The organism is Coleofasciculus sp. B1-GNL1-01 (assembly GCF_040220235.1).
Lineage (GTDB): Bacteria > Cyanobacteriota > Cyanobacteriia > Cyanobacteriales > Coleofasciculaceae > Coleofasciculus.
In genome coordinates this window covers 1-115,343 of sequence record NZ_JAVJTO010000102.1, presented here as the reverse complement: position 1 = coordinate 115,343, position 115,343 = coordinate 1, and the positions used below count along the sequence as shown (strand labels likewise).

Annotated in this window: 94 protein-coding genes and 1 pseudogene (1 of these 95 running past the window's edge); 35 read left to right on the top strand and 60 right to left on the bottom strand. The window is 44.1% G+C overall.

The window, feature by feature from the left end; all coding sequences use genetic code 11:
* A protein-coding gene (locus RID53_RS25345) for a hypothetical protein (protein WP_446390729.1) crosses the window boundary here: on the bottom strand, positions 1-464 show its beginning. The gene continues 4,618 nt to the left of window position 1, outside the view; the window shows 464 of its 5,082 coding nt (coding positions 1-464); it begins with the start codon at positions 462-464; its stop codon lies off the left edge, out of view.
* A 186-nt stretch (positions 465-650) separates the two neighbouring features.
* The gene (locus tag RID53_RS25340; protein ID WP_446390728.1) at positions 651-890 is read right to left on the bottom strand and encodes a helix-turn-helix domain-containing protein; all 240 of its coding nucleotides are present in this window, start codon (positions 888-890) and stop codon (positions 651-653) included.
* Between the two features lie 125 nt (positions 891-1,015).
* On the opposite strand from RID53_RS25340, the gene RID53_RS25335 reads away from it, so the two are divergent.
* On the top strand, positions 1,016-1,270 hold the full coding sequence (locus tag RID53_RS25335) for a peptide ABC transporter substrate-binding protein (protein ID WP_446390727.1): 255 nt from the start codon (positions 1,016-1,018) through the stop codon (positions 1,268-1,270).
* A gap of 144 nt (positions 1,271-1,414) precedes the next feature.
* Positions 1,415-2,674 carry an FAD-dependent hydroxylase gene (locus RID53_RS25330; RefSeq protein WP_446390726.1) on the top strand — a complete coding sequence of 420 codons (1,260 nt, stop codon included), beginning with the start codon at positions 1,415-1,417 and terminating at the stop codon, positions 2,672-2,674.
* 481 nt (positions 2,675-3,155) lie between these two features.
* Here the strand turns inward: RID53_RS25330 and RID53_RS25325 are convergent, their stop codons facing one another.
* The 3 genes from RID53_RS25325 to RID53_RS25315 form a co-directional block, all read right to left on the bottom strand.
* Positions 3,156-4,091, bottom strand: a complete 936-nt coding sequence (locus tag RID53_RS25325; protein ID WP_446390725.1) for a circadian clock KaiB family protein — start codon at positions 4,089-4,091, stop codon at positions 3,156-3,158.
* 175 nt (positions 4,092-4,266) lie between these two features.
* Positions 4,267-5,592: a PilT/PilU family type 4a pilus ATPase gene (locus RID53_RS25320; RefSeq protein WP_446390724.1), complete on the bottom strand. Its 1,326-nt coding sequence runs from the start codon at positions 5,590-5,592 to the stop codon at positions 4,267-4,269.
* A gap of 133 nt (positions 5,593-5,725) precedes the next feature.
* The gene (locus RID53_RS25315; RefSeq protein ID WP_446390723.1) at positions 5,726-8,260 is read right to left on the bottom strand and encodes a DNA gyrase/topoisomerase IV subunit A; all 2,535 of its coding nucleotides are present in this window, start codon (positions 8,258-8,260) and stop codon (positions 5,726-5,728) included.
* Between the two features lie 135 nt (positions 8,261-8,395).
* Between RID53_RS25315 and RID53_RS25310 the strand changes: the two genes are divergently transcribed.
* Complete coding sequence (locus RID53_RS25310) at positions 8,396-8,797, top strand: response regulator (RefSeq protein WP_446336864.1); 402 nt, start codon at positions 8,396-8,398, stop codon at positions 8,795-8,797.
* Between the two features lie 562 nt (positions 8,798-9,359).
* Here RID53_RS25310 and RID53_RS25305 read toward each other — a convergent pair.
* A complete protein-coding gene (locus tag RID53_RS25305; RefSeq protein ID WP_446390722.1) occupies positions 9,360-10,253 on the bottom strand; it encodes a tetratricopeptide repeat protein in 894 nt (297 codons plus the stop codon).
* Between the two features lie 119 nt (positions 10,254-10,372).
* The gene (locus RID53_RS25300) at positions 10,373-10,567 is read right to left on the bottom strand and encodes a hypothetical protein (RefSeq protein WP_446390721.1); all 195 of its coding nucleotides are present in this window, start codon (positions 10,565-10,567) and stop codon (positions 10,373-10,375) included.
* Positions 10,568-10,623: 56 nt separating this feature from the next.
* On the opposite strand from RID53_RS25300, the gene RID53_RS25295 reads away from it, so the two are divergent.
* Together RID53_RS25295 and RID53_RS25290 are read left to right on the top strand one after the other, a co-directional pair.
* Entirely contained in the window at positions 10,624-12,057 is a 1,434-nt protein-coding gene (locus tag RID53_RS25295; protein WP_446390720.1) for an efflux RND transporter periplasmic adaptor subunit, read from the top strand.
* A gap of 188 nt (positions 12,058-12,245) precedes the next feature.
* Positions 12,246-13,463, top strand: a complete 1,218-nt coding sequence (locus RID53_RS25290) for an ABC transporter permease (RefSeq protein WP_446390719.1) — start codon at positions 12,246-12,248, stop codon at positions 13,461-13,463.
* Positions 13,464-13,819: 356 nt separating this feature from the next.
* Here the strand turns inward: RID53_RS25290 and RID53_RS25285 are convergent, their stop codons facing one another.
* Positions 13,820-14,179, bottom strand: a complete 360-nt coding sequence (locus RID53_RS25285; RefSeq protein ID WP_446390718.1) for a hypothetical protein — start codon at positions 14,177-14,179, stop codon at positions 13,820-13,822.
* A 263-nt stretch (positions 14,180-14,442) separates the two neighbouring features.
* Between RID53_RS25285 and RID53_RS25280 the strand changes: the two genes are divergently transcribed.
* Complete coding sequence (locus tag RID53_RS25280; RefSeq protein WP_446390717.1) at positions 14,443-15,207, top strand: ABC transporter ATP-binding protein; 765 nt, start codon at positions 14,443-14,445, stop codon at positions 15,205-15,207.
* Between the two features lie 156 nt (positions 15,208-15,363).
* On the opposite strand, the gene RID53_RS25275 is transcribed toward RID53_RS25280, so the two are convergent.
* The 5 genes from RID53_RS25275 to RID53_RS25255 all read right to left on the bottom strand — a co-directional run bounded on the left by RID53_RS25275 (position 15,364) and on the right by RID53_RS25255 (position 19,931).
* Complete coding sequence (locus RID53_RS25275; protein ID WP_446390716.1) at positions 15,364-16,230, bottom strand: DUF4388 domain-containing protein; 867 nt, start codon at positions 16,228-16,230, stop codon at positions 15,364-15,366.
* Positions 16,231-16,633: 403 nt separating this feature from the next.
* Positions 16,634-17,167 (bottom strand): GTP-binding protein, encoded by a 534-nt coding sequence (locus tag RID53_RS25270; protein ID WP_446390715.1) that lies wholly within the window; start codon positions 17,165-17,167, stop codon positions 16,634-16,636.
* An 11-nt stretch (positions 17,168-17,178) separates the two neighbouring features.
* Entirely contained in the window at positions 17,179-18,045 is an 867-nt protein-coding gene (locus tag RID53_RS25265; protein WP_446390714.1) for a DUF4388 domain-containing protein, read from the bottom strand.
* A 476-nt stretch (positions 18,046-18,521) separates the two neighbouring features.
* Complete coding sequence (locus tag RID53_RS25260) at positions 18,522-18,944, bottom strand: roadblock/LC7 domain-containing protein (protein WP_446341190.1); 423 nt, start codon at positions 18,942-18,944, stop codon at positions 18,522-18,524.
* Positions 18,945-19,400: 456 nt separating this feature from the next.
* Positions 19,401-19,931: an orange carotenoid protein N-terminal domain-containing protein gene (locus RID53_RS25255; RefSeq protein WP_446390713.1), complete on the bottom strand. Its 531-nt coding sequence runs from the start codon at positions 19,929-19,931 to the stop codon at positions 19,401-19,403.
* Positions 19,932-20,186: 255 nt separating this feature from the next.
* Between RID53_RS25255 and aspS the strand changes: the two genes are divergently transcribed.
* Positions 20,187-21,995 carry an aspartate--tRNA ligase gene (gene aspS / locus RID53_RS25250; RefSeq protein WP_446390712.1) on the top strand — a complete coding sequence of 603 codons (1,809 nt, stop codon included), beginning with the start codon at positions 20,187-20,189 and terminating at the stop codon, positions 21,993-21,995.
* A gap of 349 nt (positions 21,996-22,344) precedes the next feature.
* On the opposite strand, the gene RID53_RS25245 is transcribed toward aspS, so the two are convergent.
* The gene (locus RID53_RS25245) at positions 22,345-26,508 is read right to left on the bottom strand and encodes an nSTAND1 domain-containing NTPase (RefSeq protein ID WP_446390711.1); all 4,164 of its coding nucleotides are present in this window, start codon (positions 26,506-26,508) and stop codon (positions 22,345-22,347) included.
* 75 nt (positions 26,509-26,583) lie between these two features.
* Between RID53_RS25245 and RID53_RS25240 the strand changes: the two genes are divergently transcribed.
* The gene (locus RID53_RS25240) at positions 26,584-26,943 is read left to right on the top strand and encodes a CU044_2847 family protein (protein ID WP_446390710.1); all 360 of its coding nucleotides are present in this window, start codon (positions 26,584-26,586) and stop codon (positions 26,941-26,943) included.
* Positions 26,944-27,083: 140 nt separating this feature from the next.
* Here the strand turns inward: RID53_RS25240 and RID53_RS25235 are convergent, their stop codons facing one another.
* Positions 27,084-27,461: a type II toxin-antitoxin system VapC family toxin gene (locus tag RID53_RS25235; RefSeq protein WP_446390709.1), complete on the bottom strand. Its 378-nt coding sequence runs from the start codon at positions 27,459-27,461 to the stop codon at positions 27,084-27,086.
* Positions 27,451-27,690, bottom strand: a complete 240-nt coding sequence (locus RID53_RS25230; RefSeq protein ID WP_446390708.1) for a hypothetical protein — start codon at positions 27,688-27,690, stop codon at positions 27,451-27,453. Before RID53_RS25230 ends, RID53_RS25235 begins: the two co-directional genes overlap by 11 nt.
* Between RID53_RS25230 and RID53_RS25225 the strand changes: the two genes are divergently transcribed.
* Positions 27,690-27,839 carry a hypothetical protein gene (locus RID53_RS25225; protein ID WP_446390707.1) on the top strand — a complete coding sequence of 50 codons (150 nt, stop codon included), beginning with the start codon at positions 27,690-27,692 and terminating at the stop codon, positions 27,837-27,839. The genes RID53_RS25230 and RID53_RS25225 overlap by 1 nt on opposite strands.
* Here RID53_RS25225 and RID53_RS25220 read toward each other — a convergent pair.
* From RID53_RS25220 to RID53_RS25210, 3 genes are all read right to left on the bottom strand, one after another.
* A complete protein-coding gene (locus tag RID53_RS25220; protein WP_446390706.1) occupies positions 27,834-29,138 on the bottom strand; it encodes a hypothetical protein in 1,305 nt (434 codons plus the stop codon). The two genes, RID53_RS25225 and RID53_RS25220, sit on opposite strands and share 6 nt — an antisense overlap.
* Before the next feature lie 518 nt (positions 29,139-29,656).
* Positions 29,657-31,147, bottom strand: a complete 1,491-nt coding sequence (locus tag RID53_RS25215; RefSeq protein WP_446390705.1) for a thioredoxin-like domain-containing protein — start codon at positions 31,145-31,147, stop codon at positions 29,657-29,659.
* A 207-nt stretch (positions 31,148-31,354) separates the two neighbouring features.
* Positions 31,355-33,391 (bottom strand): hypothetical protein, encoded by a 2,037-nt coding sequence (locus tag RID53_RS25210; protein ID WP_446390704.1) that lies wholly within the window; start codon positions 33,389-33,391, stop codon positions 31,355-31,357.
* A 429-nt stretch (positions 33,392-33,820) separates the two neighbouring features.
* Between RID53_RS25210 and psaA the strand changes: the two genes are divergently transcribed.
* From psaA to RID53_RS25195, 3 genes are all read left to right on the top strand, one after another.
* Entirely contained in the window at positions 33,821-36,076 is a 2,256-nt protein-coding gene (gene psaA, locus RID53_RS25205; protein WP_446390703.1) for a photosystem I core protein PsaA, read from the top strand.
* 155 nt (positions 36,077-36,231) lie between these two features.
* Positions 36,232-38,460, top strand: a complete 2,229-nt coding sequence (psaB, locus tag RID53_RS25200) for a photosystem I core protein PsaB (protein ID WP_446390702.1) — start codon at positions 36,232-36,234, stop codon at positions 38,458-38,460.
* 306 nt (positions 38,461-38,766) lie between these two features.
* Positions 38,767-39,549 (top strand): hypothetical protein, encoded by a 783-nt coding sequence (locus RID53_RS25195; protein ID WP_446390701.1) that lies wholly within the window; start codon positions 38,767-38,769, stop codon positions 39,547-39,549.
* 276 nt (positions 39,550-39,825) lie between these two features.
* Here RID53_RS25195 and RID53_RS25190 read toward each other — a convergent pair whose 3' ends face one another.
* The 3 genes from RID53_RS25190 to RID53_RS25180 are packed head-to-tail and all read right to left on the bottom strand — an operon-like array spanning position 39,826 to position 40,462.
* A complete protein-coding gene (locus RID53_RS25190; protein WP_446390700.1) occupies positions 39,826-40,038 on the bottom strand; it encodes a helix-turn-helix domain-containing protein in 213 nt (70 codons plus the stop codon).
* 25 nt (positions 40,039-40,063) lie between these two features.
* Positions 40,064-40,192, bottom strand: a complete 129-nt coding sequence (locus RID53_RS25185) for a hypothetical protein (RefSeq protein ID WP_446390699.1) — start codon at positions 40,190-40,192, stop codon at positions 40,064-40,066.
* Between the two features lie 57 nt (positions 40,193-40,249).
* A complete protein-coding gene (locus tag RID53_RS25180; protein ID WP_446340786.1) occupies positions 40,250-40,462 on the bottom strand; it encodes a helix-turn-helix domain-containing protein in 213 nt (70 codons plus the stop codon).
* Positions 40,463-40,604: 142 nt separating this feature from the next.
* Between RID53_RS25180 and RID53_RS25175 the strand changes: the two genes are divergently transcribed.
* From RID53_RS25175 to RID53_RS25140, 8 genes are all read left to right on the top strand, one after another.
* Positions 40,605-41,075, top strand: coding sequence for a hypothetical protein (locus RID53_RS25175; RefSeq protein WP_446390698.1), 471 nt, complete (start codon positions 40,605-40,607; stop codon positions 41,073-41,075).
* 159 nt (positions 41,076-41,234) lie between these two features.
* Positions 41,235-41,441 (top strand): hypothetical protein, encoded by a 207-nt coding sequence (locus tag RID53_RS25170; protein ID WP_446390697.1) that lies wholly within the window; start codon positions 41,235-41,237, stop codon positions 41,439-41,441.
* Entirely contained in the window at positions 41,441-41,788 is a 348-nt protein-coding gene (locus tag RID53_RS25165; protein ID WP_446390696.1) for a type II toxin-antitoxin system PemK/MazF family toxin, read from the top strand. The genes RID53_RS25170 and RID53_RS25165 overlap by 1 nt, the downstream gene beginning before the upstream one ends.
* A 200-nt stretch (positions 41,789-41,988) precedes the next feature.
* Positions 41,989-42,198: a hypothetical protein gene (locus RID53_RS25160; RefSeq protein WP_446390695.1), complete on the top strand. Its 210-nt coding sequence runs from the start codon at positions 41,989-41,991 to the stop codon at positions 42,196-42,198.
* 12 nt (positions 42,199-42,210) lie between these two features.
* Positions 42,211-42,441 carry an addiction module protein gene (locus RID53_RS25155; protein WP_044211050.1) on the top strand — a complete coding sequence of 77 codons (231 nt, stop codon included), beginning with the start codon at positions 42,211-42,213 and terminating at the stop codon, positions 42,439-42,441.
* Complete coding sequence (locus tag RID53_RS25150; RefSeq protein ID WP_446390694.1) at positions 42,438-42,734, top strand: type II toxin-antitoxin system RelE/ParE family toxin; 297 nt, start codon at positions 42,438-42,440, stop codon at positions 42,732-42,734. Before RID53_RS25155 ends, RID53_RS25150 begins: the two co-directional genes overlap by 4 nt.
* A gap of 193 nt (positions 42,735-42,927) precedes the next feature.
* Positions 42,928-44,034: an AAA family ATPase gene (locus RID53_RS25145; protein WP_446390693.1), complete on the top strand. Its 1,107-nt coding sequence runs from the start codon at positions 42,928-42,930 to the stop codon at positions 44,032-44,034.
* Complete coding sequence (locus tag RID53_RS25140) at positions 44,034-44,714, top strand: DUF3226 domain-containing protein (RefSeq protein WP_446390692.1); 681 nt, start codon at positions 44,034-44,036, stop codon at positions 44,712-44,714. The genes RID53_RS25145 and RID53_RS25140 overlap by 1 nt, the downstream gene beginning before the upstream one ends.
* A gap of 292 nt (positions 44,715-45,006) precedes the next feature.
* On the opposite strand, the gene RID53_RS25135 is transcribed toward RID53_RS25140, so the two are convergent.
* Positions 45,007-45,405 carry a hypothetical protein gene (locus tag RID53_RS25135; RefSeq protein WP_446390691.1) on the bottom strand — a complete coding sequence of 133 codons (399 nt, stop codon included), beginning with the start codon at positions 45,403-45,405 and terminating at the stop codon, positions 45,007-45,009.
* Between the two features lie 521 nt (positions 45,406-45,926).
* Complete coding sequence (locus RID53_RS25130) at positions 45,927-46,685, bottom strand: calcium-binding protein (RefSeq protein ID WP_446390690.1); 759 nt, start codon at positions 46,683-46,685, stop codon at positions 45,927-45,929.
* A gap of 790 nt (positions 46,686-47,475) precedes the next feature.
* Here RID53_RS25130 and RID53_RS25125 point away from each other — a divergent pair.
* The 7 genes from RID53_RS25125 to RID53_RS25095 all read left to right on the top strand — a co-directional run bounded on the left by RID53_RS25125 (position 47,476) and on the right by RID53_RS25095 (position 57,272).
* Positions 47,476-48,798, top strand: coding sequence for a hypothetical protein (locus RID53_RS25125; protein WP_446390689.1), 1,323 nt, complete (start codon positions 47,476-47,478; stop codon positions 48,796-48,798).
* A 110-nt stretch (positions 48,799-48,908) separates the two neighbouring features.
* Positions 48,909-51,176: a heavy metal translocating P-type ATPase gene (locus tag RID53_RS25120; RefSeq protein WP_446390688.1), complete on the top strand. Its 2,268-nt coding sequence runs from the start codon at positions 48,909-48,911 to the stop codon at positions 51,174-51,176.
* 215 nt (positions 51,177-51,391) lie between these two features.
* Complete coding sequence (locus RID53_RS25115; RefSeq protein WP_006106261.1) at positions 51,392-51,688, top strand: DUF5132 domain-containing protein; 297 nt, start codon at positions 51,392-51,394, stop codon at positions 51,686-51,688.
* Positions 51,689-51,775: 87 nt separating this feature from the next.
* Entirely contained in the window at positions 51,776-52,063 is a 288-nt protein-coding gene (locus tag RID53_RS25110) for a DUF5132 domain-containing protein (protein ID WP_446390687.1), read from the top strand.
* A gap of 102 nt (positions 52,064-52,165) precedes the next feature.
* On the top strand, positions 52,166-52,723 hold the full coding sequence (locus tag RID53_RS25105; RefSeq protein WP_446390686.1) for an HMA2 domain-containing protein: 558 nt from the start codon (positions 52,166-52,168) through the stop codon (positions 52,721-52,723).
* Between the two features lie 460 nt (positions 52,724-53,183).
* Entirely contained in the window at positions 53,184-56,315 is a 3,132-nt protein-coding gene (locus RID53_RS25100; RefSeq protein WP_446390685.1) for a pentapeptide repeat-containing protein, read from the top strand.
* A 603-nt stretch (positions 56,316-56,918) separates the two neighbouring features.
* The gene (locus tag RID53_RS25095) at positions 56,919-57,272 is read left to right on the top strand and encodes a DUF2358 domain-containing protein (RefSeq protein ID WP_446390684.1); all 354 of its coding nucleotides are present in this window, start codon (positions 56,919-56,921) and stop codon (positions 57,270-57,272) included.
* A gap of 94 nt (positions 57,273-57,366) precedes the next feature.
* Here RID53_RS25095 and RID53_RS25090 read toward each other — a convergent pair whose 3' ends face one another.
* The 3 genes from RID53_RS25090 to RID53_RS25080 form a co-directional block, all read right to left on the bottom strand.
* Complete coding sequence (locus RID53_RS25090) at positions 57,367-58,086, bottom strand: PEP-CTERM sorting domain-containing protein (protein ID WP_446390683.1); 720 nt, start codon at positions 58,084-58,086, stop codon at positions 57,367-57,369.
* 278 nt (positions 58,087-58,364) lie between these two features.
* Complete coding sequence (locus RID53_RS25085) at positions 58,365-59,690, bottom strand: DnaJ domain-containing protein (RefSeq protein WP_446390682.1); 1,326 nt, start codon at positions 59,688-59,690, stop codon at positions 58,365-58,367.
* 237 nt (positions 59,691-59,927) lie between these two features.
* Entirely contained in the window at positions 59,928-61,829 is a 1,902-nt protein-coding gene (locus RID53_RS25080; RefSeq protein WP_446390681.1) for a S9 family peptidase, read from the bottom strand.
* A gap of 179 nt (positions 61,830-62,008) precedes the next feature.
* On the opposite strand from RID53_RS25080, the gene RID53_RS25075 reads away from it, so the two are divergent.
* The 3 genes from RID53_RS25075 to RID53_RS25065 all read left to right on the top strand — a co-directional run bounded on the left by RID53_RS25075 (position 62,009) and on the right by RID53_RS25065 (position 69,775).
* On the top strand, positions 62,009-62,161 hold the full coding sequence (locus RID53_RS25075) for a pentapeptide repeat-containing protein (RefSeq protein WP_446390680.1): 153 nt from the start codon (positions 62,009-62,011) through the stop codon (positions 62,159-62,161).
* A gap of 148 nt (positions 62,162-62,309) precedes the next feature.
* Positions 62,310-63,725, top strand: coding sequence for an ATP-binding protein (locus RID53_RS25070; protein ID WP_446390679.1), 1,416 nt, complete (start codon positions 62,310-62,312; stop codon positions 63,723-63,725).
* Positions 63,722-69,775, top strand: coding sequence for a WD40 domain-containing protein (locus tag RID53_RS25065; protein ID WP_446390678.1), 6,054 nt, complete (start codon positions 63,722-63,724; stop codon positions 69,773-69,775). Before RID53_RS25070 ends, RID53_RS25065 begins: the two co-directional genes overlap by 4 nt.
* Positions 69,776-69,852: 77 nt before the next feature.
* Here the strand turns inward: RID53_RS25065 and RID53_RS25060 are convergent, their stop codons facing one another.
* The gene (locus RID53_RS25060; protein ID WP_446390677.1) at positions 69,853-70,308 is read right to left on the bottom strand and encodes an ABA4-like family protein; all 456 of its coding nucleotides are present in this window, start codon (positions 70,306-70,308) and stop codon (positions 69,853-69,855) included.
* A gap of 126 nt (positions 70,309-70,434) precedes the next feature.
* On the opposite strand from RID53_RS25060, the gene RID53_RS25055 reads away from it, so the two are divergent.
* Positions 70,435-71,037, top strand: a complete 603-nt coding sequence (locus RID53_RS25055; RefSeq protein WP_446390676.1) for a DUF1517 domain-containing protein — start codon at positions 70,435-70,437, stop codon at positions 71,035-71,037.
* 91 nt (positions 71,038-71,128) lie between these two features.
* Entirely contained in the window at positions 71,129-71,257 is a 129-nt protein-coding gene (locus tag RID53_RS25050; protein WP_446390675.1) for a hypothetical protein, read from the top strand.
* Between the two features lie 112 nt (positions 71,258-71,369).
* On the opposite strand, the gene RID53_RS25045 is transcribed toward RID53_RS25050, so the two are convergent.
* The 9 genes from RID53_RS25045 to RID53_RS25005 all read right to left on the bottom strand — a co-directional run bounded on the left by RID53_RS25045 (position 71,370) and on the right by RID53_RS25005 (position 86,604).
* A complete protein-coding gene (locus tag RID53_RS25045) occupies positions 71,370-74,294 on the bottom strand; it encodes a response regulator (RefSeq protein ID WP_446390674.1) in 2,925 nt (974 codons plus the stop codon).
* Between the two features lie 91 nt (positions 74,295-74,385).
* Entirely contained in the window at positions 74,386-74,529 is a 144-nt protein-coding gene (locus RID53_RS25040; RefSeq protein WP_446390673.1) for a hypothetical protein, read from the bottom strand.
* Complete coding sequence (locus RID53_RS25035; RefSeq protein WP_446390672.1) at positions 74,492-75,676, bottom strand: SpoIIE family protein phosphatase; 1,185 nt, start codon at positions 75,674-75,676, stop codon at positions 74,492-74,494. Before RID53_RS25035 ends, RID53_RS25040 begins: the two co-directional genes overlap by 38 nt.
* 14 nt (positions 75,677-75,690) lie before the next feature.
* Complete coding sequence (locus RID53_RS25030; RefSeq protein ID WP_446390834.1) at positions 75,691-76,074, bottom strand: response regulator; 384 nt, start codon at positions 76,072-76,074, stop codon at positions 75,691-75,693.
* Between the two features lie 389 nt (positions 76,075-76,463).
* Positions 76,464-81,938: a trifunctional serine/threonine-protein kinase/ATP-binding protein/sensor histidine kinase gene (locus tag RID53_RS25025; protein ID WP_446390671.1), complete on the bottom strand. Its 5,475-nt coding sequence runs from the start codon at positions 81,936-81,938 to the stop codon at positions 76,464-76,466.
* Positions 81,939-82,058: 120 nt separating this feature from the next.
* The gene (locus RID53_RS25020) at positions 82,059-83,150 is read right to left on the bottom strand and encodes an amidohydrolase family protein (protein ID WP_446390670.1); all 1,092 of its coding nucleotides are present in this window, start codon (positions 83,148-83,150) and stop codon (positions 82,059-82,061) included.
* Positions 83,151-83,348: 198 nt separating this feature from the next.
* Positions 83,349-83,909, bottom strand: coding sequence for a hypothetical protein (locus RID53_RS25015; RefSeq protein WP_446390669.1), 561 nt, complete (start codon positions 83,907-83,909; stop codon positions 83,349-83,351).
* Positions 83,910-84,090: 181 nt separating this feature from the next.
* The gene (locus tag RID53_RS25010; protein WP_446390668.1) at positions 84,091-86,379 is read right to left on the bottom strand and encodes a TOMM precursor leader peptide-binding protein; all 2,289 of its coding nucleotides are present in this window, start codon (positions 86,377-86,379) and stop codon (positions 84,091-84,093) included.
* Positions 86,380-86,463: 84 nt separating this feature from the next.
* Positions 86,464-86,604 (bottom strand): hypothetical protein, encoded by a 141-nt coding sequence (locus tag RID53_RS25005; RefSeq protein WP_446390667.1) that lies wholly within the window; start codon positions 86,602-86,604, stop codon positions 86,464-86,466.
* Between the two features lie 100 nt (positions 86,605-86,704).
* On the opposite strand from RID53_RS25005, the gene RID53_RS25000 reads away from it, so the two are divergent.
* Entirely contained in the window at positions 86,705-87,850 is a 1,146-nt protein-coding gene (locus RID53_RS25000; RefSeq protein ID WP_446390833.1) for an Rpn family recombination-promoting nuclease/putative transposase, read from the top strand.
* Positions 87,851-88,065: 215 nt separating this feature from the next.
* Here RID53_RS25000 and RID53_RS24995 read toward each other — a convergent pair whose 3' ends face one another.
* The 5 genes from RID53_RS24995 to RID53_RS24975 all read right to left on the bottom strand — a co-directional run bounded on the left by RID53_RS24995 (position 88,066) and on the right by RID53_RS24975 (position 98,294).
* A complete protein-coding gene (locus RID53_RS24995) occupies positions 88,066-93,147 on the bottom strand; it encodes a two-component regulator propeller domain-containing protein (protein ID WP_446390666.1) in 5,082 nt (1,693 codons plus the stop codon).
* A 118-nt stretch (positions 93,148-93,265) separates the two neighbouring features.
* Positions 93,266-95,293, bottom strand: coding sequence for a RiPP maturation radical SAM C-methyltransferase (locus tag RID53_RS24990; RefSeq protein WP_446390665.1), 2,028 nt, complete (start codon positions 95,291-95,293; stop codon positions 93,266-93,268).
* Positions 95,294-95,358: 65 nt separating this feature from the next.
* On the bottom strand, positions 95,359-95,562 hold the full coding sequence (locus RID53_RS24985) for a hypothetical protein (protein ID WP_446390664.1): 204 nt from the start codon (positions 95,560-95,562) through the stop codon (positions 95,359-95,361).
* A gap of 117 nt (positions 95,563-95,679) precedes the next feature.
* Positions 95,680-96,816: a sensor histidine kinase gene (locus tag RID53_RS24980; RefSeq protein ID WP_446390663.1), complete on the bottom strand. Its 1,137-nt coding sequence runs from the start codon at positions 96,814-96,816 to the stop codon at positions 95,680-95,682.
* Between the two features lie 767 nt (positions 96,817-97,583).
* Positions 97,584-98,294 (bottom strand): response regulator, encoded by a 711-nt coding sequence (locus tag RID53_RS24975; RefSeq protein WP_446390662.1) that lies wholly within the window; start codon positions 98,292-98,294, stop codon positions 97,584-97,586.
* Positions 98,295-98,514: 220 nt separating this feature from the next.
* On the opposite strand from RID53_RS24975, the gene RID53_RS24970 reads away from it, so the two are divergent.
* Positions 98,515-98,649: a hypothetical protein gene (locus tag RID53_RS24970; protein WP_446390661.1), complete on the top strand. Its 135-nt coding sequence runs from the start codon at positions 98,515-98,517 to the stop codon at positions 98,647-98,649.
* 55 nt (positions 98,650-98,704) lie between these two features.
* On the opposite strand, the gene RID53_RS24965 is transcribed toward RID53_RS24970, so the two are convergent.
* The 15 genes from RID53_RS24965 to RID53_RS24895 form a co-directional block, all read right to left on the bottom strand.
* Entirely contained in the window at positions 98,705-99,610 is a 906-nt protein-coding gene (locus RID53_RS24965; protein ID WP_446390660.1) for a CoB--CoM heterodisulfide reductase iron-sulfur subunit B family protein, read from the bottom strand.
* A 193-nt stretch (positions 99,611-99,803) separates the two neighbouring features.
* Entirely contained in the window at positions 99,804-100,121 is a 318-nt protein-coding gene (locus RID53_RS24960) for a type II toxin-antitoxin system RelE/ParE family toxin (protein ID WP_446390659.1), read from the bottom strand.
* Positions 100,118-100,450, bottom strand: a complete 333-nt coding sequence (locus tag RID53_RS24955; RefSeq protein WP_446390658.1) for a type II toxin-antitoxin system Phd/YefM family antitoxin — start codon at positions 100,448-100,450, stop codon at positions 100,118-100,120. The genes RID53_RS24960 and RID53_RS24955 overlap by 4 nt, the downstream gene beginning before the upstream one ends.
* A 119-nt stretch (positions 100,451-100,569) precedes the next feature.
* Positions 100,570-101,568, bottom strand: coding sequence for an MraY family glycosyltransferase (locus tag RID53_RS24950; RefSeq protein ID WP_446390657.1), 999 nt, complete (start codon positions 101,566-101,568; stop codon positions 100,570-100,572).
* Positions 101,569-101,604: 36 nt separating this feature from the next.
* Positions 101,605-102,504: an NAD-dependent epimerase/dehydratase family protein gene (locus tag RID53_RS24945; RefSeq protein ID WP_446390656.1), complete on the bottom strand. Its 900-nt coding sequence runs from the start codon at positions 102,502-102,504 to the stop codon at positions 101,605-101,607.
* Positions 102,492-103,652: a glycosyltransferase family 4 protein gene (locus RID53_RS24940; RefSeq protein ID WP_446390655.1), complete on the bottom strand. Its 1,161-nt coding sequence runs from the start codon at positions 103,650-103,652 to the stop codon at positions 102,492-102,494. The genes RID53_RS24945 and RID53_RS24940 overlap by 13 nt, the downstream gene beginning before the upstream one ends.
* 37 nt (positions 103,653-103,689) lie before the next feature.
* Positions 103,690-104,700, bottom strand: coding sequence for an NAD-dependent epimerase (locus RID53_RS24935; RefSeq protein ID WP_446390654.1), 1,011 nt, complete (start codon positions 104,698-104,700; stop codon positions 103,690-103,692).
* Positions 104,701-104,709: 9 nt separating this feature from the next.
* Positions 104,710-105,990 (bottom strand): nucleotide sugar dehydrogenase, encoded by a 1,281-nt coding sequence (locus RID53_RS24930; protein ID WP_446390653.1) that lies wholly within the window; start codon positions 105,988-105,990, stop codon positions 104,710-104,712.
* Between the two features lie 162 nt (positions 105,991-106,152).
* On the bottom strand, positions 106,153-107,334 hold the full coding sequence (locus RID53_RS24925) for a glycosyltransferase (protein ID WP_446390652.1): 1,182 nt from the start codon (positions 107,332-107,334) through the stop codon (positions 106,153-106,155).
* Positions 107,273-108,571, bottom strand: coding sequence for an O-antigen ligase family protein (locus tag RID53_RS24920; RefSeq protein WP_446390651.1), 1,299 nt, complete (start codon positions 108,569-108,571; stop codon positions 107,273-107,275). Before RID53_RS24920 ends, RID53_RS24925 begins: the two co-directional genes overlap by 62 nt.
* A complete protein-coding gene (locus RID53_RS24915) occupies positions 108,568-109,389 on the bottom strand; it encodes a glycosyltransferase family 2 protein (RefSeq protein ID WP_446390650.1) in 822 nt (273 codons plus the stop codon). The genes RID53_RS24920 and RID53_RS24915 overlap by 4 nt, the downstream gene beginning before the upstream one ends.
* Positions 109,390-109,402: 13 nt before the next feature.
* The gene (locus tag RID53_RS24910) at positions 109,403-110,347 is read right to left on the bottom strand and encodes a class I SAM-dependent methyltransferase (RefSeq protein ID WP_446390649.1); all 945 of its coding nucleotides are present in this window, start codon (positions 110,345-110,347) and stop codon (positions 109,403-109,405) included.
* The gene (locus tag RID53_RS24905) at positions 110,340-111,086 is read right to left on the bottom strand and encodes an FkbM family methyltransferase (RefSeq protein WP_446390648.1); all 747 of its coding nucleotides are present in this window, start codon (positions 111,084-111,086) and stop codon (positions 110,340-110,342) included. The genes RID53_RS24910 and RID53_RS24905 overlap by 8 nt, the downstream gene beginning before the upstream one ends.
* Positions 111,087-111,091: 5 nt before the next feature.
* Positions 111,092-111,940 (bottom strand): FkbM family methyltransferase, encoded by an 849-nt coding sequence (locus RID53_RS24900; RefSeq protein WP_446390647.1) that lies wholly within the window; start codon positions 111,938-111,940, stop codon positions 111,092-111,094.
* On the bottom strand, positions 111,934-113,406 hold the full coding sequence (locus RID53_RS24895; protein WP_446390646.1) for an oligosaccharide flippase family protein: 1,473 nt from the start codon (positions 113,404-113,406) through the stop codon (positions 111,934-111,936). The genes RID53_RS24900 and RID53_RS24895 overlap by 7 nt, the downstream gene beginning before the upstream one ends.
* 88 nt (positions 113,407-113,494) lie before the next feature.
* Between RID53_RS24895 and RID53_RS24890 the strand changes: the two genes are divergently transcribed.
* A complete protein-coding gene (locus RID53_RS24890) occupies positions 113,495-113,722 on the top strand; it encodes a hypothetical protein (RefSeq protein ID WP_446390645.1) in 228 nt (75 codons plus the stop codon).
* A gap of 458 nt (positions 113,723-114,180) precedes the next feature.
* Here the strand turns inward: RID53_RS24890 and RID53_RS24885 are convergent, their stop codons facing one another.
* The 3 genes and pseudogenes from RID53_RS24885 to RID53_RS24875 form a co-directional block, all read right to left on the bottom strand.
* The gene (locus RID53_RS24885) at positions 114,181-114,465 is read right to left on the bottom strand and encodes a UPF0175 family protein (protein ID WP_446390644.1); all 285 of its coding nucleotides are present in this window, start codon (positions 114,463-114,465) and stop codon (positions 114,181-114,183) included.
* 75 nt (positions 114,466-114,540) lie between these two features.
* Positions 114,541-114,711 (bottom strand): hypothetical protein, encoded by a 171-nt coding sequence (locus RID53_RS24880; protein ID WP_446390643.1) that lies wholly within the window; start codon positions 114,709-114,711, stop codon positions 114,541-114,543.
* A gap of 404 nt (positions 114,712-115,115) precedes the next feature.
* Positions 115,116-115,184, bottom strand: a pseudogene (locus RID53_RS24875) (type II toxin-antitoxin system RelE/ParE family toxin); the annotation flags it as partial.
* Positions 115,185-115,343: the final 159 nt, after the last annotated feature.

The following is a 115,343-nucleotide window of genomic DNA, read 5'->3' as shown; positions in this document are numbered from 1 at the left end:
TCTTCTTCTGGATTATCAATGCTATCTGTATCAGATTCAGGTATTGCCTCGGCTTCACTATCGGGTATTTCCTGACGCTGGATACTACTATCTGCTACAGAAGCATCTGAGGCTTCAGCAAAAGCAAGATCTTCTGGCTTTTTCGTCTCGTCTTGAACTTCCGACGCATCCGCCTGAATATCTACAGTATCAGTAGTGGGCTGCTGCTTTGTGATCTCACCTGCCTTTGACTGAATCGGACTGGCTTCGGCTGTTGGCGCAGGAGATTGAAGTGGAATCTTTTGGGAGTTATAACCTACCTGGGAAATTTGATCCGCTTGTTGTTTGAGCTGTAATTTTTCCTGGGGCGATAATGTCGGTGACAGCACTTTGGCACGACGCCTCTGTATTGTGAAGGGATTCGGCACGGGTGTCGAATTGGGCTTTGAGAAGCCTTTTTTCCAGAGGTGTTCGTGAGAAGACATTGCCAAGTGCCTCAACGATAGCGGTGATTCTGCTTCAGAGTCTCTCTATTTTACCTGCTTAGTGCTGGAAATTGATTAAATATTTATCAAAATTTAGGCGACTAGCTAAATAAGTTTTGTGAAGGAGCGCGATCGCTTTTCCCTCTCACTCAATATTCTTATCCTCTGTACAGGTACGCATTACTTCTACTCTTCATTCTTAATCAATTCACCTAAATATAATTCGACAAACGTCTCGGCAGCGGCTGGATTAATTCCCTGAAGTGCCTGGACAATCTCTCTTACCGTCTCTGCCGTTGGATCTCTAACTTCATGAACCCAACGGTAAACACTGCCACGTTCAATTCCTAGTGTCACCGCCAACTTATTCTGGCTGATTCCGTAGGTGTTTAAAACCTGCCTGAGTGCTTCGCCTGCTTTTCCCATGCCTCTAATCGTGTCAGAGGCAGATAAAGAAGTAAATGTAAGCCTACTGGATCACATCCTGGTAGAATCAAAATGTGACCTATTAGGTTTACATCCTGCGGCAATTCAAAATTAGGTGAATCCCAATGTCAGAAGACTTTATCCCCGATATTCTCGAAACCCTTACCGTTCCCCCCTCTCCATCAGCCACACCAGAACCTACCCCCCACCGTGAACCTGTCAAAATCTCGATTATTGGTTCTCGCCGAGGCGTGAACAGCATCATTCGCACCTTGTACCGCCTCCGATTCGCCGAAGTGATTGAATGGAGTCCCTTGCAGCCTACAGGCAATCCTGGTGAATTTGTGAGTATGTTGATTCGGCAGATTTCTACCTACTAAGGAAAGTCTCTAAACCAACGAAAGTCGGGGCGGGTTTAGTCACTTATGGGTGCAACCAAAACGATAATGGTGAAACCCGCCCCTACAAACCCATCTGCGACTTGCCCTCTTCAGCTATCCACGTCAAAATGAAGAAAAGTAAAAATGCTTATCATTTCGATACATTCTCTGAACATGGCGCAAGAACAGGCATACAATCAAACCTTTGACTATGATCTGGTCATCGTTGGCGGCGGTATTGTCGGCGCAACCTTCGCCTGTGCGTTGAAAAAGTCGGGGTTGCGGATTGGATTAATTGAGGCAAAACCTCAGTCAGTCGCCGTAGCCAGACGGCAAGCTTACGCCCTCTCGCTGCTTTCTGGGCGCATTTTCCAAGGAATCGGGGTTTGGCAGACGATTCAGCCGCAAATTGCCACCTATCGGCAAATTCGTCTCTCTGACGGTGATTATCCCAAATTTGTGCAGTTTCACCCCAACGATTTAGGTACGCAGGATTTGGGGTATGTGGGCGAACATCGTCCCTTGCTTACGGCGCTGTATGAGTTTTTGGCAGATTGTCCGACTGTAAGCTGGTTGTCTCCGACGGAAGTGGTTGATGTCGAGTATCAAGCCTCTGGGGTAGAGGTTACGGTAAATGTGGACGGAACATCTCAGCACCTACGATCGCGCTTAGTTGTTGCGGCTGATGGTTCGCGATCGCGTATTCGTACAGCCGCCGGAATCGGGACAAAAGGCTGGAAATATTGGCAATCCTGCGTCACCGCCCGCATCAAAACCGAGAAATCCCATAACGATACCGCCTTTGAACGCTTCTGGGAAAGTGGTCCGATGGGGGTACTCCCTCTAGCGGAAAATCGCTGTCAGGTGGTGTGGACAGCCCCTCACGCCGAAGCCCAGCAGTTAAAAGACTTAGATGAAAAAGAATTCCTAGAACTCCTAGAATACCGCACAGGCGGACTTTTAGGGCATTTAGAACTCGATAGCGATCGCATTGTCTTTCCCGTACAGTTAATGCAAAGCGATCGCTACACTCAACACCGCCTCGCCCTGATTGGCGACGCCGCCCATTGTTGCCATCCTGTGGGTGGACAAGGGTTAAATATGGGCATCCGAGACGCCGCCGCCCTTGCCCAAGTCATCCAAGACGCCCATCAACAGGGTGAAGATATCGGAGACGAACGGATACTCAAGCGCTATGAACGGTGGCGCAAACGCGAAAATCTCGTCATTTTAGGCTTTACTGATTTCCTTGATCGAATATTTTCTAATAACTGGTTGCCCATCGTTACCCTACGTCGCCTAGGATTATGGATGTTGCGTCATCTGTATCCTATTAAGTGTTATGCTCTGCAATTAATGACAGGTTTAAAAGGACGTATTCCTCAAGTCGCTCAACTTAATTGAATGACACTGACTTAAGTAAGGTCTGCTGAATAAGTTTTGTGGTAAGGAGAGGCAATAGGGAATAGGCAATGGGCAATGGTTTCAACATCTCGATTTCGCGGCAATTGAGCGTGCCGAAATTCGATCGATGTTGACCCTCTGTCGAGGGAGAATTCGGTGCTGAGGTCGGCAAAATTTCCAGGATGCAAGACGGTTATAGTGTAAAAACTTTGCACTTGTTGGGTCGGAAAATGGCTTGAAACCCCTATCTAGTCTACCTTTCACACTTATATAGCCCTACGGGGATACGTTAGGACATTCCCCTGTTGCCTGTTGCCTGTAGCCTGTTGCCTGTTGCCTTTTCACCCAATTGTATTGTCCTAACCTTAATGCGTAGTGCTATACAGCAAGCCCTAAGTAGAATATCGCTGACTTGGTAAGTCTTTGAACCCGTTTTAACGGGTTTAAGCTTTGAGCCAGAACTTTAGTTCTAGGCTTACTTTTATCGTTGAGCCTCTGGAGCAATAAGGATGCGTAAAAGATTTTCTAAATTGTTCAAATCACCAACAATACGTCGGACGGGTGGGGGCCAAACTCTCAGCAGTGTGGGAGTCGCTGAAATTTGATTAGCTTCTGCTTGTTCAGGATGCTTAAATACATCAATTACTTTTAGAGTATAAGGATGTTGTAGGGATTGTTCGAGTAACTGATGCAGTTTTTTCAGGATATGTTCAGTTGATCCACTGTGTCCTGATACAAATAAGCGCAGGACATAACTAGGAGTAGTTAAGGGTGTAGATTTAGCCTGACTCGAATTCGATTCCCTATCTGAGTTCGGGGAGTCTAGAGGATCAATTTCTGTAGACGATGGGTGGGACGATTCTTGCCATGGTGTTTGTTGAATCGTCCAACGTTCTGGAAAAGACCAAGGGTAACTCTGGGGAGATTCAATCAGACTTGAATCGTGATCATGCCTAGGATTAGCATCAGACAACTTTTCTAGACATTGATCCGGGCGATCGCAACGGATAATCAAATCATGATCCTGCCACAATTGGGGAAAGCGATCGCGATAGGTCTCCAAAACCATGGGATCACAAGTCTCTTCCCGCCAAGGAGTGACTTGCCAGACCAGATTTCTAACACCAAACACCGCATTCAGCAAAGCTTGATGCTGTTGAATCGGGGGATAAAGTTCTGCTGACGTTCGCATCTGTTGGCTATAAGGATCGAGCCAACGATCAATTGTGCCAGTATATCCCGGCACTAAAAAATGGGGCGGTTCTGGTAATCCGAGAAGTTCTTGTAAACTCGCACACAGATGTAAATGCCAATGCTCTTGTTTACTAGGGTCAACGCTATAAATTAAATCTCCCCCTGGTGTAAATAGGGCAATGCCCTTAAATAACTGAGGAAACGAGCGTTGAGTCTCGTCCATTGCTGATTGTTGATTGTTGATTGTTGATTGTCACAAATTAGAGTTTTTCTAGTAAATCAAGGCGGCAGATCACAAGATAAGATTTTCCTGGCTGCCACCTCTTTGTCCTAACATAAGACGTAGCTTGTTCCTTTTCGGGAAGCGAGTATGACGAATGACAAATGACAAATGACAATTAAATACGACCCCGTAACATCATCGCCATTTCATTTTGAGTCGGCGACTGTTCTAGGGCAGTTTCTTCTGTGATACGTCCTTCCTGATAAAGGTTAAACAAGGACTTATTCATCGTGATCATGCCGTCAAATTCATTAGCCGCCATCAGTTCGTGAACTTCCTCATATTCACCCTTACGGATATAATCCCGAATCGCTTCTGTATTAATCAGAATGTCGTGGAAGGCGGCACGTTTGCCATCAGTGGTGCGACATAACCCTTGAGCAATGATTGCCACCATGGATTCGGCAAAAGCCACACGGATAGCGTGTTGTTCTTCTGGATTATAAAGATTGAGAATCCGTTCAATGGTTTTCACCGCACTGTTTGTGTGCAGTGTCCCCATAACCAAGTGACCCGTTTGAGCCGCTTTCAGGGCTGTATTTACAGTTCCCCGATCCCGCATTTCCCCCACCAGAATCACATCCGGATCTTCCCGCAAAGAGGCTTTTAAAGCGTTGTCAAACTGGAGGGTATGAGCGCCGACTTCCCGTTGTTTAATTAGGGCTTTTTGGCTTTTATGAACAAATTCGATTGGGTCTTCAATCGTAATGATATGCTTTGGCATCTCCTTGTTCATGTAGTCAATCATCGCCGCTAGCGTCGTTGACTTACCTGAACCGGTTGGACCCGTGACCAGAATTAAACCCTTGTGATAACTACAGACATCCCTAAGGATTGAAGGGAGTCGCAACTGTTCCATCGTCAAAATCTTGAGTGGAATCAAGCGCAGAACTATTGCCGGTCCAGTCAGGGAGTCGAAGATATTAATCCGCACCCGGGCAAAGTCATACTGTGCCGCACCATCAAATTCGAGTTCGTTTTGGAAACGGCGAATTTCTTCATCCGTGAGAATTTCCCGCAACCAACTCATAAACGTCGGTTTATCAGTTACAGGATATTCTGTATGTTCCATTTCCCCTCGGTTTCGCATTCGAGGGACTTCACCGACTCCAACGTGAACGTCAGAAAAGCCCTTGTCATAGGCTTCCCGGATCAGTTGGGCTAATGTTGGCTGTCCAGGAGAAAGTCCCGCACCCGGCGCTGGTGTCCGGGGTTTGACGCCCGATGAAGGTGGGCGAGAACTCGGTGCTGTTTTAACGGCAGTAGGCGCTGATGCCGACTGACCCGCCTTGGGCGGCATCGGCATTGTTTTAGAGGGCATCGCTTGGGTTGCCCCTGGCGGCGCTTTCCGAGACGTTCCTCCTCTGGGCGGTGGCGGTGGCGCTGGAGGAACGCGGGGTGGAGGGGGTGGCGCACTCGGAGGTCGTTTTGGATCGGTCATGGTTGAACTATCACTTAAGTTAGATTTTCTATACTGGTGCTTCCAGAATTCCCAAGCTTTAGGGATTAAATAGCATTCACGTACACTTATCCCCCACTATAAAACCATATCTAGCTGATCGAAAAGTTTTCGGTTACGGCAGGATTGCTGTAACGTTGATAATTGTTTCATTTGACTTGAGTTTAACCAAGCGATCGCCACACCCATCTTTGCCGGACAACTTTACAGATTTTAACGATACAGTCATGACTCGATTGTCGCTGGTTAGCAACACAGCCGTCTCTGTTTGAGAGGCGTTAATGACTCCCATCAATCGATCCGTTGAGGTTTTAAATTGCAGGGCTTGAGTACCCAGATCACCCCGTTTGATGCGTCTGATGACACCGAGTCCGATGCGTTTGCCATAGCCTTGCTCAGATACCAGTAAAAGATTCTCGTTGGGAGCGATCGCCACACATCCGACTAATTCCTCCCGACGCCGCAGTCGCAATGCCTGATTTCCTTGAGCTGTACGCCCCATAATCGGTAAATTTTGGTCGTTAATTTCAAAGCGTAATAAGCGCCCATTACTGGTAGCGATAATCAGATCATCATTGGGTTTAGCCAGGGTAACATACGCTAGAGAATCCTCCTCTTTGAGCTTGACCACCGTTAAACCGCGTGCCGTTAAGTTAAGTAACTCGGTAGCGGGTAGACGTTTAACTCGCCCCTGTTGGGTGAGCAAAATCAGGCTGAGAGACTCCGAGAGTTCTCTGGGTCGAAAATGGGCGATAACAGTTTCAGATTGAGCTGCATCAGGAAGGAGACGAGTTACAGGAATACCTTGCTTACGCCCTGCGGCGGGTGGGATATCTTGCACTTTCAAGGGGTAGGCTTTACCCCCACTGGTTAGGGTGGCAAATTCTGACTGGGTGGTGGTTTGCTGCGTCTGAACCACAAAATCGTTCCCATCTTTGATCGAGGGTTTGGATTTGGGATCAGGGGCAGAACGCAGGCGTTGTACGTTTCCTTGATAGGTAAACTCCAGAACTGTTTGTTCGGCTTCAATGTCAATCAGACTTGGCGATGGGGGTTTTGAGGTCGAGGTTTTTGGCTTGTCTGAGGTTTTGGTTTTCTTGCGGGTTTGTTTTTCGGATTTGGGTTGTTTGGGTTCTTTAAGAGATTGCGGCGATCGGATTTTGGTGCGACGCGGATCAGCATATTTCCGTTTGAGCGATCGCAACTCTTTTTTCAGGGTTTTGAGGAGTTCATGTCGGCTACTGAGTAAGTCCTGGAGAGTTTCAATGCGGGCGGTGAGTTCCTCAAATTCGGTCTGGAGTTTTTGCCGTTCTAACCCCGTAAGGCGGCGCATCGGCATGGCAAGGATGGCATCAGCTTGACTCTCACTCAGGTTTAACTGATCTTGAAACCGAGTCTTGGCGGTTGTGCCATCAGGCGCATGGGTGAGAATTTCAATCACGCGAGTGAGTTGATTTAAGCAAACCAATAATCCTTCCACCAGATGACGCCGTTGTCGTTTCTGATCAAGTTCATAGGTATATTGCCGAGTCAGGGTTTGTTCCCGGAAGCGTAAGAATTCTTCCAGGCATTGCCGTAAGGGTAGCTGGCGGGGCTGTCCATTGACTAATGCCAGCATAATCGCGCCAAAGTTACTTTGTAAGGGGGTTTGTTTATAGAGGTGCTGAAGAACATCTCTGGGATGAGCATCCCGTTTAAGTTCCACAACCACCCGCATCCCCCGGCGATCGCTCTCATCGCGCAAATCGGCAATTCCGTCTAAGCGTCCATGATTGACCAGATCGGCAATTTTTTCAATCCAAGCCGCTTTATTCACTTGATAGGGTAATTCTGTGACAATGAGTGCCGTGCGGCGATGACGGCGAGTACGCCCGACTTGAATCTCTTCCACCTTGGCAATTCCCCGCACCGGAATAATGCCACGTCCACTGCGATAGGCATCCCGAATTCCCGACGTATCGATAATTTCCCCTCCCGTGGGAAAATCGGGTCCGGGAATTAGTTTCCACAATTTCTCATCCGCCAGATCCGGGCGATCAATCAAGGCGATTAACCCATCTACAATTTCGCCCAAGTTATGAGGCGGAATATTCGTTGCCATGCCAACCGCAATGCCAGAGCAACCATTGAGCAGTAAAATGGGTAGTTGAGCGGGTAAAACCACAGGCTCTTGTTGAGAGCCATCGAAATTATCGATAAAATCAACGGTTGCCTCGCCAATTTCTGATAGGAGGGCTTCATGACTGATGGGAGACAGCCGCGTCTCTGTGTAACGCATGGCAGCCGGTGGGTCGTTATCCACCGACCCAAAATTGCCATGACCCGCCAATAGTGGATAGCGAGTGGAAAAGTCTTGGATCAAGCGCACCATAGCATCGTATACAGCTTGATCCCCATGGGGATGATACTTCCCCAAAACATCACCCACTACGCGAGCGCACTTACGGTAGGGTCTATCGGGGGTTAAACCCAATTCGTACATGGCATACAAAATACGCCGATGCACGGGCTTTAGACCGTCGCAAACGTCTGGCAAGGCACGCCCAACGATGACACTCATGGCATATTCAAGATATGACTGTTGCATCTCTGCATGGAGGGGCGTGGGAATAACTTGACCAGTCGCCAGCAGATTCAACTGTTTTGCCATGAGTTCTGTGTCCTAATTTCTAACCACAACGAGATGAAAATTTGATTTTTTTTGTGGCAACATTGCCCAGTCCCTGTCAGACTGATGATCAAATCGCACTTTTGTTGAAAAGACGACTTTCTTGATGCAACGCCCATGAAAACCGTTCTGATTGTAGAAGACGATCCCATTAATCTTCGCGTTTTTTCCAAAATTCTCACGAAGCGGGGTGGCTTGAATGTCAAGGGAACCGAAGATGTAGAGGAGGTCATGAAAATTGCCCACGCGGGAGATGCAGATATTATCTTGATGGATGTTTCCCTGGCTCACAGTGTTTACCAAGGTAAGCCAGTAGACGGCATCAAGATTACCCAAATGCTGAAAGCGGACGCTCAAACCAGCAATCTGCCCATTATATTAGTCACGGCTCATGCTATGGAAGGCGATCGCGAAAACTTCCTTAAGCAAAGTGGTGCTGATGGTTATATCTCTAAACCTGTTGTTGATCATCAACAGTTTGTCGATCAAATCCTGGCACTTTTGCCCAAAGATGATTAGGCAAACCTGAGTAAGAGCAACACCTGGAGATAACCCGTGTTGGTTGGTGTAGGACGATTCATCCTCTGAAACTGGGTGCTGACATTGCCGAACCCCTAGAGTCTTGCTAAAGTACATCTGTACTGTACCACAACCGTTTCGGCAAAATATAGAGGTTTACCAACCTTGCCCTAAAAGGGACAAGGATTGACCAAGCCAATTTGGACAACGTAAGCGGTGATGGCCCTAAGTGAGCCTAGTTCTGGCACAGACTTCCGAATACTTCCCTAGTTCGGACTATCTCTAAGCCTAATTGGTTAGGCGTTGGGTAATGCCAAGACATCTTGGACTGGGTAGGCGAAGGGACTTATTACAGGGCAAGCTGGTTCCTGGGATTATCTCCATTTAAAAACCAGCATTTAATTGTAAAACTGTCTGATCAAGACAGGGTTTGTGACCCAAAGGAGTTTCGACGAAAAACGTCAGAAATCTTGCGGTCAGTTTTGCTTATACATCCCCTGATACCATACCTTAGCAGCGTAGAGACGCGCCCTGGCGCGTCTGGGAACACTCAAATTTTGATTCAAGGGGTAACGTCTACTTGTACAGGAGCGTTGTTACCGGGGGCAATGGTTGCCTGAATTCTGGGGTTTGCCAAGAATTTTTGAGTATCAGACATCAGACGTTCCCCCCAAAGATTTTCTTTGAGGAACTCTAAATCAGCATAACGCTCATCTGAGCGGAGGGCTGTTTCTCCTAGAGTCAGTCCTCTGTCTTGCTCCCCTTGGGTATAAAGTGCTACGGCTACAGCCAGCTTCGGTTCAGCTGCTTCTGGATCAATCGCGATCGCGGCTTGCCATTTGTCAATCGCGCCAGCCACATCCCCCTGTTCATACTTGACCAATCCGATATTATTGATCGCGGGCCACACGGGCCACGTATCACTGGGTTCCTGATCTGCCGCTTTTTGGTATGCGGCGATCGCCTTTGAATACTGATCCAGCATATAGTAGGCGTTGCCTAGATCAAAGAGCGCTTCGGGAACCTCAGGTTCTATCTTCAAGCCAGCTTCTAAACTAGACACGGCTTTTCGATACTCCTCTTTCTGAAAATAGACATTGCCTAAGGAAAAGAGAACACCAGCCTCTTCAGGCTTCAAGGATTGAGCCTTAGAGAGTGCCTCAATTCCCTCGTCGAATTGCTGGTTTTGGACATACAAGGTTCCCAAAATAAACCACGTTTCAAAACTATTGGGAGCAAGCTGAGTTGCTAGTTTAGCTCTAGACAATGCCAGATCGTATTGCTGGAAACGGGTAAGCTGAACGGCATCCTGCGCTAGATTCAAGCCTTGCTGCTCTAATTCCTCAGCATCGAGCTGTAAAGTATAGGGAAGCAGGGCTTGGGCGGACACAGGAGCAGGTTTGGTCAGCCAAGCCAGCAGAACAAAAATAGGCAATAACAGAATACGTTTGAACACGGTGAAGTCTCAAACCACAACAAAGAATCTTCAGCTACGTTAGCACTCTTACTGGCGTTCTCGTCCAGGGAATGATGTGGAAGACTGAAGCAGCAGGGATGTCGGGGCGGGTTTTATCGCTAATCTTCTGGAGAAAACCCATAACCTAAATTGAGGATGCCCTTCGTTAGTACGGTTAGTATAGGAATAAAGGAACTTGAACGGCTTAGACGGGCGTCGTTGACGTAGCACCAACCGAGATAGCCAAATCGGTGTAACGGAAACAGATGATTGATTGTTTGTTTTTGCGCCTTGCGAGGAAAATAAGTGTTCACTCCTTAAAAGCAAGAATTCTGCTGTAACAGATTAATGAGGGAACCTGACACAGACTATGGGTAAAGACAATAATCCTCTCCCTTGGGTAATGGGATTCATCACAGCCAGCCTTGTTGTCGTGGGTGGTGCGGGATATTATTGGGTGGTTGCGGCAAAACCAGACCAACTTGATCTTGATGAACTGACTGTGCCAGTGGATGTGCAGGATTTAGCCGTGCGAATCACGGCAAATGGTACGGTACAACCCGTTCAAACCGTTAACCTGAGTCCGAAAACGGCGGGTCGTTTGGTCAAGCTGGAAGTCGAACAAGGGGATCAGGTTGACGCGGGAGACGTGGTGGCGGTAATGGAGCAAGAGGATCTTAAAGCTCGGTTTGTAGCCGCCAGAGCTGAACGAAAGCAAGCACAAGCTCGTTTAAAGGAAACCCAAGTCAGTCGTCCTAAAGAAATTGCCCAAGCCAAACAGCGACTCATACAGGCACAAGCCCGTCTTGCTGAAGCCCAAGCCGGTAATCCCAGCGAAATTAAACAAGCTTTCGCTCAAGTCCTCACTGCTCGTTCCCGTTTAAATTTAGCTCAAGAACGAGTTAAACGGTATAAGGACTTGGTAGAAAAGGGAGCCATATCCCAAGATCAGTTCGATGAGACATTGGCTGAATTCCGTACCGCCACCGCCCAGTTTTATGAAGCTCAACAACGTTTAGAGCAAGTACGTAAGACTAAAGAGGATGAAACCAGCCCAGAGATTGTTCAACTCAAAGCTGCGGTTAAAGAAGCTGACTTGACATGGCAACAACTTCAGGAAACCTACGAAGCCGAGATTGTCCAACTTGAAGCAGCCGTAGAAGCAGCTAACGCTCAAGTACTGGCTGCTGAAATCCAAGGGATAGACACGATTATTCGTGCGCCTTTTCCGGGAATTATTACTCAGAAATATGCCACGGTTGGCGCATTTGTCACGCCAACAACCTCGGCATCAAGTACAGCTTCAGCGACCTCTACATCAATCGTCGCATTAGCCACCCAACAACTAGAGGTTCTGGCTGAAGTTCCCGAAGTTGATATTGGACAAATTCAAGAAAAACAGCAAGTACAAGTTACCTCAGATGCGTTTCCGGATCAGGCTTTCCGAGGTCAGGTTAGGTTGGTTGCTCCAGAAGCTGTTGAGATAAATGATGTTACATCGTTTCGAGTGCGAGTTGTCCTAGCGCCGGAAGCGCAGGAGAAATTGCGCTCTGGAATGAACGTTGACCTGACATTTTTAGGAAAACCGATTAGCGATGCTCTGGTTGTTCCGACAGTGGCGGTGGTGACGCAAGAGGGCGAAACTGGGGTTATGGTTCCTGATTTTGAAGATCAGCCTAAGTTTAAACCGGTCACAATTGGAGCAACTATTGAGGATAAAACTCAGATTATCCGGGGATTGAGAGAAGGAGAAAGGGTGTTTATTGATTTACCTGAAAACTATAATCCTGAAGAAGAAGAGTAGGAGAAAAGGAGAGCTGGGGAAGCTGGGGGAGATGGGGAAGATGGGGAAGATGGGGAAGATGGGGAAGATGGGGAAGAATAAATGAAATTAAAGCTTATCCGAACAGTATTGGGAGAAGGGGATTCGTGTCTGGAAAGCTGACGAACCCAAAAATCTATAATCATAATTTCTAATTCATAATTCACAAAATGGATATTGTAGAAAGCATCAAAATGGCATCTACCACGTTGATGGCGAACAAGCTACGCAGTAGCTTAACCATGTTGGGCATTATAATTGGGAATGCCTCAGTGATCGCGATGGTGGGAATTGGACAAGGAGCGCAAAAACTAGCCTCTGAACAGTTTGAAGCTCTCGGACCTAATGTCCTATTTGTGATTCCCGGCTCTCGTGAAGCGCAACAGACAACCGTTGATTTTCCTAAAACATTAGTTTGGGAAGATGCTCAGGCGATCGCGACTCAAGTTCCAGCCGTTGCCGAAGTCGCTCCGCAAATTAATTTGAGATATTTAATTACCTACCGCAATCGCAATAGTAATTCATTGGTAACCGGAACAACCCCAGAATTTCTATCGGTTCGCAGCTTTAATGTTGAAAAAGGACGGTTTTTTACCGATATTGACATCAAACGCAACAACCAAGTTGTCGTTCTGGGTTCTGAAGTTGTCGAAAAATTATTTGGCTACCAAGATCCGATTGGTCAATCGGTGCGAATTAAAGATGTTAGCTTTGAAGTTATCGGGGTGATGGAACCCAAAGGTACTTTTTTAGGCAATAACCAGGATGATGCGGTGTTTATCCCTTTAAGTACGATGGCGAATCGATTGCGGGGACGCACTTCGCCTTATGGGGTTCAAGTAAGCTGGATTGCGGTTTCGGCTAGGGATCGAGATAGTATTAGTGCAGCTCAGTTTCAAATTGAAAACTTACTGCGGCGACGCCATAAAATTGTGGGTGAAGATGATTTTGGTGTTCAGACTCAGGAGGATATCTTACAAATCGTCAATACGGTGACAGGTGCATTAACAATCATGCTCGCCGCGATCGCAGCCATTTCCTTAGTTGTTGGCGGTATCGGTGTGATGAACATTATGCTGGTATCAGTTAGGGAACGAACCCAGGAAATTGGACTACGGAAAGCCGTGGGTGCTAGAGAACAGGATATCCTAATTCAGTTTATGATTGAGGCAATTATTCTCTCCGCCGCCGGGGGAATTATTGGAACCGCAATTGGTGTAAGCGGTGTTTTACTGGTTGGTGCTTTCTCGCCCTTAAAAGCTGGAATTTCACCCATTGCTATTCTCGTAGCTGTTGGCGTTTCCGGAGGAATTGGTTTATTTTTTGGCGTCGTTCCCGCCAGACAAGCAGCGAAACTTGACCCAATTGTGGCGTTGAGGAGTGCTTAGAGTGCCATGGCACGTCTGTCAATTGTAAGGGCGGGTTTAGGAACTCAATTGGCATGTCACCGATAACGTACTAACAAAACCCGCCCTACCTTACCGATAACGTATCAATAAAACCCGTCCTAAGCTGTCATGCATTTAAATTGGGTATTAGTAGCGAGCAAGATGCCAAGCCTGCGGCATGGCTTCGCTAAACGCACTACAAGGCTTTCGCCGTTATTGATATTAAGGTTTAAATGCCGAACAGCTTACCCCACCGATAAATGAAAAAAACCTGCCTTGCCTTACCAAGAAATAAACAACAAAATATGCTTTTATATTATGTCCATAAAAAAACTTGACTTAAATGAAATTGAGTTCTACTGATCAACTAAAAATACAGGAGATTCGAGAACATGAAAATACATCAGTGCTACAACAACTAATGTATAAACCGTTGATGCCCCAAAACCAATGAGTAAATCTTTTTTAGGATTCCGTTGCTTTTGCTCAAAAAACATATCTGTAGCCCCCATTTGCATCATTAAAATTCCTATAATATTGGAGAGCCAGTAACCAACAGCGGTGAGCGGTAAAAACAGGTCAGGAAAAATCCAACTGAACAGATAGGCAAAAAGGTAGGCAATGGGCATATTAAAAAATAAGTCATTCCACCAAGACAACGGGGAGAGCATATAGCCAATTCCCATTAAAAATCCACCTCTCAGTTTTTTCAGCATTGAATTTACCCAGTCTATCTATAGTTATTCCGTTATCATTGGGTAGGGCGGGTTTTGTTGTTTGGTTATCGGTGAAGACATAATTGAGTCCCTAAACCCGCCCCTACAGATGAAATATCATGATTATAAACCAAAAATACTATTTAGGCTTTTGTTCGTTATCAGTGGGTAGGGCGGGTTTTGTTGTTTAGTTATCGGTGAATACATAATTGAGTTCCTAAACCCGCCCCTACAATTGTCTTCTTGTTTAACCGTAGGACTATATGCACGACTCTATCAATTTTCCATCGTCCCTTCATTCAACAGCAGTGGAACCACCCATTATTATTCGTCTAGAAAATATTTCTAAGGTTTATGGTACAGGTAACACAGAAGTCAAAGCCCTAAGCCAAGTAAATCTAACTATAGAGAAAGGTGAATACTGCTCAATTATGGGGGCGTCGGGGTCAGGAAAATCAACGGTCATGAATGTTATCGGCTGTCTTGACCAACCCACGTCTGGACGCTATTACCTAGATGGTGTGGATGTTTCTCATCTGGATGATACTCAATTAGCTGGGATTCGCAATGTCAAGATTGGTTTTGTGTTTCAGCAATTTCATCTTCTGCCGCAACTCACTGCTTTGGAAAATGTGATGTTGCCTATGGTGTATGCTGGAATTTCTCCCCAAGAACGCCGCGATCGCGCCATGAGTGCTTTAAAACGGGTTGGCTTGGAAAATCGCCAGTTAAATAAGCCCAATCAACTGTCTGGTGGACAACAGCAACGGGTAGCCATTGCCCGGGCGATCGTCAATCAACCCGTATTACTTTTGGCAGATGAACCAACCGGGGCGCTGGATTCTCATACGACGGCTGAAGTGATTGGGTTATTCAGTCAACTCAATGAGGAGGGAATTACGGTGGTGATGGTGACTCACGAACCGGATGTCGCTCGTTTGACGAAGCGTATTGTTTGGTTTCGGGATGGAGAGGTGATTTATTCTTATTTGACGCCAGAGGAAATGGTACAAGTGGCAACAGGGTAGTGGTTCATGGTTCCTTGCTAATTGTAATACCCGACAAGATTTGGAACCAAAAAGCCAGCGCCACTCAAAACTCGGTCAGGGCGGGTTTAGTCGCATCTAGGTGAAACCAAAATGATAGTAGTGAAACCCGCCCCTACTTTCCTCAAATCTCAGAACTTAAGTTCCAACTGATATCGGTTTTGTTTTACTGTTCCGCAAAAAACTCATAAAGTTTTGTACGAAAGATTGACTGAGCGTTTTACTTTCCGATTCTTCCGTCAATTGCGCGGGTAAGGGTTCAACGGATTGAGTGGGTAGATTTCCCACGAATAACGGCACTTCTTCGGCTAAACCGACTGTAATCAGGGCAAAAGCAATTTGCTGAACTTTTTCTATTGGGAGTCGTAGTTCCCTGGCAATCATTTTCAGCGAAACTGTCCCTTTTGTGTACTCCCAAATCTGCCATTCGACCGGATCTAATCGGTAACGAAGTTGACCTGTCTTTGTACTGATTAAACCGCTATTAGGATCAGGTAATTTATCAGCTAAGGTATCCCAGTTTGGCAGCACCCTCAATCCCATTAACGTGGCTTCAGTGGCGGGTATGCTCAACCCCGTCATTTCTCGCCCAGGTAGGGGTACATTCTGCTCGAATTTAAATTGAGCATCTTTGAGTTGAAACAGAGTACCGATTTGCTGTAAAACCTGAACTTGGAATAACTGCTTAAGATGTTCGGTTTGTAAAACACCGTGATTTTTGAGACACAACCCCAGAGGTTTTCCCGTCGGACAGCACCATTGGACTAATTTGGCGACCACGCGATCGCTCACCCACTGGTATTGCTCAATCAGGGCGATTAAACCTTGACCATTCAAGCGATTAGCTGTCGCGACAATACGACCTTGGTGAACCCATACATAATAGGGAATTGATGGTATGGTTAATGCGGTGCGTAATGTGAGTAACCCGGTTTTTTTCCCTTGTTCAATCAAATGAAACAGTTCGGGAAGAGACAAGTCAGATAAGTATCCTGTAATAGCCATAGTTTTAAAAGGACAGTTTTAAGAGCATCAGCGCAGACTTCAATCAGGCAGGACGTGTTGAAGCTTTAAAGGAAGTTAGCTTAATTTTATATTTTCTTAATAATATTATAGCTTAACAATTATTCATATTAGCCGATAGTCTTAATTTTTTCAGCATGGTCCTGTCACTTCAGCCCAAGTAGCGAGGACGCCGAAGCCTGCATGAAGCACAAGCATCTGACTAGCTTACTTCTAGATATGAACAAAATGCTCACACGATCCATAATGATTTACAAAAATGGGATTTAGGGGGATCGACAATGTACCGCATAGCAGAGCAAACTGCTGTAATTAAATATAGTATAGTGATGTAAAATTAATTTTATATAGATTTTATTTATAAAAAATAAAAATGCCCAAACTTTTATGTTTTAACAACACAATTTAAATAATGTTCAATTAAGACAATTAGAGTATCAATAACTGAATCTTTTTCATTCGCATTTAAGGTAACGAAAGGTGGACGAGTTTTTTCATCGACAAACCCTAGAGCGATCGCGACATTTTCTTCAGACCAAGCGCCTTCACAATCTCTGTGGGTCAAGCCAATTAGCATGGGAATGTCTACTCTCTGTTTCATAAACGCGAGCAGCTTGCGGGCTGAGCGAAAATCGCTAGGACGGTGAGCATCTACCAAAAGGATATAAGCATGGGCTTTGCGAATCAAGATATCCCACATAAAATCGAAGCGAGCTTGTCCGGGTGTACCATAGAGATGCAATGCCATTTCTGGGGCAAATTGTAAGCGTCCAAAGTCCATCGCTACGGTTGTTTTTTTCTTAATGTCAGTAGTTTGATCGGTTGAGAGTCGATCTGTATCAACTACAGCAATCTCGCTAACTGAGCGAATGAAGGTGGACTTACCAGCACCCACTGTACCCGTAACAACTAGACGCATAATTTCCACCGTTACTTGCTGCTCCTCAAGAAACCCAGCAAGTTTTGCATAAACGAAGGACTAACCTCAGAGCCATTATCCTCTTTACTGCCGTGATTGGTTCCAGCAGCTACAGGCTCTAACACATCTTCTGCCATTGCTTTAGAACGAGACGTCGCCGTCATCATTGGGACTTCTTGGACTAAACCCACGCTAATCAGTCGGAATGCCGTTTGTTGAATTATTTCTATGGGTTGTTTGAGCTGAGTTGCCATTGTATTCAGAGAAATCGAGCCATTTGATCGCTGCCAAACTTGCCCTTCCACCGAATCCAAGCGTAGATGACGCTTGCCAATCACTACTCTCGACAGGGCGGAGGTTGGTTCTGGCAGTTTGTTTGCTAATAATACCCAGTCTCTTAACACTCGTAAACCCATTAACGTGGCTTCGGTGGCGCTGAGGCTTAAGCCAGTCATTTCCGTCGTGGGCAAAGTGGCTTTAGTATCAAATTTAAATCGAGCCTCTCTCAGCCGAAACAAACCACAGACTTGCCGTAGAACTTGAGCGTGGAACAACAGTCTGAGTTGTTCCGGCTGGAGAAACGATTGAGTCTTTAAATATAAGCCAATCGGAATATTGGCTGGGCAACGGTTCACCTGCTCTCGCAACACTTCCGGGCTAATCCAGCCGCGTTGTACAATCATGGCGAGTAAGCACTGGTGATCCAAGCGATTGGTCACAGCGACAATGCGACCTTGATGTAAGAGTACATGGCGTACTCGTTTCTCATGATTCTCCGTCAGAAACCGCAAGGTCAGCAATCCGGTTTTGCTGCCTTGATCCAGAAATTGAAATAGTTCAGGGAGAGAAAACTCCGACAAACAGCTTGTAATTGCCATTACTTGTTCACTACTTGCTAAAAACTTGTCAAAAAATAGGCAAACTCTAGACTTATTGTCTTAGGTTTACAATTCCAATTGAAGAATAATCAATTTTTTGTTACTTATCTTAGATAAATCATAAATATCTTTATGATCTATAGTAATCGTGTTATCCTAACCTTGGCAACATCAGTCAGAGCGCCAAAGCAACAGTCAGGACAAGTTTACACTGCCTGATTCAAGATTGGGTGTCGGTTTTCAGGATTCTTCCAAGTTCAAGACTTATCTGTGAGCAGCGCTTTAGCGTACCTTACCGACGTGATAGAGCTATGGGGATTAAATCTCTATCCTGTATTTGAGCTGAAACTCAAGCCCACACTACATTCTGGGCAAACTCACGCTTCTCACGCTTCGGCAGTGTAAGAGAGTATCCCACCTCGTCACAGCCATGATAGAGGTAGGAGAGCAATTGTGGTTCTTGTCGTGGTCATGAATTATTCAGCGACCTGTGATTGAGTGTCATACGCTCCTGATATTTTCCGGATTGGATCAAGCGCCGCCTTCAACTCTGGAATCACACGCTTAATTTCCAGCAACAGTACACCTTGTTTCGCCGCTTTGCTGGCTAAAACCAGTAACACCGCATATTCGCCGCAGTTGGTCAAAATGCCGTAGCCGCGATCGCCTTCTACGTAGATGCGATCAAGAAAGCCTCGGGACAACTCTGAGCCAATCCGCTCTCCCAACGATAGCATCGCCGCTGACATGGCGGAAACTCGTTCTTCATCCATCTCATTAGGCAAGCTTGAAGCTAAGGGTAGCCCGTCTGGAGACACCAAAGCTGCTCCCTGAACCTCACTGGTGCCCGTCACAAAATTCTGCAAAATGTTCTCAATCTTCGCCGTGTTAATGGTCATTGTCATCATCCTCGATAAGTCCGGGTTGGATTTGGTGAGACGGTTAAAGGGTATGAATACCACTAAATCCATCCATTATCCAAGTATCCAACTCTATCTCACCATCGAACTTATCACGGACGTTTTCAGATTAGGGGAAGTGGGGGAGCTGAGGGAGTTGGGGAAGCTGGGGGAGATGAGGAGGCTGGGGAAGAAAAACTATCCTAATCTGAATGGTACTGAAAATTGGCAGTTTTGACTCGCCGAAACCCTTGATATACCGTAGGGTGGGTACTGCTCACCAGCCTTAAATCAGTACCATTCATCCTCACCTTTAGAGCGACAGCTATAACTTAAAAGTCAACACTGAGTCAGGGCGGGTTTTGTAGAAACGTTACCATCAATCGCCACGCATAAAGTCCCTAAACCCGCCCCTACTTCCCTCAAAACTCAAAATTTCCCCGCTCCCTGGAAAACCTATAAACTGGGGGTTTTTCCGGTTTCTTCCTGGCTGGGAACGGGGTCAACGGGACTGTAACCCATATCACCAGCAACTTGGCGGAGTAGGGAGATTTGCCCCTCGAAATCTAGCGTTTCGATTTGGGATAGAATCGAATTCACCTCTGACTGGGCTTTGTAGTTTAAGGGCATATCGACAACCGTATCACCCATTCCTTGCGCCCAAGCATACCAGACTAACAATTGGTTATTTTCACTCAATGCCCCATACGCCCGTGATACTTGTGTATCCTCACAATTTACGATGTCTCGCATTGCGGCTAGCTGCTGATCATCTGAAAGGTTGTAGAAGTCTCGCAGTAGTTGGGGGGAGATTTCCGCATCAGCCGCTGTGGGTGCTGCTGGTGTGATCGAATCACCCATTTTTTTGTAGATGTAGTAAAGTAACGCTAGTTTGTCATCTGTACCCAATCCCTCAAATGATTGGGTTATGTTTTTCGTCTCCTCAGAGCGGGCTGGGTTTACACCAGTTGGTTGAGTAGAAGCCATATAGTTTCTTTCCTCTAATACAACAAAATATCTCTACTCTTATGTTTACCAAACTTTACAAACAGGGATCGCCCTCCGATCGGTAGAGTTTGCTTAGAATCTGTGGTTAGATCAACATCTTCCTCTAGCCAGAGACGATGAAGTTGGTGGGAAGACAAAGACAATGACCACCGAATGCAGGATAATGGGCAAAGCGTTCACATTCTGTTACCTTAGACGTTCCTCCCTGTCAAATCACTTATTTTTTCATCGGTTATGCGGACTCATTATTGCGGCGAATTGCGAAGTAACCATGTTGGTGAAACCGTTACCCTCTGTGGTTGGGTAGATCGGCGACGTGACCACGGGGGGGTGATATTTTTAGATTTGCGCGATCGCACGGGTATTGTGCAGATTGTTAGTGATCCTCAGCGCACGCCGGATTCTTATCAGAATGCAGAAGCCGTGCGGAATGAATATGTGGTACAAATTACCGGGCGTGTGAGTCGGCGTCCCGATGAGTCGCTCAACCCGAACTTATCCACGGGTGAAGTGGAAGTGTATGCAGATCAGATTAACCCGTTAAATACGGTGCGGAAGCAGTTACCGTTTCAGGTGTCTACTGCTGACGCCGAAGCCGTGCGGGAAGACTTACGGCTCAAATATCGGTATCTGGATATTCGCCGCGATCGCATGCGCCAAAATATAGAATTGCGCCATCAGGTGATTAAGGCGATTCGTCGGTATTTAGAAGATGAGCAACATTTCATTGAGGTGGAAACCCCAATGTTAACCCGTTCCACACCGGAAGGGGCGAGAGATTATTTGGTGCCGTCTCGCGTGAATCCCGGACAATGGTATGCTTTACCACAATCCCCGCAATTATTCAAGCAATTATTGATGGTTGCTGGATTAGACCGTTACTATCAGATTGCCCGTTGCTTCCGGGATGAAGATAATCGGGCAGATCGTCAGCCGGAGTTTACCCAGTTGGACATGGAAATGAGTTTCATGTCCCAGGATGAGATTCTTCAGCTTAATGAAGGCTTGGTCTGTCATATCTTTAAAACCGTAAAAGGGATAGACATTCCCCGCCCTTTTCCCCGTTTTACCTACGCCGAAGTCATGGAACGCTACGGTACGGATAAACCGGATACCCGCTTTGGCTTGGAATTGGTGGATGTTTCGGAATTGCTGAAAGATTCAGGATTTAAAGTCTTTTCCGGTGCAGTGGCGGCTGGGGGTAAGGTAAAAGTTTTGCCCATTCCTGGCGGTAACGACAAAATTTCCAACGTGCGAATTAAACCGGGTAAGAGTGGAGACTTATTTAACGAAGCCGCCGCCGCAGGTGCTAAAGGTTTAGCTTATATTCGGGTGCGAGATAACTGGGAAATTGATACGATTGGGGCGATTAAAGATAATCTCACTGAGGAACAGAAACAGAAACTGCTGGAAATGACAGGGGCTAAACCCGGTTATTTACTCCTGTTTGGTGCCGGGGATACGGATGTAGTGAATAAAACCTTAGATCGCCTGCGCCAGGTATTGGGTCAGGAGTTGGGACTGATTAACCCAACGAAAATTAATTTACTCTGGGTGACAGACTATCCCATGTTTGAATGGAATGCGGATGAGAAGCGCTTAGAGGCAATTCATCACCCCTTTACCGCGCCGCACCCCGATGATATCGATGATCTGAAAACAGCAAGGGCGCAAGCGTATGATTTAGTGTATAACGGCTATGAAGTCGGCGGTGGCAGTTTGCGGATTTACCAGCCGGATATTCAGAAACGGGTATTTGAGGCAATTGGATTATCGCCAGAAGAGGCTCAAAATAAGTTTGGTTTCTTACTGGAAGCCTTTGATTATGGCGCACCCCCTCATGGTGGAATTGCCTATGGCTTAGATCGGTTGGTTATGTTGTTAGCTGGGGAAGAATCAATTCGGGATGTGATTGCCTTTCCCAAGACGCAGCAAGCCAGTTGTTTGTTAACGGAAGCACCCGCCCAGGTGGGAGAAAAGCAGTTGAAAGAATTGCACGTTGTTTCTACCTATAAGCCGAAGAAAGCGTCTGGGGTCAAGTAGATCGTTCGTGTTGGCAATATTGTAGAGACGTTGCCTGCAACGTCTCTACTGGCGTAGCACGCCTAATTTTAGTGATTAGAATGATGTCCACAAACAGTAGGGGCGCACAGACGTGCGCCCTTTTATTGCACAGACGTGCGCCCTTTTATTGCACAGACGTGCGCCCGATTTAACTGTATAGCCTTACCAAGGCAGGTTAGGAGATTTTACAGTTCCTTATTGCCTATTATCAGTTCATGACTGGGATTCAGTGACGTCCTAACCTGTGTGCGTAGTGCTATAAAAATCTATTGCAGCATTGATTAAATCGGGCGCAAGCCTTGCGCCCCTACAATTTCTGCACGCAAGCCTAATCAATCAAATTATAGGTATCCCAAACATACTGACGACAGGTTTCGTAGGCTTGATTGTCTACTTCAGTTTGAGGGTTTTGGAAGACAGGATGATAGCGGAGGCGATCGCAGCAAACGTTTAACCATGCCCGCCAATGACCACGCCATAAACATATCGTCCCATCGCTACTACCACTAACCACCATTTGACCATCTGGACTAAAAGCAACTGACCTCACCGCTCCCTCATGCTTTTGGAATGGTTTACCAATGGGGTTGCCTTGCAAGTCCCACAAACGTACTGTTCCATCCTCACTACCACTAACGATCGATTGACCATCTGGATTAAAAGCAACGGAAGTCACAGGAAACTCATGTCCTTGGAAAGGTTGACCAATGGGATTGCCCTGTACGTCCCACAAGCGTACTGTCCTATCCCGACTACCACTAACAATGGTTTGACCATTTGGGCTAAAAGCAACACAGAATACAGAAGACTGATGTCCTCTAAATTTAAATCCTTTATTAATTGGCTCACATTGTAAATTCCATAACTGAATTGTTTTATCCCAACTACCACTAGCAATGATCTGACCATCTGGGCTAACGGCTACAGATCTCACAGAATGTGGATGTCCTTTTAAGGATTGGCTAATTGGGTTACCCTGCAAATCCCATAAGCGCACTGTCCAATCTCTACTGCCACTAACAATCATTTGACCATTGGGGCTAAAGGCTACAGACCAAACAGAATCTGTATGTCCCCGAAATGGTGGATTAATCAGGTTACCTTGTAAGTCCCACAAACGTATTGTCCCATCCCAACTACCACTAATTATCATTTGACCGTCTGGGCTAACGGCTACAGACGTAACATTATTCTCATGTCCCTGAAAGGGTGTGCTAATTAGATTGCCCTGTAAATCCCATAGACGTAAGGTTTTATCCTCACCGCCACTAACAATTATTTGCCCATTAGGGCTAAAAGCTACTGAATTAACAGCACCCTCATGTCCCCGGAACGATTGACCGATGAGGTGACTCCGTAAGTCCCACAGGTATACTATCTTGTCCCAACTGCCACTGGTACTAGCCATCATCTGTCCATCTGGACTAAAGGCAACTGAACTAACGGAATCGTTATGTCCTTGGAAAGGTTGACCAATAGGTTGCCCTTGTAAATTCCACAAGCGCACTGTCTTATCCCAACTGCCACTGGCAATGATTTGCCCATCTGGACTAAAGGCTACAGACATAACGTTATTCTCATGTCCTTGGAAAGGTTGACCAATAGGTTGCCCCTGTAAATTCCACAAACGCACTGTCTTATCCCCACTGCCACTCGCAATTATGTTCCCATCTGGACTAAAGGTTACTGATCTAACAGAAGTCTTATGTCCTTGAAAGGGTTGACCAATAGGTTGCCCCTGTAAATTCCACAAGCGCACTGTCTTATCCCAACTGCCACTCGCAATCATGTTCCCATCTGGGCTGAACGCGACTGAATAGACGGAACTATCATGTCCTTGAAAGGGTTGACCAATAGGTTGACCCTGTAAATTCCACAAGCGGATGGTTTTGTCTTCACCTCCACTAACGATTATTTGCCCATCTGGACTAAAAGCGACTGAATGGATGGAATCCTCGTGTCCTTGGAAGGGTTGACCAATAGGTTGACCCTGTAGATTCCACAAGCGGATGGTTTTGTCCTCACCTCCACTAACAATTGTTTGCCCATCTGGACTAAAAGCGACTGAATGGATGGCAGCCTCGTGTCCTTGAAAGGGTTGACCAATAGGTTGACCCTGTAAATTCCACAGGCGCACGGTCTTGTCTACGCCGCTAGTGGCAATCATCTGACCATTTGGACTAAAAGCAACTGACAAAATGAAATTTTCATGCCCGTGGCAAAGAATTGGGACTCGGCTTAGTTCCATTGCTTGACTGAGGTTAGACAGAACTGGAGTGAGAATCTGTTGTGGCAATTTGTTCAAATTAAAACCCATTGATCCAATTGCCAGTAACAAACCCTCTAGAGGTTTTAGCGGCAGTAAGTTAGAAACCTTAATTGCTTGTTCTCGCAACTTTGATTCAGTTCTCAATCCTTCTACAGTACTAATTATATCTTGTTCATAAAAAATGCTAATTTTGTAAAATAACACCAGTTCATCATCTAAATTTAATTTCAGTTCTTGCCATTTTTTCCGCGCTTGCACGAGCAAGCCACCCATAATTAAATTTTGATCGATTGGATGCTTTTTCCATTCTTGATAAGCATCTTCCATTCTGTCAATCAATCGCCGTAGTTCCCGATTTTCTTGACGCCATTGAGCAAAAGTTTCCCATCCATCCATCAAAGCTTCATGAGCTACATCCACCCATTCTTCTACATCTCGATTGGTGACTAACAACCGTCCATCAACCAACTTGTCAAGGACTTTGCTAATAGTATTTTGGTGAGTCTGGTTATCTCCGGCGATCGCGAGTAGTTTGGCTTTTGGCTGTCGTTGCCGTGTATCCTTCTCTTGTACCCCCGTTCGCACTAGCTTGAGAAAAATTTGCTTAACCCATTCTTGTTCTTGTTCTGTAAAGTCTTTATACAAGGTTTGGGCATGACGATTGAGCGCTCCAATTACTCCACCCAGTTTATTATAATTGGTTAATGTTAATTGATGAGTTTCTCGGTCTCGCTGCTGCCAAAGTTCTGTTAGCGCAAACTGTAATAGAGGTAAACAACCCTTTTCTTGACCGACATCTTGTAGAATAGCTCCCAAGAGTCCTGTTTCCAACTGATAACCTTGGAGATTGGCAGGTGTCGCGATCGCTTCCTCTAATTCTGCACCCACCAATGGAGGCATATATAAGGCTTCGTGTTGAATCAGGTGAGTCAGTGATTCATAATGCAAACAGGGTTCCAGAAAATCTGCTCGCATCGTGATTACAATTGCCAAGGGCGAATCAGGAATTTCCGTAACCTGAGTGAGTAATTCAATAAACTGGTGTCTTTCTTTCTCTTTGAAACAAACTGTGAATACTTCCTCAAATTGGTCTATGATCAGCAAAAAAGGTTCCTCATTCGGTAACTTTTCAATAACTGGACGTAAACCCTCTGTCTCGATCCAAGAGTAAATCTCCCGAAAATTTGAACGCTCAAATAGCGTTATTAAAGCCCGTTTCAATTCAGCTAACGGCTCAATTCCTGGTAATATTGGTTCTAAGACTCGCCAACCGTTTTTCTCTAACTGAGGAATCAATCCTGCCCTAACTACTGATGATTTTCCACTCCCAGACGCCCCAATAATTGGCACAAAATTTGCTTTAAGCAGCTTTTCTATCAATTGTTGAACAACCTTCTCTCGCCCAAAAAAGAACTGCGCCTGCTCTTTGTCAAAAGCTTTTAAACCCTGATAGGGACAAGTTTCATCAATTACTCTAGTTGTCTGTTTGTGCGGATACTGGACTAGAGTAATACAACGTCCCCATCCCAGACGAATTGGTTCTTGCCCACTACCCTTAAGTTCTGAGGCAATAAAATCAAATAAACGATCGCCACTAACTTGCCCCTTTTCATCCGCGTTCTCTACAGATAGTCCTTTGAGAATCGCTCGGGTAAAATAACCGTGGTCTTCACCTTCATAGGCTTTTTCAAACCCTCGACAGGCTGTAATTAGGTAATAATCTCGCTTCGTATTAAAAGCCGTAAAGGTGGGCTGTAGTAGCTGCTTTTCTAGTAACGTGCCAGCATAACAGCAATCTAGGAGTATGACTAGACTACTGAGGTCAGATTGAGCAATTAACGCATTTAGATGCCGTAATAAAATGGCATTGCGCCCATCGTTGGTACAATCGGAGGTTGCCAAATATCCCTCCGCTACTCCCAGACAACTTGACACCGGGAAGCCATGCCCTGCAAAATAGATTACGGCTTCATTTTTAACGGCTTGCTCTAAGAGAAAGGTTCTCAGTTCATCACCCAGTTCCTTCCCTTTGAGCTTCTTGTCACTAGCTACCGCCCAGCGATTTTCATCGTTCAGCCACTTACGAGGTAGACGCTTTACCTCCTGGAAGTTTCCATGGCGTTCTAAACGCTGCGCGATCGCTTCGGCATCAACAACTGCTTTCTCTAAACTGTTAAAGTTATTGTAATTGGCAATACCAATCACCAGTGCGTATCGAGCCATCTTGCCCAACCTGATAGTTAGAAGGTGTAGAATATCTTTACTAAGATAGCAATTATAAACTAACCGAGGCTACTCATGTCAGACATAGAACGCCTGCTTGTTAGAGAGGACGATCAGGAATACGAATTGTTTATTGAATCAAAAATAGACACTGAACTTCCAGCAGAATTAGACGAAGAGGAACCAGGAACCCGTGCGCTAAAACCAAAAGTTGACATTCAAAAAGTTCACCAAAGGATTCGCGGCTACACCAAATTTGCGCTGGGAGCATTTAAAAATTTTACCGATGCTCAAATTGAAGAAGTGACGATAAAATTTGGGATTAAACTAGCTGGTCAGACTGGGGTTCCTTTTATTACTCAAAGTTCAGCCGAGGGTCATTTTGAAATTGAAGTCAAGTGTAAGTTTCCCGATCAACAGCAGAAATCTGACTAGCTAATCTTGTAGGGTGCGTTCCTGAATTCAACCCCTGCTCTCAAACCAAACATCTTGATCAGAACGCACCATTCCATTAATTGGTAACTGATCGAGCAATTGAGCAACCTAGATCAAGTTTCAGATCCAACAATGACTCACTACCAAGTGGTAACTGTCAACTGCGTGACTTTTGAGAACTCCCGATCAGCCGTTACCAAACTTGCTCTATTTTGGATTGCGATCGCTGCAATTGTGGCATCGGGTAGTTTCAAGCGATATTGCTGACGAATTTCGATAATCTTCTCAATCAAGGTTGCATCACCTGCTGTTAAACCCACAACCTCCACTCGTTGAACAAATTGTTGGAAAAGCTGGCGATCCGCTTCAGTTAGTCCAGAAAACACCAGAAACTCAATCTGGCTAATAATCGAAATACCAATCCAACTAGCATTCTGGAGTAATTGAACCAATTGGAGATTGCCTTGTAATAAAGCAACGATAGCATTCGTATCCAGTACATAGCGATTACCACTCATCTCGTAAAGCCCTTTGTATGGCTACTGCATCTCCTCGCCAATTCAGTCGCCCTGCCAAATCAGAAAAATCATAGTTCTGGTTTGGCACTTTAGATCCAACAGATGAACTGAGTACCAGCACAATATTCACGGGGCCTGGAGAGAGTTGTGTGGGAATATCAAGAACTAAATGACCGGAGGCATTGACAGTAGTTGTCAGTTGAAAAACTTCCATTTTGACTTCAACCATTGGATATCAGGGTTATTTTAGCGCGATCCTTATCTCTACAGCGCGATCGCGTAACCTACCGCAGGCGATCGCTAATCTTACATCTTTCTGGCGGTGATACATCAAAACGGATGACAAAGGACGGAGGACAAATGAAAAATGACTTATAATTCTTCTTTGATCGGAGAAATAGGCAAATACTTCTCAATGATCTCACCTAAACCTAATCCCAAGCACCCAAAGCCAATACCCAACAGAATAATACTTAACTCGGCACTGTTAAAAAAAGCGGCTTCCGGTTTGATCAAGCTCAAGATTAGCATTGCCACTGATGATACACCACTAATAATTAATGCCAGCCGAACACTACTCGCGGTAAACGTATAGCGTCCAGTTTCAGCGACGAGGTAAGCGGCAAAAGGAACCCAAACGGTTGCCACATATACGGCATAAAATAAGACAATGAGACTAATAATTGAACCCCCCTTCAACGCGACAGCTAGTCCTAATCCGGTATTGGTGATAGCAACGAGTAGCCGATTCAGTTGAGAATCGGGAATCAACTCAAAGTCCAAAACCACCTTCGTCTGCACCCGCAAAATACTACTTCCGACTCCTAAAGCGGGTACAATTAAGGATAAAATCAATAACTGTCCCCCCAAGTGGTTTGCGCCTCCACCTAGCCATAAGAAAAGCCAAGGAATGATTGCTTTGCCATCAATATCGGTGGGTAAAATTCCGGCAGTTTTGGTAGCAATCACTACAGCAGAGGGTAACAATGCCAGAAATAGGAATAAGATAGCCGCCAAGACACAGCCAATATAAAGGCTACGCATATTCCTCGCTTGCACGACAAACTGGTGATATTTCATATCAATTAACACCAGCAAGACTGTGGATAAAGAGATGCCGATTAAAGCTGGGGGACTCATCTGGTGCAGGGCGGGGATGAAATCCACTGGGGCGTGCAAATAGAGAGGAACAGCGTGCAATTTCGCGATCGCGTACAATAATGCCAGGATATTGAACCCCAACAATCCCCGGAATAGCCAACTGGCTTTCTCAATCGGCAGTATAGAAGAGAGCAGAAAGACTAGAGCTAAGCCTAGCATACTGGGCTGTACGGGTAAATCTAAGACTTTGAGGATAAATGCGCCCGCAATAATTTGCACCGCAAAAATCCCAATTAGCGATAACCAGGACATGATTCCCACCAGCACTTTGACGGGATGTCCGTAGCGTTTCCCCAGTAGCGTCCAGATTGGTTCAACTGACCGCCAATAGAATCGGGCAAATCCCAGGAGAATAAGGGTTCCTAGGGCAATAGAAATCGGATAGAGGCTACCCGCCCAACCCAAGGTCAAGGCTTTTTCGGCGGTTCCGAGAACAAATCCCAAACCATAATGTGCCGATACCAGTAAAGCGGCGAGGGAAAAGAAGCCGAGTTGTCGAGTTTCAGTGTGATTCACAGATGATAATCAAGTAAAGAAACTGTGAAGGTCATATCTTAAGTTTGCAATTTAATCCCTCTCGACGTAAATTGCAATCTTTTAGCAGTGTTATGTTACCTTGACTTCATGCCCTTGACTCATCTGTGTCAAAGTCTCAACTAACCGATGAAAGGTGGCGGCGGGAATCGTCACAGTCTCGCTTGTAAGCTGTCATGCATTTAAATTGGGTATTAGTAGCGAGCAAGATGCAAAGCCTGCGGCATGGCTTCGCTAAACGCACTACAAGGCTTTTGTCATTATTGATATTAAGGTTTAAATGCCGAACAGCTTAGCGTCTTCTTGTATCACTTAAATAGTGATAGGTTTTCCGTTGTTTTGAACATAAGATGCTAATAGTTGATAACTCGCTTGAGCAATATTCGCTTCTGCTTCAGTTGGTGGAATGGTTGGGGAGTTTTTTCCGTAGAGAGTGTCATTATCTATACAGTAATCTTAGATAAATGGTGAACAAAAAGTTAAGTGAAAAGGCAACAGCCCTAATACCCGCTCAAATTTAAAGTGGTCACTTCTAACGTGCCTAAATCAACACAACGGATCGCATGATTATTCGTATCAGCGATGTAGAGACGAGCCGCGATCGCACTGACTCCAGAAGGTTCGGCAAACTCTGCTTCATGACTCTGACCGTCGCGGTGTCCCGCTTGTCCGTTCCCTAACAACGTCTGACAACTCCCTGTTGTCGGATCGACACGCTTAATTTTGTGATTATAAGTATCTGCTACCCAGAGGTAATTTTGGGTATATTCCACCCCTAAACAGTGCTGGAGTCGTACCTCTGACTTTTTACCATCGCGATCGCCAAATTCAAACAGTTCCCCACTGCCACAAATTGTCCGCACGGGTAAATTATTAATTAGACCCACTCCCCGAATCGAACTCACTTCACTATCAGCCACGTAAAGTTCTCGACCATCGCTGGTAATCCCACTGGGTTGAGCAAAGGCGGCTTCCTGAAGTGAACCATCTAAGCAGGCTTCTGCACCTGTCCCCGTGTATGTGCCAATCTCACCCGTTTCAAGCTGCATTTCCCAGATTTGATGAGAACCCGCCATGGCAATTAGCAGGCGATTATCAATTTTTTCAAGATCCCACGGTGAATTCAATGCTGTTTGTAACCCTAAACCACTATGGGGTTCAATCTGGCGACTTTGCTCACCCGTACCCGCAAGGGTTTCAACTTGCTCAGTTTCTAGATGAATGCAGCGCAAGCAATGGTTGTCCGTATCTGCTACATAAAGACGCTGGTTGTTGGGATCTAGGGTGATACCTTGAGGCGCAAAAAATTGGGCTTCGGCAAACGTGCCATCGGTTAATCCTGGTTCACCTGTACCAATAATATGTAACACCTCACCCGCCAACGTACTCACCACAATCCGATGATGACCAGAGTCAGCAATAAATAGGCGATCGCTAAATTCATCAGCCAATACTTTACCGGGAAATGCCAAGGGATTAGTGAGGGGATGTTGCTGTTTTTCCAACGTGAAATGAAGTGGCTCCATTGTCATTGTGTCTTTTTGCTGGTGTTTCTGAATCAGTTCTCCTATGAGTTGATCGAGAACCTCTCGATTCCCTTCGCCCGCCACATCTCTAATCACGTAACCTTCTGGGTCAATCACGACTAATGTGGGCCACGCCCGAACCGCATACTGCTGCCAGAGATTACCATTAACGTCTACAACAACGGGATGCTCGACATCGTAGCGAAGAATTGCCTGACGAATATTTTCTGTGTCTTTTTCGTTATCAAATTTAGCTGAGTGAATACCAATCACAATCAGACTATCTTTATATTTTTGTTCTAAATAGTTTAAGTCTGGCAGAACATGGAGACAGTTAATACAGCAGTACGTCCAAAAGTCGAGAATCACCACTCGCCCTTTTAAATTCGTCAGGGAAAGCGGGTGATTGGTATTTAACCAGATGCCGTCTTGGGGGAGTTCTGGTGCTCGAACCCGTGGTGTCATGCGATTCTCTATGATTGTTCATTGCTTACTGCTGAGATCCTAACCCACCGTTCACTGTAATACCGTTTTTCCAAGTATTCGCAACAGATGTGATCTACCTATCGCCTTACAGATTTCCCTCTCGTCCTCCTTTTTCGATCCCTCTTCCGTCCCCCGATTAGATCCCCCTCCCGTCCCCCTTCAAAAGGGGGAAGCCAGTTATTCGCATTATTTTTCAATCAGTTCGGGTAAGGTTGGTGGCAAGTCAGCGTCAGGAACGACAGGCTTAATTGTTGGTGTTGGCGAGGGAGTTGGCGTGTCTTCTTCCGATTCAGGGGATTCCGGCGGCAATGGTTTATCGGGAGTTACTGATTTTTCTGTCGCCTCTTCTGGAGCAGTTTGGGTTGTCTCTGGGTTCGATTCTGTGTCCTCTGGAATCACTTCAGATGACGGTGGGGGAGTTTTTGGGGCTGGAGTTGCGGGTTCTGTTTCCGCTTGGGGTTCCTCTGGGGATGTTCGAGTTTTATCCAAGGATGTAGATGCTTCGGGTTCTGGCTGAGATTTGGTTGGCTCAGTCACGATATCCGAGGCTTCCTCAGGAGTTATCTGGGGTGAAGTTACTGGTTCTGTCTCTGCTTGGGGTTCCTGTGGCGATGTTTGGGTTTTATCCAAGGATGTAGATGCTTCGGGTTTTGGCTGAGATTCGGTTTTCTCAGTCACGATATTCGAGGCTTCCTCAGGAGTTATCTGGGGTGAAGTTACAGGTTCCGTATCCGCTGGCGGTTCTGGCGGCGACTCGGTTTCCTCTGGCAAAACTTCAGGTTCAGGTAACGGTGTTTCTAGTGCTTCTGGTTGTTCAGTGGATGGGGTAGGAGACACTTTGGGTTTTTGGAATCGTTCCCGGATGGTTTGATAGAAGCGATTGAAAAAGCCACGGGAGGGGGATTTGTCTGTGGGTGTGGCTTCAGGAGTTGCCAAGTCTTTGGTTGAGGGAACGGTTGCATCTGGCATAGCAGGTTTTACGACTGTGGGAGATTCTGCCTTGGTTTTGGGTTCAGGTATTGGTTTTTCTTCAATAGGTGTTTCGGGTTCAGAAGCGGGAGTTTGTTCGGGTATTTCTGGTTCAACCGTTGGTTTTTCTTCAATAGGTGTTTCGGGTTCAGGGGTGGGAATTTGTTCGGGTATCTCTGGTTCAACCGTTGGTTTTTCTTCAACGGGAGTGGGAGACACTGACGGTATTGGTGTTGGCTCGACTGTAGGCGATGGAGTCGGTTCAGGTGCGGGTGTCGGGATTACTTCTGGCGTGGGTGTTGGTGTGGCTTGAACTTTATAGTTGGGATCGATAAGGCTACGGGCAACTTCAATAGAGAGTTCGTTCCGCATTAACTGAGATAGGGTGTCATCGCCCCCTGGCTGATAATGAATGAGCCGTGCCGTGTTATTGTAAGCGTTTTTAACCGGATTCCCTTGCTCATCCAGAAACTCTAGCTGTACCCAGTTTTTACCGGGTTTAAAGCCGTTGAGATAAACGGACTGCCAGCGATCAAGGGTAAAACTTTCACCATTGATGGTGACGCGAATTTGCCAATCGACAATCTCGTCTTCTGGGTTTTCTTGGGCAACGAGGTGCAGGGGAGCATTCGTCAGGTAGAAGTCGAGCAGGATAGGCTCAGTACCATAGCTGCCTAGGGGGTGGTTGTAGGTTAAAAGCGGTAGGTTGGCTACCGGATTATTATCGTCAGTTTTGGTAAATACGTGAAATGTGGTTTGAGCGTAGGCTCCTTCATTTTTAAAGCTTTCATGCCAAGGACGAGCGGCGAAAACTCTTAGGGTGTGGGTTCCGGGGGATACGTCTTCCAGGATTAGGGGTTTATCGATGTTGTAAACCGGAATATGAGACTGATTGTCAAGAATTACGTTGAGATGAGGACTCATGTTTAATTCTGGGTTTTTGAACAGGGGTAAGTCCTGCACCTGGAATTTTACGGAGACGGTGGTGTCTTGGAGAATCTGATCCGGAGTGGGACTCAAGATGGTGACTTGAGGCTGATAGCTTTCTAAGCGGCGGTTCAGTTGCTGAATCATTGGGGGTGGGGCGACTTCTGAGAGTTGTGCTACTGGTTCGGTTGGCGGTGGGGCTTCCTCTTCAATGGGGGGTAAGGTTTCGGTGCGATCGCCACATGCCACCAGTCCTACCATCAGTACTACCACCAGCACGACTGAACAAATTGCTCTTACTGTTTTCCACCAGAGATTCCTAGCCAACACACCATCTCCTCAACTAATTCTGCTCATTAGGAACTATAGCGAACAATGGCTCCTCCTCTACTCCTCCTCTACATGATGGATGGGGGAGATAACGAAGGACGAATGACGAATGACCAATCTGAGATTAAACCTGTCTATTGTTTAGTTTTGTAAATTTTATCGATCACACTCTTGACTTTTTTGGGAGTTTGCTCAAATCAAAACCCAAAGTAGACCTTGATTTGCTGAAATTTGAATTTTTGTTAAGTGCAGCCCAAGACTGCCTCTAGCAGACCTATCATCAACAAAAGAGTATCCCCTGAATTTCAACGGGGATATCGTTTTTCCAGGAAAGTTACGCCAAAAGCGGTACTTTCCGCTAAATTGATAAAAAAGCAAACTTCCTTTTGGATATTTCTCGTTCCTTGTATAGAGAGGAGACTCCTGATGACAATCAGCCCTCCTGAGCGGGACACGAAGGCAAAGGTAACAGTTGATAAAGATCCCGTTCCTACTTCATTTGAGAAGTGGTCTAAACCGGGACATTTCGACCGTACCCTAGCCAAGGGACCAAAAACCACCACTTGGATTTGGAACCTTCACGCGAACGCTCATGATTTCGATAGTCATACCAGTGACCTAGAAGATGTATCGCGCAAAATCTTTAGCGCTCACTTCGGTCACCTAGCGGTTATTTTTGTCTGGTTGAGCGGCATGTATTTCCATGGCGCTCGGTTTTCCAACTACGAAGCTTGGCTTACTGATCCAATCAATATCAAGCCAAGCGCTCAAGTAGTCTGGCCCATCGTGGGTCAAGACATTTTAAATGCGGATGTCGGTGGCGGGTTCCACGGCATTCAAATCACGTCAGGATTCTTCCAAATCTGGCGTGCATCTGGAATCACCAATGAATTCCAACTCTACTGCACCGCCATTGGTGGTCTAGTCATGGCAGCCCTGATGCTGTTTGCTGGCTGGTTCCACTACCACAAGCGGGCGCCTAAGTTGGAATGGTTCCAGAATGTAGAGTCCGTAATGAACCACCACTTAGCTGGATTGTTAGGTTGTGGATCATTAGGTTGGGCGGGTCACCAGATTCACGTCTCTCTGCCGATCAACAAGCTACTGGATGCTGGGGTAGCTCCTGAGGATATTCCTCTCCCCCACGAGTTCATCCTGAACAAGAGCTTGATGGCAGAGTTATATCCCAGTTTCGAGCAAGGGTTGAAGCCGTTCTTCACCCTGAACTGGGGGGCGTATTCTGACTTCCTCACCTTTAAAGGTGGGTTAAACCCAACCACAGGTGGATTGTGGCTCTCCGATACCGCGCATCACCACTTAGCGATCGCGGTTCTGTTTATCATCGCAGGTCACTTCTACCGGACGAACTGGGGAATTGGTCATAGCTTTAAGGAAGTTCTAGAAGCTCATAAGGGTCCCTTTACCGGTCAAGGTCACAAAGGGATGTATGAGATCTTCACCACCTCCTGGCATGCTCAACTGTCCTGGAACTTAGCGCTGCTCGGTTCGCTGACCATTATCGTGGCGCATCACATGTACGCGATGCCTCCGTATCCGTACTTAGCCACCGATTATGGTACGCAATTGTCCATCTTTACCCACCACATGTGGATTGGTGCCTTCTGTATCGTTGGGGGTGCTGCTCACGCGGCAATCTTCATGGTGCGGGACTATGATCCCAATATTCATGTGGATAACCTATTGGATCGGGTCATCCGTCACCGGGATGCGATTATTTCTCACCTGAACTGGGTTTGTATCTTCCTCGGCTTCCATAGCTTCGGTCTGTACGTTCACAACGACACGATGCGAGCTTTTGGTCGTCCTCAAGATATGTTCTCGGATACGGGGATTCAACTCCAACCGATCTTTGCTCAGTGGGTGCAGCATTTGCATACCCTGGCTCCCGGCGGAACCGCTCCCAATGCCCTAGAACCTGTTAGCTACGCCTTTGGCGGTGGCATGGTTGCTGTGGGTGGCAAAGTGGCAATGATGCCGATCACCTTGGGAACGGCGGATTTCTTAATCCACCATATTCACGCCTTCCAGATTCATGTTACCGCACTGATTCTGCTTAAAGGTGTGCTATACGCCCGGAACTCTCGTTTGATTCCTGACAAATCATCCTTGGGTTTCCGCTTCCCCTGCGATGGTCCTGGTCGGGGTGGTACTTGCCAAGTATCAGCTTGGGATCACGTCTTCCTCGGTCTGTTCTGGATGTATAACTGCATCTCGATTGTAATTTTCCACTTTAGCTGGAAGATGCAGTCCGATGTCTGGGGAACAGTCTCACCAGATGGTACCGTGTCTCATATCACGGGCGGTAACTTTGCCGCCAGCGCAATTACAATTAACGGTTGGTTGCGTGACTTCCTCTGGGCGCAAGCCTCTCAGGTGATTAACTCCTACGGCACAGCGTTGTCAGCGTATGGCATCCTGTTCTTAGGCGCTCACTTTGTCTGGGCATTCAGTTTGATGTTCCTGTTCAGTGGTCGCGGCTACTGGCAAGAGCTGATCGAATCCATCGTTTGGGCGCATAATAAACTAAAAGTGGCTCCAGCGATTCAGCCTCGCGCTCTGAGCATCATTCAGGGTCGGGCTGTGGGGGTAGCTCACTACCTCCTAGGAGGAATTGTCACCACTTGGGCATTCTTCCTGGCACGAATCCTAGCAGTCGGATGACGGCTGTTTGAATCGATACCACTATAAAGCAGGACACCAGGTCTTGCCTGTCTCGACCCCATCCCAAACTGGAACTTCGGTTCCAGGGGGTCAAAAAAGACAGAAAACGAGCAGCAAAAGCATAAGTCTCTGTAGGATTTCCTAACGAAAGACAGATGGCAACAAAATTTCCGAAATTTAGCCAGGATCTCGCTCAAGATCCGACTACACGTCGAATCTGGTACGGAATTGCCACCGCCCATGACTTTGAGAGCCATGATGGCATGACGGAGGAAAATCTTTATCAGAAGATTTTCGCCTCTCACTTCGGTCATCTCGCAATCATTTTCCTGTGGACCTCTGGCAGTCTGTTCCACGTCGCCTGGCAAGGCAACTTTGAACAGTGGATCAAAGATCCGCTCAATGTCCGTCCGATCGCCCACGCGATTTGGGACCCTCAATTCGGTCAACCGGCTGTTGATGCCTTTACCCAAGCCGGTGCGTCTAACCCTGTTGATATTGCTTACTCTGGGGTGTATCACTGGTGGTACACCGTAGGGATGCGGACAAATGGGGATCTGTATCAAGGGGCATTGTTCCTCCTTGTGCTATCCGCCGTCTTCCTGTTTGCAGGTTGGCTGCACTTACAACCCAAGTTCCGTCCCAGCTTGGCTTGGTTTAAAAATGCTGAGTCTCGCCTAAACCACCACTTAGCGGGTTTGTTTGGGGTGAGTTCCTTAGCATGGACGGGCCACCTGGTTCACGTTGCGATTCCCGAAGCTCGGGGACAGCATGTGGGTTGGGATAACTTCCTGTCCGTCAAGCCACACCCAGCGGGTTTAGCTCCGTTTTTCACAGGAAACTGGGGGGTTTATGCCCAGAATCCAGATACAGCGAACCATATCTTTGGTACCTCTGAAGGGGCTGGATCTGCGATTCTTACCTTCTTAGGTGGGTTCCATCCTCAGACTGAATCCCTGTGGCTGACCGATATTGCTCATCACCACCTGGCGATCGCTGTTCTGTTTATCATTGCAGGTCATATGTACCGGACAAACTTCGGTATTGGACACAGCATGAAAGACATCATGGCAGCGCATAATCCCCCACCGGGAACCCCGTTTGGTGGTTTGTTGGGTGAAGGTCACAAAGGAATCTACGACACCTATAACAACTCGCTGCACTTCCAGTTAGGTTGGCACTTGGCTTGCTTAGGTGTAGTGACCTCGCTGGTGGCGCAACACATGTATTCCTTGCCGCCTTACGCATTTATGGCGCGGGATTACACCACGCAGGCAGCGTTGTATACTCACCACCAATACATTGCCGGCTTCTTAATGGTCGGTGCTTTCGCCCACGGAGCAATCTTCCTGGTGCGAGACTACGACCCCGAAGCGAATAAAAACAATGTGTTGGCACGGGTATTGGATCACAAGGAAGCAATCATCTCTCACTTGAGCTGGGTTTCCTTGTTCCTCGGATTCCACACCTTGGGTCTGTATGTTCACAACGATGTGGTTGTGGCATTTGGAACTCCTGAAAAGCAAATTCTAATTGAGCCAGTTTTCGCTCAATGGATTCAAGCGGCTCACGGTAAGCTGCTCTATGGATTCGATACGCTGCTATCTAATCCTGATAGCATTGCGACCACGGCTTGGCCCAACTACGGGAACGTTTGGTTACCCGGTTGGTTAGATGCGATTAACGATGGCGGTAACTCCTTGTTCCTGACCATTGGTCCTGGTGACTTCTTAGTTCACCACGCGATCGCACTCGGTCTGCATACCACCACTTTGATTCTGGTCAAAGGTGCGTTGGATGCCCGTGGTTCTAAGCTGATGCCCGATAAAAAAGACTTCGGCTACAGCTTCCCCTGCGACGGTCCCGGTCGTGGCGGCACCTGCGATATCTCCGCTTGGGACGCTTTCTATCTAGCCATGTTCTGGATGCTGAATACCATTGGTTGGGTAACCTTCTACTGGCACTGGAAGCATCTGGGCATCTGGCAAGGCAACGTAGCTACATTTAATCAGAACTCAACCTATCTGATGGGTTGGCTACGCGACTACCTCTGGCTGAACTCCTCTCAGCTAATTAATGGGTACAACCCGTTTGGAACCAATAACCTGTCGGTTTGGGCTTGGATGTTCCTCTTAGGACACCTAATCTGGGCGACTGGCTTCATGTTCCTGATTAGCTGGCGTGGTTACTGGCAAGAACTGATTGAAACGTTGGTTTGGGCGCACGAGCGCACGCCTCTGGCGAACCTGGTTCGTTGGAAGGACAAGCCGGTTGCTCTGTCCATCGTTCAAGCTCGTGTGGTTGGTCTAGCTCACTTTACGGTGGGGTATGTCCTAACTTATGCGGCGTTTGTGATTGCCTCAACTGCGGGTAAGTTCGGTTAACGAGCTGAAGCCTTGTAGGTAATTAAACAAATCCCCTGCCTTCGGGTGGGGGATTTTGAATTGCAGGTTTTGAGAGTTTATGCCAAATTCAGAAGTTGCACTTTACCATGCTTTACATAATTCTATGCTTGTTTCATCAACTCTTCATATCCAGCTTCTGGGAAAGGATTAAACTAATAAATATAGCCCGACGCCAGGCGTGTATTTACACATTAGAAATGGAGGCTTTATCAGGAGCGCCTTAGAACATTTTTACTGTAACTACGTGAGAGCGTACTGCTATAGAAATTCTTATCAGGTTTGGATATGACAACCATCTACCAGAAAATTGCAGTTGCTTGTGCTGACACAGCCTCCGGAACCAGTTCTGTTCTGAAAAAGTTATCAATGGCTACTGCTGGAGGAATATTTATTGCTCTAGGAACAGTTGGCACGACACAGGCATCAACCATAACTTTGGAGTCTGCAACACTTGGTTCTACTGGGCAAAGGGGAGGAACTTCTATCAGCGACAACCAATTTTACGGATGGAGATTTCAAATTGATACACCGCTTCAGGTTACACATATTGGCGGACATCTTTTAGGGGGATCGTTGTACCAAGGGAACTTGGTACGGGGATATGACATATTTGGAGCCATTATCTCGCTAAATAGCTCTGATGCACTTCCACAAGGAACACCATTTTTGCCGGAAGAGGTTTTGGCGACAACGATTTTGACTACGACCTTTCCCAGCAGTGAGATATTTGTTCCACTTTCTGTTACTCTAACCCCCGGTAGTTACGGTCTCGTTTTTGGAAGCAGTTTGTTCGGAGCAACTGGCGTTGGTGCTATGCCGAACTACTCAGATCAAGCCGATATCCCCCCAACTAACATTGCGACCTACTTTTGGTGGAATGACGGAGAAGGATATAATCCCCCATATTGGCGTAATGGTAATAATGGTGGTACTTCCCGTACACGGTTTGTGGTTAGGGGTGAGTTCGTCGAATCTGTACCGGAACCTGCTTTCACAATAGGTTTGCTAACATTAGGTGCTTTGGGTGTTAGTTCAGTTGTCAAGAAAAAGTCAGGAGCTGGGCATTGACAAAAATCGGGAGCATCCCGTTTTGGACAAAGCATTACCTCAAGTAACGTAATTGCAAGGGTTTCAGCCCCATTTAAAGAGCCAACGTGCCAAATTGGGATGCTCCCAAAAAATCGGACTTGTTTCGTCTCAGAATCTCACCTGTCTCAGTCCAGATGAATTTGTTCTAGATGCTTTAGAGCCAGAATTTTCCAATACTTGACTAGCGGTTTTCTCTAAAATTAGGGTGATAAGAATCGTTATTCTTGAACGTCAGTTGATTACAGTTTATCGCGTCTACTCCTCCAAAATTTCAACCACATCCTCAATCATCACATCAAAGGTTCGAGCCAACTTGTGAATAGCGGTAAAGTCTACCATTGACAACTCAGAACGGCGGGCATAGCTTTTGACCGTGTTGTACGTCACGCCAGAACGATCAGCAACCTCCTTGAGCGTCCAGCCTTTCTCAGCCGCCAGTTCGCGAATTTTCAGCCTGACTAAACCCATACTTGACTATCGGTGCAATTGCACCTTATGATAATTCTGATATATAAAGCGATCGCTCTTCTAAGTCTGACAAACCCAAGAGCGATCGCCCTTTCCACCCCATTACATGGGAAGTATCTTTTATGTTATCAACACCTACAACAAAAACGCCCATCCTTGTCAACGGATCTACAACTGAATCACGATTGCTAGCTTGGGGAAAGTTGAGCCACTACTCCTCCAAAATCTCAACCAAGTCCTCAATCATCACATCAAAGGTTCGAGCCAACTTATAGAGGGCAGTATAATCGACCATTGACATTCCAGGACGACGGGCATAACTTCTCACCGTACTGTAAATGACTCCGGAACGATCGGACACTTCCTTCAACGTCCATCCCTTCTCTTGTGCAAGTTCTCGAATCTTTAGCCTAACTAACCCCATCCTTGACAAGTGATGCAGTTGCATCGTTTAATGAGAGAATTGGAAAAAGCGATCGCTCTCCCAGTCTCGCAAACTTAAGAGCGATCGCCCTTTCCACCCCACTACAAGGGAATGACTTACCATTGCATGGGAATCAATTACTATGTTATCAACACATACCACAAAAACGCCCACCTTTGAAGCCTCAAAACTCAATTACAAATCCTCCACCCGTCACCCCTTGGCACGATTCGTCACCGTTGAGACAGTCGCCTTACTGTTTAACCGCTCTCCTGACGAGATTTATCGCATCGAATGCTGGAAACATATCGTTTACGTTCATGGCAAAGGGTTGAGCCGTTTCGTCAGCTACGCCGACTTTCCACCCATCCTGGACGCTGAACCTCCCACACTTCAAGACATGGTGCGCTGGCGCAAGCGCTGGAAGTCTGCAATTGCGCCTGAATTTTGGACAATATTCTATAGATACCAGTTCAACCGAGCCACGAGTGAATCCCAATTGCTAGCCTGGGGACAATTTGTTGCTTTGGTGAAAGGGTTGCTATCAACAGCCGCCTTGGAACACCTGCGCCAAGCCTACCAACTAAAACAATATTGGTGGCGTCACTTTTGATGACTGAATCTGGCTCAACTCAGGAGAACAAGACGATGACCGATCAACGTGCGATCGCTTATCGGTTAGGATGCCAAACTAGAGGCTTGAGCTGACTGGGATACAGCTTCTACAAAACACTGAATTTGGCTTAACTAGAGGATAACAATACCATTGAATATGAACACTAAACTCGTTGACTCTCTAATCGAAGTTATCCTCTCTCTCTCGAAAGAGGAACGTCATTTACTTGAGGAAAAGCTATTTTTTGAATCATCAAGTCCTTCAACGGGTGACTTAATGCAAATGGCTCAAAAGGGTGGCTCGTTCAACTTCCTGTACGATGAACCCGATTTGTATACTCTTGAAGATGGGGAAGCAATCTAATGTCTGTCAAAAAAGGAGATATTGTTTTAGTTCCCTTCCCTTTCACAGATTTGAGTACAACAAAACTGCGTCCGGCTGTAGTTTTATGGGTAGATTCTACAGGTGATGACATAACCCTCTGTTTTATTTCATCTCAAAATCTAACCCGTCTCAGTCCAGATGAATTTGTTCTAGATACTTCAGATCCCGAATTTTCCAATACTGGACTAAAGGTTACTTCTAAAGTGAGGGTGACAAGAATTGTTACTCTTGAACGTCGGTTGATTACACGACGTATCGGTAAGTTAGGCGTCAATCAAATTCAGCAATTGAACTCACTTATGCTTCAAGCCTTTCAACTCTTGTAATTGAGTTTTAATGGGAATGGTACTGAAATTTTGGTTGGTGGGCATTGCCCACCCTACGGTATATCTCGCGGTTATCCGTTCCTCCCAGCCAACGAGATGATTACGCTTGTCTCTACTCTTCCAAAATTTCAACCAAGTCCTCAATCATCACATCAAAATTCTATAGATACCAGTTCAACCAAGCCAAGAGTGAATCCCAATTGCTAGCGTGGGGACAATTTGTTGCTCTGGTAAAAGGATTACTATCAACAGCCGCCTTGGAACACCTGCGTCAAGCCTACCAGAAGCGAACAATATTGGTGGCGTCACTTTTGACAACTGAATCTGGCTTAACTCAGGAGAACAAGACGATAACCGATCAACGTGCGATCGCAAGATATGATTATGATAAGGATAGTTGCCCATCTTGAGCTAAAACTCCTATGACCCTCAAACAGCTTGAAGCTGAAGTCCTCGCTCTGCCTAAAGACTCTCTAGTTGCATTGCTGGCGCGACTTCTGGAACATTTGAGTCAACTCAGTGAAATTGACCAGGATGTTGAACGTGTTTGGACTCAAGAAGCTGAAGCACGCGATCGCGAAATAGACGATGGTCAAGTCACTGGTATTCCGGCTGAGGACGTGTTTCAACAGATTCGTGCGTCCTGGCAATGAAAACGGTTATATTTCATCCACTGGCAAGTCAGGAGTTAACCGATGCCATAGCCTATTACGAAGCGCAACAAGCAGGACTTGGCTTGGAGTATTTAGAAGACGTCGAAAATACAGTTAATCTCCTCAGAATTTATCCAGAAGCGGGTTCAAGGGTTCGAGGTTCTATTCGTCGTCTCATCCTGCCCAAATTTCCTTACTTTCTACTCTATCGCCTCCTTGAAAACAACCAAATTCGGATTTTGGCATTAGCGCATCACAAGCGCAGACCCCAGTATTGGAGAAATCGTAAGTAGTTAATAACGTGTGTTTTAATTACGCGGTTAGCTTGGCAAGAAACGCCAGGAATGCCAATGGGACAAGCCTACCAGCTAGAACAATAGACGATGACCGATCAACGTGCGATCGCTGATTATCACCCAGCTATGACCACAGTGACGATTAGCCTCTAAGATAAGAGATAATCACTGCTCCTTTAGCTAAAAGTTTATGTTACGTGATCTCACTATACAAAACTATCGCTGCTTCAAGAACTTTCATATCGATGGGTTAGCGCGAGTCAATTTACTCGTGGGTATGAATAATTGTGGAAAAACCACATTATTGGAAGCTGTGTATCTATTCGTTAATCCAGGCAATCCTCAACGTTTAGCCTATTTACTCCATAACCGAGGTGAACTGGTTGAACGCTCCAGCTTTAGCCTGCCCGGTGAACCCCCCCACCCTCAGTTTCACTATCAAATTAGCCATCTATTTTATGGTCATGCACCGAGCTTAAATTCAACAATCAGTTTTAGTTCAACCCAAGATCAGAATTTACAAGTTGAAATTATTAGACAAAAACTAGAGACACCTCAACTTCGCAGTCAAACTCAAATTATAACTCCCTTTGAATTGGTTATTCGATTAAACTCACAAGAAGAAACCTATCATGTTCCTGTATATTCTGATGATTCAATAGAAGCTAGATGGCTGACATTCCCTGGATTTTCCAATCAATATTCTGGTTCATCAAAGCCCGAATACAAATTCTTGAATAAAAGTTGGTTTGTTCCAAGTAATAATTTAAGCAACCTGGATATATCTGCTATATGGAATGATATTACTCTTACACCAAAAGAAGATCAGGTAATAGACGCTTTGAAAATATTAGATAAAAATATAGAACGAATTAGTTTTACAAGCAAGCCAAACTTCAATAGTGGTATTCTGTTGAGGCGTCATAAAGAATACCCAATTCCTCTCAGTAGCATGGGCGAAGGAATGCGACGCATTTTAAACTTAGCCATGGCAGCCGTGACAGTTGAGAATGGTGTCTTGCTGATAGACGAAATTGAAACAGGTCTATATTATGAAGTCCAGACTGATATGTGGAGATTTATACTAGAAGTAGCCAATGAATTAAACATACAAGTTTTTGCGACAACTCATAGTTGGGACTGCATTTGTGCGTTTCAAGAAGCCGTGGATGAATTCGATGATCCATCAGTGAGCAAATTATTTCGATTGAGTCGTAAGGGTGAAGATATACGTCCGGTTGAATATCCGGCTGATGAACTATCCGTCGCTGTACGCCAAAGTATTGAGGTGCGTTAATGCCAAAAGCACGAAAACCTCCTTTACCCAAACCTCAGCAGTTATTGTTGGTTGAAGGGAAGAATGACCAACATGTGATTTGGGCTTTATGTGAACAATATAACCTACCAGAAACCTTTTCTGTAGAAGTACCGGGGAAAGAAATCGATAGAGGAGGGATTGACGCAATTTTAGAGAGTTTAAAATTGAGAATCAAACAACCCAAATTACAAACATTAGGAATTGTCGTTGATGCTGATCAAGATTTACTGGCACGATGGCAAGCTATACGAAATCGACTCATGGAGAGTGGATATCAGACGATTCCGACAGTACCTCCTCCAGATGGCTGGATGTATACACAACCAGACAAACCCAAAATAGGCGTTTGGTTAATGCCTGATAATCAACTTCCTGGAATGTTGGAAGATTTTGTTGCCCATCTAATTCCTTCTAATGATAGTTTGCGTCCAAAAGCCGAGGCGATTGTGCAAGAAATTGAACAGTTGAAATTGAATCGTTACACGCCAATTCATCATCCCAAAGCCTTAATTCATACCTGGTTAGCTTGGCAAGAAACGCCAGGAATGCCCATGGGACAAGCTATTACTGCACAGGTACTGAGTTATAATGCTGAAATCGCGAACAAGTTTGTTGAATGGTTAAAACGTCTATTTGAGTTAGCGAATGCTTCAGAATAAATGTAGCAAATCAAGGGTTAATGACAAATGAAAAATATCACGTATTTTTGACACTTTATTCTGTCTCTTCTTCTGATTCATCTCTGACTTGGAAATACCAGTAGAGGTTGGCAACGGCTAAGTGGGATGTAATTTCTATTTTATCAACACATACCACAAAAACGCTCACCTTTGAAGCGTCAGGCTATGCAAGTTCCCTCCCCTTGACAAGGGGAGGGCTAGGGAGGGGTTCATTCAAGGTATGGCAGATTTTTGACCAATGGCACGCTATGTACCCCTACCTCGATTGGTGTTATCTATGAACCGATGCAGATGGGTTGATCAGTGTATAGGTGACTTCTGTAATCCGGTGAACACTATTGATCTGAATGCCTAGATTCAACAGAATTTCCCAACCTTCACCTAAAAGATTCAGTCCCAATAATTTTCCTTGCTCAAAGCATAGGCTATGTTCTTGGAAATTATTTAATTTGATGACGTTTCCATTCCAGACTAAAGACTCTAAAAGTACGGACTCCGTATTATTCCCATTCAGGAAATGACCAGAGCAGCTAAATGTACCTCTGCCAACTCCATGCACTTGAAACTCATAACAGAGGGAGTTATCTGAACCTGACTTAGCAGTAACTTTGGCTAAGGGTTGGGAAGCAGCAGGGGCAGCAAGGGAAACGGTTGAGTAATTTTGATTCATTGGAAGTCTATAGGTAAAGGACAATCCTCGTGCTTCAGACAACACCCCGTGAATATTGAGTATTTACTATCCTATGTATTGCGCTTAGTTAATATTTATAACATTTCGTTTACATTTTGTCTAGCCTTATCATGAAAATTGCTGATAATCTTCAGTTTATCAGTCAATTAATTAATTTTTAATTGTAGAATTAAGCTTTGGTAAATTTATTAGCTTTAGTATATTAAAAAAGGTAAATTTAAGCGGCAACGGTTTATTTAGAAGCCTAATGCGCTAATCTTAATGAAGAGTGTACATGCAACCTACTTCCACCCAGCGATCTCTCACGCTTGGGTTTCTTGAGTGCCACTTAGCGTCATTGGGCGCGATCGCGAGATGTCCGATTCATATCCTAATTTTTGTAGGTATCAAAATATACCTATAGAGACGTTGCACGCAACGTCTCTACAAGGTTGGCATAAAAGGAGGTCGTCAACCCGGAACCCGGATTTGGTATGATGACCGATGATCGCTGGACAGGCTTAACTGGAAAACACAGTAAGTTCTGCGCCAAAAATATCAGTGGAATGAGCCGCTACAGTCTGAACATCAACATTATGCAACGTTGCCATAATCGCATAATTACCTAAACCGATCATTGTGTCATTGCCTTGTCCGATCAAAACTACGCCGCGTAGATCGGAGAGTCCAAAGTCAATTTGGTCTTGATAGGGGTTAAAGTTATTAATCTCACTAGATCCCCACATTTCTAAGCTAATGGTATCCTGTCCACCGCCCAGCCAGATTTGATTTTGACCTCTACCTGCATTAATTACATCATCACCTGAACCACTGTAAATAATATCATTTCCATCTCCTGTATTAATCGTGTTTACCCCTTCACCCGCGTAAATAATATCATCACCCGATCCCGTGGTAATTGTATCAGCAGCCGAACCGCCATAAATTAGATTATCGCCACCTCCAGCATCAATTATATTTTCCCCTTCGTTGGCATAAATCGTGTCATTTCCATCTCCAGAGGTAATCCAATCAGCAGCTGAACCGCCATAAATCAGGTTATCGCCGCCTCCAGCATCAATTATATTTTCCCCTTCGTTGGCATAAATCGTGTCATCGCCATCTCCAGAGGTAATCCAATCAGCAGCCGAACCGCCATAAATTTCATTATTGCCATATCTGGCTATAATCCTATTGGTTCCTTCTCCTCCATAAATGACATCATCACTGGATGTGCCTTCTAGCCAATCATCACCAACTGTGCCAAAAATGTAATTCATCAACTTGCTCCAAATGCGATTGTTTGATATTGGGTTATCTCTTGTCTTGGATATCTTTGCTAAGAAGGCAATTTCTCTCCTATCTATTAATTCTTGCGGAAATTAAATCTTGTCAACCCTCTTTCTGAAAACAATCTGAATACAATATTTTTTAGACAGAGTTAAATTTAATTTAACTTTATTTTATAAACTTTTGTCTTGCTTGTTGTAAAGTTTCCATAAAGAAATTGTCAGAAGTTTATGAAGTTTTGGTCAAGACACTATCTAACTTATGGGCATCCCAATGCCAGTAATGTCTTGACGCCTAAATGCTGCTGTACTATCCAGTTTGTTATCCAATCCGCCTTGATCACCCCCTTTATCCCTTGGCTGCTATTCCCCACACCCCGAATCAGTGTGGTGGTGAGGGTAGGGAACGGGGAACAGTTCGATAGATAATGTATCCCAGACTACAAATAATCAGTTAATACTCAACTTACGTATCAGCCCACTACTGTTTGGTTAAGGGAAGCAGGGGGATCTTGTAAAGACGTTTGAATGTCTAGAAAACATTCAACGAGAGCTGATCCGAGCAGTATGGCGAATTAGCTAAGCTTCTATCTTCTAAAATCTCAAGGGATCATCCAATAGATGTATTCCTCTATACATAGAGTATAAGATTAGGTTAAGAGACGCTCTCAGATTCATAATATTTTTTTCAGATAAAAAATTACAGATAGGGTGTATGCTTAGATATGGAGGTTAACCTGTTCTTAACCAGAGAAACTCCACACTACTGTTACGAGGGTCAATGCCAATGGTTGGTGTGGTTTCACCTCGCCCAGAGCGGGAGGTCGAAATTTTACATGTTGTTCCAGGTCGTCTAAGACTCCGAGTCTTAGGAGAGGAACCCGGAACCGTATTGAGAGCGGTTACGCCCCTGCTGCGAAAGCGGGTCGGCGTGCGAGAGATACGAACCAATGAGCAAATTGGAAGTTTACTCATTACCTTTGATACGAATCAGTTATCTCTAGCTCAACTATTTCAAATTCTGGGGAATTTAGGACTTGGCGAAATTGAACAGCCTCAAAGTCAAGAACCGTTAGACGCAGAGGCTTGGAAAAAATCAGGGACTCAGCTTATATCCTTTATTCCCTTATTACTTGGACTATTAACCACAAGGCAACTAGGACTGCAAGGATGGCGGTCAATTCTGGTCTATTTACTGACAGCGAATGTCGTTCGCCAGATTATGCAGAATTTGGATTGGTTAGAAGACACAGGACAGAAGGAAGGTGACAAGGCGGACGAAAATAATGTCAATTTAGACGGAAAGGTTATTGCAAATGCTACACCTTATGAGCAAAATAATAAGCCGCCAACAGTCGCATTCAATACCGATTCAGCGGTTGTCTATGGCTTAGTTCATACAGTTCCTGGACGGATGCGTTTTCGTGTTCCTAAAGTTACCGAAGATTCAGCCTATCTGCGCCGATTGCAAGCCTTAGTTAAAAAAGATGACTGGATTACTCAGATGCGCTGCAACAGCACCGTCGCATCGGTGGTGATCACCTACAACCCGATGCAGGTTTCCGAAGCAGAAGCTGGGTTACATTTCATTAGTCTGATTCAAATCGCTGCTGATCCTGACTCCAGGGAGCCGGGGAGCAGAGGAGCCGGGGAGTGGAGGAGCAGAGGAGCGGAGTATGTAGAGACGAGTCATGACACATCTGAGAACCCAGTTGTCGGAGCGGGTTATACCGATAACGTTGAAGAGAAAACGGATAACTTGACTCAACCTGTCCTTCCAGAGGAACCCAGGCGTGGGGAAGCTGAGGAGATGGCCGAGCCGGATTTGTCGCCACCGGAGACAAGTTCAGCCGAGGCGAATTCGTTGACTCCTCCGGTGCAGGTAGAAGAAGAGGATCAGGGGAGTGAGGAGGCTGGGGAGAGTTCTGTTGATCAGGATGTACAACCAACCAACACCGATGATTCTGTGGCTGATAAACCAGAACCCCTGGAAAACGCTCAAGCCGCGATCGCAACCTCAGTGAGTCCTTGGTTGGAATTTAAGTCAGCAGCGCTTTCCACCCTTCTCGGATTGATGGCAAAAATGCCCATCGTAGGCGTTTAATCCCAGTTTGAGTTCAGGAAGGGTGAGTCTTAACTTTGATGACGACAGCGATCGCTCCCGATATTGCTCACCGAAATAAATTGTATTGACAGAAAGAGAGGGTGGTGAAAATGAAGCAAGTGCTTTTGACATCTGGCAATGTTTCCCAGAAACAGACAGCCGCCATGGAACGTAAATCGCCAACTGTGATTGAGCGAACCAAGCCAAAAACACGACAGTTTCAGGTAACCTATCGAGTGGTTCACTCCACACCTGGACGAGTGCGGTTTCGGATTCCGCGCATTGCTCATGATTCTAACTATGCTCAACGGCTGCAAAGGCTTTTGGCAGCAGAACCCCAGGTTACATCGGTGCGGTTAAAACCAGCCGCCGCATCGGTGGTAATTCGCTATCTACCCAGTGAACCGGATAGCCAGATGCGTTCCCGGTTAGGGAAACTGATTCAGCTTGCTACCAATGCAGCGCTAACGATTCCAGAGAATACGACTCAGGTAGAGAACTCACCGGAACCCGGAAATTGGTCTCGATTAAAATTACCGACGTTAGCCACACTAATTTCTCTGATTAGTGGTCCATTGGGGTTATCGTTCCATCCCTTAATTGTGGGCGGGACGATCGCACTAGCAACAATACCTGTGGCTCGACGGGCGATGGAAAGTATTAAAGATGAACGTCGTCTCAATGTGGACTTTCTGGATCTAACGGCGATTACGATTATTACCGCTCAACGTCATTTCCTCACCTCCTGTAGTATGTTGGGGCTAATTGAACTGGGTGAGGCAATTCGAGAACGCACGGCGCGTTCGTCTCACAGTCAAACCTTAGACTTGCTCAGTTCCTTAGCGCAAGTTGTTTGGGTGGAACGGAATGGCGAAAAACAGCAAATTCCGATTGAACAGGTACAGCCAGAGGATACCGTGATTGTCTATCCGGGGAATCAGATTCCCGTGGATGGGCAGATTCTGCAAGGCAAAGCCCTGATTGATGAACAAAAACTCACGGGTGAAGCTATGCCCGTGGTACGAAGTGAGGGCGATAGCGTTTATGCGTCTACGTTGGTACGGGAAGGACAACTGTATATTCTAGCTGAACGCATTGGTGCGGATACGCTGGCAGGGCGAACCTTGAAGTTACTACAAGATGCCCCGGTTCATGATACCCGTGTGGAAAACTATGCGGCGAAAATTGCCGATCGCATGGTACTGCCCACTCTATTATTAGGGGGGGCTATTTTTGCTCTAACTCGGAATGCGGCGAGGGCGGCGTCGATTTTAACCATTGACTTTGCTACTGGGATTCGGGTATCGGTACCGACTACCGTCATGGCGGCGATGTTAAGTGCAGCCCGTCAGGGGATTCTACTGCGGAGTGGGCGGGCGTTAGAGCAATTGGCGCGAGTTGATGCGATCGTTTTTGATAAGACGGGGACATTGACACAGGGCGATGTGGCAATGATTGGGATTAAAACCGCTGATCCCGCCATTTCTGAATTAGATGTGCTGCGACTTGCAGCAGCGGCGGAACAACGGATTACCCACCCGGTTGCAGAAGCGGTAATGCGTTACGCCAATTATCAGGAGGTGATTATACCCCAGCGCGGTGAGTGGGATTACCAAGTCGGTTTAGGGATTCAGGCGCAAATTGAAGGACAGACGGTGTTAGTGGGGAGCGAACGCTTCTTGGTGAAAGAGGGAATTGACCTAGAGTCATTCTATACCGCCCATCCTGACGTGAAGACAACCGGATATCCAACAATTTATGTGGCAAGTAATGGCAGACTGCTGGGTATATTGCAATATACCGATCCCTTGCGCCCAGAAAGTGCCGAAGTGATTGCCATGTTGCGGGACGAAATTGGGGCAGAGATTCATATCCTAACGGGGGACAATTGTCAACGGGCAGCGACTGTGGCGGCTCAATTAAATATACCTCCCAGTCATACCCACGCCGAAGCCTTCCCCCAACGCAAAGCGGAAGTGGTGCAGCAGTTACATGAAGCGGGGAAAACGGTGGCGTTTGTTGGTGATGGACTGAATGATTCCGCCGCGTTAGCTTATGCTGATGTATCGGTATCCTTCAGGGATGGGTCTGATATTGCCCGCGAAACCGCCGATGTGGTGTTGATGCAGAATAACTTGCAGGGTTTAGTCGAAGCCATTGCGATCGCCCGGAATGCTAAAGAGATTATCCGCCAGAATACCAATATTGTCGCTGTACCTAATTTATCGGGTTTAGCGATCGCGGCGACGGTGGGATTAAATCCAATGACAGCCACCTTAATTAACAATGGCTCTAGTGTCATTGCGGGTGTCAACGGATTACGCCCTGCACTCAAGGGAGATAAAGCGGCGATTGAGGTTGAAGTTGCTAGCGATTAATTGGAGTTTTTCCGACTGTAGGGGCGGGTTTCATTATTATCTGATGTTGTCACCCGGATGTGACTAAACCCGCCCCATCTCCCCTGATTCCGTAGAAGGGCGGGTTTAGTTAAGTTAGAGACACGACAGAACGTTATCGGTAAAACCCGCCCCTACAACCAGGTTTCCCTGTTATCTCAACCTAAAAGTTTTCAATCTACGTTTGGAGGTGTTTTATGAGTTTATTTGATCTCGAAGATTTAGTCGAAGACATTGGTATTCCCGGTGTTCTTATCGGTGTTGGTGCGGTTGTTCTGGCACCGATTTTTGGTCCGGCGCTGGCGAAAGCAGGCAAACCTGTTGCCAAAGCTGCGATTAAAGGTGGCATTGTGTTCTATGAAAAGAGCAAAATTGTCATGGCAGAAGCTGGCGAAGCCTTTGGCGATTTAGTCGCCCAGAGTAAGGCAGAACTGGCGACTGAATTAGACGAGAATAGCATTGTCAAAGTGTCTAATCATCCGGAAACGAACTAACCCTGTATCCCTAGGATCATGCATTTTCCTAGGTAGGTTGCTAGAATAACAGTTCCGGAAAAGTTTTTTGAATGAAGGAGGTACATTATGGCGTTTAAAATAACTGATCTGTTTGAAGATCTGGGGGTTCCCGGTGTTGTGGCGGGTATTGGTGCCGTTGTTGCTGCGCCGTTGCTGATTCCGGCTGCTGTCAAGGTGGGGAAACCTGTTGCCAAGGCGATGGTCAAAGGTGGAATTGTCTTTTACGAAAAAGGTAAAGGAATGCTCTCAGAATCTGGTGAAGTTTTTGAAGACATCGTGGCAGAAGCGAAGGCAGAATTGGCTGAACAAAAAAGCCAAGCCGAATTGGAACCCGCGCCGAATAGTGAAGGTTAATTTTCATTAACTGTGTAGAGACGTGCCATGGCACGTCTCTACAATTCATGAGGCACAATTCATAATTGAGAATTAATTATGATCATAACTAATAATTCTAAAATGCCAAAACTAAAGGAAACGACGCCCGAAATAGGTGTTTCACCTATTTATGCTGAACTGATCAGTCAAACACCAGGGCGAGTGCGATTGCGGGTGGCTCCGGAGTATCGCCAATCTGAGGATATTGAACCGCTGATCAACTTGTTAAATGAACGTCTAGAGATTTATCGGGTACGAGGTAATATCCACAGTGGTAGTATTACTATTTTTTACGCCCAAGATTACATTAATTTCGAGGGAGTTTGGGCGATTTTGCAGGATTTAGGGGTGACGTTGAGCCAGCTTCCTGAACAACAACCGAGACGTTCGGCTAACGGTCAATCTGATGCGGCGGCTAGTGTAACTTATGCTGTCACTGATTTTAACCGTCGCGTGAGACGGGCAACCGATGGGATCGTTGATATAAGATTTTTGATTCCTTTGGGTTTTAGTGTTTTAGCGATAAGACAATTAATTGTTAAGGGATTGATGATAGAAGCGATTCCTTGGTATGTTTTAGCTTGGTATTCCTTTGATAGTTTTATTAAGCTGCATTATACTAGCGAAATCCAGGAATAGATAGCCCATTAAGCCTGGAACTAAAGTTCCGGCTAAAAGCTTAAACCCGTTAAAACGGGTTGTAAGATTTACCTAGTAAGCTTTAGCTTACTTGAGCTTAAGCTGTTCGGCATTTAAACCATAATGTCAATAATTGCGAGATCCTTGCCGTAGTGCGTTTAGCGAAGCCATGCCGCAGGCTTTGCATCTTGCTCGCTACATTGAGCATCTTGCTCGCTACTAATACCCAATTTAAATGCATTACAGCTTAACGATAAGAAATTTATTTCCTGGCGTTCAAGTTGGCTACAAGCCTAACTACGAACGTGGGTGAATTCAGGTTACAGCTCTTTGCGCTGTAATAAAGTACAGTAGATCAAAGTCCCCCTTTTTAAGGGGGATGCGAGGGGGATCGACAATGTACCGCATAGCAGAGCAAACTGCTGTATCGTGTAAGGGAGAGTCTAATGCCTGAGTGACGGTGAACAAATTTAAGCAGGTTTGGCAGCTTCTCAATACTGATATCCGGGATTTAGGGAAACCGGGAGAAATTGCCGAGACTGGCGCAGAGGTTTCCAAGGCGGGGTTAGAATTAGCGATCGCGTTAGGTTTATTGGGAACGCCAGCCGCACCTGTGGCGGTGATCCCGGCGGGGTTGTCGTTTGTGGGGCTTACTCGCAAAGGGGTGAACCTGTATCGTGGTAAGGTTAAGGGAAAGACACGCTTAGAAGAGTGGGCTGCGATCGCGTTTCCTTTAGCGTATCTGGAACGTTTCGATAAATTGGTGCGTGAGAATGATTGGCTACAGCACAAAATCGGTTCTGGGATATCGAATCAAGCGGCTAAATCACAATTGGATCAGCTTGGAGAACTTCAACTTGACCAGAAATTAATTGAAGACGCTTTAACCTATTTTCCTGAATCCCGGTTAGGACAGGCTTTAAATCAACAATTATCAGAATACTTAAACCAAGCGGGATTAAATCAGTACAATATTCCTATTGTAACCGGATGGGTAGCCTGGGGAATCTATCCGATAATTGATCAGCTACTTTCCTACGAGTCAGAGACGATTACCCAACCCCTACAATTAACCCGTACCGCCGCGCGGGAAATCCAAGCCAGCCAGAAATATGGCAGTATTGAATCCTATTTAACGGAACAGATATCTCCTCATACCAGTAATCCTCTATTACAAACCCAGTGGAAAGTATTGGGTGAAAATTTCACGCTTCCCGATATCTATGTGCCACTGGAAGCCCATTTAGTGGATAAAAATGGCAAAGTTGATAAAAAAGCAGACCCGGTTAATTTAGAACAGTGGGCGAAAAACCAGCTTACGAACCCGGATAAAAATGGTAAAGTCCTATTCATTCAAGCGGGACCTGGACGAGGAAAAAGTGTCTTTTGTCGGATGTTTGCCAATTGGGTGCGAGAACATCTTCATCCCATCTGGACACCGATTCTGATTCGACTCCGGGATATTGATGCCTTTGAAAACAATATCGAAAATACCCTCCGCGCTGCGGTTAAGGCAGATTTTGTTAAGAGCGATGACGGCTGGTTAACTGACCGCAATACCCGATTTTTATTCGTCCTGGATGGGTTTGATGAATTGCGAATGGAGGGAAGAACTACAGGCGGGATTGAAAAGTTTCTCAAACAGGTGGGGAATTTTCAAACCAGTTGTCAGCAAAATTCAGAACTGGGACATCGGTTTTTAGTCACGGGTCGAGAATTAGCTTTACATGGAATTGAACAATTTCTACCTCGCAATTTAGAACGGGTAGAAATTGCCCTCATGAATGACCAAATCCAGCAGCAATGGTTGGATAAGTGGTCAAATTTAGTGGGTGAGGATAAAGCTAACGTATTTTGGGATTTTTTACAGGCTGGAAACTGCCCGGAACGGGTGAAAGAATTGGCGCGAGAACCGCTATTACTTTACCTTTTAGCTGCGATGCATCGGGATGGGGAACTATCCTTAGAAATGTTTGAGGGAACCAGCCGCGCTGGTGCCAAAGTGTTGATTTATCAAAAAGCTTTAGATTGGGTACTGACTCAGCAGCGTTCTCAAGACCTGAATTTGGAACTTACTGAACAAGAGACAGATGACTTGCGGCGCATTCTCACTGAAGCGGGGTTATGTGTCACTCAATCGGGTGGAGAGTGGACTTCAATTCGCATGATTGAGGAACGTCTCAAGGGAGATGATCAAGCCAGTAAATTGTTAGAAAAAGCACGAGAACGCATTGGCGATAATCCGTTGAGAAATGCGCTAGCAGCGTTTTATTTACGACCCGCTTCTGCTGCTGACGCCACGGAAGGAGCGGTGGAGTTTGTTCATAAAAGTTTTGCTGAGTTTTTATGCGCTCAGCGGTTAGTTGAAAGTTTGAAAGAGTGGGTTGAACCGCGCCGCAGACGTAGCGGTTTTCTGGTTAGCCAGGATCAGTTAGCCGAGGAAGTTTACGATTTACTAGGTTATGGGGGGCTGACTTGGGAAATTGTCGAGTATGTGATGGCGTTGCTTGATGTCAGTAACGAAGAATTTGTGCAATTATTCCAGCGTTTGGAAGAATTCTACTTGGATTGGTGTAATGGGGACTTTATTAATGCAGAACCTACGAGTAATCTACCTCAGAAAAAGATGCTGCAATTGCGAAAGCATGGTAGTTTGATGGGATTGCGAGAGGTGGATATCTATGCTGGGCTAAATGTAATGATTCTGCTGTTAGTATTGAATCGTTACGCTCAGAGAAAAGATGAACTAAAGGATAAGATTAACTTTAATCCTTGTGGTAATACAGATAGTGATAGTTTTGAGCCAACTCGATTGCTTCGCATTATTAGTTATAGCAATAGCGTTAAGCTTAACACTTTTGAAAATACGGTTAACTTATTTTTTAGTAACGTCAATCTTAAGCAGGTCAATCTTAGAGGTGTCAACTTTGTTAGGGCAGACCTCAGTGGCGCAGACCTCAGTGGCGCAGACCTCAGTGATGCCAACCTTGAGTTCGCTAACCTCAGCGGCACAAACATCATTGGGGCTAATCTCAGTGAAGCTAATCTCTGCCATGCAGACCTCATCGAGGGTAATCTCACTAACGCAGACCTTTACGACTCATGCCTGCTTGATGCAAACCTCACTAACGCCAATCTCATCAACGCTCAACTCATCAACGCTCAACTCGGCGAAGCTGACCTCGGTAGTGCTAATCTCAGTAACGCTAATTTCAGCTTGGTTAACCTCAATACAGCCAACCTCAATACAGCCAACCTCAGTTGTGCCAATCTCCACTATGGAGATCTTAGCTACACAGATCTCAGCAATGCCGACCTTAGCTATGCAAACCTGACCAATGCCGACCTCAGCAACGCTGACCTCAGCAGTGCCAACCTTAGCTTAGCCGACCTCAGCGACGCCAACCTCAGCGAGGCTAACTTCAGCAAGGCTAACTTCAGCAAGGCTAATCTAGACGGTATTACCTGGGATGAATATACTCAATGGCAAAACGTGCAAGGATTAGAAACAGCAATTAACATTCCAGAAGCCTTAAAGCAACTGCTATCACTTTACCCACCCAATCCATCACCAGATGCGCCAAATTCATGAGCCGCTCAAATGCTGACCCATCCTATATATTAAGACAACAGACAGGGAAGACGCGATCGCAAACTTTGGTCGGGCGAGTTTTGTAGTAAGGGCTTCAGCCTATTCAAGTCATTTTGTCAAAGAAAATCTAATGCCAAAGAAACGGTGAACAAAAAGATTATAACAACAGACGGGAAAGACGCGATCGCAAACTTTGGAAGGGCGGGTTTTGTACGAAAGTTATCGGTTATGTTTTAATAGGTTAGTCCCTAAACCCGCCCCTACAGATTGGGTTTTACGATAACGCGATCGCATGTTTTCATCTGTTACATCTCAATTCTCACCATCGGCTGTGGGAAGGCAGTTATAGTTCCCCTTCTCCCTCGATGGGAGAAGGGGTTAGGGGATGAGGGTGAAATGGTTCGATGCGTGTGAGTACATAGCCTAAAGGCTTACTATCAGAAGTCGAAACCCAACCTACAATAATCCTGCGGGCAAAACTGACATGCTCCCCCCAAACTTTTATCCAATCTCAGTCTTAGGAGGGTGTTTCAACAAATTGGATAGCGCTACTATTTCTTCTATAGACAATAATTGCTACTGTTGACGCACCAAGGAATTGTTATGCCAATATCAGAGCGTCAGACCGCTAGAGAAACTGACTATCAAGCGCAAATTCAGCAGAATATTGAGAGAATTAAGCGAGACTTGCCACCGCTATTTGAACGCGATATTTCTTATGATATTTATACTGAAGATATTTGCTTTACCGATCCGATTAATACCTTTCACGGTAAATTGAGTTACCGCATCGTTTATTGGTCACTGCGATTTCATGCCCAGTTGTTCTTTACAAAAATAGCCCTAGATCTACATGATGTCAGCCAGACTGAGATTGAAATCGCTGCTACACAAACAAAGTCCGCCTGCGCGGACTGGTTTATAACAGGGGTAACTAACCCGGATTTATGGCGATAGAATCACCGAAAATGTACCATTGCTCCCCCAGCTCCCTCTGCTTCCCCTGCTTCCCCTGCTCTCTAACCCCACTACAAGACTTATTCAGCAGCCCCTACTTAGCAGATTGGCGTTTACGGGAAGCTATACCGAAACCCGCAAGTGCGATTAAACCCATAATAGACGCAGGTTCAGGGACAGACTGAGGGGGATTGATTTGATCTCCTGTGACCAAAATGTTATCAAATGACAACAACTCTGTGGATGCCGTCGTGTTTAGCTGCACTTTCACTTGTAATGTACTACCATCACCGATCGCTTGATTCACCGTTTGATTCGTGAAAAACCCAGTCTGGGTAATTAAGTCAGCCGCTAAAAATTCAACATCATCTAGTAAATAGGAGACAATAAAGTAATCTTTGTGACCAATCGGGCTATTTTCCTCGTGTTCAAAACTGACATCACTGGCGAAAGCATCCAACGATAACGCCAGATTACTAAATCCAGAAATATCGATTTTTGGACTCAGCCACGCTGGAAATAAGGGATTAAGATTACCCCCAGAACATCTTACATTCGGACAACCCGCGTTTGTATCACGAGCGGTGAAGGCTTCAGCCTCGACTCTGAAGTAATCGTTGGAGTCAAAGAGAGCCGCATCATGCAACTCAATCGACCAATCTACGCCAACTACGTCTGTAGCCGCTCCGCCTGTTGCTCCTTTACCGTTTTCACCAGAGAAGTCTTCCGCATACAAGGTAAGGGCTTGTGCATTCTCAGAAACAAAGATTAAACCTAAGACTACACTTAAACTTGCCAATAAGGTTTTTTTCATAGCTTTTTAAGCATACTGATAACTATACTGTTATCTAGCGTAGAGTGATTACGGTTGGCAAAGCAAGCGGATTAACTTAACTTCATTAGCTTTTCATATAACCTCAACTAAACTATAAGGAAAGTATTACTTGAAATTATGCCCCAAATGTCCGGATTGAGTTAGTTTGGCGATAATATCTAGAATTGTTTCCAGGATTTCCTATTTTATTTAGGGAGTTGGTAAGTTTACACAAACTTAATGAACTATCGGCTTGGTACAGTGTCTCGATTGCATCCTCAAAAAGACGCCGTTCCCAGCATCGCCATAAACGCCCAATAGGAAATCCAGCCACTGACTAAAACCATCACCGGAACCAATAACGCGGCTGTCTTTTCCGAGAAATTGGCGATCTGTGTGCAACCACTATACAGCGTCAGAATCGTGTAGCAGCTAGTGAATACGGTGATCATCACCATGAGTTGACTCGGCAAATTGGACGAAATCCCATTAGCGATCGCTAAAATAGTTAATGGCATCAGTGTCGCCCCAGCCAGAAAACTATCCCCCGCCAAACTACTAGGATGACGCCGAATTAATCGGGCGATCGCACTCATCGCGGCTAGAATGATAAATGGCATCATACCCACGCCGATTAATGGAACCAGGGAAATAGAAACCATATCCCGCCACCCTGCATAAACACCCCAGACAAAACAAGCATCAAAAATCGCCGCCAATAGGAATCCTACCCCCCTAGCTCGTTGAGCATCGAGACGGGCAAAACTGGGTAAGAGTCCCCCCATGGGATTGAGTAAAAAGGACTTGATTGTAAATAGCGTGTCCCCCAATAACCCTTTGAGATAACGGATAGGATTTCGTTTCCGGGAAACTCCCCCTTTTCCGGGTGTTTGTTGCAGAGTTCGCAACGTTTCCTGAACTAACCGATATCCTGTTTTATCTCCTTGTTCACGTAATAATTGTGCCGCTTGGTGAAAATCCGCGATCGCGCTTTCAAATTCTTGCAAATCTTTATGGGCTAAACCGCGCTGATAGTAAGCCTGAGCGTGAGTAGGATGATAGGCGATCGCTTGAGTATAGGCATCAATCGCCGCCTGACTATATCCTAGTCGATAACGCGCTCTCCCTTGGTAATAATAAGCTGGGGCAAACTGAGAATTAATCCTTAATGCCTGATTACAATCTTGTAGTGTTTTCCTCGCATTTCCTAGTTTATAATACGCTGCGCCCCGTTCCACGTAGGCGTCTACAAAGTTAGGATTTAGGGAAATCGCTTGATTACAATCCTTAACCGCCCCCTGATAATTTTTAGCCAATGCTTTACTAACCGCCCGTACATAGAAATCTTGAGCCGTCATTGACTCCGTTTTAGGCGGATTAGGCTGAGGTTGAACCTCTTGGTTATACTGACGCCGCTTTACTTCATCTGACAGCACCTGATACGCCTCACAAATTGCTCTAAATCGCTCTGTGGCGTCTGGATTATCAGGATGCAAATCTGGATGGTATTGACGCACGAGGCGACGATAAGCCTGTTTAATCTCCTGTTGGGTTGCGCCAGGAGAAATCTCCAGAATTTGATAGTAATTATGAGAATCCTGCATCTGATTTTGTAGAGACGTACCATGGCACGTCTGTCATAAAATGGCGTATTTAATGGGTAATTTGACTACTGATATCGTTTCCAGTTATTTATCCAATTCTATAAAATGTTCATTCACATCAACCAACTTCCTCTGCGCCCTCTGCGTAAACCTCTGCGCTCCTCTGCGTTAAAACAACATAATTTCGTAACCAATTATACGGAAAAGGGCGCAAACCTTGCGCCCCTACATTTCAATTTAACTCACCACCCCCGAATGACCCTTGATTTCACCAATCGGTTCAAAGCGTCCCTCTAAATATTTACTGAGAAACTCTTCGGCGATCGCGAAAAAGTGAAGCCGATTCGCTGGACGAGCAAATCCATGTCCTTCGTCTGTGTAAAGGGCGTATTCAACGGGTTTATCTGCCTTTCGCATCGCTTCAACAATTTGTTCACTTTCGGCTTGTTTTACCCGTGGATCATTTGCCCCTTGACCAATCAATAATGGCTTCTGAATCCGGTCAATAAAAAACAAAGGCGATCGCGCTTTGAGAAACTCCTCCTCTGTATCCAAATCGCCCAATCGATGGGCAAATACGGCTTTCATGGGTGCCCAGTAGGGAGGAATACTTTGCATCAACGTCACTAAGTTACTCGGACCAACAATATCCACACCCGCCGCAAATACTTCTGGGGTAAACGCTAATCCGACTAATGTGGCATATCCACCATACGATCCGCCCATAATTGCCACCTTATTCCGATCCGCAATCCCTTGGTCTACAATCCAATTGACGGCATCAATTAAATCATCATGCATCTTTGCCGCCCATTCACGATTTCCGGCATTTAGGAACGCTTTCCCGTAACCTGTAGATCCTCGGAAATTGACTTGCAGCACGGCATAACCTCGGTTAGCCAACCATTGTACTGTTGGACTATACCCCCACGTATCTCGCGCCCAAGGTCCACCGTGAACTAAAAGCACCGTGGGTAAATTTTTTGCCTCAATTCCAACAGGCGTGGTGAGATAGCCGTGAATCGTTAAACCATCCCGTGCTTGGTAAGAAATGGGTTGCATTGATGCGAGTTGCAACGTTTCCAATTCGGGTTGATTGCTAAATAACAAGGAGTGGGTTTTAGCCTCACGGTTATACACATAGTAATAAACCGGACCATCATCCGTGGCGTAGCCAACCAACCAGGTATCATCCGCTAACGTGCGATTGGTGATGGCAAATTCACCGTCTCGGATTTGCGCGATCGCATTAAAATCATCAGCAATACTGTCATCGAGAATTTGCCATTCCACTTTATCCTTATAAAAGGACACCGCCTGAATCCGGCGCTGAGTTGGATGAATGACCACACCACCGATATCATACTGCTCATCAGCCGCCATAACGGTTTCTTGGCGGGAGGCTAAATCTAAAGCAATTAACCGTTGGGCATTGGCATCGTGCGATCCACTAATATATAGGGTTTTGCCATCCTGAGAAAAGGTTACGGCTGATCCTTCATCATCGGGTCCCCAGTGGCGTAATAATTCCCAAGATTTATCAGGCGTCTGGCGAAATAACAGATCGGAACCCCCATCTGGCGTGGCTGCGATCGCCCCCCGAATCTGGAATTGAGCATCAGCCACCCAACTGACGATATTACCAGGGTTATCGGTCTCAAACTCCACTGCCCCATTATTTAGATTAACCCGATACACATCAAATTTTTGGCGATCGTTGAGATTCATTCCCACCAAGACTTGATCCGGAAACTCTGGATCAAGGTCAATCGGTTGGGCTTTCACGCCTTGGAAGGGGGTTAAATCGCGCACTAACTTGGATTGGACATTCACCAAGTAGAGGTGAAAGTTTTCGTCGCCGTCTGAGTCTTGCAGATAAATAAGCTGGTTAGGATTGTATGTCCAGACATAAAGGCGAATCCCCCGCTTTTGATCCGCCGTTAGCTGCTGATCATCATCTTCTCCTACGGTTCGCAACCAGACTTGCAACACATTTTTCTCATCCGGGGCGATATAAGCCAAATACTTACCATCGGGCGATAGCTGGGGGCGGGTGCGATCGGGGTTTCCGAATAGAGTTTCGCGGGGAATTAAGGGAGGTAGTGCTTGGGATACTGGAGAAGTCGTTGCCATTGCCATTGTAGTTTACGGATTCAATTGCTGTGATTGTCTTAGAGACACTGTAACGAATCTGGCGTGTTAGAAGCTACTCAGGGGTAAGTAGGTGGGGATTGTCATTTGTCATTTGTCATTCGTCATTCGTCATTTGTAAGGATTTGAGGTTTGTTAATACAACAGCCAACCTTAAAGCAACTGACTTGACAGGAGCTATCCTGAAAAACGCTAACTTGAATGGTGCTACTCTGGAAGCAGTTATCCTCGAAAATGTAAATGCTCAGGGAGCCGACTTTCGGAATACTAACTTTAGTGAAGACAGCGCAACAACAAACTTAATTTTATTTCCGCCTTAAAACTGGATGGGCTAGCCTAATAATGAACAGCGCCATGCTATGCTATGCTTTGTCGCTAGGTAAAGAAAAGTTAAAAATTCGCCCTAGTCTGGTGTGAGAACAGTTATGGTTCAATTAGTTCTCGAACGGAAATTGAGTGGCTCTGGGCATGACACTGGATTTGTTGCAATTCTATGAATTACTTGATCCGACCAAACCGTTGGCGGTGGAGAATCCAGAGGAGAAGCAATACTACATTGACTTTTCTCCCGTCAGAGGCAGCAATATTATTAAGGACTTAAGGGATAAAATTACGTTTTTCTCCCGGGGAAAGCCGACGTGTCAGCTATTTACCGGACATATTGGCTGCGGGAAGTCTACGGAGTTGTTGGGACTCAAAGCCGAATTAGAACAGGCGGGTTACCATCTGGTGTATTTTGAGTCGAGTCAGTATCTGGAAATGGGGGATGTGGATGTTACCGATATTCTCCTAGCGATCGCACGTCGGGTGAGTGAGAGTCTCAATCGGATAGAAATTGCTGAACCGAAGGGATTGAAGGCGATTCTCCGAGGTGCGGCGAAGCTGTTGCAGACAGAACTGGAACTGTCGGCTCAAGCCTCGGTTCCCGGTATTGGCAAAATTGAGGCGAACACCGAGGGAGAGTTTTCGGCAGATGTGGGGATTCCAGGGATTGGTCAAGTCACGGCGAGTGACAAAGAAGGCGTGTCCCTGGTAGCACTGGGGATTGGTAAAATCACAGCGAAAGCCAAAGATAGTCCAGACTTGCGGAATAAGTTACGGGAATATCTAGAACCGCGCACCAAGGGAATTATTGACGCGATTAATCAAGAACTACTGATACCCGCCCAAGACAGCCTAAAACAACAGGGAAAAAAAGGTCTTGTGGTGCTTGTAGATAATTTGGATCGGGTTGAGACAGTGAAAAAACCCTGGGGACGAACTCAACCGGAATACTTGTTTGTGGATCGAGCCGAACAGTTACGCCAACTGAATTGCCACGTTGTTTATACCATACCCTTAGGCTTAATTTTCTCCAATGACTATGGTAGATTAACCGAACGATTTGGGGTTGATCCGAAAGTATTACCTATGGTTCCAGTGCGATCGCGCGATGGCGGTGTCTGTGAACAAGGGATGATGCTATTACGGCAAATGGTTCTGGTAAGGGCATTTCCAGAGGTTGAAACTCAGCAGCGATTAACCTTAATTTCCAAGATTTTTGACCAACCCGAAACCTTAGATCGATTATGCTATGTCAGTGGGGGTCATGTGCGGGAATTGCTGAGACTGCTGAATGAGTGGATTGAACAAGAACGACAAATTCCCCTCTCCCGTGAAGGCTTAGAAAATGCGATTAGAAGTCGTCGCAATCAGATGAAATTAGCGATTGATGATCGGGAGTGGAACCTGCTGCGTCAAGTGCAACAGCGCAAACAAGTGAGTGGGGATGAGGGCTACCAACTCCTGATCCGTAGTCGCTTTGTCTATGAATATCGAGATCAGCAAGGGTCTTGGTTTGATATTAATCCAATTTTATTGCAAGCGCCGGAGTTTCAGGGATGAGTGAACATGAGGTAAACCAGAATAACGCCAATTCCTTAGCGGCTTTAGTTTGGGCAATTCGAGCCTCTCAAGGCAAATTTTCCCTAATTTTGGCACGGTGTAACTCTACCACCGTGCGATCGCAGATAGTGCAGCAGTTGCGAGACAGTTCCCCGGTTGAATGGCGGGAAGTGGTTTTAGATCAATCAGTGAAGCGATTATTTGCCACCCTTAAAGCTCAATTGGGGGATGAACAGCCATCGGCTTTAATGGTATTTGGCTTGGAAGCTTTACCCAATTTAGGTTCTGTACTCACGGCGGCTAACCAGGTGCGAGAAGAGTTTCGCAAACAGTTCTCGTTTCCGATTGTATGGTGGGTGACTGATGACGTTTTGCGTCAGTTGATGCAGTTAGCGCCAGATTTGGAAAGTTGGACAAAAACCATTCGTTTTTCCAGTAGTCCAGAACAGTTAATTCAGTTAATTCAGCAAACGGCGGATCAGATTTTTAGCCAAGTCTTAGAGACAGGTGCAGGTAAATTCTTAAGTAATGTGGCGCTAAATTTAGGGAAAGGATCTCCCCTTCGTGCTGAACTTAAATCTGCCTACCAAGAACTACAACATCAGGGAATCACATTCACCCCAGAACTAGAAGCTAGTTGGCAATTTATTTTAGGTCGAATAGCCGATGGTGTGTCTGACGAGTCACAGCAACACTATGAGCAAAGTTTAGCACTGTGGCAGCACTGTTTGCCGGGGGATTTAGATGATCCAGAGTCAGAAAAACAGACCACGGTTTCCCCCGACGTCTCCTCTCGAAATCAATACATTAACCAGCGTCTCGGATGCGTTCTGTACAGCCTAGGAATCGGTTGGCGCACCTATGCAGTTAGACATCGGGCTGAGTATGAAATGGCGTGCGATCGCGCTAAGGGGTATTTTCAACAATGTGTGGCAGTATTTGAGCAATGTCAACAGCCAGAATTAGTGACTAAATTTATTAATGCTGTAGGCGAAATTCTCCAACGGTTAAAACAGTGGGATGAGTTAGCTGCCTTAGCTGAAAAGGCGTTGGAACTGCATCAAACTCACTCTGAACCCTTTAGACTAGCGCGGGTGTATGGCTTTTTGGCGGAAGTCGCCTTGGCTAAATCTGATTGGAGTGAGGCGCAAACCTTGGCTCAAAACGCTCTCACCTTAGTCCAATCCTATCTGGAATCGAGTTCCGATTCCCCCTCTACAGGAGATGTAGACTGGGTGCGTTTTTATGATCAAGGGTGGTATCATTTCGCCTTAGCGAGAGCGCAACGAGGTTTAGGTCAAAATGCTGAGGCGATCGACCAGCTTGAAACTGCTAGGAAACAAACCCAACCTCACTATGAACCGGAACTGTATATTCAAATTTTACAAGCATTACGAGACACTTACTTCCAGCACGGTCAGTATTTAAAGGCTTTTGAAATTAAGCAAAAACAGCGGGAAATTGAACAACGCTATGGCTTTCGAGCCTTTATTGGTGCAGGTCGGTTACAACCCAAACAAGAAGCCATCAGTTCAAGTTTGCTACCTGGTGAAACGAAAGAAACAATCACTCAAGAAATAGCCGCCTCTGGGAGACAACAAGATGTCCAACGTTTATTGGAACGCCTCGGACGCATTGATCACAAACTGACGGTTATTTATGGGCAATCTGGGGTGGGCAAAAGCTCAATTGTCCAAGCTGGCTTAATTCCTGTGTTACAAGGGGAAGCGATCGGTATTCGCGATATTTTACCTGTTTTGCTCCAAGTCTATACTGATTGGCGTCAGGAATTGGGTCAATGTTTGGCTGAATCTCTTAAAGCGGTTAAAGCTATTCGTTTGACCGAACCGCTAGATACAACAGCCGTGATTGAAGAATTGAACAAGAATGCTGATCGAAATCTACTAACGGTTTTAATCTTTGATCAATTTGAAGAGTTTTTCTTTATCTATAAAGACACTCAGCAACGGTTGCCGTTTTATGAATTTCTGCGAGACTGTTTAGATATTCCTTATGTCAAGGTTATTTTATCGTTGCGTGAGGACTATCTCCATTACTTGTTAGAGTTTAATCGACTGACAATGTTGGAAGTGATCAACAATAATATTCTCGATAAGTTAATTATTTACTACTTGGGCAATTTTTCTCCAGCAGATACTAAATCAGTAATTCAAAGTTTAACCGCTCAAAGTCAGTTTTTCTTAGAGGAAGCCCTGATCGATGAATTGGTGAGTGATTTAGCGGGACATTTAGGAGAAGTCCGTCCCATCGAGTTACAGGTTGTGGGATCGCAGTTACAAACCGAGAAAATTACCACTCTAAAACAGTATCGTGAAAAGGGTCCCAAGGAAGTACTGGTGGGACGATTTTTAGAAGAAGTGGTTAAAGATTGTGGTTCTGAAAACGAGCAGATTGCCAAATTAGTATTATATTTATTAACCGATGAGAATAATACTCGTCCCCTGAAAACCCGTGCTGATTTAGAATTAGAGCTTGACGTTAAACTAGAAACCCTGACCCTAGTGTTAGATGTCTTGGTGAAATCAGGATTAGTGTTGAGAGTACCCGCTTCTCCGGCTGACCGCTATCAACTGGTTCATGATTATTTAGTCCCATTTGTTCGTCAGCAACAATCAGCGCGATTAGTTGCCGAATTGGAGAAAGAAAGAGAACAAAGAAAGTTAACTGAAGCCAAGCTAAATCAGGTTCTCAAACAGCAACTTCGAGCAGCACGCCGAGCAACTTTAACTCTAGCTGGACTCCTAGCAGTAATTGGGGGAGTTGCCCTAACCGCTACAGTTGTTGGTATCAATCTGTACTTGACAAATCTTACGTCTGTCTCAACTCAGAAAGAAGAACTTGATCGAGTTGTATCTGCGCTAAAAGCAGGGAAGATGCTAAAACAACCCTTGTTATCCATGGCAACAATACCAGGTACAAGACTCAGAGTTTTGGCAGAACTGAATCAGGCGCTAAATGGAGTAACAGAAAGTAATCGACTAGAAGGACACGAAGGGACTGTTACGCATATTAGCTTTAGTCCTAAAGGCGACATAATCGCTACAGCCAGTGAGGATAAAACAGTAAGACTCTGGAATCTTGATGGTAGTTCCATTGGAATTTTGAAAGGACACACGAATGCTGTTAATAGCACAATGTTTAGTCCCAATGGCAAACGGTTAGCTTCTGTTAGTCAAGACGGAATGGTAAAACTCTGGGATATAAATGGCAACCTAATCAAGGATTGGAACGCTCATCAAGATGGTGTTACAACTGTTGCGTTTAGTCCCAACGGCAAACTGTTAGCCACGGCTGGTGGAGATAAAACTGTAAAAATTTGGAACCGTGATGGAAAACCAAAAGCAATTATTGAGATTGGTGATGTAACAACATTGCGTTTTATTCCTGACAGCACTATCTTGGCTATGGGTAGTCAATATGACACAGTTAAATTTTGGAATATTAATGGCAAACTTATAGGCGAAATCGATAACTATGGTGCTATGAGTATGCAATTTAACTCTGATAAAAGTACTATTGATATAGTCAATAAAGATGGTTCAACAAAACAATGGCATATTAATATTTTCAATGGCATAAATGAAAATTTTTTGGTAAAGAGTACCAATAGTTGTGATACAGAAAAAATAAGTAATATCAGTGTCAATTATTATAGCAATTTGGCGGCATATAGTCTAGACAATATTTACTATAAAGATAGAGTTGTTTTGGCAAAAAAAGACTCTATAGGTTGTTATTATATAGAGGAATTAAATCACAACGATGCTATTACTTCTCTGAGTCTGAGTCCGAATGGGAAATTGTTAGCATCAGCCAGTCAAGATAATACTATCAAAATTTGGCGTTTTGAAAAAACTTCAAACGGATCTAATACTGAGAATAGTCGCACCATCAAATTAGCACATAGTAGGAATGGTATAGCTGTTGCAAAAGGTCGTGCTGACAATACAGTGCAGCTATGGCAAAAAAATAGTAATTCTCCTAAAATAATCCAAGCAGATAGTTCGATTTTAAGTTTTAGTCCTACTGGACAGACTCTAGCAACTGCCAGTGCTGACGATATTGTCACAATTTGGGCTATTGAAGGCCAGAAAATGCGTTTACCAAAATCTATTTTTAATATTAAATATATTGAGATCAGTCCTGATAGCCAGCGAATTGCTACCGTCAGTGGAAATAATACAGTACAGATTTGGAATCGTGAGGGTATCCTTATCCAAACATTGTCTGGACACAGAGCTAACATTGAAAGTGTCAAATTTAGTCCAAATGGTAAGGTTATTGCTACTATTGAAGCCAATGATGTAGTACAACTTTGGCATAGAGATGGTAAACCTATTATCACTCTTCCAGGGAGAAGCGTAATTTTTAGTCCTGATGGTCAGTTTGTTGCCTCACTTGGTGAGGATAACCTCATTCATATTTGGCGTCAGAACAGCAAAGTTATTAAAACCTTAATTGGACATACCGATAGAGTCACAAGTGTTAAGTTTAGTCCAAATGGTAAGATTATAGCTTCTGTAAGTGATGGTGGAAATAGACCAGCAAATAGCGAAATTAAGCTTTGGCACAGCTACAATGGTTCTGAGATTAAAACTATTGCTAATTATGGCATTGGAAGCTTGATATTTAGTCCTAACGGTAATATTTTTGCGTCTATCAATGCTGACAACACAGTTAAATTATGGAATATTAAAGGGGATTTGTTGGGGACTATTAAAGGGCATAACGCTTCAATTTATGATTTAAAATTTAGCCGTAATGGCGAGAAAATTGCAACAGCAAGTGAGGACAATACAGTAAGGCTTTGGAATGGCAAAAACGGTAGTCAAATCAAAACCCTCCGAGGACATAGTGATGTTGTTTATAGCGTCAGTTTTAGCCCAGATAGTGAAATTATTGCCTCAGCTAGTAAAGACAAAACAGTAAAAATATGGAATAGCAGTTACGGCACTAATATAAATACGTTGACAGTTCCAAGTGATGAGGGTAACACAGATGGTTTGTTATTTCACCGGGTTAGTTTCAGTAATAACGGCAAGATGATTACCTCTGTTAGTGGTACTAGAAGTTGGTCTAGTAAAAAAGTTAAATCTAAATACACAGTACGATTTTGGCGTCGTGATGGCGAACATATCAAAACTCTCTTCGGACAGAGTGATAACAGCTTAATAAAGCTCGACAATGGGATCATTGATTTGAATCTTATTAGTTTCAGTGAAGATAGTGAAACAGTTGCTCTTGCTCGTCAAGAGCATAATATCAATCTCTGGGACATAAACCGTAATTTACAATCAACCCTCAAAGGTCACTCAAGCTGGATCAACAGTATAAGCTTCAGTGATGATGGAAAGAAAATCGCTTCTGCTAGTGATGATAAAACGGTGAAACTTTGGAACCTTGACGGAGATGCAAGTTCTCCACAAACTATTGGTAAGCATGAGGGTAAAGTCAACAGTGTAAGCTTTAGTAAAGATGGGAATACAATTGCCTCTGCTAGTGATGATAAAACGGTGAAAATATGGAATATTGACGGGAGCATATTCAAAGACATTGATCAACATAATGAACAAATGACAAGTGTCAGGTTCAGCCCCAATGGTAAAACCCTTGCTTATGCCAACGAAAATGGTGCTGTCAGGCTGTGGAGAAGCAGTACAGACAAATCGATAGATTTATTGAAACCAGACGATAGTATAAGTAATATTGATGCTCTAAATTTTAGCAAAGACGGTAAAATGTTAGCCCTAGGTGGCAGTCAGATGGGTAAGGCGCAGCTATATATTCTTAACGGGATGTGGTTAAAACTAACTGAACTTTACAACATGACTGAATTTTCGGATGTGAGTTTTAGCCCTAGCCCCCAGTCTATTACCGTTTCCGGCAATGATGGTATGTTGGTTTTGAGTCCGAGTTTAGATGAGCTGTTAGAGCAAGGTTGTGATTGGGCAAGAGATTATCTCAAGAATAACTCCAAAGTACCAGAGAGCGATCGCACCCTCTGTGATGGTATTGGTACTCCAGAGTAATTTAACTTAGAGATGTTTCCCAAGAAGTTCTCTACTGTTTTAGGATTCCACCCTAGACTTCCCGTGGAAAGCCCGATCTATGTTGATGCAGTTGTTGATTCTGTTGGTGAACTTGCCGAGAATTTCTGGGTAATCCAAACTGTCAAAATGTGAGATAATAATCCAATCGGTCCAGCAAATAAACAGAGAACCAGGGAGTGAATTGTCCACACCCCAGTCCGTTGTCCTTCCCAATAAATCCATCGCCCTACAAACAAATCCAAGACCAAAAAATGAGTCCATCCAGCGGCGGCGATGATTTCATCTCCAAAGAAGCGGGCAATATCAGCGAGTTGAGGATTGGATAAGGCTTGAGCCGATTCCGGTGTAATACTGTTGGCGAAGAAGTAAATGTATAACCCGGCTAAGGCGACAAATGGTAAATAAGATTCCATCACTTTTCGACTTATCCCCCAGTTCGGTAGCAGAATCATGAGTAACCAGAAGGGTAAAACGAACAGATTCGCGATGGTAAAAAGTAAACTGGGTGTCATGGCGTTAAAACAAAAGAGACTTTATAAATAATACGTTATAAACAGGAGAGTGGGTAACTTTATGTTACGATTTTAATCGGCATAAGTGACATATTATTTCGTTTGGAGCCAGCAGAGGAGCAGTCTATGAGTTCGTGGCGCGATCGCTTCAATAAACTGAGTGGTAAAACCCGACTGGTTGTCTGTCGGTTGTTTGTTCATTTAAGCGGTACAGAAGTCGCACCGTTATTGGGAGTGCTGAATCGGGCGGCGCGAGATGCGGTTGAATCCGACGGAGACTTAACTGTTCTCGGTGAAGGACTGGTGGATATTTGCCAGAACCTCTTACAGTACAATACCTATTGGCAATCGGCGGCGAATGAAGGGGATGTGTTTTGGGATGAAGGGGAAGCAGGGGATTATGTGAGTGAGTTATTTACTGATTCGGCTCAACGGTATTTGAGTGAGCCTGATTTCAATGGATATGCTTCAGAGGATGAATCGCTATCGTTACCCGTCACTCGTAATTTAATTGTGATGATTACTGTGGCGTTTGAAGGGGAAGTGCCGGAAATGGAAACTAATCTGGCAGATATAGAGGCACTAGAAGAGGGTCTCAAAGCGTTAATTAATCTCCATTATCAGGGATACTTGCGAGCGATCCAAGTTCACTTTTCTCCGGCTCAGTTTGGTGATGAATTGACTGATGAACAGCTATTGGTGAATTTTCCAGAACTGATTCCCCTGTAAGGCGGAAATCGGTTTTCTGTTTCTTTTAACTGGGTGGAGACGATTAAAGTTAACGGTTGAGATTAGATTATACATAAAGGCGGGTTTTGTTGTGCCGTTATTGGTGGAGAGGGCGGGTTTTGTTGTGCCGTTATTGGTGGAGAGGGCGGGTTTTGTTGTGCCGTTATTGGTGGAGAGGGCGGGTTTTGTTGTGCCGTTATTGGTGAATAGCTGTCTTTAGTCCCTAAACCCGCCCCTACAGTCCCTATAACCCGCCCCTACATTCCCTATAACCTGTCCCTACACTTCCTAATTCAGCCAGATGCTGTGAAAAGTAAGCCCTCTACTTAACGCTATTGTGGTCGTGTCCTTTTACAAAGTTTAATGTAATTAAGCGCCGCTCTATCGCGCCAATTAATTGCTATAATATGTTCAAATATTCTCAAAGCTACATCAATTTTATTTTGATTAAAATTAACGATTCCTGCTTCAAATGTGGTTTTAGTATTTTCTTTTAATTGGATGATATACTCCGGTTCCGCATCAAAAAATTCAAAGACTGGAACCAAGTTTTTTTTACCTTTAACCTGCACCTGACCGATAAATCGATAGTGATATTGACTTTGATCCTCTAAACAAAACAAAGTGTAACCACTAATTAAAATGGATGCCCCGTAGATTTTTGTCAAATCTTCTAAGCGTGATGCTAGGTTAACCGTATCAGAAATTACGGTAGTTTCCATGCGCTGCTGTTCCCCAATGGTTCCTAGCATTAAACTGCCTGTATGTAAGCCAATGCCAATGGTAATTGAAGGATACCCTGCTTTTTCGCGATCGCGGTTATAACGTGTCACCTGTTTCTGGATTTCAATCGCCGCTTTTAAGCCATCATCGGCAGTCTGGGGAAACAGTGCCATAATTGCGTCGCCAATGTATTTATCGATAAACCCCTGATGCTTACGGATAATTGGTCCCACTTGTTTTAAATAAGAATTGAGAAAGTTAAAATTCTCCTGGGGCGACATACTTTCTGATAGAGTCGTAAAATTGCGAATATCCGCAAACATAATCGACATATCCTGCTGCACCTGATCTCCCAAGCGCACATCCACAATGCTTTCATAGCCCAAAAAGCGGAGAAATTCTTGGGGAACAAAGCGCCCATAAGCACTATTGATTTTCGCCAGATAAAGATGGGTTTTGATCCGGGCAATCAATTCATGTTTAGAAATCGGTTTAGTTAAATAATCATTCGCGCCCACACTCAACCCTTCCACTAAATCTGAGACTTGTTCCTTCGCCGTCAACATAATAATTGGTACTTCAGTGGCTGGAAAGCGTTCGCGAATTTTTTGGCAGACTTCGTAGCCTGACATTTTGGGCATCATAATATCTAGAATCACCAGATCCGGTTTAAATCCCTGCTCGATTTTGGCTAAAGCCTCTATCCCACTGGTGGCTTGAACAATGGCATAATTTTGTACAGATAAGTGATTCGTCACTACCTGCAAATTAATCGGTTCGTCGTCTACCACTAAAATCGTGAACTCGCCCGTTTTAGACATCAGGGGCAACAGTTCACTGGGAAAAGAGTTACTATAGTCCCGTACTTTGGTAATATCCGTTCTATAGTCTGATGAAGATGCAATCGGTTGGAAACTGAGAGGAAGCGTGAAAATAAATCGTGAACCTTGACCCACTTCTGACTCAACGCGAATCCTACCGCCGTGAAGTTCAATCAGTTGTTTGGTAATACTTAATCCTAATCCTGTCCCCCTAGAGGAATGGGAAACCGAGGCGTTAAGTTGCTCAAAAGATTTAAAAATATCCTCGAATTTATCCAGGGAAATACCAATCCCCGTATCTGCCACCGTTATTTCTGCCATATTTTGCTGCTGGGTGGCTGACACGGTAATAGAACCTGATTCGGTAAACTTAATCGCATTGCCCACCAGATTATACATAACTTGTTGCAACCGATTCTCGTCGCCATCAATACCAGGAAAATCTGTGGGTATTTCATTGTTTAAGTCGATAGATTTGCCCTTAATCAGGGGGCGAGATAGGGTAAGCACCACTTCCGTGATTTGGCGAAAGTCCACTGATTTGCGGTGTAATTTGATATCTTGGTTTTTCAGTTTGGCAAAATCCAAAATATCATTAATGAGGCTGTTCAGGCGCTTCCCACTGGAAACAACCATTGCCAGATTCGCGATTTGCATCTCAGACAGGGAACCCGCCGCCCCATCGATGAGGGATTCAGTAATGCCAATAATGCCATTCAGGGGAGTCCGTAGTTCGTGGGAGGTATTGGCTAAAAACTCATCTTTGAGTTGGTCTAGGCGCTGCAACGCCGCATTCTGTTGTTCTAAGGCTTGGGTAAACTGAAGCCGTTCTGCTTCAGCTTGCTTGTGGAGACTGATATCTTGAAAAGCCGCGATCGCATAAACAATTTCACCCTGTTCATTATAGATGGGAGTTGCCCAGACTTCCAAGGGAATCACTTGATCCCCGCGATGAATTTCCAGATTATCCACAGTGACTCGTTCCCCCCATAAGGCTCGCACGATGGGGTTTTCCTCGGTGGGGTAGAGTTGATTAGTTCCGGCGACGTAGATTTGATAAACTTGGGACAATTCTTCAACCGTTGCACCCGGTATCATCTCTTTTCCGACAAGTTGTTGCGCCCGTTGGTTTGCATAGTGAGATTGACCCTCAGCATCAACGACAAATAAGCCTACGGGTACAGCTTCTAGAAATTGTGCCAACTGTCTCTCACTCGCCCGTAATGCCTCTTGGACGCGCTTGCGCTCAATCACTTCTTGGCGTAGATTTTCTAATAAGTCAGCTTGCGCTTGTTGTGCCAAACTCTCCTGCTGTTGTGCGGCTTTGAGCTGTTGCACATGGTTTAGGGTTTTATGGGTGGTAATCTCTAAATCTTGGAAATCGATAGGTTTAGTCAGGAAGTCAAACGCTCCCAGATTCATGGCTTTGCGGATATTTTCCATATCCCCATAGGCAGAAAGAATCACAGCTTTAGTGGTGGGATAATCTTGGGCGAGGTGTGTCAGCAAGGTTAACCCATCCATTTCGGGCATATTAATATCGGTTAAAACCATATCAATATGCGGTTGGGCGTGCAGTTTTCCCAAAGCATCTACACCATTCCGGGCGAAAATAAACAGGAGTTCCTGACGCCGAATTTTTTTTCTAAACTTCTGGCGAATTAGGACTTCTAAATCAGGTTCATCATCGACAACCAGTATTTTTGCTGGCATTGTTTTTGCCTGATAAGGATGGGCTGACTGTAGAGACGTGACCGTGGAACGTCTGGGAGATAGGGAACACCTCGACTCTATTCCCTATTCTCTATTCCCTGACCAATGACCAATGACCAATGACCAATGACCAATGACCAATGACCAATGACCAATGACCAATGACCAATGACCAATGACCAATGACCAATGACCAATCACTGCTGCTTAAGAATAAGTAAGGTGATATCATCATGAACTTTCTGGTTTCCAATATGCTGCCACACTTGGTCAATAACTGCCTGTTTAATCTCACAGGCTGACTTGTGCCAGTTGTTACTTAAGACTTGACACAGCCGTTCTAGCCCATATTGCACCCCATTAATATCTTCGGCTTCTGTAATCCCGTCGGTATAGAGGACAACTCCATCACCGGGATACAACTGTACGGTCGCTTCCGCCACAAAGTCGGCAATAGCCTCTGCCAAACCAATGGGGAAGCCTAAATCAATCGTATCAATTCGCTCAATCCTACCTTCAGAGCGTAGCACAATCATTTGCTCATGTTGTCCACTCACAGTTAGAGTTCCCTGATGATAGTCGATTAAGACCAGGCTTAAGTTCTTGTCGCAGCGCATCCGTTGTAGGTTGTGGTAAATCGTTTGGTTGAGGGTACTGAAAAAGTTAACGGTGTTGGTCTCATTATTGACCAGCAATGTCCGCACCGCCGTTTGTACCATCAGCATCAGGACACCACTGGCTAATCCGTGACCCGTGATATCGCCGATGCCAATTTTCACCCTGCCATTGTGTTGCAGTACGTCGTAATAGTCTCCCCCGACTTCATTGGCGGGTTGCATATACCCAGCGATATCGAGTCCCTGAATTTGATGTAGTTCTGTTTCTGTGGGTAACAGCATCTGTTGCAGTCGTCGGGTAATATCGAGTTCGGTGTTGAGGCGGAGGTTTTCGGCTTCTAAGCGCTTGAGATAGTTTTTTTGGGCTAAGGCTTGTTTGATTTGCTGGACATGGTTGAGGGTTTTGTAGGTGGTAATTTCTAAGTCTTGAAAATCAATGGGTTTGGTGAGAAAATCAAACGCGCCTAAGTTCATCGCCGCTCGAATATTGTTCATATCCCCATAAGCGGACAGGATCACGGTTTTAATCGCTGGATAGTCTGCTGCCAGTTTCATCAGCAAGGCTAACCCGTCCATTTGGGGCATATTAATATCGGTTAAAACCATATCAATATCAGAGTCAGCTTGTATCTTTTCTAGGGCGTCCACACCATTACAGGCAAAGCTAAACTGGAATTCTTTGCGCCGAATCTTTTTTCTGAATTTTTGACGGATTAGGGGTTCTATGTCGGGTTCATCATCGACAACCAGTATTTTGGCTGGCATTGGTTTTCAGTCGGCTAGGTTGTGGATAAATTAAAGATTTTTTCTTTGAGTTGGTCAAAGTCAACGGGTTTATGAATATAATCATCAGCTCCGTATTCTTGGGACAGGCGATAGTTTTCGTCGTCGCCGTAAGCGGTAATCATAAAAACTTTTAAGCTGGGAAATTGGGTTTTGATAGTTTTAAGTAATTCTAAGCCGTTGATTTCCGGCATATTAATATCGGACAGGATTAAGACCACACAATTTTCTTTTTTGCTTTCCATTTCCAGATAGTAGAGGGCTTCCTTGGCTGAGAACGCAAAGTGAAATTCAATTTTGTCCTGTCTAATCTCTTTTCTAAATCGTTGTCGAAACAACAACAGAACATCTTTTTCATCATCGACTACCATGACTTTTATCATTTTTCCCTTTCCTCTCAATTTATCAAGAGTGACATAAACTGTTAAGCATTTTCCCCCTCATCCCTTTTGAATCCCCCTCCCGTCCCCCTTTTGAATCCCCCTCCCGTCCCCCTATTAGATCCCCCTCCCGTCCCCCTTCAGATCCCCCTCCCGTCCCCCTTCAAAAGGGGGAAGCCAAAGGATGCTTCGCTTTTTTGGCACGGGGAAGCCAGCGGATGCTTCGCTTTTTTTGGCACGGGAGAAGGGGAACCGGATTCTCTTGCTCCCCTCTTGCTCCCCCCCAAGCTTGGGAGAGGGGCTGGGGGTGAGGGGTTGAGCTTAAGTTGACACTAATGTACAGCGGGTCGCCCCTACACTACACTGTTCAAGACGCGCCCTGGCTACTATTATTGCGGCAAAATAATCTTAAACTCGGTATATGTGCCTACTTCAGTTGCTACCTGAATCTCCCCTTGATGTTCTCCCACAATGATATCGTGACTAATGGATAATCCCAACCCTGTTCCTTGACCTGTGGGTTTGGTGGTAAAGAAGGGGTTGAATATTTTATCTCGAATGTCTGCTGGGATGCCATTACCGTTATCTCGGATACGGATTTCGACTTTATCGCCTAGATTTTTGGTGGTAACGGAGAGTGTGGGAGTAAAGTCTGTGTCAACGGATTTTTTCTTGTCATGGGCAGCATAACAGGCATTATTGATCACATTGAGAAAGACGCGACTGATATTTTGCGGCACAATATTAATTTGACCAAGGGTGGGGTCATAGTCGGTTTCAATGGTGATGTTGAATGAGGAGTCTTTAGCACGCATTCCGTGATATGCCAGATTTACATATTCAGATAGAAGTGCGTTGATATCGATGAGTTGGCGTTCGTTCCCTTGACCCCGTGAATGCATCAACATCCCGCGCACAATATTGTCGGCGCGTTTGCCATGTTCGTTGATTTTTTTTACGTTTTGTTCTAAGTCACTGAGAATTTCTTCGATGTATTCGGTGCTTTCCGGGTCTAATCGTTCTTTTTGACTGTCGAGTTCTTCTAAGAGTTCTTCGGTTAACTCAGCCGACAGTTCGGCGAAGTTATTGACAAAGTTTAAGGGATTTTTAATTTCATGGGCAATCCCGGCGGTTAATGCACCGAGGGAGGCGAGTTTCTCTTGGGCGATAATTTTATCTTGGGTGGCTTTGAGTTTTTTCAGGGTGGCGGAGAGTTCCTGATTTTTGTCTTGGAGTTCCTGGGTTCTTTCATCAACTTTAATTTCCAGGTTACGGCTGTAGGCTTCGAGTTGTTGGTAAAGGCGGGAATTTTCGATGGAGATAGCGGCTTGGGCGGATAGAATTTTTAAGGTTTCGACTCGTTCGGGTGTAAAGGCGTCGGTGGCGAGGTTATTTTCTAAGTAAAGAATACCTGTTAGTTTGCCTTGATTGAGGAGGGGGGTGCAGAGGATGGATTTGGGGTGAGTGGCGACGATATAGGAATCGCGGGTAAATTGTCCTTCATGGGTGGCGTCATTGAGGACAATATTTTCCTTGGTGTGGATGACGTAGTTGATGATAGCGGTTGACAGCAGGGGCAATTGGGTGTCAGGATCGACCGTATCTACAGGACGCGATCGCAAAATATTAACCGCTTCTGAATCCACGATACCTTCGGCTTCAATTACCCATTTCCCTGGCTCAGTCTCTGGCTCAATTTGGGATTGTAAAATTAGAAAGCCTTTTTGTGCGCCTGCATTCTCTATGGCAATATTCATCAGTTTCGCCAGTACCTTATCCAGCATAATTTCACTGGTGAGGGTTTGCGAGGCTTTCATCACCGTTGACAAATCTAACGCTTGAGCATCACGCCCCGATGTAGAGATTCGGGTGCTAATCCCTTTACTATCAGTTCGATGGGTTGCACCAACTAAAATTTGCGGATATTCTGCTTCCAAGGCTTTGACTTTAGCTTTAGCACCCCAGCGCGTGTAGCAGTGGTGGGCGTTTTTTAGGTAGAATTTACCGATTTCGTCTCTACCGAGGGAGAAATAAAACTCCGCCGCCCGTTCGTAAGCGATGGCTTCTTCGTGGATGAACCCTTGCTCTCTCGCCCCACGAATCGCGGAATCATAATGTTCCATGGCTGGGATTTGTTGACCCAAAACCCGCGCTTTTTCCGCTTCCACGAGTTCATATTTATGTTGATGATTTTCTGGGCAATGAGCTGCCCATTTTTTCAGACGCTTTTGATTTATATTAGTTTTATTAATTAACTGTTTTTTCTCTAAACTCTGGTCTTTAAAGTATAACCCTAAATTGCCTATTGACTCATAAAAATTAAGCTGAACGAGGGCTATCATTCCAGCAGCAGAACTGGCGTAGGATTGACCTAATCTAATATGTTCAATGACCTGCTGATAATGTTTGAATAAAAAAGACAATAGTGCTTTGTTAGCATACAAGTGACACAATGTACAGTAATTTTTTCCTTCTATTAATTTAGGAATAGATTGAGTTTCATTAAAAGCTTTGCCAATTAAATTGAATTGCTCTATAGGGGGATTGAGTAAATTCAATACAGTTTGATGAAAAACCTGGGAATATTGTATAGAATATACCAGCTTTAATTTGAGCATTAATTCAGTATACTTTGCGGTCTGTTGTTCTACGTCATCCAAATTCTTGCCAATAAAGAATAGATTGGCGCAATAGGAATTTGCAGCCATGCCAGCATACTCCAAATCCCCATGTTCTAATCCGGTATTTAATCCCTCTCGTAACGGTTCTATGGTAGTTTTAGTATGTTCTTTCCAATGTTTAATCTGAGTATTATAGATCAAGGGAACTCTTGCTGTAAATTGTTGGGCATTAAACTTTTCCAGTAACTGCAAAGACAATTGACCAAAATGATAAGCATCTTCTTTATAACCTTCAATTCCAGATAGATACAGAGCATAGTTAATATAACCCCCCACAGCTAAACTAGAATTTCCATACTTGATACAGAGAGTCACTAAACTATGAGCAACCATCGCAAACAAGGGTGGATTAGTAATATAAGTAGGTGAAGCGATCGCGAGTAAGATTCTCATTGCTGCCAGTTTATCAGCAGCCGTCATTTCGGGTAGATTAGCTAAGTCTTTAATCCGTTTATCGCCTAAAAGTAACTTGAATGCATTATGTTCTTTTTTTATTCGCCTTTGGCTTGGTTGTTGGGGCAAAACTATTCCCAATTTCGCTAAAATCTCAAGTCCCGTATCTATCGCTGACTGGAACTGTAGTTGCGAGTAGTAGGATTGAAGCTTTATTTCATACACTTTAGCTTGATCAATCAGCGTTTTAGTATGTTTTAGAACAACCGCAGAAAGCTTGTGTGCTTGCTCAAATTGGGTACAGAGGTATTGGGATTTAATCGTTTCTATATGCAGTTCCAGGGTTAAGTCATACTGACGTTCCCAGGCATCTGATGAGAGGATATCTAACCCTATCGTTAAGTACCTAACAGCCGATTCATAAGCTGTTGCTTCTCTGGCTTTCTTCCCAGCCATCAGATTTAATTGAGCCAACTCATCTCTATCTGACTGCTCGTTAATTAATTCGGCTCCAATATTTAACTGGTTAACAATGGCAAAAATATTTTCATCGAGTTCATTTTCTTTGACGTTCGCTAGCAATAATTGACCAATTTTGACATGAACTTCTTTTTTATGGTTATCGGGAATCAGAGCATAAGCCGCTTGTTGAACTCGGTCATGCAAAAATTTATAAAAGATAGAATGTTTCTGAGCCGAAAAGAGAGAGTGGGCTGGTTTTCCAGAGTCAATTAACTCGCTTTCTTTCTGCCAAAGCAGGGGTATTTTGTAATCATCACTTAACGGAATAATTAACCCTTCTTGTATGGCTGACCACAGATCGTTAGCCGTATTTGACAACGATTTGGAGTTGACGACGGAGAGAACATCTAAATTAAATCGGTTGCCCATACAGGCTGCCAATTTTAATACAGTTTGGGTTGGCTCATCTAATCGTTTAATTTTACTGACCATTAGTTCAACAACATTATCAGTTATTTCTACAGTTTGAATCTGATTAATATTCCACTGCCATGATCCCGTATTTGAATCGAATAAAAATATATTTCTTTGATATAAATTTTCAAGTAATTGAGTCAAAAAAAACGGGTTGCCATTAGTCTTATTTAAAAGTAAATTAGCTAAAGGTTTAGCTGCATCTTGCGAAGAGTGTAACGTATCAGAAATTAATTGCTTAACACAGTCTATTGTTAAAGGCTTAAGAGTAATAGTATTCACATTTATATTATGAGTCTCAATTTCCTCTAAGGTGAACATCAAAGGATGTGTGGCGCTGACTTCATTATCTCGATATGCCCCAATTATGAGTAAATATTGGATATCGGGTTCAGTCATTAACAACTGAATTAACTTTAAAGAAGCAGAATCTGCCCACTGTAAATCGTCCATAAAAATAACTAAAGGATGTTCTTTTTTAGTGAAAACACCAATAAAATTTTTAAAGACTAAATTAAATCTATTTTGGGACTCAGTTGAACCGAGTTGCGGCACGGGTGGCTGTTTACCAATAATTATTTCGACTTCAGGAATAACATCAGTAATCACCTTCCCATTGCTTCCCAGTGCGGCTAGCAGTTCTTGCCTCCAAGCTTGCAGACGCGCTTCACTTTCTGTCAACAAGTGCCGCATCAATTCTTGGAAAGCCTGAATTATAGAAGCATAGGGAATATTCCGCTTAAACTGATCAAATTTACCGGAAATAAAATACCCATGCTGTCGCACGATAGGTTTATGAATTTCATTCACTAATGCTGACTTTCCAACACCTGAATAGCCCGCCACAAGCATCATTTGACTTGTGCCTTGGCTCACTTGATTAAAGGTTGCTATCAGTTTCTTGATTTCTGTTTCCCTACCATAGAGTTTTTGCGGGATTTTAAACTGATCTGAAATATCTTGCTGACCGAGAGTGAACTCTAAAATCTCACCTTGAGTTTGTAATTGACTTAAACAGCTTTCTAAATCGGCTTTTAGTCCCCAAGTACTTTGATAGCGATCCTCTGCCGTTTTTGCCATCAGTTTCATGACGATATCAGAAACCGTCTTAGGAATCTCGTTGATCCCCCTATTCTTGAGTTCATTTGCTCCTCCTCTCAAGCGATGAGGTGGAATCGGTTGTTTAGCGATATGACAATGCACCAACTCCATCGCATCAGTCGTTTTAAATGGAAGTTGATAGGTGAGAAGTTCGTAGAATGTAACCCCCAGAGAATAGAAATCAGTTCGATAATCAATCACTCGATTCATTCTGCCTGTTTGCTCTGGGGAAATATAGGCTAACGTGCCTTCCAGATGATCCGGATTACGAACGGCTGGATTCTCCCGCGATAAAACAGAAGACATTCCAAAATCAATGATTTTTAATTGTCCAGTTTTTGGGTTATAAACAATATTTGATGGATTAATATCTTTGTGGATGATATTGGCAGCATGAATTCCGCCCAAGCCTTCGGTTATTTTTAGAGCAATATCGAGACATTCTTTCAGATTAAACTGGCACTCGGTCATCCATTTCCTTAAAGATTCTCCCCCAAAATCTTCCAATAGCATGATCAAGCTATTTTGATATCGCTGTAAGTTGTATGCTTTAACCACACCTTCCAGATTTAAGGAACGGGTTATTTCATATTCTTGCTTGTATCGATTGAGTTCTGCTGGAGTGGGATAGTCTTCTTTAAGAATCTTAAGAATAATGGGTTGATGATTTTTGGGAAGAATCGCTCGATAGACTAATGAATTATTGCTTTCGTATATTTTGGCAAGAATTTGATAGTCAGTCGTGAAGTTCATTTTTTTTAACAGAAGTAAGTGTTATTCAGTTGGACTGTTATTTTAGGGTTTTCTATATTGCCAAATACATGGTCGTGCTTTTTTCTCTTTTAGCCATAATTGAGTGAATAACTAAAATAGCTACAATCCATAAAAACGAACAGGGTTATGCCAAAGAATCTTTCGCACCGTTTCCTCACCCAGTTGTTCCTGAAGTGCCACGGCTCTTGTCACAATATCCTGCTTGTGATCCATGTGAGGATAGTCAGAACCAAAGAGCAAGTTATCAACGCCAATATCCTGAATAACCCGATCCAGATAAGGCTCAGAAGGCTCTATCGTGATAAAGCACTGGCGACGGAAGTACTCGGACGGCTTCATTGTAACGTTATTCTTCACTTCCCAACCTAACTCCTCATACTCTTCATCCAGACGCCACAGCCAATAGAGTAACCAACCACAGCCAGATTCGAGAAAGCCAACTCTCAGGTTAGGGTGACGCTCTAACACCCCCCCTTCAATCAGCGCTAACAATGCCATCATCTGTTCCATTGGATGAGAGCAGGCGTGCATCCCAAAACGGGTGTTAAACCGATCCGCGCCAGTGGTTGGTAAACGACTGTGACTGCCACTTTCATGAATCCCCACAGCTACCCCTAGCGCTTCGCACTCCGTCCAAAATGGCTCGTAGGTGGGGTCACTCAGTAGTCGCCCCTGAACGGGGTTGGAGCGCAAGAAGACAGCATTCCAACCAAAGGCGACAACTCGATGCAATTCAGGGATCATCTCTTCGGGATCGTGTAAATTGATTGCTCCCACCCCTTTGAGAATTTGCGGGTTATAGCTACAAAAGTCATGTAACCAATTATTATAGGCTCTGGTAAATGCTCCAGCCAGTTGCGGTGTCATGCTATCGATTCCCATCACCCACAATCCCAGGCTGGGATAGAGAAATGAGATATCAACTCCCATCTGCATCATTGCTCTAACTTGAGATTCTGAGTCAAAACCATTAGGTATGCCCAATGTCGGGTGATTGCGTCCGATATTTTTCACCGCATAGTTGTGAACGTCATTAGAAATTTTGCGGTAAATTTTTTCACCCTGAATTGTTATATCTGGTGGTGGTGTCAGGGCAAACTGCTTTAACCCAGGTTCTAGGTAATTTTGCCAAAGGTCTTGCGGCTCAAATACATGAGCATCTGCATCAATAATTTGATATCCGTTAATCATAATTTTTAAGTCTTGGCTTGGCGGCGATACAGTTACGGTTTTGGAATCCCCCCTCTAAAATGGGATGCTGATAATGCGAAATCCCCCATCCTTTGGGCGGGGGATTCGTTGGAGAAAATACAGAGATTTACACGCTTACCACTTTCATGACTAAGTGTAGAGAGTTTGAACTCTAGGTAAATTTTCCGCCGTGTTGTATTAGCAAGATGTCAGTGGGATATAGGGGTAAGGAGGAAAGGGATTTTTGATTAAACCGTCCTCTTCTTCTATGCTTGCCGTTGTCCATTCTTCTATTTGTTCGTAAGTGACCGTAAACTCTCCGAGGGCAGGGCGTGGAGGATAAGGCAAGATCAGTGTAAAGTAAGGAGGTGTCTGTGATATAACAGCTTGTGCATTCTCCAATAATTTACCTTCAAAGGAATTCCAACTAATTTTTAATTCATATAATTCTATTTCTTCGTCAGTAAAAATAGGCTGTTTCCACAAGTTTGGTTTCTTTCCAGTCAACAACTGCCTCAATTCTGAATCATCATGACCTGTAGCTTGGGTGAATATCTCCCTGATCTGTTTGGCTTGGTCACCATTTAACCATGAGGTAGCAATAAGTTGGGATAGTAATCTACATTTTCTCAGTAACTGGTTGGCAAATGTCTCGTAGTCACAAGGATGTTTTTTGGGGGGTGGGCAAGGTTGGGATTTAGCAGGACTAGATTTTGATTGATGCCATTGCCTTAAGGCTGTTACGTCCCAGTCTTTCATCAGTTAGACTCTCCAATTGTATTGTCGTGGATTCCGCAAATCGTAAACGTGATTAAATGCACTATATTTATTTTTTAACGAATATTATTAACTCCACTGGCGGAAAATTCAATGGTTGTACATCATTCTTAATAAACCAAGTGGATCATTTTTCAGGATGGGTTATAACCAATCTATGGGATCACATCCACATCGGGAATGGATTGAGTTGATTTTCCGGAAGCGGCGCTTTCAGCCACCCCAATTCTACCGGAACCTGATATAACCGTCCCGAACCCAGCCGTTTCCAGAAGTGGCGCATTCCGGGAACAATCACCTTGACAACCTTGAGTCCAATATCAGGACGAGTCTGATCCAGCACCAGCAATTCCATCCCCCGATTTTTAACGATTTGCTGACAGCGAATCACATCATCTTTGAGGTCATCACTCCACACTTGCGGATAATCGGACTGTACCTTTACCGCCCTAGTCTCATCCGCAACTAAATAAGGCTGATTCGCCACCGTTGCCATTTTCCACCAGTCCAGCGCCATCGGATCAGCCCCAGGATTATACAATGTACTGCCATCAGCATTTGCCCTTAACACGGAAGGGAGAATCTGATTCACCTCCGTCAACGCCCGTTGAATGGCAATTTTCGGGTCAAAATGAGCGCCGTACCCTAAAATGATATCTTCCACCGCGCGATCGCATCGCCGACTAATCGCCGCAAATACGGGAATATTCAAATCACTGGTAATATCCAGCACCCAGAGTTCCCGATGCAGGCTTTGGTAATACTCGTTTAATTGATAAAAATAGGGGTCATCAAAACTCTCTAAGTCAACCTTGGGGCGTTGAATCCGGTTATACCACCATAACGCCACACTATCCCGTTCCACCAATTCCATAAACCCTTGCAGGATCGCTTCTTCCAGCGTATTTCCCGCCGCACACCCATTAGAATCTGCCCAACAATCCGCTGTTTCGACTTGGGGATAGCCATAATAACAATACGCTGTAGGCAGATATTTAAACCCTTGCTCCGTTAACGACCAAACTGGTGTCCATTCTCGCTCTCGTTCCTCATCAAAAGGTTCGGGAACCTTTTGAAACCACCCCGCACATTTACTATTCCATTCCTGACGAGTTTCATATTGACTCGAGCTAAAATTCATACAACGATTCGGATGAATCACGCGATCGCCTAGCGTTTGATAACTCCCTGTTTCCCGAATTTCGTCCCCCTGAAACACCCCAGAATAGCGTTCAATCGCCTCACAAAACCCACTCGCTTTGGCTTGAGCATCGGTGCGACCTTTTCCCGCACTGCGACCGCCAAGATTTTGGCGTAAGGTGTTGAGATCATCAAACAAGGTAGCAAAATGATGCTTGGCGAGATAAGTATGAGTTAAATGATTGACCCCTGTCTCTAACCGAGTCAATTCTCGCACAACACCCGTAATCGGACTCAGGTGATGATGATAACTTTTCAGGGTTTCTTCCGGTGAACAATAACGATGTCCGCCATCGGTGGTAAAACGCTTCTTTCGGTGTCCCAGAATAATCGGTAAAGGGTTACGGTTCAACTGCTGATTCAATCCACAACTGGGACATTGCGGACGCTTCACTAAACGATGATTTCGGGTGTCTAAAGATAAGGTATCGTGAGTCACCAGAACCCCGGTTAACCGTTGATTTTCGCCCTGAACAATCCATTTAAAGAGTTCCGTTGCAGCCATTCCCCAAGCCGTTTGGACGCTAGCCGGAAAAGAGGTTAAAGGAATCGGTATCGGTGTAGAACAGTTTTGCTGGTTTTGAATAAAGCGTTCTATGGGTCTGTTATCCCGTAAGCGCTGCGCTAAACAGTGCCAGCAGCCCGTTTTCCCTGGCTGAATAATCGGTCCAATCCAAACCATCGTTCCCACGGGTTTAACCAGCATCCAGGGGCGCTGAGATTGTAAAGCGTTTTGATTAAATGCGTCTAAATCAACGTGTAAATAGTCATCGGTTAAGACGACATCAATCTCTCCCTGATCCGCCACTTGAATCTGTAGGGATTCCAGCGTCGATAGGAACTCAGAACTGGCTAGAGAACCAAAACAGCTTACGGCTACTTTTGTCCTTTGTAATCGCTGGTACGCCTGCTGAACCTCAACATTTAGCATCTCACAGAAGCTGGCTAAATGATCGGGCAATAGAGACTCACTTTCAACAATATACCCCTTCTGTTCCATCTGCATCAGGGCGTGTCGCGCCATGACGCTAGTATTAAGCATCTCTTGAAATGAAATCGTTTCTGTCGGTAGATCCTGGAGAACTTGATCAATAATGTCCTCAACCGTATGATGCCCATCGATTAACGGGACTAATTGTTGATAGAGATGGCGATTGAGTTGAATCGAACCTCGCTCTGACAACAAAAATACTGTTTCTGGTTCAACCGTTTCCACCTGAAAGCACTGTTTAAATCGAGGCTGATTGATCATCGTTATCAAAGATAAAGGCGGCTCTTAATGATTTGAGTATAAACCCAAAACTAGCCACAATTGATCATAGAGATTGTCAGGATTCTATTTAGCGATCGCCTCTGACACTCTTGTTTTTCCCCCACTCTCACCACAACCAGAGTTCACCGCCTGACGGAGTGCGATCGCGCCAGCGTGTCTGATAGGACGTATCGCGCTCTTCTCCCCTAGCTTGGCTCTAACCATATTTACGTCATTTTGTCAATCTAGCCATTATATAAATTTGGGATGAGAGAGGTTGGCATAGTAGCCCTGATTAACGATGTCACCTTTACCCAAGGAGAACGTGAAAACTGACACTATCTTCTATAGCCTGTTTAAAGAGTTTCCCAGTATCTTCTTTGAACTGATTAACCAGCCAACCGAACAAGCCGCCACTTATGAATTCACTTCCCGTGAAATCAAACAACTGTCATTTCGACTCGATGGTTTATTCTTACCCAAAAACCAAACCAGAAACCAACCCTTCTACGTCGTCGAAGTTCAATTTCAACTCGATGAAGATTTATACTATCGTTTATTTGCGGAACTCTTTATCTTCTTAAGGCAATACAAACCCCCCTATCCTTGGCGGGTTGTCGTCATTTATCCCACTCGCCGGATTGAAAGAGAACAACCATTACAATTTCAGGAACTCTTGACGAGAGTGCAACGCATTTACTTAGATCAGTTAGGGGAATCAGGATCAGATTCCCTGGGCGTAAGAATTGTTAAGCTAGTCATTGAGAATCAACAGACAGCACCTGAATTAGCAAGGCGGTTAATCGACGAAGCTCAAACTCAGATAGCTGATGCAACCACAAAACGGGACTTGATCGATTTAATCGAAACAATAATCGTGTACAAATTACCCCAAAAAAGCCGGGAGGAAATAGAAGCCATGTTAGGTTTAAGTGAACTCAAACAAACCAAAGTGTATCAGGAAGCCAAACAAGAAGGTTTAGAAGAAGGCTTAGTCGAAGGGAAACAGCAAGGTTTGACAGAAGGTCAACTCAAAGCCAAGTTAGAAGCCATACCACGTATGATCCAGTTGGGTTTGAGTTTGGAGATGATTGCTGAGGGGTTAGACCTGCCACTGGAAGTCGTCCAACAGGCTTGCCAGTTATTTGATCAACAGAATGTTCTGGCATTTATTCAACTATTAAATCATCAACGTGAACTGTTCTCCCCAGAAGACTTAGCTGACTTGGCTTTTTTGATTCAACCCTTACCCGATAAACTAGAAGACTTAGCCAATGCGATCGCGCAGTGGTGCAAGCAGGAGGAACATACTGCACCATATAAGGCTTGGCGTCAAATCCTCTCTGACTTATTGAGTGCGACGGTAGAGAACCTGTTGATGATAAACCTTAACACCCTGGAACCTTCAGCCTCTCCCGTCACCAAAGCCATGGTGCAGAATGCGATTGAACCAGGAGAATCTTCGGATTGAACGATCGCCAAAAGAAGATAGGAGTGCGAACCCATCACCCCTAATAAAAATATAGGGGTTTGGGAACCATCCGTGTCAACTTAAGCTCAACCCCTCACCCCCAGCCCCTCTCCCACGCCGGGGAGAGGGGAGCAAGAGCATCCGATCCCCCTTCTCCCGTGCAACAAAAGCGAAGCATCCTCTGTAAGTTAATACCAATGTTGGTTCCCAAGCCCCTACTCTTGTAACCCTTGACAGCGCTGGATATAGAAATGAGCCGCTTGATCCTGTGGGTTGATTTGGCTGATTTCTGTAAAGCGTTGAGACGCTAATGAGAATTGTCTCTGGTGATACAAGATAACCCCTTGTTCAAACTTTTGCTTCGTTTGCTGCTTTAACCTGCGGCTATCAATCGGATCAGTCTCAAACACCTCAAAGATAGGCACTAAATCCTTTTTGCCTTTAACTTGAACTTGACCTATAAATCGATACTCATACTGGTTAGGATCATCCAAGTCAAATAATGTATGTCCACTCACCAAAATCGCCGCCCCATAGACTTTAGTTAAGTCTTCCAGCCGGGAGGCTAGGTTCACCGTATCAGAAATTACTGTACTTTCCATCCGTTGTTTTTCCCCAATCGTTCCTAACATCAAACTTCCCGTATTTAAGCCAATACCAATAGTTACTGGCAGATATCCAGCATTTTGGCGATCGCGATTATACTGTGTCACCTCCTGTTGCATCTCAATCGCAGCTTGCAAAGCGTCATCAGGGGTATGAGGAAACAATGCCATCACGGCATCGCCAATATATTTATCAATAAAACCTTGATGCTGGCGAATCACCGGACCCACTCGTTTTAAATACGCATTAATAAAATTAAAGTTTTGCTTGGGAGACATTTGCTCCGACAACGTGGTAAAGTTACGAATATCCGCAAACAAAACCGACATCTCCTGCTGCACCTGATCCCCTAACTGGACATCAATAATACTTTCACGTCCCAGAAAGCGGAGGAATTCATGGGGAACAAACCGACTATAGGCACTATTGATTTTCGATAACCGAAGATGAGTTTTAATCCGTGCCAGCAATTCATTTTTCAGCACAGGTTTAGTCACATAATCATTCGCCCCCACCTCTAAACCAGCCACCAAATCAGACACCTGATTTTTCGCCGTTAACATCACAATCGGCATTTCTGACGCTGAAAACTGCTGGCGAATCATGCGGCAAACCTGATACCCTGACATTTTGGGCATCATCAAATCCAGGAGAATTAAATCGGGTCTTAACCCCTTTTGAATCTGATCTAAGGCTTCCATCCCATTGATGGCGCGAATAATCCGATAGTTTTGTACCGAAAGGTGATTAGTCACGACTTGCAGATTAATCGGTTCATCATCAACGACTAAAATGATTAATTTTTGATTAGACGCGATCGTTGTTTCTTCCGGTGATGGTGTCGGAAGTTGGATCGGATTGGGTCGTACTTTGCTGATAAATTGGCTAATACTCAAGGAAGGTTCTGGAGACTTGCTACTCATGGGTAGAGTAAAGACAAATTGAGACCCCTGTCCCCGTTCAGACTCAACTCGGATAGTACCGCCATGGAGTTCGACTAATTGTTTAGTAATACTCAATCCTAAACCCGTGCCACTATAAGATCGGGAGGGGGAGGTATCAACCTGTTCAAAGGATTTGAAAATATCCTCAAATTTATCCTCTGGAATCCCAATTCCTGTATCCGCAACGGTGACTTCAATCTGGTTATTCTTCACCTGGGCGGATACGGTAACTGACCCGGATTCAGTAAACTTAATTGCATTCCCGACTAAGTTATACATAATCTGTTGCAAGCGATTTTCATCCCCATCAACAGCAGGTAAATTAGCCGGAACCTGGTTTCGTAGATGTAAGGATTTACCCGTAACTAAAGGTTGACAAAGAGTCAGAACCACGTCAGTAATTTGCTGAAAATCCACGGGTTGGCGTTGCAGTTCGATATCTTGGTTTTTCAGTTTAGAGAAATCCAGAAGATCATTAACCAAACTGGAGAGGCGCTTCCCACTAGAGACAATCATCGCCAAGTTCGCGATTTGCACCTCAGACAGCGCCCCGGCTGCACCATCGATTAAGGATTCAGCAATACCAATAATCCCATTCAGAGGCGTGCGGAGTTCATGGGAGGTATTGGCGAGAAATTCGTCCTTAAGTTGGTCGAGGCGTTGCAGGGCGGCGTTTTTGGCTTCCAGGGCTTGGGTAAACTGAAGGCGATCGCGTTCGGCTTGTTTGCGTTGGGTGATATCTTGAAACGCCGTGATCGCATAAATAATGTTCCCCTGATTATCATAAATGGGTGTCCCCCAAGCTTCTAAGGGAACAACCCGATCCGGTTGATGAACTTCTACATCATCAATGATGGTTTTTTCTCCCCGCAACGCCCGAACTAAGGGCAAATTTTCTGTCGGATATAACTGATCTGTCCCCGCAATATAAACCTGATAAGCTTGGGATAAATTCTCAATGAACCCGTCTTTTGGAGCATCTAACCCATGTAATTTTAACCCAGTTTTATTCACATAAACCCATTTTCCTATGGCGTCAATCACACCAATTCCCACGGGAATGGCTTCCAAAATTTGATTCAGTTTTCTTTCATTTTCTCGCAGCAGTGCCGTTTCTCGTTTCTGCGCCCTGATTCTCCACTGCACATAGCCAAAAACTGTACTCACCAACGCCAAAACATACAAGGTGTAAGCCCATCCCGTTTCCCAGGGAGGTGGCGAAATAATAATCTGAATCGATGTCCCTTGTTCGTTCCACACTCCATCATTATTTGACCCTTTCACCCGAAACGTATAGGTTCCACCATCGAGGTTAGTATAAGTGGCATAACGTCTTGTTCCAGCCTGAATCCAGTCTTGATCAAAACCTTCTAGTTTGTAGGCGTACTGATTTTTCTCGGGTATTGTATAGTTTAAGGCGGCGAACTCCAAGGAAAACACATAATCTTTATAAGATAGTTTCAGTTCTTGAATCTGTGATATATTTTTATCTAACTTAATATCTTGGTTGAGTTTTTTAAACTCTGTAATCACAATGGAAGGAATATAGGGATTATCTTTTACTTGGTCTGGGTAAAATACATTGAAGCCATTTACGCCGCCAAAAAACATTTCCCCGGTTTGACTACGATAATAAGCTCCCGCATTAAACTCATTACTCTGAAGTCCATCCCTAACATCATAATTTTTAAAGGTTTCCGTTTTTGGATTAAACTTGGACAACCCCTTATTCGTACTTAACCAAAGATTGCCGTCATCATCGCCAAGGATGCCATAAACCACATCATTGGCAAGACCATCTTTTTCAGAGTAATGAGAAAATGACTCGGTGTCGGGGTCGAACTTATTAAGTCCACCACCAAATGTACCCAACCAAAGAATTCCCGACTGATCTTCATAAATGGACAAGACACTGTTATTACTCAAACTATTCGGGTCTTGGCTATATTGGTAACGGGTAAATTGCTGAGTTTTGCGGTCAAATTTATTGAGTCCACCGTTATGGGTAGCAATCCAAAATCGACCCTCTTTATCTTCGTAAAGTTGCCAAATGTTGTTATCACTCAAACTTTGGGGATTATCCGGTTGATTTCGATAAGCGGTAAATTGCCCAGTTTCACGGTCAAATTTATTTAATCCACCCCCAAATGTGCCAATCCAAAAATTTCCTTGTCTATCTTCATAGATGGACATCACTGCATCGTTGCTTAAACTTGTAGGATTATCAACGTCATGGTAATAATGGATAAATGCCTGGGTTGCACGGTTAAATTTGTTGAGTCCACCACCAAACGTACCGACCCAAAGTGTTCCTCCCTTATCTTCGTAAATAGACCAGACAGCATTGTCACTTAAACTGGTTGGAGTATCGGGTTCATGTTTATAGTGTGTAAATTCTCCAGTTTGACGATCTAATTTCTCAAGGACTCCACCAAATGTACCTATCCATACTGTGCCAGATGAATCTTCATAAATGGACATTACCGATGTATTCTCACTCAAACTATTGGAGTTACCGGGTTCGTGAGTATAGTGGATAAATTTGCGCTTTTTCCGATCAACTTTGTTGACTCCTCCACTAAAAGTGCCAAACCAAATAATTCCAGAATTATCTTCATAAATAGACAAGCAAGTATTATCACTGAAGCTTGTGGATTTTGCTGGATTGTTGGTATAACTCGTAAATGTTTCAGTTTCTCGATCGAATGTATTAACTCCTTTCCCACCCGACGTTCCCAACCAGCTACCCGTTCCAATCCACATCACTCCTGATTGGTCTTCATAAATTTGACCCACTGTATTACTACTAAGACTATCAGGGTTAGTTGGCTCGTATCTATAGTGAATAAATTGTCCCATTTCCTCGTCAAATTTATTGAGTCCACCCCCTTCCGTGCCAATCCAGATTGTACCTGATTGGTCTTCATAAATTGATAAAATATGATTATCACTTAAACTTGAAGGATTACCTGGTTCATTTTGATAATGCTTAAATTGCTGGCTTTCTCTATCAAATTGATTTAAGCCACCACCATTGGTTCCTACCCAAAGCGTCCCCTGTTTATCTGCATAGAGTGAAGTCACCGTATTGTTACTCAAACTATGAGGATTAGCTGGGTCATGGCTGTAGTGAATAAACTGCTCTGTTTCCCTATCAAATTTGTTAAGTCCGCCCCCTTCCGTGCCAATCCAGAGTATACCCGATTGGTCTTCATAAATTGATAAAATATGATTTTGGCTTAAGCTATTGGGATGATTGGGATCATACTGGTAATGAGTAAATGTTTCGTCTACTTTGTTAAATTTATTGAGTCCTCCATTCTTAGTTCCGATCCAAAGAGTTTCTAAATGATCTTTATAAATTGTCGTGACGAAATTGTCAGATAGTGAAGAGTGATCAAGAGAATTGTGTTTATAAAGCTTAAATTGATAACCATCATACTGGTTCAAACCATCGGGAGTAGCAAACCACATAAATCCTTGACGGTCTTGTAAAATAGAAAAGACTGTACTGGCAGATAGTCCATCCTCAATAGTCAGTCGATCAAACTGAATATTAGACGGTTGAGCCAAGGCATTAGTGGCTAAACTCAGGCTCATCAGGACTACTAAAAATAGTATTTTAATTCCTGAAATAATTTTAGAATTAACTCGCCAATCAGTTGTTCGGATGCGTCTGTGGTTAAACCATGTCCAGAAATGTAAGCTCGATTCACAGGTCATATCATATCCGGTTGATTTGAGCATCTATCATATCTCACATTATTTAGCTCAAATCATTACCATTCTACGTCCCTCTCTAACTAAGCGATGAAGATGGCATCGAACGGGGTAAGTACCTGGAAACTAAAGGTGGAACAACTGATCAATTTGTGATTTCGCAGTAATCATTGACTCGTGACACCTGATGTCCTCGCTGTGTTACCTGTGATACCAACCGCTTCAACACCGATTTGTCGGGTGAATACTCACCCACTGACACCGCTAAACTGAGATAGGAATTGCCTTCGTTGAGCAGTAATCCCCGATCAACCAAGGGTTGAAGCATTTCTGCTACGTCTTGCACTGATATAGCATAACTGAAGCGGTTTGCAAGCAACTGGTGCAGGAAGTTAACGGTGCGGATACCGTCACAAGCCAGGTACAGCGTCTTCAAGGGTTCTGTCAGTGTGACTAACAATTGATGGGCAATCGGTCGCAAATCCCAAATTTGTAGGCTTGTCCCTTGGTCTACAGCAAACAGGGTACTGGTTTCATAGGCAGACTGCCAAGCGATGATTTCTTCTCTCACCCGACGGGTATAACGTTCCACATCTTGCTGCTGACAATACTTAAAGGTGAAGAAATAAGCAAGATTAGCAACCGCTTCAGGAGCGAATGGATAGATATAATGATAGGCGGGAAACGGCACAACCTCCTCAAAGCCAAACTCTTCCGGACGATCAAAATGAGGGCTGAAGCGGTCAATCCGGATTGCCCCTGCCCATTTAGGAGGTCGCAGATGAGTCAGTAACGGAATCAGATTTGCCATCTGGCTGTAGTCCTCTGGTGTTTCACCTGGAAAGCCCCACAACAGATTCCAGAACGGGGTAACACCTAACTCTTTACACCATTTGAGCAACTGGATATTTTGTAAACCGCGAACACCTTTTTGCATGAGTTCGAGAACGTGAGTGCTAAAACTCTCGATCCCGGGCTGAATCATCGTAATTCCGGCATCTTTGAGCAGTCGCACTTGCTCTTTTCTGAGATTGGCTTTCACTTCATAAAACAGTTCCAAATCAAGCTGGCGTGCTGCCATCTCTGGAATCAAGTCTTTGAAATACTTCATATCCAGGATATTATCGACCACAGAAATGGGATAACCTGGATATTTATCAATCAAATAGAGCAGTTCCTCCAAAGCACGAGTCCCTGACTTGCTGCGGTAGGTCATCTCCGTACCGTTGAGTCCACAAAACGTACAGTGCTTTTTTTCTCCCCACCAGCATCCTCGTGAGGTTTCTATTAGGAGTCGTGGCTGATAAGGTTCACTTAAGTGAGGACGAATTTTCTCCCACTCTTGGAAGTAGTCATCGTAATCTGGGATGGGTAGCGCATCCATCTGATGAACAGTCGGCGCATTCAAATTCCAATAATTGCCGATCGCATCAATCCGGTTTCGAGTATAAACCCCTGGCAAATCAGAAACAGGCTGGTTCTGGAAAACTCGGTGAACCAATTCTGGAAACACGCGATCGCCTTCACCCGATATAATGGCATCTACAAAGGAAAATTGGCGGATTGTTTCAATCCCCATCACACCTTGGCAATTCGCGCCGCCAAATTCGATAAACACCTCTGGCGCTTTTGCTTTCAGGCGTTTAGCCAGCGCCAGTGCTGCAACGTGTTGGTGAAACGTACTGGTAAACCCAACCAAGCGAGGACGATAACTCAAAACTTCTGCTACGCATTCATCCAGAAAGTTCTCAACTAAGCTGCGGATGTACAGAACATTTTGGATAAAGGTTTCAGAAACCGGTTTACTATTTGGATAAGACCCACGATGAGTTGGGGAACGTCCCCGTAGTACATCTTCAATAAAGTTTTCTACATCCTGCACCCTTGAGTCAAACAGGGCATCGGAAAAGACCCATTCTCCCACCAAATCACACACCGAGACTTCCCCACTTGTTGTCTCGTTATAGCGGGAAATGCCAATCTGTTGAGCAAAGCGGAGGGTGAAGTAACACACTTTCGTCGAGAGGTTTGCAGGCGCAAGTGAAGCCTTGAGCAAACCTAGTCCGATAGAGGGAAGCAGGGGACCAAAAGGCATACTCACTAGAACCACGTCTGCCTGTTGTTGCAAGGACGGTTTTACCGCCGATTTAGTCACCCGATCATCAACCATCATGATAGTAATTGCTCCTTGGCTCACCTGCTCTCTTGCATCGGTTACTTAACTTTTACCATCCTGCACTAGGGTGCTTTCATGCCGTATGCTTCAGCCTCTTTATGAACGGCTTGTTGAAAATCTTCCCACTTTCCACTGGTGAGCAAAGTCTTCATATCTTGATCAATTCCGTATTCGTCTAGTACGACCTCAGGATTTTCGTTAAATCTGTCCCGCTTATTTGTATCTTGGGCAAGGTCAGACAGCAAATTAAAAACTTTAGATGACATAGCCGATCTCACTTATCTGAGCTGAATTTTATTGCCCTTCATTTTATCTCTTTTTGGAGAAAATTAGGTTAAATATTTATTAAGAAACTGAATCTCTGTTGACTTTGACAACAAAACTCACGCCAAAGGCAGATAAAATCGAAACGTACTGCCCACCCCTAACTGACTTTCCACCTCAATCTCACCCCCTTGCAATTCCACCAATCGCTTTGATATCGCTAACCCAATTCCCGTTCCCCCAGTATTCGGATTGCGCGACTTTTCCGCCCGCCAGAACCGTTCAAACACATGAGGGAGATCCTCTGGGGCAATCCCCATCCCTGTATCCGTTACCGCAATCCATAACCTAGGAATCCGTCCTTTTCTCCCATCCCGTTCTACCCACACCCGTACCCTAATCTCACCCGTTTGAGTATGGCGAATAGCATTCCCTAAAAGATTCATCAGTACCTGTTCCAATCGGTCACTATCCGCCAAGACTCGCGGCAATTTCTCCGGACAATCTAACTGCAATACCGGACCTTCTTCCAACACCTGATCCGTAAACTTTTGTACCAGTGATTCTAACAAGGGACGCACATTTACAGGTTCCACTTTGATTGGCAGATAACCCGCTTCGGCTTTCGAGAGTTCCTGTAAATCATTAATTAATCGTTCCAATCGGCGCGTTTCTTTTGCCAACTGCTGATACATCGCAGGCGTTGCGTCCATCCGTTGTGTAGCCAGTTCTTCTAAATAACCCCTTAGTACCGTCAAAGGCGTTCGCAGTTCATGAGTCAAATCACTGACTAAATCTCGCCGTCGCTGTTCCACATCTTCTAAACTCACCGCCATTTGGTTAAAACTGCTGGCGAGTTGATTAATTTCAGGAATTTCACTGGGCGGAAGCCGTTTATCCAGCTTACCTGCGGCAAATTGTTGGGTAATGTCTTCAATTTGAGTCAGGGGTTTGACGATGCGACGAGACAACCAATAACTGAGTCCTCCCGCCGCCGTCGTGCCAACAATAACCGACCAAAACGTGCCGCGATTCCAGGCGGTTTGAAATCCTTTTAATAGAGAGGTACGAGCAACGCGAAAGATAACTCCTTTGCCTTCTAATTGTTGCAGATGCAAAATAAAGAAGCGCGGCGAAGACACTTTACTAATAATTAAAAGGGAACCCACGCCGACAATCATCACCAGCAAATGGGAGAGAAACAGGCGTGAGACTAAGGGTAAGGATTTGCGGCGGTGTAAACTGGTTTTACTCATGGGGTTTGATACAATTTTGGCTTTGTGGGCTTGGCTTAAGGCTTAAGTGAAGCCCTGAACTAAAGTTCGGGCTAAAAGCTAAAACCCGTTAAAACGGGTTGAAAGACTCTAGCCTAGTAGGTAATTCTTCATGAAGAGTCCCCTACAGACGGTCGGATCGCCCGCTTTGGTGTTTCTTTACAGGCAGGGGTTCTGAACTGTTGCGGGTTTGCATTGTAGAAAAACCAACCCGGTTTTCAGCCAATGTTGGTTAATGGAAGACCACTCAAAAGTCGAAACCAATACTACAACAAGCTAAAAGCTTTCCTTCAAAGCAACCTACCAGCCGAAAGCCGAACCAGTATTAAGCTGTCATGCATTTAAATTGGGTATTAGTAGCGAGCAAGATGCTCAATGTAGCGAGCAAGATGCTCAATGTAGCGAGCAAGATGCTCGCACTACACGGCTTTCACCATTATTGACATTAAGGTTTAAATGTCGAACAGCTTATCAAGGTAGTTATTCAAGAGGAAAGTTACACATCAAAAACATCAGCTATTGACTTAGAGCTTCCATCAAAGCAATCAAAATATGCTGGGAAGCGGGTTAAAAGAGGTTTGTTTCAGTCCAGAAGTGGACGTGTGATTAATGCGGACATCAACGGAAGTATCCAAATTATCCGCAAGTATATCCCAGAGGCGTTTACCGTCGAGGGAGTAGTGAGCTGCGCTGTGCAGCCGATACGGGTTAACCCAGTATGAAAGACTAAACTACAAGTTTCTATAAGTTTAGTCTACACGGTTATCTTCAAATTTATAACCAACACCGATCACCGTCTTAACAAAGGTCGGATTACTGGGATCTGGTTCTATTTTTTTCCGTAACCGGGCGACATGGGTATCAACCACCCGTTCATCGCCAAAGAAGTCATTCCCCCACAGTTTATCAATCAGTTGAGTACGATTCCAAACTCGACCCGGTTGACTGGTAAAGGTTGCCAACAGATTAAATTCTAACGTGGTTAAATCTAGGGGTTCTGATTCCCCAGAATCGAGTTGGCGACTAGCTGTATGTTGATCTACATCCACAGTAAAATGTTGGGTACGGTGGACGAGGGACTGTCCACCGTGACGCAAACTACGCCGCAATAGCGCCCGGACTCTAGCCACCAGTTCGGTAGGGCTAAAGGGCTTGACCAGGTAATCATCAGCACCTGTTGATAGACCAATTACGCGGTCAATTTCCTCTCCCTTCGCCGTCAGCATTAGAATATAGGGGTCTTTGGGTCCCGGTTTTTGGCGAATTCTGGCGCAAACTTCCAGTCCATCCAATCCGGGTAGCATTAAGTCAAGAATAATCACATCCGGTTGCTGGGTTTGGAAGGCTTGCATGGCGGCTAGTCCATCGCGACAGGAGTAGCAGGTGAATCCTTCCCGTTCTAGGGTAAGTTGGATGAGTTTGGCGATTTCCGCTTCATCTTCAACGATTAAAATATCCATATAAGTAGGTGGGAACAATTACAGTGAACGGTTTTGATCGTCATTCGTCATTCGTCATTCGTCATTCGTTTATGTAAAGGTTTGAGGATTATGTACAGGGCTGGTGGAGTGTTGGGTTGATAGGGAGCCAGAGCGGTTGAGTAAAGGGCGACCCGACCCCATTGAATGGACTGGTGTTGTGAATTAGGTCAAGCGGGTCGCCCCTACAGGGGAATTATAAATGTTGCTTTCATCCGTTGCAGATGCGATCGCTAATTTAGATCGAATGGCACTGAAAAGCGGGCATTATGAGATCGCCAAAACCTTTGATATACCCGCTCGGCTTCGCTCAACCCACCAGCATACCAGTCAGTAACATTCAATTTAGATCCTCAACCTTCAAGAAGTCGAGGATCGGTTAGGGGAATGGATTAGAAGCCCAATTTCTCTAAAACAGGTCGTGTGGACACAATATGCTTACTCAACCCCAACTCCTTGGGTGGAATCCCTAGCGCCAAAGCCACCAATTGCGGTAAATGTAACACAGGTAATCCCAGCTTACGCTCAATTACCTTTTCCACTTCCGGTTGACGAGAGTCAAGATTAAGGTGGCACAATGGGCAAGGTGTTACCATACAATCTGCCCCCGCGTCAATGGCTTCTTGGATATTTTTCCCTGCCATTTGGAAGGATTGCTCGGTCGCATAACTGGCAATGGGCCAACCACAACATTGGGTTCGTCCACGATAATAAACCGGAGTTGCGCCAACGGATCGAAATACATTCTCCATTGATTCAGGGTGAAACGGGTTGTCGTAGGGTATTGTGGTTTGTCCTCGCAGCAAATAACAGCCATAGAACGCAGCACATTTTAACCCGCTTAACTTTCGAGTGACCCGTTCTTGTAAGGCATCTAGTCCATAATCGGTGACTAACGCCCACAGCAAATGCTTGACCTCACTGTTCCCTTTATAAGGAGAACAACCCTCTTTTTTCAGTAAGCCATTAACTTGATCAATATAGCCCGGATCACTCTGTTGAAAGTCCTTCAAGCGTTCATCCACATGACCAATAACCCCCTGACAGGTGCTGCAATGGGTCAACAGGGGGAGATTGAGTTCCTCCGCCAAGGCAATATTACGAGCATTTACGGTATCTTCCAGTAATCGGGAATCTTCCTTAAATGTGCCAGAACCACAACAGGAAGCTTTTTTCAGTTCAATCAGTTCAATGCCCAAGGCTTGAGTCAGGGCGGCGGTGGATTGGTACAACTCTCGGCAAGCGCCTTGGGCGACACAACCAGGGAAGTAAGCGTATTTTAGGGTTTGAGATGGCATAGCAGTTAATCTGGATTCTCAGGATCAATTATCCCATCGCTAATCCTAATGGGTAGCGTTGGCAATGTTGGAATTTTTGGTTGAGTAAAGGGCGACCCGAGTCCATTGAGTGGATACAGGCGTTAATTGATGCCGTGCGGGTCGCCCACATTAACCTACGGTGACAAAACGCCGCTAGTCTACGATTAGATCTTCACATTTCTTCCTCTTCCCCTTCTTCGGCGAAAATACGCTCTATATCCCGTCTCCCATAAAGCACACGCACCACCTCAATTCCATTCGTCAGGGGAAAGTAAAAAATCAGATAGTTCCTAAATGGGAAACTCCGCAGTTCTGGTAACAACTCGTCACGAATACGCCCAATATAAGGGTTTTGGGCAAGGATTTCCAATTTGGCATAAAGCTTTCTCAGAAAATCTGCTGCCTGCTCTTGATTACTATTTTCTTCGAGATAGTCCCAGATAGCATCTAAATCTGTCTGAGCAAGAGGACGCTTGAAAATCTCGCTCATACACCTTGCTCTGTGCTTCGACGTTCAAGACTTCGTGCTTGACCTCGACGGATCACGTCTTCAATGTCAAGTGGTGTGGCTTCTCCGCTCTCAACTCCTTGACGGATTTCTGTCTGTAAGGCTTGCAGTTTAACTTTCTCTAATTCCGCTTCGAGTTCCTTGAGGCGATCTTGTAGATGTTGGAAACTGAGGGCATCTTGGACAATCACAGCCGCCTCACCGTTTATTGTCAGTACCATTGGTGCTTTCGTTTCTCGGATGCGTTCTATATAGTTACTGGCGTTGCGCTTAAAATCAGTGAGTGAGTGAATATCTTGAAGGTTAACCATAGAATAGAACTAAATTAAAATCTCTATTAAGACTCTAATTAGATGCTACAGGTTTCCTGATTGGTCGTCAATGGGACATCTAAGCTGGGATTGGCGATCGCACCACCTGGGGCAAATTTCTAAACGATCGCCCTTTTCGCCTGGAGATACATTTCCGCGATCGCGATCGCCATTAGTACCCCGATTAAACTGAAGCAACTCCCCAAAGTACCGAGAGTGGTAATTAACAGGATAATTAAGCTGGTGGCAATCAGGTAGGTGAGGGCAACTTGGCGATGAGTCCAACCGGATTGCTGAAGCCGCTGGTAAACATGGCTACGATGTCCTTTAAAGATGTTTTCTTGGCGGATAAGGCGACGGATTAGGGTATAAATGGCATCAGCGGTGAGGGGGAGAGTTACAGCCAAAGCAGACCAGGCTTGCACGGGATTATGGCTGTTAAGTAGGGCGATGGCGACACTCGCTCCCAAGACAGTGCTACCCGCATCGCCCATAAAGATTTTCGCGGGAGACCAATTCCACCAGAGAAAACCCAGGAGGGCGGCGGTAAGTAGCCAGAATAGGGGTTGGTTGAGGTATAGTGCTAGGAATGCCATCTGGAGGGCGGTGACACTGGCAACTAGACCATCTAAACCATCCATGAAGTTGTAGAAGTTAATTAGGGCGGTGATGCCAATTAGGGTGAGTGCGATCGCGATTATTTGACCTGGTATATCGAAGTTAGGGAGCCAGGGTAGGGGGAAAGAACCGAAACACGCGATCGCGAGACTGGCGACGGACAGATGTACGAGGTAGCGTATTCTGGCGGGAAGCCCTTGGCGGTCATCGATGATGCCAATGACGGCTAGGGGGGTGAGGATGAGCCACAGGAAGGTTGGGTTGGGGTTAATTAAGGGGTGGGAGAGGAGTTGAGGGAAATAACGGGCGAATAGAGTGGCAATTAACCCCGTTATGGCAAACGCCAGGATGAAACCCAAGCCACCACCACGGGGAGTCGGTTGGGTATGGGAACTGCGATCGTTGGGGATGTCCAGTAAGTGGTTGCTGAAGCGTCGTTTAATGATATTGGTCAGGAGGATACTCGCCAGTACACTGGCAGCCGTAAGAACAGTTAACATGCTTGTCTATTACACTTCTCACACACACATCTTTTACTATAGGACTCCTTGGCTGTGCATGAGTTCCACTTCTTGCCGTAAGCCAACCTCAAGCGATCGCGGAAAAAAGTCGAGGTCAGGTTGAGCCGCATCATGGGGATAGGCTTTGTCTTCTTGCAAGCGAAGAATTTGTTCCCGTCGCACTGGTGATTTAGTGCCAAGAACTTTCTCGGCGACTGTTGCTGACCAAATTCCAACACGCAGAGGGATGTAGATTGGACGCACAGGTTTGCCAAGCTGTTTTTCAACTATGGCTAGAAGTTCGCGAAATGTGACGATACTACCACCGGAAAGGTCGTAAGTTCCCTGGATAGTTGGGCGTTGTAGGACATGAAGAATAGCCTTGGCTAGGTCATCAGCATGAATCGGTTGAAGAAGGCATTGACCCGAACCAAACACGGGAAAGAAGCCATAGCGATCGCAAAATTTAATCAGCTTATGCAGGTTTTTATCACGGTGAGAACCGTAAATCATGGTTGGGCGCAGGAGACAGTAGTGACCTGGATACTGAATTAGCTGTTCTTCAATAGCTTTATAATCTTTAGCGTATTGGTTGTATTGGGAATAAACGCCAGTCGTGCCAATTACAATTAATCGAGGAGTTTTCTGGGCTTTTTTTAGGCTATCCAGAATAACAGGAACATGACGGATTGAAGCGATATGGACAATCGTACTGGGAATGTACTGAGCCAATATTTCATTCCAAGTTTCACACTTGGAGCTATCGCCTGTGAAGTAGCTCAGATTGAGGTTGAGGCGTTTGATCGAGGAGCAATCGCTGGTTGGACGCACTAGGCAGTAAATTTGTGAGCCTGGGTTTTGATCAGCTAGATTGCTGAGGAATAAAGTACCCGTTAAACCTGTTGCTCCTGTAAGGAGTATATTTATTTTGACCATATACCCAAATCTCTGTAGGCAGTTTGCAAGCGATCAAAAACCAAGCGTTCATCAAATTCTGATTCAGCACGTTGGCGACCAGCTCTACCATAAGCTTTTCTTAGAGCTGAGTTTGACAGCAATGTTGAGAGAGCTTCTGCTAATTTTTCGCTATCTTTAGGAGGAATAATCAAACCCGTTTTTTCATGAGCAACGGCTTCTCGACAGCCTCTAATATTTGTTGCAATCACAGGTATTTCCATCGCCATAGCTTCTAAGATTGAACGTGGTAAACCTTCTCGATAAGACGGAAGTGTAAATACATCTACTAAACCTAGCAACTCTGGAATATCGCTACGGAACCCCGTAAATGTGACATGCTTTTCTAAATTTTTTCCTGAAATTAATTTGCTGAGTTTTACTTGAAAAGCATCGCGTTCGCTACTTAACTGTCCTCCAATCACTAACAAATGAACATTAGGATATTGAAAACGAATGATATCCAAGGCATTAATTAATTCTAAATATCCTTTTTCAGCCGTAATACGACCTGTCATGCCAATTATGGGAAAAGCTTGATCCGGAATGTGTAGTTCTTTTTTTAAGATAGCTTGATTTTCTGGTATCAGCTTTAAGCGGTTAAATCGAGCTAAATCTACACCATTGCCCAAATAACGTAACTTATGAGCAGGACAAATGCCCGTTTTTTTTGCCGTTTCTAAATCTTCTTGGCTTTGAGTTAAAATCAAATCAGTAAACCAAGCCGATACTTTCTCAATTGAATGATAGAAACGATATTTTCTTGCTGCCATATTATCATGAAAGTAAAAACCATGAGCGGTATAGATTACTCGTGGCGCTCTCGCTAGTTTTGCAGCTACTCTTCCTAAAACTGAAGCCACAGGAGTATGGACATGAACTAAATCATACTGCTTATTGGAAATTAAATGAGTGAGTTTAGTAATACTTTTTAAATTAGAAATTGGAGCAATCTTGCGGTCAATTTGAATGGGATGAACAATATATCCCTGACTTTCCAGAGTTTTTAGTTCGTCGCCACGAGAGCAGGCGATTTCCACATCTAATCCTCGTTCAATAAAGTATTCTATTTGAGGAATTAGTAAGTTTTTTACTGTGAATCCAACTGCACAAATATGTAAAACTTTCATTAAGAGGTCGTGAGTGTTAATTGAGTCAATTCAAGTATTAGCAATTATAATAAGAGCGATACCAATCAACAAACTTTTTTATTCCCTCCTCAATTGACGTATTCGGCTTGAACCCAACATCTGCAATGATATCATCTATATCAGCATAATTGATCGGGACATCACCGGGCTGCATGGGTAACATATTTTTCTGGGCTTTGATTCCCAAACAAGATTCTAGAACTTCAATAAAGTACATCAATTCCACAGGTTGATTGTTGCCAATGTTATAAAGTTTATAAGGAACATAGCTGGTTGCTGGATCGGGTGTATTGCCTGACCAGCCTGGATTAGGGGTTGGAACTTTTTCAATGCTCTTGACAATACCTGCAACAATGTCATCAATATAGGTAAAATCTCGCCTCATTTTACCCTGATTAAACACATCAATAGGTTGACCGGATAGAATGGCTTTTGTAAATATAAATAAAGCCATATCAGGACGACCCCAGGGTCCATAGACGCTAAAGAAACGCAAGCCTGTTGTGGGAATTCCGTACAAATGGCTGTAGGTATGCGCCATTAATTCATTCGCTTTTTTTGTAGCCGCGTAGAGGCTGATAGGATGATCAACATTATCATGGACGGAAAAGGGAATTTTAGTGTTTGCGCCATAGACTGAACTAGAGGACGCAAACACTAGATGCTTGACTTGGGAATGGCGACATCCTTCTAAAATATTGATAAAGCCAACAAGATTGCTATTGATATAAGCGTGAGGATTTTCAAGGGAGTGTCTAACCCCTGCTTGTGCTGCTAAGTTAACGACAATATCAAATTTTTGTTCAGTAAATAGCTGCTTAATCCCGTCTGTATCAGTTAAGTCTAGTTTGTAAAAGCTAAAATTTGCCTGCTCTTCGAGTTGAGATAATCTAGCTTGCTTCAGAGAAACATCATAGTAGTGGTTCAGATTATCAAGTCCAACAACTCGATCCCCTCGACTCAACAACCGTTGACTCAGGTGGAAGCCAATGAAACCAGCAGCACCAGTTACTAAAACTTTGACCACGTTAATTCCTTATAAACTCCAGTAATGTAAGTGTGGGGGTAGTCTAGCCGGATCAAAGACTGATTTGACATCCATCAATACAGAATGTGATCGCAAGCACGCCAAAAGTTTCTCTTGAGGCAAATCCAAGTACCACTGATGGCTCACAGCCAAGATGAGTCCATCTAAATTTGATAGATTTTGCCATTCCACTAACTGAATATTATAGTCGCGTTGGGCTTCTTGAGCATCAGCTAATGGATCATGAATAAGAGGGTTAATCCCAAATTGCCGTAGTTCTTGAACAATATCAGGAACGCGGCTGTTTCTTAGGTCAGGAACATTTTCCTTAAAGGTCAAACCCAAAATCCCTACTCTTGCATTTTTGATGGATAAATTGCCTTGTACAAGCAGTTTAACAAATCGCTGACCGAGATAGGTTCCCATATTATCGTTGATCCTACGACCGGCAAGAATGACTTGGGGGTGATAGCCTAGTTCTTCGGCTTTTGTCGTTAAGTAGTAGGGATCAACTCCGATACAGTGACCACCGACGAGTCCTGGAGTAAATGGCAAAAAGTTCCATTTTGTTTGAGCGGCTTTGAGGACATCCTGAGTACGCATACCTAAGCGATCACAAATCAAGGCTAATTCGTTCATAAAGGCGATATTGAGGTCACGTTGGGTATTTTCAATGACTTTCGCCATTTCCGCTACTTTAATGGAAGGGGCGCGATAGATACCAGCCTCAATAATGGTGTCATAGACGTTAGCGACTCGTTCTAGGGTTTCAGGATCTTCACCTGCAACCACTTTGACAATTTTTTCAAGGGTATGGGCTTTATCACCTGGGTTAATCCGTTCTGGAGAATAGCCCAATTTGAAATCAATTCCTTGTCTTAACCCTGACACTTTGGCTAAGACTGTGCCACAGATTTCCTCGGTTACTCCCGGATAAACTGTGGATTCATAGACCACAACTGAGCCAGGGGTGAGAACTTTGCCGATTATTTCGGACGCTTTAATCAAGGCGGTGAGGTCGGGACGGTGATTGCGGTCAATAGGGGTAGGGACAGCAACGATAAAAAAGTTGGTTTCTACTAGGGCTTTTGGGTCATAGGTTAGTTTAAGCGAGGTAGTTTTCAGCTCATTGGGAGACACTGAACCAGTAAGGTCTATACCTTGTCTTAATGCCTCTACTTTTTCGACATTGATATCAAAACCAACGGTATTGGAAAATTTTTTGGCACATGCTAGGGCGACGGGAAGACCGACATAGCCCAGACCAATCACTGAAATGTGAACACTCATTCAAAATTACCTGCTTAATGTTGTGTTTCTAGCCATGTCTGAAACTTTAACACATCTCATAAATTATAAATTATACTGCCCATTAGATGTTCCTGATAAATATCAAATGCTTTTTTATGGTTTCAATGATGTATTTTAATCAATTTAAATTAATAAATTAATTTAAATTGATTGATTCCATAAAAATTTATATATTTGTGAGTATTCTTCATGCATTTTTTTTAAAGAGAAATTATCTTCAACTATTTTTCTATTAGCTTCACCTAACTCTTGAAGAGTATCTTTTGATTCCTGGCTTAATTTTTTAATTAGTATTGTCCATTCCTTAATATTAAAATCAATAACTTTAATACTACCTTTGCCCTTTTTAGCGATCTCTTTGTATGGCTTAATATTGGATAAGACCACAGGTTTTCTTAAAGCCATTGCTTCTAGTACTGCATTACCCAGACCTTCCCATATAGAACTTGATATGTAAACGTCAGCCTGAAGAACTTCTCTGTATACTGCTTCGCGAGAGAGACGCCCCGTAAAAAAAACACGATCATCAATTTTTAATTTTTTGGCTTGCTGCTTGAGATTTGGTAGTAAAATACCATCTCCAACTAGAGTCAATGTAATGAAGGGTGGCAAGTCTCGCAAAACTTTTAATAGAAATGAGATATTCTTAGCTTTTACGCATCTATTTACAGAAATTAACCGAAATCGCTGACCGACATCGTTGGCAAAGAGAGAGCGATTAGCTTCCCCGTTTGCAGCAATAGCATCAATACCTGTAATATCTATGCCATTAAAAATCACATTCAACTCATTTTTTCTTATGTTTCTAGCTATCTGCGGAAGAGCCAAATAGCTCGAGTAGCTATTACAACTCACCTTATCACAGAGTAAAATACTGAGAAAAGTACCGAACTTATTTAACGCACTGTATCTAGTATATACGCTGTGAACTGTATATAACTTCGGTAGTTTAAATCTGTTTGCCAATATCAACCATTCTATTATCAACATCAAGGCAGTTTTAGGATTATGTAAATGACATAATATTTGTTTGCCTTGCTGATGTGCCGCTTTAATAAAAGAATAAATACTTGTAAAAAACCGCCTCAAATTTCCGTAACATTCAATTATTTCTACATTATAACTAGCTATTTTAGTTTGGTAAATAGCCTTAGTTTTCTCATCGACAGGTAGGAATACTACTATAAAATGCTTTTCATCAGAATAATGTTTTGCTCTATACAAAACAAACTCATTCAGAGCCATGCTAGTAGGACTGATGTCATTGACCACAGTTACAATCAACTTGGCTTGCTGTTTTTTCGTAAATCTTTTTTTGTTCATTACAGGTCGAAAAAAGAATCAGTAATATCCATAGAAAAGGATGATAAAATGTGGCAATAACCAATAGATGCATGGCTCCAGCTAAGAATCCAGTCATAAACCAGAGCTTTCCTTGTACATTAGACATAGCTATTCTCAAAAATGAGATGCAAAGAAATACAGCAATTGGCAAGAACGAAATCAATCCACCTTCTAGCATCAAAAACAAGTACCAGTTAAATGAGCTATTCAAGCCAGAATCGGATTGATGTCCCACACCTATACCAAATACCAGAGATCTGCGTATATTGTCAAGGCTGGTTATCCAAGCAGTGACTCTTATATTGACGTGTTTATCATCTTGTAAAGTAACTTTAGTCAGGAGAGGATCTGTATATTCGTTGATAATTTCTCGAGATTGAAAAATATTCAAAGAAACAATAGAAAACAGAATAGTCACTATTACTATGCTCAGTACAACTAAAAATATAAGTCTAGGGGATATAGTTATTGAAAACTTGTGCCGCTTTTTTAAGCAGTTTGCCAAGATTAGACTGCAAGGAAGAAAAACAAATCCGGCGGCAGAAAATGTACTGAACCAGGCAAATATTACGATCAGAGTGAGAGAAATTTTCAACCAATATCTATAAAAAACTCTGCCAATACTATTCCAATGCCATAATTTCCATAAACCAATAGATCCCAGGGTATTAAAGTAGAAAGCAAGGATAGTTGGCTCATCTGAAAAACCATAGGCTCTGGGAAATCGTAGAAGATAAGTTGCTCTTGCTGGATTGTCTCTGGGTATTAGTGTTTGGATATCAAAGCCAGTCAAAAATTCTATCAAAAATTCAGATGTTGTAAATAAGCCTGTAAAAACAAGGGCAATTGTGTTGATTTTGAGTAGAGTGTGCCAGTTAATGTTTTGATAAACTATCCCTTTTAAGAGTAAATAACCTATGATGAAGACAGAAAAATAAGCAAGAACGTAGTTCACGGTTTTTCCGTTTAAATTTAAAAGTCCTGATAAGCACACTCCACCAAAGCATAGTATCACGAAAAAGTCTTCAGGTTTGTATGCTCTGCAAGGAATTTTTTGACCCTTGAGAAAGGCTTTTATAAAAACAACTACAATAGCACCTAAAATGACAATGTGTAAAGGAAATCTTTTGCCCAAAGAAAACGAATCTGTCCAGCTAGCAAAAAAAATATAGGCACAAATTAAATTTCTTAGTAGTAAATTACTTTTGGATTTCATACTTTTTCATGGAGGTGACTCCAGCGACGCCTGAATTTAATTACTACTTCTAATTTCAGTGACACTAAAGCAATTTTTATTATATCTCTAGTTAGTCTGTATACAATGCCAATTATTATATAGGAGAATCTGTATTTGTTTTTCCTAAGTAGCCTAAAAATTTGGACTATGGGCGAAATACACATTGAAGACGTAACACCAGTTTTTCGGAAATTTGTTACTACCTCATCAAGGTACACAGTTTTAAGAGTTTCTGAACCGTAAACCCGTAACATAAAATCATAATCCGATGCCGTTCTAAATTGCAAATCGAAAAGACCAATACTATCATATACTGTTTTTCTAACGAAACAGGTTGGATGACTAAAAGGTGTCTGTTCAGCAAAAGAGAAGCGACTCAGTCTTTTTCCATAAACACTATCTAGTTTACCTTGATTATTATAATTGGCGAGTCTACCATGTACTAAACCTATATTTGTATCACTCAGAAAAAGGGCGACGACCTTTTCGACAGCAACACTGCTGTACCAGTCATCACTATTAAGGATTCCAATAATTTCACCTTTTGCCAGCTTTATTCCTTTATTTATAGCATCATAGATACCTTTATCGGGTTCAGATATCCAGCGCATTCTACCTTGAAATTTAGGTTCATATTCTTGGATAATAGCTAGAGTTTCATCGGTTGAGTTTCCGTCTACTATAATATATTCAATATGAGGATAGCCTTGATTTAAAACTGACTCTATGGCAAACCTAATATAAGTTTGACTATTGCGACATACTGTAATAATAGAAACGAGTGGCTTACTCTCCATGTTGTAATAGTCCTCATTTTACTCTTGTTATCCAAAAGCATCCGGGCCAGCCATTTTCTTCGTCACCCAAGCCTACTAGTGATTCTCTCATTATCTGAGGATACTTATTGTAGATATAATTTCCCGCAAATACAATTTTAAAACTATCATTAAAGCTTAAAAACGTTTGAAGTAAATATTGTTCATTCCAAAATTTTTTTGCATTAATGACCCACTCCCTTGGGTATTCATAAGGAAAACGAATATCATGTATATGTACGATCGTTCCGACTGGAATTTTTGGTAGTAAATTTAAGTAAATAAAATGTACATCATTGCCACATTTAACAACATGGGATGAATCAATAAATAGTACATCTCCAGCGCTCAGGGATTCAAGAATTAAATTTCCTACTTTTTCAACTTTTTCTTGAATTAGGGTAATATGATCACTTTGATTGACAACATTTAAAAGAACGGCTGAGGGATAAGGTTCTATTGAGACTATTTCTCCAGTAAAATTTTCTGATTGGTTCTGTTGCAAAGCCCTCCCAGAAACTTTTGTAGAAAAACCCGAACCAATTTCTATAATCCGCCTTGGTTTATATTTTCTAATCATGCCATAAAGTATGGCTCCGTCACCATTGGACTCATATCCAGAGCATGTATATATCTTAAAATACTCTTCTCGGTACTTAGCGATTTCACTCAGTAAATTGAGCATTGCTTGATCATCAAAATCAATTCCCTCCGTGGGAAAGGTTTGACTAAAGTCATAATTTGTTAGCTCTGTCGTATCGGGTATAGGCCAGTAAAAGTGATTGGGAGAAACATGAATTCCCAATTTTTCCCATAAACTCCATGTCCTTATACAAAACTTTCTAATTCCTTTTTCTTTGAGAGTACTTAAATTTAACATTTTCCAAAATTTTCCGTTTTTTAGTTTAAGTAAAGCAGGAAACAATCTCTGACTATGCATTTTTCATGAAAATACTATCTTCTTGCAAAACCTGTCCATTTTTACGGCTACGTAACTGGTCAAGAGAACCGAAATAATCAAATCCAAGTTTTATCAGATGATTATATATATTGTCAAATAATGGCTGACCTTCATACAGTTTTTTAAAAGAGGTTTCTACGATAATTAGTTTGGCTCGTTGAATCGTTTTCTCACCACCCCGCAGAACTTTTTCTTCATAGCCTTGAACATCAATTTTAATCCAGAGAGGGTCAATAATTGGTATTTGTTCCGCTATGGTGTCTAGCCTTTCTACCTTGACGCTCAGAGGTTGGCTATGACGGGTATAAGGAAATTCGGTTTTATGCAAATCGGTCATTTTGAGAAATGAGGATGATGGTGTAAAGCTATTACAATCCAGAGGTAAATTACTTAAACAATCTCCCAGTGCAATATTAAATCCCTTAAAGTTGTTTACGCCTGCCATTCTCATTTGCAATTGCTGAAAACAAATTGGCAAAGGTTCAAATGAATAAATTTGTGCTTTCGGAAAAAGTGAATGAATCGTGACAGCAGATATACCAGCATGTGCCCCAATATCGAGAACTGTTTCTATCTTTAATTCATGTAGCCAGGGTTGATCTAAAGAGATAAACTTATTGACTGAACCACCCTGCAAAACAAGTGCCAATAGCTTTGGTTTTTCAATTATATAGGCTAATATCTGGAGACGGCGAGCAAGTTTTGGTAGTAGAGTCATAAACGTTAGTATTCTAATTTTAATGGTTTATTAGTGACGATAAAATTATAAATTTTTTTGCCAAACATAGAATCGTAATTATAAATTCTTATCAAAGAATCCCACGCATCTAAGTAATATAAATACATTCCTGAATTTATTATATTTTCTATAAATTCCTGAACCGAATATCCAAAACTGTTAACGTTAAGTTCAGAAGCCTCAAACATAACAATTATTTCTTGATCAGAAGACAATAGGCGATTAGAGCCTTCAAAAACAAGCTTTTCAGCCCCTTCCACATCAATTTTGATAAAATCAACTTTTTTGATTCCATATTCTTGTATAAAATTATCTAAGCTAATAGTTTTTACAGATTGCCACCGCTCGATACATTGCCAGGGATGATTAGTTTTAGCTAAAGAATTCATCGCTCCATCACGAGAAATGGCAAGTTGTGCTGTGCCAGTTGTATTTCCAACTGCACATTCAACAATAGTAACATTGTTGAGATTATTTATAGAAATGTTATGACGCAAGAGTTCTAACTCAGACTGTCCAGGTTCAAAAGCATACACATGTCCTTTTAATCCTACTTTTTTAGCTGCAATAATAGTATAAATGCCACCATTAGCACCAATATCGAAGAAGATACTTCCAGGCTTCAATGTTTGCTGTAAAAATCCAGTTTCCTTATTTTCAAATCCACCACAAAATAATGAGCCACCAATAGCACTTTTCAGAGGATAATCAAAGCGAGAACCATCATTTAATAAAAATGTAGTCAATGGTTTAGATGGAAAAATACATCTGATTTTCCATATATATAACAAAAAGCGGCGACGAATTTTTGAAAAAAAACGAACATTTAACATTTGTTTTTACTGATCTGCTGAATTAAAACTTTGAGATTAATGTTTTGTCTTGATTTAAACCAATTTATAAGGATAATGAATTGTAAGATAAGTATAATTATTTTATATTTTAATTCTATATAAAAAACATTTGTATTGATTAATACCGTTAACAAAAACCATACGAAAGGAAATTTAAACCACTCTAACCATAACCCAATCGGGATACTCAATCTTTTCATCCCCAATAACGTTAGTGAAAAAACTCCCAAATAGCCAACATTTCCTGCGACTGCTCCCAGCAAACCAAAACTGTGTAAACCAATAGTTATAAGAGCAAGTGATATTATCCCACTGACAAGTTGAATCACCATAAATTTACTCACAGCTTTGACAGCTAGGAGTACGTAGTAACCAACAGCATTCACAGAATAGAGTGAATAAATTATTGTTGCAGTATTAAATTCTGATAAATAATCCCTAGGAGATTGCCCAGGGAGTACTACTTGGATTATTTGCGGTGCAAATGCTAGAAGTCCAGCACCTAATCCTAGAGCAATTATACTATTGATTTCAAGTGCCTGTTTGACTTGTCGCTGTAGTGTTAATAGGTCGAACTCTTTTCTGGCAATGTGGTTACTTATCGCCGGAAGTACAGGTTGAATAGCCACAGCAGAAAATGAATTAATTTGTACCGTAACGTTAGTAATTGCTGCATAAACTCCCAATAAACCAGTACCTAATGACGCTCCGACTAATATTCTATCAACTTTATTAAAGAGGGCGCTGCCCAATGATGCCAACCAGGTCATTAAGCTGTATTTTGCAATATCCATTCCTTTAGTATTATTCCAAGCTATATATAGTTGATAATGTCTGAGTAGTAACCATCCTACCCAACCATGAACAATTAAAACGCCTATACTGACAACAGCTTGCCATTGCATCAGTTCAGTTGTCCGTCCACCTAGCCATGCCACTATTAACATACCTAGATGACTTAGAGTGATCTGGATTGTATTGAGAACATTCATTACTCCGTATTGCTCATGTGCTTGTTCCACTCCAATCAGAACTTTTTGAAGCAATTGCGCCCAGATTACAATTCCGCCGACTTGTAATGCTTGCACGGCTGCTAAATATTGCCTTTGCTCCAGTAAGGGAAATAAGCCAATAAGTCTTGGAGCACCAACCCATAAGACAATTGCAGCTATCGTGGCTAGTAGAAGCATTGTTCCTACTGTTACTGTTAGTGTCTGAGAGGCACTATCGGCATCATCATTAGCTAAATCCTTCGACAAGAAAACAGTGGTAGATACAGAAAGACCTCCCTCAGCTAGGCTGACAATCCCAACTGTAGCGGAAGTAAGCGTCCACAGACCATATTCCTCAACCCCAATTAGACGTATGAGTAGAGGAATAGTTAGTACAGTTAATCCCATACGACTAACAGCACCTAGAACATTGTACAGTCCGTTTTTGATCACTTACACTTGCTTGCAATGATTTGTACTACATGACGAGATTGAGGTCAAACCCAACTATAACACCCAAACGCAGCAGATCGACATCACCGTGCGATCGCCCGATACCCGTTTTATGGCTGAAGCTGGCTCCCAAGTCTCTACCCGGCTCCAGCAGCAGTTTCCAGCCAGATTAGGTCACGCGATCGCTAATAGTCTATTCCCCATTGAGCTGGAAATCAACCAGCCGCAACAAATTCTCCAACAGTTAGACCAACCAATTGCTCAAGTTCGCGACTCCAACAGCATCGATCCCCAACAGATTAGACCTGCTCCTTAGTACAAATAGTAGTATAGGACGAGATCGCCAGTTTTTCTCCAGCCAGTAGGGGAGGGACGGGCAACCCGACAAATTGAGGGGAATGGAGTTTTCATTAGTGCCAGCGGGTCGCCCCTACCTGACCCCAGGTGTTTTGGCTCATCCCTAAGGGGTGCGATCGCGTCCGGGGGAGACTCCTATCTGACCAAATTTCATCCTGGTTCGTTTCCCCTTGCCAATACTACGGGCAAATCCATTAATTTTCTTGAGGAACCCGAATCTTTTGTTAACCCGGATTCAATGGTAACTTGGTGGGTTACGGCGGATTTATTATTGAATGGTTCATTTCCTCAATTTAATACCGCCTAACCCACCCTACGGGTCTGAGGAAATATGTATCTTTTTGTAAACAGAACACAACAGTTGCAATTGCCCAATTTTGGCTAAAGCGATTAGGGGACTAGCATTAGACACCACAATCATTGTTCAGTTGTATTTAATAGGGTTTCTAGGAGATTTACCTCAGCCACTAAATCCTCTGGAGTTTGAGTAAAATAAGGAACCTTATATCGGCTCAAAAGCTGAATAAAATCCCATTTAGAGACCCCTGATAATTCTCCACCTTTACCTGAAGAAATCCTCCCTTTTTGAAATAACTCAAGGGCAATCAATTCTCGGATACGCTTTTCTAAGTCAGTTTCCGAGACATCAAGTAGCCCAAGTAAATCACGAGGTAAATTCAAACGAACCATTAATTCGTCCATGTTTAAATCTTGATTATTTGCGCTCAAATTTTAATCGACGCTGGCAACATAAATCTACACTACCAGTTTCTCCACCTAATCGCCACAGATGGTAACGGCTGACGCTCTAGACAATTGTGCCACAAATGCCTGATGCTCTGGAGAACCCAATCCCTCCTGTAGCACAGTCAGAACTCGCGACATCTCTCCCTGCAACAGTGCCTGTACATCCAAATTCCGCTTTTTTAAGATCAGGCATGACCCCATTAAAATGATAACTTGGTGGGTTACGGCGGATTTATTATTGAACGGTTCATTACCTAAATTTAATACTGCCTAACCCACCTTACGGGTCACGGTTGATCTGGGTCTAGTCTATAGGACGGCATATTTTTCCATGATATAAAATTACCTAAAATCTCCAGAAAAGTCAAGCCCTAATTCCATTTTTTTAGCCGCGATTACCCATCTGATGTCCCCTGAAAACTTGAACATCGGTGTTACGGCGGAACATTGAGATCCTCATCGGGAATCGGGTAGAATTGGGGCGAGGACAGAGTTACAAGGGATAAAATAGAGAACAATGGCGCAATCCTTGTAGTGCGAGCATCTTCCTCCCTACTAATACCCAATTTAAATGCATGACAGCTTATGCTTTCAAGAGCTAGTCAGCAACGTCTCGGAAAATTTTCCAGCGTCAACATAATTTCATAACATCCTCTAACCCAGCGATAAGCTCGTGAATCCCCTTTGTTCGATGTTTTGGCTGGGGGAACTTCAGTTTAACGGTTACTGGAGCGACGCTCTCGATAATTCCTCCACATATCCTGATGCTCTGGCGAACCAAGTCCCTCCTGTAGCACACTTAGAACTCGCGACATCTCTCCCCGCAACAGCGC

Bases quoted from the DNA above. Each gene is read 5' to 3' on its own strand.
- RID53_RS25325 (WP_446390725.1), bottom strand. From the start codon at position 4,091: ATGGACGAGACTCAACGCTCGTTTCCTCAGTTATTTAAGGGCATTGCC.
- RID53_RS25130 (WP_446390690.1), bottom strand. From the start codon at position 46,685: ATGAATTACATTTTTGGCACAGTTGGTGATGATTGGCTAGAAGGCACA.
- RID53_RS25060 (WP_446390677.1), bottom strand. From the start codon at position 70,308: ATGACACCCAGTTTACTTTTTACCATCGCGAATCTGTTCGTTTTACCC.
- RID53_RS24990 (WP_446390665.1), bottom strand. From the start codon at position 95,293: ATGATGGTTGATGATCGGGTGACTAAATCGGCGGTAAAACCGTCCTTG.
- RID53_RS25070 (WP_446390679.1), top strand. From the start codon at position 62,310: ATGACACTGGATTTGTTGCAATTCTATGAATTACTTGATCCGACCAAA.
- RID53_RS25065 (WP_446390678.1), top strand. From the start codon at position 63,722: ATGAGTGAACATGAGGTAAACCAGAATAACGCCAATTCCTTAGCGGCT.
- RID53_RS25310 (WP_446336864.1), top strand. From the start codon at position 8,396: ATGAAAACCGTTCTGATTGTAGAAGACGATCCCATTAATCTTCGCGTT.
- RID53_RS25215 (WP_446390705.1), bottom strand. From the start codon at position 31,147: ATGACACCACGGGTTCGAGCACCAGAACTCCCCCAAGACGGCATCTGG.
- RID53_RS25110 (WP_446390687.1), top strand. From the start codon at position 51,776: ATGGCGTTTAAAATAACTGATCTGTTTGAAGATCTGGGGGTTCCCGGT.
- psaB (WP_446390702.1), top strand. From the start codon at position 36,232: ATGGCAACAAAATTTCCGAAATTTAGCCAGGATCTCGCTCAAGATCCG.
- RID53_RS25120 (WP_446390688.1), top strand. From the start codon at position 48,909: ATGAAGCAAGTGCTTTTGACATCTGGCAATGTTTCCCAGAAACAGACA.
- RID53_RS25340 (WP_446390728.1), bottom strand. From the start codon at position 890: ATGGGAAAAGCAGGCGAAGCACTCAGGCAGGTTTTAAACACCTACGGA.
- RID53_RS24965 (WP_446390660.1), bottom strand. From the start codon at position 99,610: ATGCCATCTCAAACCCTAAAATACGCTTACTTCCCTGGTTGTGTCGCC.
- RID53_RS25280 (WP_446390717.1), top strand. From the start codon at position 14,443: ATGCACGACTCTATCAATTTTCCATCGTCCCTTCATTCAACAGCAGTG.
- RID53_RS25180 (WP_446340786.1), bottom strand. From the start codon at position 40,462: ATGGGGTTAGTTAGGCTAAAGATTCGAGAACTTGCACAAGAGAAGGGA.
- RID53_RS25270 (WP_446390715.1), bottom strand. From the start codon at position 17,167: ATGCGTCTAGTTGTTACGGGTACAGTGGGTGCTGGTAAGTCCACCTTC.
- RID53_RS24975 (WP_446390662.1), bottom strand. From the start codon at position 98,294: ATGGATATTTTAATCGTTGAAGATGAAGCGGAAATCGCCAAACTCATC.
- RID53_RS25115 (WP_006106261.1), top strand. From the start codon at position 51,392: ATGAGTTTATTTGATCTCGAAGATTTAGTCGAAGACATTGGTATTCCC.
- RID53_RS25265 (WP_446390714.1), bottom strand. From the start codon at position 18,045: ATGGCAATTACAAGCTGTTTGTCGGAGTTTTCTCTCCCTGAACTATTT.
- RID53_RS25240 (WP_446390710.1), top strand. From the start codon at position 26,584: ATGTCAGACATAGAACGCCTGCTTGTTAGAGAGGACGATCAGGAATAC.
- RID53_RS25235 (WP_446390709.1), bottom strand. From the start codon at position 27,461: ATGAGTGGTAATCGCTATGTACTGGATACGAATGCTATCGTTGCTTTA.
- RID53_RS25045 (WP_446390674.1), bottom strand. From the start codon at position 74,294: ATGCCAGCAAAAATACTGGTTGTCGATGATGAACCTGATTTAGAAGTC.
- RID53_RS25190 (WP_446390700.1), bottom strand. From the start codon at position 40,038: ATGGGTTTAGTCAGGCTGAAAATTCGCGAACTGGCGGCTGAGAAAGGC.
- RID53_RS25285 (WP_446390718.1), bottom strand. From the start codon at position 14,179: ATGCTGAAAAAACTGAGAGGTGGATTTTTAATGGGAATTGGCTATATG.
- RID53_RS25055 (WP_446390676.1), top strand. From the start codon at position 70,435: ATGAGTTCGTGGCGCGATCGCTTCAATAAACTGAGTGGTAAAACCCGA.
- RID53_RS25320 (WP_446390724.1), bottom strand. From the start codon at position 5,592: ATGACCGATCCAAAACGACCTCCGAGTGCGCCACCCCCTCCACCCCGC.
- RID53_RS25095 (WP_446390684.1), top strand. From the start codon at position 56,919: ATGCCAATATCAGAGCGTCAGACCGCTAGAGAAACTGACTATCAAGCG.
- RID53_RS25025 (WP_446390671.1), bottom strand. From the start codon at position 81,938: ATGAACTTCACGACTGACTATCAAATTCTTGCCAAAATATACGAAAGC.
- RID53_RS25330 (WP_446390726.1), top strand. From the start codon at position 1,415: ATGCTTATCATTTCGATACATTCTCTGAACATGGCGCAAGAACAGGCA.
- RID53_RS25245 (WP_446390711.1), bottom strand. From the start codon at position 26,508: ATGGCTCGATACGCACTGGTGATTGGTATTGCCAATTACAATAACTTT.
- RID53_RS25150 (WP_446390694.1), top strand. From the start codon at position 42,438: ATGAAAACGGTTATATTTCATCCACTGGCAAGTCAGGAGTTAACCGAT.
- RID53_RS25275 (WP_446390716.1), bottom strand. From the start codon at position 16,230: ATGGCTATTACAGGATACTTATCTGACTTGTCTCTTCCCGAACTGTTT.
- aspS (WP_446390712.1), top strand. From the start codon at position 20,187: ATGCGGACTCATTATTGCGGCGAATTGCGAAGTAACCATGTTGGTGAA.
- RID53_RS24915 (WP_446390650.1), bottom strand. From the start codon at position 109,389: ATGGAGAGTAAGCCACTCGTTTCTATTATTACAGTATGTCGCAATAGT.
- RID53_RS25335 (WP_446390727.1), top strand. From the start codon at position 1,016: ATGTCAGAAGACTTTATCCCCGATATTCTCGAAACCCTTACCGTTCCC.
- RID53_RS25255 (WP_446390713.1), bottom strand. From the start codon at position 19,931: ATGGCTTCTACTCAACCAACTGGTGTAAACCCAGCCCGCTCTGAGGAG.
- RID53_RS25135 (WP_446390691.1), bottom strand. From the start codon at position 45,405: ATGAATCAAAATTACTCAACCGTTTCCCTTGCTGCCCCTGCTGCTTCC.
- RID53_RS24885 (WP_446390644.1), bottom strand. From the start codon at position 114,465: ATGGACGAATTAATGGTTCGTTTGAATTTACCTCGTGATTTACTTGGG.
- RID53_RS25125 (WP_446390689.1), top strand. From the start codon at position 47,476: ATGCCAATGGTTGGTGTGGTTTCACCTCGCCCAGAGCGGGAGGTCGAA.
- RID53_RS24945 (WP_446390656.1), bottom strand. From the start codon at position 102,504: ATGGTCAAAATAAATATACTCCTTACAGGAGCAACAGGTTTAACGGGT.
- RID53_RS24930 (WP_446390653.1), bottom strand. From the start codon at position 105,990: ATGAGTGTTCACATTTCAGTGATTGGTCTGGGCTATGTCGGTCTTCCC.
- RID53_RS24995 (WP_446390666.1), bottom strand. From the start codon at position 93,147: ATGCTCAAATCAACCGGATATGATATGACCTGTGAATCGAGCTTACAT.
- RID53_RS25155 (WP_044211050.1), top strand. From the start codon at position 42,211: ATGACCCTCAAACAGCTTGAAGCTGAAGTCCTCGCTCTGCCTAAAGAC.
- RID53_RS25080 (WP_446390681.1), bottom strand. From the start codon at position 61,829: ATGGCAATGGCAACGACTTCTCCAGTATCCCAAGCACTACCTCCCTTA.
- RID53_RS25040 (WP_446390673.1), bottom strand. From the start codon at position 74,529: ATGATGATATCACCTTACTTATTCTTAAGCAGCAGTGATTGGTCATTG.
- RID53_RS25230 (WP_446390708.1), bottom strand. From the start codon at position 27,690: ATGGTTGAAGTCAAAATGGAAGTTTTTCAACTGACAACTACTGTCAAT.
- RID53_RS25175 (WP_446390698.1), top strand. From the start codon at position 40,605: ATGTTATCAACACATACCACAAAAACGCCCACCTTTGAAGCCTCAAAA.
- RID53_RS24920 (WP_446390651.1), bottom strand. From the start codon at position 108,571: ATGAAATCCAAAAGTAATTTACTACTAAGAAATTTAATTTGTGCCTAT.
- RID53_RS24940 (WP_446390655.1), bottom strand. From the start codon at position 103,652: ATGAAAGTTTTACATATTTGTGCAGTTGGATTCACAGTAAAAAACTTA.
- RID53_RS25260 (WP_446341190.1), bottom strand. From the start codon at position 18,944: ATGACCATTAACACGGCGAAGATTGAGAACATTTTGCAGAATTTTGTG.
- RID53_RS25010 (WP_446390668.1), bottom strand. From the start codon at position 86,379: ATGATCAATCAGCCTCGATTTAAACAGTGCTTTCAGGTGGAAACGGTT.
- RID53_RS25295 (WP_446390720.1), top strand. From the start codon at position 10,624: ATGGGTAAAGACAATAATCCTCTCCCTTGGGTAATGGGATTCATCACA.
- RID53_RS24910 (WP_446390649.1), bottom strand. From the start codon at position 110,347: ATGCATAGTCAGAGATTGTTTCCTGCTTTACTTAAACTAAAAAACGGA.
- psaA (WP_446390703.1), top strand. From the start codon at position 33,821: ATGACAATCAGCCCTCCTGAGCGGGACACGAAGGCAAAGGTAACAGTT.
- RID53_RS25165 (WP_446390696.1), top strand. From the start codon at position 41,441: ATGTCTGTCAAAAAAGGAGATATTGTTTTAGTTCCCTTCCCTTTCACA.
- RID53_RS24980 (WP_446390663.1), bottom strand. From the start codon at position 96,816: ATGAGTAAAACCAGTTTACACCGCCGCAAATCCTTACCCTTAGTCTCA.
- RID53_RS24970 (WP_446390661.1), top strand. From the start codon at position 98,515: ATGTTGCTTTCATCCGTTGCAGATGCGATCGCTAATTTAGATCGAATG.
- RID53_RS25090 (WP_446390683.1), bottom strand. From the start codon at position 58,086: ATGAAAAAAACCTTATTGGCAAGTTTAAGTGTAGTCTTAGGTTTAATC.
- RID53_RS25170 (WP_446390697.1), top strand. From the start codon at position 41,235: ATGAACACTAAACTCGTTGACTCTCTAATCGAAGTTATCCTCTCTCTC.
- RID53_RS24925 (WP_446390652.1), bottom strand. From the start codon at position 107,334: ATGAACAAAAAAAGATTTACGAAAAAACAGCAAGCCAAGTTGATTGTA.
- RID53_RS25140 (WP_446390692.1), top strand. From the start codon at position 44,034: ATGCCAAAAGCACGAAAACCTCCTTTACCCAAACCTCAGCAGTTATTG.
- RID53_RS24880 (WP_446390643.1), bottom strand. From the start codon at position 114,711: ATGGGGTCATGCCTGATCTTAAAAAAGCGGAATTTGGATGTACAGGCA.
- RID53_RS24950 (WP_446390657.1), bottom strand. From the start codon at position 101,568: ATGTTAACTGTTCTTACGGCTGCCAGTGTACTGGCGAGTATCCTCCTG.
- RID53_RS25035 (WP_446390672.1), bottom strand. From the start codon at position 75,676: ATGCCAGCCAAAATACTGGTTGTCGATGATGAACCCGACATAGAACCC.
- RID53_RS24900 (WP_446390647.1), bottom strand. From the start codon at position 111,940: ATGTTAAATGTTCGTTTTTTTTCAAAAATTCGTCGCCGCTTTTTGTTA.
- RID53_RS25085 (WP_446390682.1), bottom strand. From the start codon at position 59,690: ATGCAGGATTCTCATAATTACTATCAAATTCTGGAGATTTCTCCTGGC.
- RID53_RS24985 (WP_446390664.1), bottom strand. From the start codon at position 95,562: ATGTCATCTAAAGTTTTTAATTTGCTGTCTGACCTTGCCCAAGATACA.
- RID53_RS25290 (WP_446390719.1), top strand. From the start codon at position 12,246: ATGGATATTGTAGAAAGCATCAAAATGGCATCTACCACGTTGATGGCG.
- RID53_RS25145 (WP_446390693.1), top strand. From the start codon at position 42,928: ATGTTACGTGATCTCACTATACAAAACTATCGCTGCTTCAAGAACTTT.
- RID53_RS25195 (WP_446390701.1), top strand. From the start codon at position 38,767: ATGACAACCATCTACCAGAAAATTGCAGTTGCTTGTGCTGACACAGCC.
- RID53_RS24905 (WP_446390648.1), bottom strand. From the start codon at position 111,086: ATGACTCTACTACCAAAACTTGCTCGCCGTCTCCAGATATTAGCCTAT.
- RID53_RS24955 (WP_446390658.1), bottom strand. From the start codon at position 100,450: ATGGTTAACCTTCAAGATATTCACTCACTCACTGATTTTAAGCGCAAC.
- RID53_RS25005 (WP_446390667.1), bottom strand. From the start codon at position 86,604: ATGGTTAGAGCCAAGCTAGGGGAGAAGAGCGCGATACGTCCTATCAGA.
- RID53_RS25105 (WP_446390686.1), top strand. From the start codon at position 52,166: ATGCCAAAACTAAAGGAAACGACGCCCGAAATAGGTGTTTCACCTATT.
- RID53_RS25185 (WP_446390699.1), bottom strand. From the start codon at position 40,192: ATGGGCGTTTTTGTTGTAGGTGTTGATAACATAAAAGATACTTCCCAT.
- RID53_RS25015 (WP_446390669.1), bottom strand. From the start codon at position 83,909: ATGAAAGACTGGGACGTAACAGCCTTAAGGCAATGGCATCAATCAAAA.
- RID53_RS25020 (WP_446390670.1), bottom strand. From the start codon at position 83,150: ATGATTAACGGATATCAAATTATTGATGCAGATGCTCATGTATTTGAG.
- RID53_RS24960 (WP_446390659.1), bottom strand. From the start codon at position 100,121: ATGAGCGAGATTTTCAAGCGTCCTCTTGCTCAGACAGATTTAGATGCT.
- RID53_RS25315 (WP_446390723.1), bottom strand. From the start codon at position 8,260: ATGGCAAAACAGTTGAATCTGCTGGCGACTGGTCAAGTTATTCCCACG.